The sequence below is a fragment of the Bradyrhizobium sp. AUGA SZCCT0177 genome, from assembly GCF_018130125.1.
Classification (GTDB): Bacteria; Pseudomonadota; Alphaproteobacteria; order Rhizobiales; family Xanthobacteraceae; genus Bradyrhizobium.
Genome location: NZ_JAFCMA010000003.1, coordinates 229,784 through 334,349 on the forward strand (window position 1 = coordinate 229,784; position 104,566 = coordinate 334,349).

The window sequence follows — 104,566 nt, forward strand, 5'->3', positions numbered from 1 at the left end:
CATGCCCTTCGCCTTGAGGGCATAAAGGACGAAGCTCACGTCCGAATATTCGTCGTTGACGAAGGGGCCGAGCACACCGGACGGCAGCTTGCGCGCTTCATCCCCAAGCTTCTTGCGGGCCTGGTAGAACTCCTCCTGCACGCTAGATGGCGGTGTGCTGTCCTTCAGCGTAACCGTCATGTACGCGTAGCCTGGCCGTGTGGTCGTCTCCACCCGGTCGTACCAGGTCAGTTCCTGAAGCCGTTTCTCCAACGGTTCGGCGACCTGGTCCTGCATCTCGCGCGCCGTCGCGCCTGGCCATACCGTCGTGACCGTCAGGGTCTTGATGGTAAAGGAGGGGTCCTCCGCCCGCCCGAGCATGAGGAAGGCGTAGGCGCCTGCGGCCGCCATCAGGAGGATGAAAAACAGGGTTACGGCCCGTTCGCGAACGGCGATCGCGGAAAGATTGAAATTCAGCATTTGGCGACTCCTATGCCGCGACGTCCTGGCGTTCGCCGTCTTGCGGCAGGTGGGGCGCCGAGTGAACCGCGCTAACCTAAAGAACGCGGGCCTCTGACTGCGCTTCTGCTAACTTACGATGGGTTCGGCGGCAGCTTCTTTGAGGCCAGCTGCCGCTTGGGCAGCAAGCCCACGGGCCGCTTCCTGTGAATCCTGAAATTCCTCGAGTGCATGGACCCTACCCCACCGCAGGGTGAACACGTGGAGACCACGGTTGACGTACGACGCGTCGCCGTGGGGCAGCGTTGCGGTGCCGTCCCACTGGACAAACACGGTGGTATTCCACGGCCAGCCCTTCACCCAGATATTGTTGACCGTGAGATGGAGAGTGGGCTGGACGCGGCCGAGGCGCTCAAACCAGCGGCGCAGGGCTTCTTTGTGGTGGCGCTCACCACCAAGCGCGTGGGCGCCGGAAACGCGGTGATGGATATGCGGCGCGACTGCTTTCACCGCTTCATCCCAGCGATGGTTGTTGACGTGATCGAAGGTCTTTCGGATTTCGTTCTTGACAATGTAACCGTATAGCATTGTTGGTCTCCAACGGTGATCGCGGAAAGATTGAAGCTCATCAGTTGCCCCTGCTTTCAGACGCAGTCCTGACGCGAGCGCCCTCCTGCAGGAGATGAGCGCCGAGAGAAACAATCGGATCACCAGAACTCAATCCAGAGATCACCGCGCTTTCGCCGCTCAGCCGAACAAGTTTGACGGTCCGAAAGCGGACGGTTGATGTGGCGCTGTCCAGGACCCACACACCCGTCTTCCGGCCGTCGTCGAGCACGGCTCCCAGCGGCACCTGAACTTCCGGCTGGCTCGCCTGGCTTGCCAGTCGAATGGTCACCGTCGCGCCAAGAGGGGCTGCGGCAGCCTCACCGTCGAGCACATACCGGGCCTCATAGGTGCGGGTCTGAGCATCGGCTGCATCCGACAACTGCCGCAGATGCGCCGCATCGCGCCGCCCGTCGGCCCCATACACGCTGGCCTCGGCCACGGAGCCGATCGCTGGCCGGATTGTTTCGGGAAGCGCAACCACCGCTTCGCGGGGGCCGGCCTTCGCGATCCGAACGACTGTCTGGCCCGCGGAGACGACCTGCCCGGGCTCGCCAAGCGTTTCGACCACCGTTCCGTCCGCGTCCGCTACCAGGATCGAGTAGGTCGCCTCATTCTCGGAGACGCGCGCATCAGCTTCAGCGGTGGCCAGTTGGGCCTCGGCGGTATCCAACGCGGCCTTCGCTTGCTCGTAGCGCTGTCGGGAAGCCCATCCGTGGCTCACCAACCTGGCGTATCGCTGTTCATCCGCTTCGGTCTGAACGAAAGATGCGCGCGCTGCGGCAACGGCGTTGCGCTTCGCTGTGACCGCAAGGCGAAGATCGGTTTCGTCGATCCGCATCAGCGGCTGACCGGCTTTGACCGGCTGACCAGCATTCACAAACCGTTCCACGATCTTGCCGGCGACGCGAAAACCGAGATTGCTCTGCACCCTCGCCCCGATGATGCCCGTGAAGCCGCGTTCGGATCCGGTCACCCGCGCTGCCGTCGCCAATCTGACGATCGGGGGTTCCTGTCTCGGGTCGCTCACGGCAGAGGCTGCCTGCGTGCGGATGGAAAGCGTAACGAATCCGGCCGCCCCGAACACCGCGATCAGGATGCTCCCCAGCACGATAATGGGTCTTTTTTTCATGGCACAGCCTCACCAAATAGATTGCACTCGAACTCTATATCTGATATAGATTTCGAATGCAATCTAAACCAATTGGAGATTTATAATGCGCGTGAGTCGCATTCAGGCCGCGGAAAACCGCGAAACTGTAATCAATGTTGCAAGTCGCCTTTTTCGGGAATGCGGCTTTGATGGCATCGGCCTCAAGGATCTGATGAAGGGTGCCGGGCTCACCCAAGGCGCCTTTTACAAGCAGTTCGCGTCAAAGGAGGACTTGGCCGCGCAGGCGTCCAGGCGGGCATTGGAGAGCGCCACCCTCCGATGGTCGGCCGCGACCGCGGCGAAACCCAAGGATCCACTCGGCGCAGTGGTCGCGTTCTACCTCAGCGCCGACCATCGCGATGAAAAGATGGACGGCTGCCCGATCGTGGCGCTCGGCTCAGATGCCGCCAGACAGGGCAGCGACGTGAAAGCGTCATTCGAAACCGGGATCAAAGACCATCTCGAAATCCTCAGCCGATTGATTGCCGAAACCAACGGCGAGAAGCCCAAAAGCAAAGCGATGAACATTCTCTCGACGATGGTCGGTGCGCTGATGCTATCGCGCGTCGTCAACGACCCCGATCTGGCTCAGGCCATTCTGAAGGCGGCGGCCAAACAGGTTCGCGAAACCGCCGCCGCTTGAGAGCTAGTTGATTTTAGAATTCATGGAGGACACGAAATGCGCAAATCCGGGATCCATAATTTTCCAGCAATCGATCGTGTCGTTTATGGCAAAGCTGCGGCTGACTCTTTGAAAGATGAGGCGGCGCGACTGGATGTTAAGCGCGTCTTCCTCATCGTCAGTCGAACCTTGAACACCAAGACCGATGAGATCGAGAAGATTCGCCGTGCTCTTGGCGACAAACACGCGGCGACCTTTGATGGAATTGCGCAGCATACGACGCGCAAGCAAGCTGCCGAGGTGGCCCGTCAAGCTAATGATGCAGAAGCTGATCTAATCGTGGCCGTTGGGGGAGGTTCCGCTATCGATCTCGCTAAGATAGTCATCATGGCGATGGAACATGATATCCGCGATGAAGCGGGTTTCGATCCATTTCCTATGGGCCCGGGCGTAAACTTCTCTCCGTTCCTTCCGCCCACAGTCCGACAGATCGCGGTACCATCGACTCTAAATGGTGGCGAATACAATGCAGCAGCGCTCGTTACGGATGAGCGCCATAAGTTAAAGCAAATCTTCTTCCATCCCCAAATGATGCCGCTGGCGATTATCCTCGACCCTGCCCTCACCCTTCAAACGCCGTCAAACCTTTGGATGGGATCGGGAACACGCTCGATGGATCACGGTATCGAAGCGTTATGCTCACCCGCCGGCACCCCGTTGGCTGACGAAGTCGTATTGGCGGGCATCCGCATTCTGCGCGAGGGAATGCTCCGGACCTTGCAGCAACCTGATGACCTGGAGGCGCGTCGACTATCTCAATACGGCTCATGGCTCGCGTCTTATGGCCTCCAGGCACGCGTCCCGATGGGAGCAAGCCACGGCATTGGCCACGTGCTTGGAGGCACCTTTGACGTTCCCCACTACTATTGCACACCTGTCATCATGCCGAGCCTTCTGCGCTACAACAAACCGTTTACCGAGGATGCGCAGAAGCGGTTGGCGACAGCACTTGGCGCCTCGGGAATCGAAGCCGCAGACGCCTTTGAAGCATTCACAAGAGCGCTTGGACTACCTGGCCGCCTCGCTGACGTCGGCATCGGTGAAGACAAATTCGATCAGATCAGCAAGATTGCAATCAATCATCGCTTCGTACAGGCCAATCCGCGGCCTTTCAGAAACGAAGCCGAGATCATCGATCTGCTGCGAATGGCCGCTTAGCTGCCATCAGCGACGATGGACCAAGATCGGAAGGTAATCTCATTATGCGTCGTGTCGTCGTTACAGGGTTGGGACTGGTATCACCGCTGGGTTGCGGCAGCGAGTTGGCATGGTCCCGCCTGCTCGCGGCCCGTTCAGGGCTGGCCGCCCTTCCCGAATGGGCGGCTGTCCTGCCCGCGCGGGTCGCTGGAATCGTGTCTACAAAGGCCGACGATCCGGATGGCGGCTTCGATCCGGATCTGGTCGTTCCTCCCAAGGATCAGCGGCGGATGGATCGCTTCATCCTGTTCGCACTGGTCGCCACAGCCGAGGCCGTCGCACAAGCGGCATGGACTCCTTCCGACGCACACTCGCTCGAGCGCACGGCGACCGTGATCGCATCCGGCATCGGAGGCTTTCCGGCAATCGTCGAGGCAGTTCGCACGACCGATCAGCGCGGGATCAGGCGCCTCTCACCCTTCACGGTGCCCTCCTTTCTCGCAAATCTCGCGGCCGGTCATATTTCCATCCGCTACGGCTTCAAGGGTCCCATCGGTACGCCCGTTACCGCTTGCGCCGCGAGCGTGCAGGCGATCGGCGATGCCGCACGCCTCATTCGAACCGACGAAGCGGATGTCGCGATTTGCGGTGGCTCGGAAGCCTGCATCGATCTCGTAAGCCTCGGTGGCTTCGCCGCCGCCCGCGCCCTTTCGACCGGCTTCAACGAAACCCCAGCGTGTGCGTCCCGGCCCTTCGACCGCGACCGCGACGGCTTCGTCATGGGTGAAGGTGCCGGTATCCTCGTCATCGAAGAGCTCGAACATGCACTCCGCCGCGGAGCCCAACCCATCGCCGAAATCGTCGGCTATGGCACGACTGCGGATGCCTACCACATCACGTCAGGGCCCGAGGACGGCGACGGCGCGCGACGTGCGATGGCAGGCGCATTGCGGCAGGCCGGCCTCGAGCCCGGTGATATCCAGCATCTCAACGCCCATTCCACTTCGACGCCGGTTGGCGACGCTTCCGAACTTGAAGCGATCAAAGCCGTGTTCGGCCGCGACGGTAAAATTGCCGTGAGCGCCACCAAATCGGCGACCGGTCATCTGCTCGGCGCAGCCGGGGGAGCGGAAGCGATCTTTACGATCCTCGCATTACGCGACCATATCGCACCGCCCACCCTCAATCTCGAAAATAGCGACGCGGCAGCCGAAGGCGTCGACCTCGTCTCTCGCGAGCCGAGACGCATGGCGATGGAGCATGCAATTTCGAATGGTTTCGGCTTCGGAGGTGTCAATGCCAGCGTCATCTTTCGCCGTTGGCAATGAAAATGAATCGATAGCTCGGACGCCGAATAACACGTCCAGGCTGGTTGTCGTACAAAATCGGCCCGTGGTGGCGGGGGAAGCACTCGAGTTCCAGCGGCGCGCTCCCAAATGGTGACCACTCTGATCGAGCGGATGTCCGATTTCCTCGCGCCAATCAGCGAGCGACGACGAACAACTTTGCCGTCAGGCGCGATAACGCGCGGCGGGCCTGGAGTTGCCGAAGCCTGCCGCCAAAACGCCGCGCGCCTTTTCAAAGGCGTCCCACGCCGCCACATCGGGCACCGGCGGAATTGTCACCAATTCCTTGCGATCGAAGCCGACCAGGGCCGCATCCACGAGATCTTCAACCTCCATGACATTGGGCACCTTGCTGGTGTCGCCACCAGCTCGTTCGTAGATCTCGGTGCGCGTGGCCGCAGGCAGCACGGCCTGCACATAGACGCCCTTCGACGCGACTTCGGCAGCAAGGCCTTGCGACAGCGTCATCAGGTAGGACTTGGTGGCGGAGTAGATGCCCCGGGAATATTCGGGGAGCAGAGCCAGCACCGACGCGATGTTGATGATCGCGCCGTTGCCGCGTTCAACCATGCGGCCGACGACGGCGGACGCGAGCAACGTCGGCGCGACCACGTTCAGCCGCACCAGCTCGTCCATCCTGACTGGATCGGCCGTCGCGAAATCACCGATCAGCGCCGCGCCTGCATTGTTGACGAGGATGTCGATGGGCGGGTCGGAGCGGAGGCGCTGGAGAACCGGTTCGAGTTGGGAGCCGTCGATCAGATCGGCCGTGATGACTTCGACTGCAATGCCATGCGCATTGCGCAGTTCGGTGGCGAGGGCGTTGAGCCTGTCAGTTGCGCGAGCGACGAGCACGAGATCGTGGCCGCGTGCGGCCAGGCGGCGTGCGTAAACTGCGCCGATGCCGCTCGAGGCGCCGGTAACGAGTGCGATGGTCATGGATGTTGTCCTGAATGAATTTCGAGCATCGGGATGCCCTGCCGGGTATCGGTGGTGACAAATCGTCGGAGCGGCACGGTCAGCTGCGCGCCTTCAGATGAAGCATCGGGTGATGCTCATAGTGACCGGCGCCGTTTTTCACGATGGGGTCTTCCGAGGTAATCGCCTTGATCTCTTGGTCATCGGCGATCTGATAGAGCGACACGCCATAACCGCCACTCGGGTCCATGACTGGGCCGTGCGCGACGATCTGCCCCTTTTCGAGCTGCTCATCCAGGAACGCGCCGTGCTGCTTCATCCATGCTTTCTCATCGGCGGTCATGGTCGCGAGAAAATCGGCGCGCGGCGGGATGTACTTGCACAAGTAGTACTTCATGGGTCGCTCCTCGGTGAAAGAGACATTTCAGCTCGCTTGGAGATCTCTCGATTTCAGGGATCAATCAGCCACGCCCATCTGCTTGCGAAAACTCTTCTCGAAGGTCTTTTCGGGAACAAAGCGCCGCATCAGGCGGAGACGGCCCGCCACCTTTCCGGGCGTGTACCGAATGCTCGGCTCCTTTTCGGTGGCAGCCTGCACCACCTTGTCCGCCACGGCTTCCACGGGATCGCCGGCCGCGATGCCGTTGCGCCAGGTCGCGTTCATGGCCGCGCGTCCCTTGTCGTAGACGCTCAGAATCCGATCGGGCTTATCGCCATTCTCTTCCAGCGCGGTGCGGGTGAAGACTGGCTCGACCAGCGAGACACGAATGCCGAATGTTCGCAGTTCGTGATCGAGCGATTCGGAATAGCCTTCGACGGCGTGCTTGGTGGCGTTGTCGAGCGCTGTATATGGTCCGGGCAGGAAGCCGGCCACCGAACTGATGTTGATGATCCGGCCCTGGCCCTGCTTGCGCATGATGGGCAGCACTTCAGCGGTGGTGCGAAGGATGCCGAAGACGTTGATGTCGAACAGGCTCTGGGCTTGATCGAGAGATGATTCCTCGGCGGCGCCGATCAAGCTGCGGCCGGCATTGTTCACAAGCACGTCGATCCGGCCTGCAAGCCCAACGACGTCCTTAATCAGTTGCTTGACGGACTCATCATCAGTGACATCGCAGCGGAGCATATGAATGCCCTGTCGCACCTCGTCGGGCGCGGCCTGACGGCTGGTACCGAACACCCGATATCCCGCACGGATCAGGGCAAGTCCGGCCGCAAGCCCGATGCCCCCGGAAGCGCCGTGATCAGGGCGACCTTTTCTTCGGCTGTGCGCGATTGTGCCTGTGCCATCTCGAATTCCCTTGTCAGTGCCACTAATGATTATGTTCGTAATCATCATCCAGTTATGATTATGTATATAATCATTGTCAAGGGCCTTTTGGACGACGATCCGGGCCGTTGAAAGAGGTAACGCCGGCGTTGTGTGTCGGCCGCCGCCATCGGAAGGAACGGGCTTGTGAAGGTCAGCAAGGAAACGGTCGAACAGAATCGCGAGCGGGTGATCGCGACCGCCGCAAGGCTGTTCCGGGAACGTGGGATCGACGGTATCGGGCTTGTCGACTTGATGAAGGCTGCCGGGCTCACTCCCGGAGGCTTCTACCGGCAGTTCAAGTCAAAGGACGACCTAATCGTTCAGGCGGTCAAGCGGGCATACGAGGATATGAGCGAGGATATCGCGGGCCGTATTGCAACGAGCCATGATCCGCTGGAGACCCTCGTGCGTCATTACGTGTCGGACTACCACCGCGATGATCCGGGGCAAGGGTGCGGCCTTGCAGCAATGGCTGCCGACGCGGCACGTCACGACGATCCGGCGCTGCGGGAGTGCTTCGGCAGCATCGTCAGCAACTATATCGGGCTTCTCACCAAGCTCGTGCCAGGAAGAAGTGCAAAAGCGAAGCGGAGCGCGGCGATAGCGGCGCTCGCCGAGATGATCGGTTCGGTTGTCCTCTCCCGCGTGGTGCCGGATCCCGCACTATCCGGTGAGATCATCGAAACGGTCTCGAATGATCTGGTGAAACGCCATGCGAAATCTGCTCGAACTGTTTGATGAGCCGATCGGCGCCGCCTCCGACCCGCCGACGCACCTTCTCGGGCCATCCGTTGAAATTGCGCTCGCTTGGATATCCACCGCCCCCTTTGAAATCACTTCCCCTCTACGCTTGGCCCTGGGAACCGTTGCGAAGCAACTAATTAGACTAGGAGATTAGGCCCGGCCTCGTTGCGAGCGGCCCGCTTTGCGCCAATAGCCGCCCTTCGAATTTTCGAGATCCAACTTCCGCTTTACACCCGAAAGCAGAACAACTCAGAAATTGGGGCATGTCCGAAAAGTGCCAGGAACGGAAGTCGCGACCTCATTCGATCACCTCATCGGCACGAGTCAGGCGCGCGCTTCAGAGATTTGAAATCTGCAACAGCTTGCGGTCGCCGATCCAGGTTCTGGCAAGGTCTGCCTCGGCCTTGCGGGCTGCGGAGCCATCACCGCGTGACTTGTGCAGTTCCGCCAGCCCGTAATACGACCAGCCATTGGCGGGCGCCCGGCTGAGCGCGCGCTGGAATTGCCGCTCCGCCGCGGCGTAACGGCCGGCCTGCAGCAGGGCGGCGGCAAGCGACTGCCGGATCGGATAATACCAATAGGGCGGCTCGGTGTAGGCCAACGCGTCCTGCAATGCCGCCGCCCGTTCGAACCGGATGATGGCGGTGCGATAGTCGCCCCTGGCCTGGGCTACGCGTGCGAGGATCACCGTGCGCGCGATGCGGAGCACCTCCTGCGCCGGGACGCCTGAATCCTTCAGCAGCTTGAAGTCCGCGGTGCGCTCGATCGTCTCGATGGCGCTCGCTGCGGCAGTAGCGCCCGCGAAGTCACGGTTCGCCACCAGCGCGACGCCGCGCACGTAGAGCCACATCGCCTTGACATAGGGAATCGCATCGCCGGGATCCGGCAGCGCCAAAATGGTCTCGGGCGTGCTGAACTGCGCGTGCGCGAAGTATGGCGCCGCCTTGACCGGCTGCACCATCGCAATGCCCTTGGCTGCCTCGCTCGGAATGAGCTGGCCGAGCTTCTCCGCAGCCGCGATCACGGTCGGGCCGTCGCCGGCCATCTGCGCCGACGCCATCACGAAGTGCACGTTGTGCGGATAATAGCCGAGCCTGTAGACGCCCATCGGCGCGTTGGTCTCGGTCAGGTAGTTTTCATCGACCTTGACCGCGGTCTTGTTGTCTTCCAGCGCGTCGAGATAGCGGCCGACCCGATAATAGATGTGGCTCGGCATGTGCACGAGATGGCCTGCGCCGGGAATCGCGCCGCGCAACTTGTCGGCATAGGGCTCGGCGCGCTTGGGGCGGTCCGACGCCTCGACGGCATGAATATAAAGGTGAATAGCGCCGGCATGATTGGGATTACGCGCCAGCACGCGCTCCAGCGTCGGCACGATCGGCACGCTTTGTGGCTTGGCGTCGCGGCCGCCCGGCTTCCAATAGTCCCAGGGGCTGAGATCCATCACCGCCTCGGCATAGAGCGTGGCAATCTCGTCGTCTTCGGCAAACTGTTTTGCGGCCTTCGCCATTTCCGCCGCGTAGGCCGCGTCGAGTGGTGCGCGAGCGGCCTTGGGATCGCTATCGTAGCGCACTGCGATGGCGCCGATCAGCGCCTGCTCACGCGGGCTCGCTTTCCCGGCCAGCGCCTTCGCCTTCTGCGCGGCGGCATAGGCTGGCGCGACCGCGTCTTCCGGCATCGGGAGATTGATGTTGGGACCGAGCACCAGCGCCTCCCCCCAGAAACACATGGCGCAGTCAGGGTCGAGTTTTTGCGCCATGCGAAACGCGCGTCGCGCCTCATCGTGATTGAAGGCGAAGGCGAGACGCAGGCCCTGATCGAAATAGGCCTGTGCGCGCTCGTTCGCGGTCGTGATCTTCCAGGTGATGGAGCCGATGCCGGTCCACAGCGGCGGCTCGGTGTCCGCGAATGCCGGCGCGGGACTGGCTGCGCTCATCTCGGCGCGCGGCACTTCCGTCTGCACCAGGCGAAACATCATGTTCGGCCGGGCGGTTGCCGTCGGCGTGCCGCAGATCGGAATATCGGCGTCGGCGACCGGCAACGATACATCCACGGCGGTTGCGCGTGCGTCTGCGAGAATAAAACCGCTCCCGGCCAGCAGCGCCGCCAGTGCCGTGCCGCCGAGTGCGGCAAGACTTGCGGAAACCAGCAGGCTTCGCGATCGCGTAAATGTGGCCATGATGGGCTCCAAAATCGGACGGAGAAATCTGCCGGATCCGGGACTTCAACGGGTCGCCGGAACCGGATCCAAAGAGACCCCTGAACGAATTTTCAGACGTTTCCGTCCTTTCCGCAAGTCAACTGCAATGTCTGTGGCTGCGACACGTTAGCGTCGGCGGAAGGCTCGCCGCGTTGGGTCAGAGGTGCTGCTCTTGTCCGTTCCGGGTCACTCGCGTCGATCTGGCCGGACCACGGCGACTTCCGGTCTACCCGGCACCCCAGGAGCAGACATTCCTCCGACCGGCCGCTTTGCGCCACAAGCGGCCGATCAGAAACGGCCGCTTGGGCGAGATCAAAGGTCAAGACGGTTTTGACGTTCGTCCCCGTTGGAAGTTCGCCTGAAGAGACGGCCACCTTTATGACGCAGGAAAGCGACAACTGACGCCAGGTCATCTCGGCGTCAGGGATGAAGTCGGAGTAATTTTGGTCCAGTCGGTCGAGCCGCAGAGATCGGGGGCAACGCGTGTGGCTCCGCGTTATTTGGCGCTGATCGAAAAACGAGGAAACCTGCCCGTTGCCTGGAGATACGTAAGGTGAAGCGCTTCAAAAGCTCGCAACTCGGGCGAGCTGTCTCCGAAACGTGAGAGCGAGGCAGTTTGGGGTCTCGACGGTCGAATTTTCTACATCGCGGTGCGGACATTCATACATGGGACACTAATGCCAGCGGACCGCGATCTTGTCGTTGCCGATTACGTCAGGCGCTTCATCCACGGCGAACTGAGCAACCTAGAGCCCACGTGATCTACAAAGCGCGCGTTGGTTTCATGGCCAAGTTGACGACGCCGCGGGGCAGGACGGAGATGTTCTCGGCGCTAGTCCCTCAGCTCAGAACGCTGGATACAGGGAGTTCCCCGATCAACGGGTTCATTTGAACCTCAGTCGCCGATTGGACTTGGCCCCGGGAATCACCGAAAGTGACTGTCCGCTCACGACAATGAGCCCCGTACGGAATGGCTCGGCCCAGCAAAAAGATGCCTGCAAAGCTTGCTCGTCACGCACGATGGCTGGCTGCCAATGTAAGGCAGCTTAGGCAAGATGCCGGTTTATCCCAGCAAGACCTCGCCGAGGCGGCCGAAATCAGACAAGCGTTGATCAGCGAGATAGAACGAGGCGAAGCAAATCCTACCCTCGAGTCGCTCGTGAAATTGGCTGAAGCGCTGAAAGTGGACCTAGCCAGGCTGTTCGATAGTGGCCGGTAATCCGGCCTAATCTTTAGCCGGCCGCCCCCCGCTACCGATCGCGCCGCCCTTGAGCGAGTGGTCACGCATTCGGTTGTCGGCCCAACTCCCACTATCGCTGGTTCTACCTCACGACGTGGGCACCTCTACTCAGAGGCCTCGTTGCCGATGCAGGGTCGCCCCTAGAAAGATCCTTGACATCTTACGGTCTATACGTTATAACGTATTGAACTGCTCGACGCACCCTAACGTCACACGATGAGAGAAACATGCAGATCGACCCGGCCTTTGGATTGCTGACGACGGACGAAGCCATCTCGCGCGCGACCAAGCAGGTCGTTGCCAGCGCCCTCGGCTCGACCTCTTCGATCGACCCGATTATCGGCCCCGAATTTTCTCGCGCATTCTCATTCGTTGGATTGGTCGTTCAGCAACATGGCCTCCTGATCCAAAGGGTCCTTGCTGATACTTTGGCGGCCAGTGAACGCTTCGAAGTCCTGACTGAAAGCCCCATTCCGATCACGGCCGCTGCACTTGACCTGTTAACGTCCGAAAACTCCGAAAAACATCTCGCCAGCATCAAACTGAAATCGGACTCCCGCGTGGTGCGGTCGGCGATGATGGACATCATTGTCATTGACCAGGAAAAGCGCTGGGCCGGCGTCTACGACGTGAAGCGCGGAAACGGGGAGACGACGTGGAAGTCGCGCAAGCCGATCGAGAACGACCTGCGCGCGGCACGTCTGGTGCTTCAATCCCATCTCAAGAAGCTCGGACATGACGTCGATCATGTCGATTCTGCCGTGATCGACTATTACGGGTACTCCGGCTTCCCCCGCAACATCAAGATCAATGGCGAAGAACTCGATCGGCACTTCGGAGTTCCGATGGCGACCAAGATCGATAGCATGACGGCCGCGCTCTGTGACGAAGTTCTTGCGGGCCTCCTCCAGATTCTGGAGCCGATGATTGCCAAGTTGACCACCTCTCGCACCAAGGTCGCGGTGGAACAACCGGAGCGTACCGCGCCGGACCAGCGCACGCGGGTCGCCGACATTTTGCAGGCCCGGCCGCGCGGCCCGGACCAGTGGCACGCCAGTCTCGCACGCTAGTCCGCTACGCAACCTCCGCTCTGCCGGCTTCTGCGGAAGGACCTGTTGGTGGAGCTTTCTTGGTTTGGGAGCACAACGATGAGCGATAAGCTGAAGGTGGTGAAGGGCGAGCCTCAGCATGAGAAGACGAACGACCACGGGATCGGCAATGCGCCGAGCGTCCGCCAGGGCGAGCGTACCGTGTTGGACAATCCGGCTCGGCGCCCTTGGCCGTTCGCTCCTTCCGACACCTCGCCCTTGGCGTGGTGGCGGACGCTGCCGTCGGACGCGTTCGGGGAAGCCGAGCGCCTGCACCTGCTGACGACGCTCAAACAGATCGACGTGCTCCACGGCGGCGACGACTTCGCAGCCGCGCTCGAGGGCGATCCGTCGGCCGCGATCGGCGTCGCCATTGCCCTGATGCCGATCGAGGAACTGACCCTGAGGGCCGACATCGCCATGACGGCGTTGCTGCTGTGTGCACTGGATCGCAACGCGGCGGCGGCGCTGGTGTTGGCGCAGATCGTGGGCTTGACCGACCTTGGCCACTCCCTCGCTACGGATCTCGCCGCGTCGTGGCTCGTCTACGGGCGGCGCTACGCGGCCGATCCGCGCAAGTTCCACGAGGCCGAGACCGTACTGCTGGAGGCATTTCGGGACCGTCGCCGTTACGGTGACGATGCATGAAGATTCAGATCTTCTCGGATCTTCATATCGACGTCTATCCGATCAAGCCGATCACGGTCGTGCCCGGCGTCGATCTCGTGATCGTCGCCGGCGATGTCTGCGAAGGGTTGCTCCGTGCCTTCGAGCATTTGCGCCGGATCGTCCCGATGGACATCCCGATCGTAATGGTGCCCGGAAATCACGAATATTACCGGAGGTTCATCCCCGACGAGTTGGCGTTGGCTCTCGCTCATGCCGGTGCGTTCAACCTCCACATTTTGAACGGCACCGCTCTCGAACTGAGCGGAGTCCGCTTCGCCGGCGCCACGCTCTGGACCGACTACCGCATCATGGGCGAGGCCAACCAGGCCAGGGTGATGAACGCCTGCGCCAAGGGCATGAACGACCACCGCCTTATCGGTTGGCAGAAGAAGCCGTGGCGGAGATTCCGGCCGCAGGAAGCGGCGTTGCTACATCACCGGTCGAAGGCCGCCATCACCGAGACGCTCGCGGCGCCGTTTGCCGGGCCGACCGTGGTGGTCAGCCATCACGCGGTGCATTGGGACTCGATCCATCCCCGGTTCCGCAGCGATCTCGTGACCGGCGCGTTCGTCTCGGACTTGTCCGAGCTGATCGAGACCTATCAGCCGACGCTGTGGGTACATGGTCACGTCCACAACTCGTCCGACTATCTCGTCGGCAAGACGAGGGTCCTGTGTAACCCGCACGGCTACGGGACCGAGAACGCCACCTTCGATGGCGCCCTAGTGGTGGAGGTCGGCGAGTGAAACCTTTCACTTCCGCCGCCGCGCGCCCGCCTTTCTCCGCTCACGCTTCGTCTTGTTGAGAGTTGCCCCATGCTTACCCGCCAATTCCCCTTCCTCGACCCCGCTCGCATCGAGCCCGACCTGGCCCGCCGGCTGCGCACCTTGGCTGACGACTGCGAACGACTCGCTCGCTCGGCCGCCCGGTGTCGCCCACCCTGCTGGCGGAGGCGCCGCTGCTCGAAGATTGGGTGCCGACGGTGACGGCGCTGGGCGTGCAACTGGTTGGACGCGTCTCCGACCATCCCCTGCGCGGCGATACCGTCATCGTCACCTCCCCCGTCTGGTTCGCCGATCCTGACGGCACCTGGGCGCGCACCCTGTCCCGCTCCTACCGGCTGGGGCCGCCGCTCCGCCGCGATGATGCCCTCCGCGCTACGAGGAACTGAGCATGACGCATGATCCCGGCGAGAAGCCGAAACCGACAGCACCAAACAGGGTATCGCCATTGCCACGACCGGCGCGATTGCCGGGGATAACGCCGCGACCCGCCCCGATTGGCGCCGGAAATCCCGATACAATCCCGAGCAATCACCACAGGACCGACACCGTGACCGACCCTCAGATCATCTGCACGAACTGCGGCACCGAGATCAAGCTGACCGAATCGTTGGCGGCCCCGATCGTCGCCGCGTCCCGCAAGCAGTTCGAGGCGCAGCTCGCGGCCAAGGAAGCCGATTTCGGCCGTCGTGAGGCCCGCCTCAAGCAGACGCAGGACGACCTCGCCAAGGCGCGCGAGACCCTCGACGAACAGGTGGCCGCCAAGCTGAGCGCCGAACGTGTGGCCATCGCCGACGCCGAGGCAAAGAAAGCCCGCCTGGCGCTGGCGGATGATCTCGGCAAGCGCGACCGGCAGCTTGCGGAACTGCAGCAGATGCTGACCACGAACAACGCGAAGCTCGCGGAAGCCCAGCAGGCGCAGACCGACACGCTGCGCAAGCAGCGTGAGCTCGAAGACGCCAAGCGCGAGGTCGAGCTGACCGTAGAGAAAAAGGTGCAGGAGAACCTTGCGACCGTTCGCGACAAGGCCAGGCTGGAAGCAGAGGACGCGCTGAAGTCCAAGGTCACCGAAAAGGAGACCCAGATTGCCGGCATGGCGCGCCAGATCGAAGAACTGCGTCGCAGGGCCGACCAGGGCTCGCAGCAGCTGCAGGGCGAAGCTCTCGAGATCGAACTCGAATCCCTGCTCCGCGCCCGCTTCCCGCGTGACCTGATCGAGCCGGTGGCGAAGGGCGAGTTCGGCGGCGATGTGATCCACCGCGTGCTTGGCCCCGGCGGTCAAACCTGCGGGACCATTCTCTGGGAGTCCAAGCGCACGCGGAACTGGAATGACGCTTGGCTCACCAAACTGCGCGATGACCAGCGCACCGCCAAAGCGGAGGTCGCGCTGATCGTTTCAACCGCGCTTCCCAAGGGGATCGAGACTTTTGATCTTGTTGATAACGTCTGGGTCACGGAGCCCAAATTCGCGATTCCGCTCGCCATCGCGCTCCGTCAGTCGCTGATCGACGTCGCCGCCAGCCGCCAGGCACAGGAAGGCCAGCAGACCAAGATGGAGATGGTCTACGCCTACCTGACCGGCCCCCGCTTCCGCCACCGCATTGACGCCATCGTCGAAAAGTTCACCGACATGCAGGCCGACCTCGATCGCGAACGCAAGACCATGACGCGGTTGTGGGCGAAGAGGGAGGAACAGCTCAGGGGCGTGCTTGACTCCACCGCCGGGCTCTACGGCGACTTGCAAGGCATTGCAGGCCGCGCGATGCAGGAGATCGAGAGCCTGGACGTGTTGATGATCGAGACGAAGAGCGAGGCGGCGGAATAGACAGCATCGTGTGCCCACCCTGCACAATTCCTTTCGTCACGGCATCGGTTGCACTGGCGCGAAACCTCGCCTTACATAGCGGGCAAAAGTTCCTCGATTCGACGCGGCAGCTAGGCCTTCATCCGGGTTTATCGGCCAATATTGGCAACCCGGGAAAGATAAACTCTTTCGAGGGCGATTTATACTCCCTGTTCGGTTTGATTTTCGTGACAATTGCTGCGTCGATATGGCTGTCTGCGCTTCATGCAAGATCGCGAAGTCTAACCAAGGTAAGCCGTTCAATCAGGTTGTCGTCTTCGCGATACTCCCCAGACCATCGCCGATCAACTGACAGCAAGGCGGCGGCCTGCCCACGGTAAAATATCCGCTCCGCCTGCTGGATGTCGCCCTCCCCTTGGGGAGCCCGGAAGGCTTCCAGCAGCGCCATCAGCTTCTGACGCGGAAAACTGCCCCCCGAACTCTTCCGCAGAAGATCGAGTGTCCAGTTCACCTCCGCGATCTCCTCCAGACTGAGGCCGTTCGCCGCCAACACGCCGCGTTCCGCATCTCCAACTCTTGCGGCGATACCCTGGGAAGCCTGGAGGCGTCGAGCCCAGCCCATGATACGATCAGATGAGCGCCCGTCACCCGCAGTGATGCCATCAGCCGTCTCCAACGCGGCCAGCCGATCGAGCTTGGCCAGGTGGGTGCGCGCGACCGACTCCAGCATCGACCGGACCTGAACAGCCGAAAGCACTTCTCTTCCCTCCTCCTGGCGCAAGATGCCATCACTCGCCACGGCCAAATGGGCGGCGATGGTGCGGGCCTTGGAAAGGTCCCGCGTTCTCAGGCTGATCGCAATCGGCGCGAGTTCTCTCTCCCCTGCTTTCTTGAGAAGCCGCCGGCGCCACCAGTAAACGGCACCTCGCCTGAAGACATGCTGGACCACGCGCACGTAAACACCCCTGTGATACAGGCGCGTGATACAGTCGCGACGCAACTCCCAGCCAAAGCCAGCGAATTGCATTATTTCAAAGGGTTAGGTGTTTGCTGGCTGGGGCGGGAGGGATCGAACCTCCGAATGGCGGAATCAAAATCCGCTGCCTTACCGCTTGGCTACGCCCCAACAGACCGGGAACACGGCAGGAAACCCGCTGCGGATTCCCTCCGGCAACGTGGGTCTATAGGGAGAGGTGAGCCATTTCAACCGGCTAGAGCATGATCCGAAAGGGCATGTCCCGCACGGGATGCGCTGTGGGCACCCGTTTTCCGGAAAGATCACGCTCAAACAAATGGATAGGCTTCGGATTCGGGCCTAAATCGGCTCCGGAAACACGACCCTCTATAATAGGCTTGACGGTTCGTCCGATGTGGACGCCCCGGGCTCGCGATGGCCTCAAACCGCCCGCCTCGCCATGCCGGCCCTCCAGTCCATCGGAGAGTTGAGAGAAGGCCGGTTTCGTGGGAAGACGGCCCCCCCGCTTTCCCGACTGAGGCGAGTAACCGACATGACCTACCGCGCGCCGATCAACGACATCCTGCTCGCCCTCAACCATGGCGCCGGCCTCAAGGCCGCCGTGCAGGCCGGTCATTACGGCGATTTCGACGGCGATATTACCGCAGCCGTGCTGGAGGAAGCCGGCAAATTCGCTTCCGACGTGCTGGCGCCCTTGAACGCGGTGGGCGACGAACACGGTATCAAGCTCGCCGACAACAAGGTGACGACCGCGCCCGGCTGGCCGGATGCGTACCAGCGCTGGATCGCGGGCGGATGGAACGCGGTGTCGGGCCCGGAAGATTTCGGCGGACAGGGCCTGCCGATGGCGATCAACGCCGCCTGCACCGAAATCTGGAGCGCGTCGAACATCGCGTTCGGCCTCTGCCCGCTCTTGACGCTGTCGGCGATCGAGGCGCTCGACGCCCATGGCAGCGAGGAGCTGAAAAAGATCTATCTGGAAAAACTGGTGTCGGGTGAATGGACCGGCACCATGCAGCTGACTGAACCCCAAGCGGGCTCCGACGTCGGCGCGCTGCGCACCCGCGCCGAACGCGCACCTGACGGCAGCTATCGCATCAAAGGCACAAAGATCTTCATCACCTATGGCGACCACGACATGACCGATAACATCGTGCATTTCGTGCTGGCACGTTTGCCCGATGCGCCCGCGGGCACCAAAGGTATCTCGCTCTTTCTTATTCCAAAATTCCTCGTCAATGCCGACGGCTCGCTCGGCGCGCAGAACGACATCTATCCGAGCGGCGTCGAGCACAAGCTCGGCATGCATGCTTCGCCAACCTGCACCATGACGATGGGCGATAAGGGCGGCGCGATCGGTTATTTGATCGGCGAAGAAAACCGCGGCATGCTCTGCATGTTCACGATGATGAACCAGGCCCGCCTCGGCGTCGGCCTCGAGGGCGTCGGCATCGCCGACCGCGCCTATCAGCAGGCGCTGGCCTATGCGCAGGAGCGCCGCCAGGGCCGCGCCGTCGGCGCCAAGGGCGACGGGATGGACGCGATTATCGTGCATCCGGACGTCAAGCGCATGTTGCTGCAGATGCGCGCCATGACGGCAGCCGCGCGTACGATTTGCTACGCCACCGCGGTGGCGCTCGATGTCTCGGTGCGCGCCAAGGATGCCAAGGTGCGCGCCGACGCCGCTGCCCGCGGCGCGCTGCTGACGCCGATTGCAAAAGCCTTCTCTACCGATATCGGCAATGAGGTGGCCTATCTCGGCGTGCAGGTTCACGGCGGCATGGGCTTCATCGAGGAAACCGGCGCCGCCCAGCATTATCGCGACGCCCGCATCACCTCGATTTATGAAGGCACCAACGGCATCCAGTCGATCGACCTCGTCACGCGAAAACTCGCGGCCAATGGCGGTGCGTCGGTCTGGGCCCTGATCGACGAGCTCTCCGGCATCGTCAAGCAGGTGGAAGCTTCCAACGATCCGGCCTTCGGCACCACGGGGGCAAAACTGCGCGACGCGCTCGGCTCGCTCGAGCGCTCCAGCAAATGGCTGCTGGAGAAGGTCGCTTCCGCGCCGAACGATGCGCTCGCGGGTGCGACGCCCTATTTGCGGCTGTTCGGCTCGACGCTCGGCGGCTGCATGCTGGCCGGCGAGGCGCTCGCCGCCAAGAGCAATGGCGAGAGCGGCGATCCGCAGCGCTACGTCACGCTGGCGAGGTTCTTTGCCGAAAACATTTCGGTGCAGGCCACCTCGCTGGAAAAGACCGTCATCGACAGCGCCGACGCCGTCAACGGCGCGGATGCGGTGTTGCTGGCATAGGCCATCCCACCATCCATCCAGGCGCATCCAGCGCCGCAAAGCTGCCAACGCAGGAGCCACTGTCCCGATGTTTGATTTCGATCGCGTTATTAATCGCCGCGGCACGCACGCGTCGAAATGGGACATGATGGCCAAGAATTCGGGGATCACGGCAGCGGACGGAATTCCGATGTGGGTCGCCGACATGGATTTTGCGGCACCTCCCGGCGTCACGGAAGCACTGTCCACGCTCGTTACCCGCGGCGTCCACGGCTATTATGCCGACACCGGCAGCTGGGCGGCAGCGCTCGCCGAATGGATGGCGCGCCGGCATGATCTCGCGATCGACCCGGCCTGGGTCAGCCCGACGCCCGGTGTCGTCTCGGGCCTCGGTCTGATCCTGCAAGCTGTCACTGAAGTGGGTGATGAGGTCGTGGTGTTTCCACCGGCCTATCATGCGTTCCGCAAGATCATTCTCGCCAATGAGCGGCGCATCCTCGACGCGCAGCTGGTCCAGCGTCAGGGCCGCTACGAGATGGACCTCGATGCGCTGGGAAAACAACTCACGCCGCGAACCAAAATCGTCTTCTTCTGCAGCCCGCACAATCCGGGCGGCACCGTGTGGTCGATCGAGGAGATCCGTGAGCTCGCCGCCTTCTGTGCCGAACGCAATCTGATTCTGGTTTCCGACGAGATCCATTGCGACCTATTGCTGGGCGACGTCAAACACACGCCGACGCTGTCAGCCGCACCCGAGATCGCCGATCGCCTGATCACCTGCCTTGCCGCGACCAAGACCTTCAATCTCGCCGGCGCCCATGTCGGCGCCTGCGTCACGTCGAACCCGGTGTTGAAGCAGCGGATCGACGCGCGGATCGCGGCAAGCGGGCTCGCCTCCTACAACGCCTTCGGCATGATCGCGACCGAGGCAGCCTGGCGAACCGGCGAGGCCTGGCTCGATGCGCTGCTGCCCTATCTGGCCGGCAACCGCGATACGCTCGCCACACGAATAGAAAAAGCCGCGCCCGGCGCACGCTCGATGCGGCTCGATGCGACCTATCTCGCCTGGGTCGACTTCTCCGGAACCGGATTGGCGGCCGCGGACGTGGCCGCACGGGTAAAGGATCGGGCACGCATCTTCGCCAGCCCCGGCGAGCAGTTTGGGCCCGGCGGCGAAACCTGGCTGCGTTTCAACTTCGCCACGCCGCGTCCGATTCTCACCGAGGCGCTTGATCGCCTGGATGACGCCTTTCGAGACCTCCGAGCTTAGGCTGCGGACGAGGGTCCTACCGCAGCGGCATCGGCGGCCTCGGCACCGACGCCAGTTCCGGATCGCTCAGTGTTTCAGCGGTGGTTGGTGATTGCGCCTCAAGCTGTCGCGGCACGTAGGGTGCCGAAGTCGCTGACAACGGCGCGGCCGACGGCATGGCTTGCTGCCGGACCGGCCGCGGCGGCACCGGCGTCCGCGCCGGCGCTATCGCGGCGACTGGCCGCGGCGGCGGCGCCGGTTTTTTGGCTTGCGCGTTTTGCGCGGCAGATTTCTCCGAAACCATCGCCACGAGCTGCTGCTGGCTGGCCTTGAGCTGCTCGATGCTGGCCTTGAGCTGTTCGATCTCCCGGCTTGCGCTGGCAAGATCGCGCGCCATCGTCTCGAGCGATTGCGACTGATCGGGCGCGGCGGCGGCCGGCGGGGCGGCAGCGGCCGGCGCGGCAGTCGCAGCCTCCGCTGCAGCAGCCTGCGCTGCGGCCGGCGCCTGGGGCGCCGGTTGAGCCGGTGAAGTATTCGACGCGTCGACATCCGCGGCAGCCAGAACCGGCTGCGCGGTGAGCCCGGTTTTTTCCGGGGCCAGCGATGATTTCCGGGCAAACAGCGGCGCCCATTCTGCGATTACCTGTTGAGCCGCCTCGGCATGGTAATGCCAGGCCATGGCGGCCCCGCCGATACAGCCCGCCAGCAGCAGCGCCGTGACGGCACGCATGGCGCGCCTCGCCATCGACGACCTCGGCCGGCGGCGGCTGTTGATCAGGGCATCTTCGACGGCGGCTGCGCGAAACGTGATTTCATCGACGGCGATTGCGCGAAACGTGGCGTCGACCGGCGGCACCGCTGCGCCGTCCCGGAAGACCGGCTCGATGTGAGGCTGCGGACCCACCGTAGGAGCGCGCACGGGATCCGGCGCCGGGCCGAAAAATTCTTCTTCCGCGGGCGCTACCTTGACGGGATCGGGCGCGACCCTGACGGGATCTGATGCGACCCTGACGGCATCGGGTACGACCCTGACGGCATCGGGTGCGACCACGAGGATATCGTGCGGATCATCGGTTGGCTTCGGTTTCTGCATCGATTGCATCGGCGCTCCGTACTCCATCCAATGTCGCCTGCGCCCCAAGAGCCTGTCCCAAGCTTTTGCCTAAGACCCTGCCCAAGATTTACCCCAAGAGCGACCGGCGGATTTGCGTGAGATCGACGACTTCCAGCCCCCAGAATTCCCCCACACGTCGTTCCCCTTACCCCATTCCGGTTTGACCAAAGCAAGGCAGTACCATGGAGAGGTTGCGGCCGAGGGAACTTGTCAGGTGACAAAGGCGCGCCTGCCTGTGCCACACCCGACTGCGCTCTCCGTCGTCATTGCGAGCCAACGGGTCGCGCGAATGCGCGCCCGATGACAGGCTCCGCGAAGCAATCCATCTCGCCGCGCGAAGGACAGATGGATTGCTGCGTCGCTGGCGCTCCTCGCATGACGTGGATACGGACGTCGCTGAAGCCCGATTCTCAGCGGCCTACCAGCTGCTGCAGACGTTCCGGGTACCGCGCGCCCTGCACCGCCACGGCAGAGATCGCACGCTCGATCTCGCCGAGATCGCCTGATGTGAGCGTCACCGCCGCCGCGCCGATGTTCTCATCCAGCCGATGCAGCTTGGTGGTGCCGGGGATCGGAACGATCCACGGCTTCTGCGCCAGCAGCCAGGCGAGCGCGATCTGCGCCGAGGTCGCCTTTTTGCCTGCGGCGATTTTGCCGAGCAGGTCGACCAAGGCCTGGTTCGCTTTTCGCGCTTCCGGCGAGAACCGCGGCACCACGTTACGGAAGTCTGATTTGTCGAACGTCGTCGTCTCGCTGATCGCGCCGGTGAGGAACCCCTTGCCGAGCGGGCTGAAGGGAACGAAGCCGATGCCGAGTTCTTCGAGCGTCGGCACGATCACCTCTTCAGGTTCGCGCCACCACAGCGAATACTCGCTCTGAAGTGCGGCGACCGGTTGCACGGCATGGGCACGCCGGATCGTCGGCGCGGCGGCCTCGGAGAGTCCAAAGTGCCTGACCTTGCCTTCGCGAATGAGATCCTTGACCGCACCCGCCACATCCTCGATCGGCACGTTGGGATCGACGCGGTGCTGATAGAACAGATCGATGACGTTGGTCCTGAGCCGCTTCAGCGAAGCCTCCGCCACTTGCTTGATGTGCTCCGGCCGGCTGCTCAGACCGCTCTGCGCGCCCGTCTTCGGATCGATGTCGAAACCGAATTTGGTGGCGATCACGACCTGGTCGCGGACCGGCGCCAGCGCCTCGCCGACCAGTTCCTCCGACGTGAACGGTCCATACACTTCGGCGGTGTCGAAAAACGTCACACCGCGCTCGACGGCGGCGCGGATCAGCGCGATTCCCGCCTGCTTTTCGACCGCCGGGCCATAGCCGAAGCTGAGTCCCATGCAGCCGAGCCCGATCGCCGAGACTTCGAGGCCGCTCTTGCCAAGTTTACGCTTCTGCACTCTCTTCTTCTCCAATTGTTCGACAAATCATCGCGCGTACTGTTCGTCGCTGACCTTTTCCATCCAGTCGACGGTCTTGCCGTCGAGCGCTTCCTGAATCGCCAGATGCGTCATCGCCGTCGTGGGTCCCGCGCCGTGCCAGTGCTTCTCGCCGGGCGGAAACCAGACCACGTCGCCGGGCCGGATCTCCTCGATCCGCCCGCCCCAATGCTGCACCCGGCCAAAGCCGGACGTGACAATCAATGTCTGTCCGAGCGGATGGGTGTGCCAGGCGGTGCGCGCGCCGGGCTCGAAGGTGACGCTGGCGCCCACCACGCGTGCCGGTTCGGTCGCCTTGAACAGCGGATCGACGCGGACGGTACCGGTGAAATAATCTGAAGGTCCCTTGCCGGACGGCTGCGAGCCGCTTCGTTTGATGTCCATGGTACTGATCCTTCGTGGTGGTGTTACCGGCGCGTTTGCGCCAGCAGCGCCCGCTGCCAGCACGGCAAGGCCGCCACCGGCTGTAAGCATGCGTCTGCGCGTGATCATCGCGGTCGGTGCGCGGGCTCGGCGCTCATGCCACTTCCGGCAGCCGGGCAAGCAGCTTGTCGAGCGTGATCGGATAATCGCGCACCCGCACACCGGTCGCGTTGTAGATCGCGTTGGCGATGGCGGCACCGACGCCGCAGATGCCGAGTTCGCCGACGCCCTTGGCCTTCATCGGCGACGACATCGGATCGGTCTCGTCGAGGAAGATCACGTCCTGATGCGGAATGTCGGCATGCACGGGCACTTCGTAGCCGGCGAGGTCATGGTTGACGAAGAAACCGGCGCGCTTGTCGACCGCCAGTTCTTCCATCAGCGCGGCACCGGCGCCCATCGTCATCGCGCCGATCACCTGGCTGCGCGCCGATTTGGGGTTGAGGATGCGGCCCGCGGCACACACCGCCAGCATTCGGCGCACCCGAATTTCGGCGGTCGCGGCATCGACGCCAACCTCGACGAAATGCGCGCCGAAGGTCGATTGCTGATACTTCTTGCCGAGATCGCCGAACTCCATCACATCCTCGGCCACGATGCCGCTCTCGCCCGCGGCCTGCGCCAGCGGCACGCTGCGATTGCCCGAACGGACCTGCCCGTCGGCGAAATCTGCCTCGGTGGAATTGAACCCGAGCTTCTGCGCCACGGCCTCGCGCAGCTTGACGCACGCGGCATAGACGCCGGACGTCGAGCTGTTGGCGCCCCATTGCCCGCCCGATCCGGCCGAAACCGGAAAGGCCGAGTCGCCGAGGCGTACGATGATCTTGTCGAGCGGCAGGCCCATCATCTCGGCTGCGGTCTGCGCGATGATGGTGTAGGTGCCGGTGCCGATATCGGTCATGTCGGTCTCGACAACAACGACGCCGCGGTTGTCGAGCCGCACGCGCGCCGCCGATTTCATCACCGGATTGTTGCGGAAGGCAGCCGCCATGCCGATGCCGACCAGCCATCGCCCGGCGCGAACCTGCCCCGGCTGGGGATTGCGCTTGCTCCAGTCGAAGCGGTTGGCGCCGAGCCCCATGCACGCGATCAGCGGCCGGTGCGAATACGCCCGCTCCGGCTTTTCGGGATCGACCTGGGTGTCATTGAGGATGCGGAACTCGATCGGATCGAGCCCGAGCTTTTCCGCCATCTCGTCGATCGCGATCTCCAGCGCCATCATGCCGGGCGCCTCGCCTGGCGCACGCATCGCATTGCCTTCCGGCAGGTCGAGCACCGCAAGCCGCGTCGCCGTCATGCGGTTGGCGCCGGCATAGAGCAGCCGTGTCGCCTGCACCGCAGCCTCCGGCTTGCCGCCGGGCAGGTTGCCGGACCAGCCCTCATGGCCGATGGCCGTGATCTTGCCGTCCCTGGTCGCGCCGATACGGATGCGCTGGATCGTGGCCGGCCGATGCACGGTGTTGTTGAACATCATCGGACGCGTCAGCGCCACCTTGACCGGCCGTCCGGCCGCGCGGGCGCCCAATGCCGCGAGCAACGCATCGGCGCGCACGAACAGTTTGCCGCCGAACCCGCCGCCGATGAAGGGCGATATCAGGCGGACCTTTTCCTTGGGCATGCCGAGCGTCTTGGCCAGTTCGCCAACGCTCCAGTCGATCATCTGGTTTGAGGTCCACACGATCAGCTTGTCGCCGTCCCAGGCGGCCATCGAGGCATGCGGTTCCATCATCGCATGGGCGTGATCGGGCGTGGTGTAGGTCGCGTCGAGCTGAACCGGTGCCGCGGCGAATGCGCCGGCGAAATCGCCGACCGCGGTATCGGCCGGACCGCCGGTGATGCGCGCGGGCTTGCCGGAATCCTTGACCGCTGCGAGATCGTAGACGCCATCAGTCCTGACATAATCGACGCGGACCAGTTGCGCGGCGGCGCGGGCCTGCTCGAAGGTCTCCGCCACCACGAGCGCGATCGCCTGGTGATAATGCTCGATCTCGGGACCGCCGAGCAGCGTGGCGAAGTTGAGGTTGCCCTTGGCGAGCTTGCCGGCATTGTCAGCCGTGACGATGGCAAGCACGCCGGATGCTGTTTTGGCGGCTGTCAGATCCATCGAGGCGATCCGGCCCTTGGCAATCGCTGAACCGACCACATAGCCGCAGGCCGGGTTCGCGATGTTGTCGTGCCGCTCATAGGCATAGGGCGCAGTGCCCGTGGTCTTGAACGGACCATCGATGCGGTCCGCGGGCTTGCCGATGATCTTCAACTGGTCGATCGGGTTGGTGGTCGCCGGGGTTTCGAATTTCATGGTCTATCCCCTCGCCTCTGCCAGCACCGCGCCGAGCGTCCGCTCGGCCAGCAGCAGCTTGAAGGCGTTCTCATGGGTAGGTTTGGCCTCGGCGAGCAGTTTTGCCGTCACTGCTTTCGCGCCGCGCGGCAGTTCGGCCTCGGCGGCTTCGACGCGCCAGGGCTTGTGGGCGACGCCGCCGAGCGCGACGCGTCCGGAGCCGTCGCGCTGCACGATGGCGGCGACCGCGACCAGAGCGAACGCATAAGACGCGCGGTCACGCACCTTGCGATAGATCTGCTTGCCGCCAACGGGTTTCGGCAACGTCACGGCGGTGATCAGTTCGCCCGGCGCCAGTGAGGTCTCAACCTCAGGCGTATTGCCGGGCAGCCGGTGGAATTCCGCGATCGGAATTTTTCGCGCGGCTCCATCGGGCTGAATTGTTTCCACCGTGGCGTCGAGCGCGCGCATGGCCACCGCCATGTCGCTCGGATGGGTCGCGATGCACGCTTCGCTGGCGCCGATCACGGCGTGCTGACGGCTGAAGCCGCCGATCGCCGAACAGCCGCTGCCGGGCTGACGTTTGTTGCAGGGCTGGTTGGTGTCGTAGAAATAGGGGCAGCGGGTCCGCTGCAGCAGATTGCCCGCGGTCGTCGCCTTGTTGCGCAACTGGCCCGAAGCGCCGGCGAGCAGCGCGCGCGACAGCACGCCGTAATCGCGCCGCACCCGTTCGTCCGCAGCAAGATCGGTGTTGCGCACCAGCGCGCCAACCCGCAGTCCGCCATCGGCGGTCGGCTCGATCTTGTCGAGCCCGAGACGGTTGACGTCGATCAGATGCGCCGGCGTCTCGATTTCGAGCTTCATCAGGTCGAGCAGGTTGGTACCACCAGCGATGAATTTGGCGCCCTGCTGGCGCGCAGCCGCGGCGGCGGCCTCGGCCGGCGAATTGGCGCGCTCATAGGTAAAGGATCTCATGCCTGCCTCCCGGCGACTTCGCTGATGGCTTCGGCGATGTTGGAATAGGCGCCGCAGCGGCAGATGTTGCCGCTCATGCGCTCGCGCAATTCGGCATTGGTGAGTTGCGGGACTGCGTTCAGATCGGCGCTGACATGGCTCGGTATGCCGGCCTTGATCTCGTCGAGCACGGCGACCGCCGAGCAGATCTGCCCGGGCGTGCAATAGCCGCATTGATAGCCGTCATGCTTGACGAACGCCGCCTGCATCGGGTGCATATTCTCCGGCGTGCCAAGGCCCTCGATGGTGGTGACGCTCTCACCCTCGTGCATGACAGCCAGCGTCAGGCATGAATTGATCCTGCGACCGCCGACGATCACCGTGCATGCGCCGCACTGGCCGTGATCGCAGCCCTTCTTGGTGCCGGTGAAATGCAAATTCTCGCGCAAGGCATCGAGCAGCGTGGTCCTTGTATCGACCTCGAGTTCGCGCGCCTTGCCGTTCACGTTGAAGGAAACTTTCGACATCACCGGGGCTCCGGAAACCGCAGGCTTCAGGGCGATCTCGGCCTTGGCCACGAAGGTCGACGTCGTCACCCCGAGGGCCGGCGCCGTGAGAGAAGCGGCGCCGACGACCAACAGGTCGCGCCGAGAGAATCTGAAATCACCGGGGCTTCGCATGCCATCAATCCCTTTTTGCCGCTTGTCGCTCGTTTTGCGCCCGCCTCGGCCACTAACGCCGATCATGACCCGGGGTTGCGCGCAGCCGACATCGCGCAGGTCACGACCGCGTGCCTTCAGGCATTTAACGGGTGCAACGCCGCCGGATTAGGCCTAATAATCGGCATGGACTTATGAAACTGGCTCATGAATGCTCGGCAAAAACACCAACGACCTCATGGCGTTCCTGGCCGTGGCGCGAGAACGCAGTTTTACGCGGGCGGCAGCGCAGCTCGGGGTTTCGCAATCGGCGCTCAGTCACACCATTCGAGGACTTGAGGAGCGGCTCGGCTTGCGGTTGTTGACCCGCACCACCCGCAGCGTGGCAACGACCGAGGCCGGAGAGCGGCTGGTTCGGACGGTGGGCCCCAAGTTCGAGCAAATCGATTCCGAACTATCAGCGCTGACCGAGCTTCGGGAAAAACCCGCCGGTACCATCCGGATCACGGCCGGCGAGCATGCGGCCCTGGCCGTGCTCTGGCCTGCCTTGACGACGCTGCTGCCGCGTTACCCCGACATCAAGGTCGAGCTGACCATCGATTACGGCCTGACCGACATCGTCGCGGAGCGATACGACGCCGGCGTTCGCCTCGGTGAACAAGTGGCCAAGGACATGATCGCCGTGCGCATCGGACCGGACTTCTGCATGACCGTGGTCGGCTCGCCCTCGTATTTCGAACGAAAGCCGAAGCCGAAGAAGCCGCAGGATCTTACGGCGCACGACTGCATCACTGTCCGCCTGCCGACATCAGGTGGAATCTACGCCTGGGAATTCGAGAAACGCGGTCGCGAAGTCAAGGTGCGCGTCGATGGGCAGCTGGTGTTCAACAGCATCCCGCTCCGGCTGAACGCGGTACTGGCGGGGCACGGCCTCGCCTATCTGCCCGAGGACCAAGTCAAGAAGCATCTCGCCGACGGCCGTCTGATCCGCGTGCTCGACGACTGGTGCGCGCCGTTTTCCGGGTATCACCTCTATTACCCGAGCCGCCGGCAACCCACGCCGGCGTTTGCAGTGCTGGTGGAGGCGCTGCGATACCGGGGGTGATGGGCAGCCCCCGATCGAGCGGCAGGGTTTCGGGCGGCCGGGCCGGAACCCATCCGTCATCCAGATGTCATCGAATGCGCCAACAGCTTGCTGGACACACATTCGAGGGCACCGATGGACTATTTCCGACGCTTCACCTTTCTGTTCGCCGCACCGGTCTTTGATACCGACGATCTCGAAGGCCTCCGTTTCAACCAGATCATCACCGAGATCGAGCGGTCCGGCTTTGAAGTGGTCCGGGCGCGCAAGCTCGAGGATGCGGAGATCCAGGTGCAGACCGACGCCGCGATCGGCTGCATGGTGGTCGACTGGGGCAAAAAGGGCCTCGAGGGCAAGACCATGGCCCTGATCAATCTGATGCGGCGGCGCGGCCTCGATTTTCCGATCATCCTTTTGATCCGCCGCAAGCGGTTCGAGGACCTGCCGGTCGAGGTGCTGGATTTCATCGACGGCTATGTGTTCCTGTCCGAGGAAACGCCGCCCTTCATTGCCAAGAACCTGATCAGCCGCCTGAAGCAATATGCCGAAACCCTGAAGACGCCGTTCTTCGGGGCGCTGGTCGACTATGCCGAAGAGGGCAACCAGCTATGGACCTGCCCGGGCCACAATGGCGGTGTGTTTTACAGCCGCAGCCCGATCGGCCGGGTGTTCGTCGAACATCTCGGCGAAGCTGTCTTTCGCGACGACCTCGACAATTCCGTGCTCGACCTCGGCGATCTCCTCACCCATGAGGGCCCGGCGCTGAAGGCGCAAAAGGAAGCGGCGCAAATCTTCGGCGCCGAAAAGACCTATTTCGTGCTCAACGGCACCTCGACCTCCAACAAGGTGGTGTTGGGCGCGCTGGTCACCGACGGCGACCTCGTGCTGTTCGACCGCAACAACCACAAGGCGGCCCATCACGGCGCGCTGATGATGGCCGGCGGCATTCCGGTTTATATCCCGACCGTCCGCAACGCCTGGGGCTTGATCGGCCCGATGCGCTGGGACGCGATCGACGAGACGAGTTTGCGCGAACGCATCCGCAGCCATCCGCTGGTCAAGGACCCCGTGGCCTGGCGCAAGCCGCGTCCTTTCCGGGTCGCCGTGGTCGAGCAGTGCACCTATGACGGCACGATCCACAGTGCCGAGATGATCCTGAAAGCGATCGGCCATCTCTGCGACTATATCCTGTTCGATGAGGCCTGGGCCGGATTCATGAAGTTTCATCCGCTCTATGCCGGACGTTTCGCGATGGGACTGTCCGGTCTCGGCCCCGACGCGCCCGGCATCATCGCGACCCAGTCGACCCACAAGCAGCTGGCGAGCTTCTCGCAGGCCTCGCAGATCCACATCAAGGACCGCCACATCACCGGCCAGAAGCGCCGCATCGAACACCGGCGCTTCAACGAGAGCTTCATGCAGCACGCATCGACCTCGCCGTTCTATCCGATCTTCGCCTCGCTCGATGTCGGCGCGCAGATGATGAAGGGCCGCTCCGGCGAGGTGCTGTGGGACGACACGATCCGGCTCGGCATCGAACTGCGCAAGAAGATGCGCGCGGTCCGCCGCGAATTCGAGGAGAAGGAAGCGCGGCCCGAACGCCGCTGGTTCTTCGAACCGTTCGTGCCCGACCGCGTCGCGATCCCGGACGTTTCCCGCGCGGGCGCCGTGCACAATGTGGCCTGGGAGACCATCTCCACCGACATGCTGGTCACCGATCCCGTTTATTGGCAGCTTTCGCCGGACGCGCGCTGGCACGGTTTTCCCGATCTGACCGCGGGCTTCGCCATGACCGACCCGAACAAGCTGACGGTGCTGACCCCCGGCTTCGACCATGCCACCGGCCGCTATGCCGACCACGGCATCCCCGCCCCCGTCGTCGCGCAGTATCTGCGCGAAAATCGCATCGTGGCGGAAAAGAACGATCTCAACTCGCTGCTGTTCCTGCTCACCCCCGGCGTCGAGGCCAGCAAGGCCGGCACGCTGATCTCGGGCCTCGTCGCGTTCAAGAAACTGCACGACGACAACGCGCTGCTGGAAGAGGTGATCCCGGAATTCCATCAGCGCCGGCCGAAGCGCTATGCCGGCGTGCGCTTACGTGATCTCTGCGCCGAGATGCACGGCTTCTTCCGCAACGCCGGCGTCAGCGCGCTGCAGGCCAAGCAATTCCTCGCCGAGCATCTGCCTGACATCGCGATGTCGCCGCGCGACGCCGCGCGCTATCTGGTTCGCAACGACGTCGACTATCTGCCGATCGACGCCATCCCCGGCCGCATTGCCACGACGCCGTTCGTGGTCTATCCGCCCGGCATCGCCACCATCGTACCGGGCGAACGGTTGACCGAGCGTGCGCAACCGATGATCGACTATCTCAAGATGTTCGAAACCTGCTTCAACACATTCCCCGGCTTCGACGTCGAAATCCAGGGCGTCTACAAGGAAGTCGATCCGTCCGGCCGCATCCGGCTCTATACCTACGTGGTCGCCGAATGAACCGGCCAAACGAAACCGCAGGTCCGGCCATGACGAGCGACCAACCGGTGCTGGTCCGGGCCTCGCGCGATGGCGATGTCGAGGCGATGCTGGCGATCTACCGGCATCATATCCGCCGCGGCATTGAAGAAGGCGTCGACGACAGCGGCACGCCGGAGCCGGAGGATTTGCGCGACCGGCGCAAGAACCTGCGCAGCCAGCGCCTGCCGCATCTGGTGGCGACCTGCGGCGGCGAGGTGGTGGGCTACGCTTATGTCGTGCTGTTTCGCAAGCGGCCGGCCTATCGCTACGCGGTCAAGCATTCGATCTATGTGCATCGCGAGCATCAGGGACGCGGCGTCGGACGGCTGTTGTTGCAGGAGCTGATCGATGTCTGCGCCGCGGCCGGGTTCCGGCAGATGATCGGCTATATCGATTCCGACAACACGGCCTCGCTCGCGCTGCATGAAAGGTTCGGCTTTGCCCGCGCCGGCCTGCTGCCGGGCGTCGCCTACCGCTACGGCCGCTGGGCCGACACCGTCATGGTGCAACGTTCGCTTGCCGCCGGTTCAACCGCACCGCCGCTGATTTCCAGCCCGGGGCGGTGAGCGGGCGTGCAACAAATTCCATGTCGTCCCGGCGAATGCCGGGACCCATAGCCGCCGAAGGTCATCGTGCACGAGGCTGGAGCGACATCGGCTCGGACAATAAGCATTTGTGGTTATGGGTCCCGGCGTTCGCCGGGACGACGGCGGTTGGGTTTGCTTGGTACCGCCCGCCCCCGCTTCGCCGCAACCCGGTGCGCCGCCGCGAGCGCGGCTCGCGCCCAGACGATCAGCTCATCGGGTTCGTCGAACAGCCGCTCCGGCACGCGCCAGAAGGAGAGGTCGATCATGGCGCCCTTCTTCGCATAGTTGAGCGGCGGAAACGCCTCGGCTTCCTTGAATATCTCACGGTTCTGGTCATCGACCCGGAAATAGAGCGTATTCTCCGTCACCACGGCAAGCATCACGCCGTCGCAGAACACGCCGGTCTTGCCGAACATGCGCCGCATGGTGACGCGGCCCAGCGGCGCCAGCTGCTCGCTCAGGAATTCGGCATAGGTGGCGCTGGCGACCATGCTCGCCGATCACCGCGGTTCGCCGGAGAACGCCTGCCGCAATGTCGACAGCCGTTCGAGCGCCGCTTGCGGCAATGGACCTTTTTCGACCGCGGCGAATGCGCCCTCGAACTCCTGCGGCGTCGCCATGCCGACCAGGATGGTGCCCATCGCCGGGTGCGACAGCGCAAACCGCGTCGCGGCCTCGGTCAGGCTGGAAGCAAACCCCTCCTCCACCAGCGGCATCAGGCGGCGGGCGCGCTCGATATCGGCATCGTAGCTCATGCTCGATCCGATCGGCTCGGGCGCCGGGCTTGCAATCGGATGCCGCGCGGCCGAGCCCGACAAGGCGCCGCCCGCCAGCACGCGGATGCCGACGACGCCGACGCCGGCCGCCCTCGTGCGATCGAACAACCCTGCATAATCCTGCGCCGGATAATTTTTCGGCAGTTCTTCGGCGGCGGATGGATTGAGCATGTTGTAGACGATTTGCGCGCTGTCGAAGACGCCGGCATCGATCACCTGATGCAGCGCCGCGGTGTCGCCGACCGCCGAAATCCCGAGGAAACGAATCTTGCCGTGCTGACGCAGCCGCTCGAACGCCGGCACCACCTCGCCCAGCACCTGCCGCGCGCTCAGCGCCGATCCGCCGCCGGAAACGGTAATCGGATTGTGCAGGTGAAAGATGTCGACGTGCTCAAGACCCAGCCGCGTCAGGCTGCCTTCGAGCGACGTCGTGACGGCATCGGCAATGCGGCCGAACGCGTCGGGCGGTATTCGGACCTTGGTGCCGACGATCGCGTTGGCCGGCTTCAGCTTTTGCAAGACACGGCCAAGGTTCTTTTCCGATTCACCGTCGCCGTACAGCACCGCGGTGTCGAAATAATTCACGCCGACTTCGAGCGCCCGCGCCACGGCGCGCTCCTGGTCCGCAGGATCGCCGCGCACCATCACGCCGCCGACAGCGCCGCAACCAAAGCCCAGCACCGAGAGCTGCATTCCCGTGCGCCCAAAAATTCGCAATTGCATCGCTGTTCCTCCGGCTGCTCGCACAATACTCGAAATCTTCGTCCCGGGGTAATTTGCGGCTGACACAATTGTAAGTTTGCGTTTCGGAGTTGCGGGATCGGCAAAACTGACGCACAGTTTGGGCCTGTGCCGGAAATCAACCGGCGAGTATCAAACGAGGAGCACGCCATGATCAAGGTAAGCGTTATGTATCCAAACACGCCGGGGGCGCGCTTCGACCACGATTATTACCGCGACAAACACATGCCGCTCCTGAAGGCGCGCATGGGCGATGCCTGCAAGTCCTACACGGTGGACAAGGGCCTTGCGGGTGGCGCGCCCGGTGCGCCCGCGACCTATGTCGGGATGTGTCACATCTTCGCCGACTCGGTCGAGGCCTTCCAGGCCGGCTTTGGGCCTCACGCCAAGGAGATCATGGGCGACATCAAGAACTACACCGACATCGCCCCGGTCATGCAGATCAGCGAAGTCGTCGTCGGCTGACGGCGGCTGCGCAGCTTGCGTAGGGTGGGTCAGGTGACTTGTCCGCCGCAGCTCGCAGAGAGAAGGCGTAAGCCGTAACCCACCGCCGACGCGAATACGAACAGCGGTGGGTTACGCGGAGTTTGTCTCCGGGCCGCGCTTTGCACGGACCCGCCGGCAACCCACCCTAAGCATTAACCTGAATTTCGCCTGGTCAAGTCTTGAAGCGCGCGATGGTAAAGCCAATTCGGACTACCCCCAAAGAAGCGGTATCGTTCCACGATGTTTGTTGCGGAACCCCCGAAATCTCGACATCATTTTCAAACGCTGCCGGACATCGCCCCCCTGTAAAAAACCTGGCCGCGAACCCCAAGAAGCCGCGTCGGGCCTCAGCTCTTTCCCCAAGGAGCTGAGGTCCTTCTATGTTGTGGTGCCCTGGAAAACTTTCATGCCGAAAATCACGATCATTGAAACCGGCGTCATTTCGCCTGCCAATCGCGCGCGGCACGGCTCCTTTCCGCAGATGTTCGAACGGCTGCTTGGCGAGGCGGATGCCTCGGCGAGCTTTGCGACGGTCCGGCTTGCTGACGGCGAAGCGCTGCCCGATCCCGCCAGCCTCGAAGCCATTCTGCTCACGGGATCGCCAGCCGGTGTCTACGACGATCTCGACTGGATCGCACCGCTCGAGCGCTTTGTACGCGCGGCATATGAGGCGAGAGTTCCAATGGCCGGAATCTGCTTCGGCCATCAATTGATCGCGCAGGCGCTCGGCGGAACGGTGCGCAAATCGGAAAAGGGCTGGGGCATCGGACGTCACGTCTATGACGTCGTGCCCGGCAACGGCGTGATCGACGGCGATAGGCTAGCGATTCCCGCCTCGCATCAGGACCAGGTCATCGCGCCGCCTACGGGGGCAACAACCATATTCCATTCGCCGTTCACGCCGCACGCGGGCCTTCTCTATGCGAACGGCGTAACGCTGTCCGTGCAGCCGCATCCCGAATTCACCACGGCCTTTGCGCATGTCTGTTGCGAAAAAGCCGGTCAGAACAACGCTCCCGAACCGCTGGTCACGGCGGCCAAGGCTTCGCTCGAGCAGCCCCTCGACAGCCCCGACCTCGGCCGCGCCATCGCGCGTTTTCTGGCGAGGCCGCGCACAGCGTGATCGATTGTGGTGCTATGTATCCCCACCAGGACCGCCCACCGAGTTGTCGGGATTGCCGTCTGCATTCGGCTTCACCTTCGTCCCCTGACGAACGGCGAAGGCGATAAATCCCACCAGCGCGCACAACGCCAGCAGGGGTCCCAACCAGTTCGGCATCATCGTCCTCCGCCTCGTTTTGCACCAGGCACTCACACGACGCATATTTCGTGCCCGTAGAGCGCCGCGAAACCCACCAGACCCAAGACCTATGGGCTTGGCTTCGTGAGGATTACCGCATCGTTGGACTCGCTATTGGGCATATGGGTTCAACCTAGGAAGCCCCTGTTTCCAATTGACCCATTCCTCAGCGTCCCGCAGCGACACAAAATCCGCGATCGGAATGTCCGCAATGTCGGCGCGACGCTCCGTCACACGCCAGCCGCCCTCCGCCAGACGCTCCAGGATGAGGGATTCAACTGGTAACCCAACCTTGCTCATACTTGACCTCGCTATCGCATCACCCATCCTGCGCCAGCCGCCGAATTCGTCCAACGACGTGGTAAGCCCAAAGACGCACTGCCCGCAGCTTCATCGCGAACCCGAAGACCCAGTCGGGCGCTCCCAGATAGCGCAACATTTCCATCTGCCCCTCGGCCTCGCGTTGCGCAAAGCTCGCATCGGAATAGTGGTCATGGTCGACTGCACACCATTCCAATCTGCGTGCAACTTCCTCCTGCAACGCCTCGCCTTGCGGCAGTTTGGCAATGAAGTTGCGTTCTCTGCGAATGCAAATCGCTTCAATCCGGACGCGCTTCTTCTCCTCGTACATGACGCCCCACTGCTCCAGCCTTGCATGGGTTGCCTCATGGACAATCGTCGATGCGATCCATTCGATCGTCGTTGCTTCCTGGAGGAGATAGCGCTCGTCAAACACGCACGCCTTCAGCGACCGCTCGTAGTGTGCAATATCACCTGGCAGTAACCGCACCCATATTCGCTCCAAATTATTGATGACGCGGGCGTGGTGTAGAGGAGCATGGTTCTTGATCAGCTGGAGCGCTTCCTCGATACGGCGCAAGCCGGAGTGAGGCCTGCCTTCCATCGTTCCCACCCAAAGCCCGTCAATGTTTCGGCTTGTCGAGGACCATAGTTCCAGCCTGTCGATGACAGCAGGCTTTCTGTCCTGCAAATCCCGCCGCTTCTTCCGTTGCTCCAAGCGTCGACCTTCTTCGGGGCTCCACCGCATTGGCCGATTCATAGGCGAAGCTCTCTTTCCGACTAATGAGAGGCTTGATTCAAATCGTATCGAATATCGGTTCCTGTCGGTAGACTTTCGACTACCCACTTTGCCCGACGGGCAAATCACTTCCGATTTACGGAAATTATGTCAAGCCCCGAAATAAAAAATATTTCGCTTTTCCAAAAGGACAAATCAGGTGCATATCCTTGCCCATCCCGTCCCACTCAGAGGGGCGTCGGCCGTCGTCATGACGAGGGGCGGGTCGCGGTGGACGCTGACGTTGCGATTGACGGTCGCAGCTGAAGCGTACGGCGAAAGCGTGTGGTCCTGGCGCCCGTAACGGCGTCAAGTCTTTCGGGAGCTGACGCTTCCGAGGGGCGACGGTGGCAATAGAGGCCGTCTCACCGGGGAGAGCGCGTTATAAGCCGTAAAGCCACTGCGCAGGGAATGTCGGATGCTCTCCGCTGCCCTGTATGCTCATGTGCAGCATTCTTATGCACAATCGCACATGAGACCGCGGGTGCAGCGCGCATCCGGCATTCCCTGCGCCCTCTGAATTGAGAGGGTGAAGAATTTTCAATAGCTCGGGCGCAATGCGTCGCGGGAACGCGAAACTATATCCGCGTCGTCCCGGCGAAGGCCGGGACCCATAGCCACAGGAAGAAGTTTTGCGAATGGTCTCTGTTACCGTAACTTCACCGAGAGATCACGCGGTATGGGTCCCGGCCTTCGCCGGGACGACGATGGTTGAAACACCGTCCCCGAAAACCACCCTACCCGATCGGCTTCAGCCCCGCCTCGATCACCGCGCGGCGCGGTTCGAGGAACGGCGGCAGCGCCAGCCTCTCGCCGAGCGTCTCCATCGGCTCGTCGGTCGCAAAGCCGGGGCCGTCGGTTGCGATCTCGAACAGGATGCCGTTGGGCTCGCGAAAATAAAGGCTGCGAAAATAAAACCGGTCGACCTCACCGCTGTTGGGCACCCGCAAATCCGTCAGCCGCTGCGTCCAGGCGTGATACTGCGTCTCGTCGGGCGTGCGGAACGCGACGTGGTGCACGCCGCCCGCGCCTTGGCGCGCCATCGGCGACGCCTTGTCCTCGAGTACATGCAGTTCGGCGGCGGGATTGCGCTCGTCCTTTGCCTCGCCCATCGCGAACACGTGAATTTGCGCGCCGTGCGCGGCGTAGTCGCGCACGCGGCGCATGTTCATGACCTCGGTCAGCACGAACGCGGTGCGGGGCAGATCGTGCACGGTGAGCACGATCGGGCCGAGGCCGCGGATCTGATGCTCCGCCGGAACCGTACTGCGCTCCCAGGGCGAGGAAGCGCCCGCCCCGCCGTCATCGATCAATACCAGGCGCTGCCCTTCGCCATCCTCGAACGGCAGCGTCAGCCGGCCGTCTACTTCGATCACATCCCCGGTCACGCCGCCCGCCGCCTTCAGGCGGTCGCGCCAGAACCCGAGCGTCTTTTCACCGGCGACCCGCAGGCCGGTGCGCGAGATCGAATTGGTGCCGCGCCGCTCCGGCGCCGCCGGAAAATCGAAGAAGGTAAGGTCCGTGCCGGGATTGGCTTTGCCGTCGGCATAGAACAGATGGTAGGCGCTGACGTCGTCCTGGTTGACCGTCTTCTTGACCAGCCGCATGCCGAGCAGGCCGGTGTAGAAGGCCAGATTGTCGCGCGGCTTCGCCGAGATCGCGGTCAAATGGTGAATTCCGGTAAGCTGCATGGCATCATCCTTATCGCGAGAAAAACAGGTGCGGCGATTTGGGTCTTCTGCGGGATCATGTAGGATATAGTGTGATTATTCGCCAGCGGCCCTGTCGCCGGCCTGTTCAGGGACAATTTCCATGACCGAACACCTCATAGTGTCTGACGAAGACGCGACGCGCGTGATCACGATGCGGCGGCCCGAAAAGAAGAACGCGATCACCCAGGACATGTATCGCGCGATGAGCGATGCGATCGACAAGGCGCAGGACAATCCGGCCATCCGCTGCATCATCATCACCGGCGGCTCCGGCGTGTTCACCGCCGGCAACGACCTGGAGGATTTCCTGAAAGACGGCACCTCCAATGCCGATGTGCCGCGCGCCTCCAACGCCGCAAAGTTTCTCTATTCGCTGGCGCACAACACCAAGCCGCTCATCGCCGCCGTCGACGGCATCGCGATCGGCATCGGCACCACCATGCTGTTCCATTGCGACCACGTGCTCGCCAGCAGTACCGCAACGTTCTCGACACCGTTCATCAATCTCGGGCTGGTGCCGGAAGGCGCCTCCAGCCTGTTGGTGCCGCGCGCCATGGGCCACCAGCGCGCATTCGCGATGCTGGTGATGGGACGCAAATTCAGCGCCGACGATGCGCACGCCGCCGGCTTCGTCAACGTCGTGGTGGCGCCGGGGCATACCGAGGCCGAAGCGCGCAAGGTGGCGCGCGAAATCTGCGCGCTGCCGGCCGAAGCGGTGGCGATCTCGCGCAAGCTGCTAAAACTGCCGCCGGAAGACCTGACCCGCCGGATCGACCAGGAAGGCCATCTGTTCGGCGAACGGATGCGCTCCAAGGAAGCGATATCAGCGTTCAAGGCCTTCATGGAACGCAAGAAGGGGTAGCCGGCAAGGCGTGATACTCACCCGCCGTCATTGCGAGCGCAGCGACTTGTCCGCCGTAGCTCAACGAGCGAAGGCGGAAGCAATCCATCGCGCCGCATGAAGAAAGAATGGATTGCTTCGTCGCTACGCTCCCTTGTACAAACGCATCGCGTTTGTTGCAGGCAATGACGGTGCCATGAGAATTCTCTTCAATCCTATTCTTGCCTTGGCGATCACGGCCGCGCTTGCCACATCATCGCACGCCCAGACCCCCGCCCCCATCGATCTGCGCATTCTCGCGATCAATGATTTCCACGGCTATCTCCGCCCGCCGCAGCTCGGGATCCGGATAGCCGATCCCGAGGACAAGACCAAAAAAACCTTCGTCGCCGCCGGCGGGGCCGAACACATGGCAACACTGGTCAAGGAACTTCGCGACGGCCACAAGAACTCGATCTTCGTCGCGGCCGGCGATCTGATCGGCGCCAGTCCGTTCCTGTCGGCGATGTTCCATGACGAGCCCACCATCGAGGCGCTGTCGATGATGGGGCTGGATATTTCCTCGGTCGGCAATCACGAGTTCGACGAGGGCAAGGCCGAACTGCTGCGCATGCAGAACGGTGGCTGCCATCCGGTCGACAAGTGCCAGGGACCGCATCCCTTCCTCGGCGCGAAATTCCGCTATCTCGCCGCCAGCACCTTCGAGAAGGCGACCGGAAAAACCGTGCTTCCCGCCTATGAAATCAAGACGTTCGAGGGCATTCCGGTGGCCTTCATCGGCCTGACCCTGAAGGGCACGCCCAACGTCATCTCGCCGGAGAGCGCCGCCGGCCTCGAATTCCGCGACGAGGCCGAGACGGTGAATGCGCTGATCCCCGAACTGAAGGCGCGCGGCGTCGAGGCCATCGTGGTGCTGATCCATGAAGGCGGCCTGCCGACCGGCGACTACAATGAGTGCCCGGGCATATCAGGCCCGATCGTCGATATCGTCAGGAAGTTCGACCGAGCGGTCGACATCGTCGTCTCCGGCCACACCCATCAGGCTTATGTCTGCGAGATCGACAGCAGGCTGGTCACGTCAGGCGACAAATACGGCACCATCGTTACCGCCATCGACGTCAAGCTCGATCCCGTCAGCCGCGACATCGTCAGCGCCAGGGCCAACAACACCATCGTCCGCACCGAGGCCTATGCGAAGAATCCCGAGCAGACCGCGCTTATCGAAGCCTATGACAGGGTTGCCGCGCCGATCGCCAACCGTCCGGCGGGCTCGATCACGGAAACGCTGTCGCGCGTGCCCAACAATGCCGGCGAGAGCCCGCTCGGCGATGTCATCGCCGACGCGCAGCTGGCGGCGACCAGTGCGCCTGCGAACGGCGGCGCGGTGATGGCGTTCACCAATCCCGGCGGCGTGCGCATCGACATCACGCGCAAGGAAGATGGCGCGGTGACCTATGCGGACCTGTTCGCGAGCCAGCCGTTCCGCAACCAACTGGTGACGCTGACGCTGACCGGAAAGCAGATCAAGGACATGCTGGAGCAGCAATGGTTCGATCCGAAACGGCCGCGGATCCTGCAGGTCTCGAAGGGCTTCAGCTACGCCTGGGACAACACCAGGCCGGACGGCGAGCGCATTCTCCCTGAGCGGATGGCGCTGAACGGCGCGCCGATCGAACCCGCCGGGAACTATCGCGTGACCGTCAACAATTTCCTCGCCGTCGGCGGCGACGGCTTTACGATCCTGACGCAAGGAACCGCCCCGCGAATCGGCGTCTACGACATCGACGCGTTGAACAGCTATTTCCTGGCCAACAGTCCGGTCGCCCCCGGTGCCGTCAATCGCATCGCCCGAATCAACTGAGCCAGCCCACCGCCGCGCGGGGTGGAACCATGGCCCCTTTCCGAGCGGCCGCCGAGCGCCTAGATTGTGCGTTCGCGGCCCGCCCGCACGCCAGGATTTCGCATGACGCTGTTACTGACGCATTCCGCCTGTCTCGACCATCTGACGCCGCCGGGACATCCCGAGCGTCCCGACCGGCTGCGCGCGGTCGCCGAGGTGCTCGGCGAGGATCGCTTCAAGGCGCTGGCGCGCGGCGAAGCGCCGGAAGGCAGTCTCGATTCCGTGACGCTGTGCCATGGCGAGCATTATGTCGGCGAGCTCCGCCACATCGCGCCCACCAGCGGCCTGATCTATATCGACGGCGACACCTCGATGTCGCCGGGCACCTGGGAAGCCGTCATGCGCGGCGTCGGCGGCGCGGTGGCCGCGACCGACGCGGTCATGTCCGGCGCCCATCACAACGCGTTCGTCGCAGTCCGCCCGCCCGGCCATCATGCTGAAGTGAGCAAGCCGATGGGCTTCTGCTTCTTCGACAATGCCGCAATCGCCGCACGCCATGCCCAGCGCAAATACGGCATCGCGCGCGCGGCGGTGGTCGATTTCGACGTCCATCACGGCAACGGCACGCAGGATATTTTCTGGTCCGATCCGACCGTGATGTATTGCTCGACGCACCAGATGCCGCTGTTTCCCGGCACCGGCGCCTCCGGCGAGCGCGGCGAGCACGACACCATCGTCAACGCGCCGCTGGCGTCGGAGGACGGCAGCGTCAAGTTCCGCATGGCGTTCGAAAACCTGATCCTGCCGCAGCTGCAGAAATTCAGCCCCGAACTCATCATCATCTCGGCCGGCTTCGACGCGCATTTCCGCGATCCCCTGGCCTCGCTCAACGTGAAGGCGGAGGATTTCGGCTGGGTCACGCGCAAGCTGATGGATGTCGCGGACAGCAGCGCCGGTGGCCGGGTGGTCTCGGTACTGGAGGGCGGCTACGACCTGCAGGGGCTGAAAGAGTCGGTCGCATCCCATGTCACCGCATTGATGGGCACGTAAATCCCCGCCACAATACGCCCGCAAAACTTCGCTTGATTCTGCGCATCACGATTTGATCTGCGCATCCGGGAACACAATATGGCTGAAAACACCCAAGTGGACGTCAAAAAGCTGAGCTTCGAGCGCGCGATCGAGGAACTTGAATCGATCGTCAAGCGGCTCGAGGACGGCAAGGTGCCGCTTGAGGAATCGGTTGCGATCTACGAGCGCGGCGAGGCCCTGAAGCGGCGCTGCGAGGAACTGCTGCGGCAGGCCGAGGCCCGCGTCGACAAGATCACCACCGACGCCAGCGGACAGGTGACGGGCACCGAGCCGCTCGATGTTCAATAATCGAGAACATTAGGCGAATTTGACACCCGCCATCCCGCAAGGGCCCGAAATAGCGACCGAATTAGCTACCTAATTAGCCGCCGAATTAGTTCTTGGCGCGCAAAACGGCCTGATATAGTCCGGCCAGCACCCGGGGACAGTTCGTGCGCGTTCAGCACCGCCATATCATCTACATACAGGGGTACGATCCGCGCGGATTGGCGCAATACTACCGCATGTTCCGTACCGAACTGCGGAAATTCGGCCGGCTGTACCAGCTTTCCGCCACCATCAGCCGGCCCAAGGTTGCAGCCGACGACGAGATGGCGTCCTGGACCATCGAGACCAAGGCGGACGACTGGCAGACCCGTACCAGCTACGACTTCCTGCGTTTCGAAGACTTCATCCAGCGCGACCTCGCCTCGCCGATCTGGCGCACGGTTTTCAACGCAGTCTGGATCTATTGGCGGCTGGTGTTCAACGGCACGCTCGCGCGGTTCACACGTGCGAACTGGCGTTTCGCGGCCTTCATCACCTATCCGCATTTCGTGCTGCTGCTGGAAGCCCTGGGCTCGGCCGGTATCGCCTTCGTATTCATGAAGGGCCTCGACGCGCTGGGTATCCCGGCGCCGTTCAGCATTGCCGCTTCTGTCGCGATATTCGTGGCGCTGCTCGGCACCGTGCTGAAATACACCGAAAACAGCACTTACGTGCTCTATCTGCTGTCCGACTGGATCTGGACCTGGGACTTTGCGCACCGCGCCCGCCCCGACTGGGACCAGCGCCTCGACCGCTTCGCGCAGCACCTCGTCAATGTGGCGTATTCAAGTGACGCCGAAGAGATCATCGTTGTCGGCCACAGTTCCGGATCATTCCTGGGCACCGAAATGCTGGCGCGTGCGCTTAAGCTCGATCCCGCACTGGGGCGTCACGGTCCGCGCATCGTGCTGCTGACGATCGGCGGCAATTTACCCATCATCGGCTTCCACGCGGCGGCGAAGGATTTCCGCGAGCATCTGCGCCAGCTCGCCGTCGAGCCGTCGATCGACTGGATCGACTGCCAGGCCCGCAAGGACGTGATGAACTTCTACCAGTTCGATCCGATCAAGAGCCACGGCATCGAGGTCGGGAACGCCCGGCGCAATCCCACCGTCGTGGCGGTGCGTTTTCGCGACATCGTCCGGGCCGATCATTACGAGACCTTCCGCTGGCAGTTCTTCAAGGTCCATTTCCAGTTCGTGATGGCCAACGAGCAGCCCGACGCCTACGATTTCTTCATGATCGTCTGCGGACCGATCCCCCTGAGCGCGCGCATGGCCGTTCCGGATGCCGCGCTGGCGGTTGCAACCGGCGACCCGGCCGCGCGCGAATGGGCCTGGAAACGGATCGAAACCGCCAAGACCGGCGCGCTGGATGCCGACGATTTAGGCGGCATGGAACCTTCCGCCCGCCGGAGCGGTTAAAAAATCGAGGTTTTTGAACCAAACGGCCGGGAACCCTGACCTAGCAGCGGGTTGGCTTTGGCCGCCGCTTTGGTGTAAAGCTTGCAATTCTATGGGCTGTGGAGAGCGGGTCTGCCGGTCATTGCCGACGGAAAGCAAGTTCTTCAAATGGCTGAAGAAAACTGACCGGTAAGGGTTAAACGGACCAGCGTGATGTAGATCACATGGCTCGATCCGGAGTGTATCTTGGCTTTCAAATCAGAAATCGGCCTGCCGAGATGGCACCCGGGGTCTGGATTTTCGCTGCGCGGTTAACGCGCAACCCATCTCGCGTCGGACCATTCGCTCCGACATGCAAAATTGGAATATCGCTGTGACCGAATTTAGTAAGACGCCCCTTCTCGATACCATCCGCACGCCCGATGACCTTCGCAAGCTCAAGATCGAGCAGGTCCAGCAGGTTGCCGACGAGCTTCGCCAGGAAACCATCGACGCGGTTTCGGTAACCGGCGGTCACTTTGGCGCCGGCCTCGGCGTCGTCGAACTGACCACCGCCATCCATTACGTCTTCGATACGCCCCGCGACCGTCTGATCTGGGACGTCGGCCACCAGGCCTATCCGCACAAGATCCTCACCGGCCGCCGTGATCGCATCCGCACGCTGCGCACCGCCGGCGGTCTGTCCGGCTTCACCAAGCGCAGCGAGAGCGACTACGATCCGTTCGGCGCCGCGCACTCCTCGACCTCGATTTCGGCCGGCCTCGGCATGGCCGTGGCGCGCGACCTCTCCGGCGGCAAGAACAACATCATCGCCGTGATCGGTGACGGCTCGATGTCTGCGGGCATGGCCTATGAGGCGATGAACAATGCGGGCGCCATGAACTCGCGCCTGATCGTCATCCTCAACGACAATGACATGTCGATTGCGCCCCCGGTTGGGGCGATGAGCGCGTATTTGTCGCGGCTCTACTCCGGCAAGACCTACCGCACGCTGCGCGAGGCGGCAAAGCAGATCAACAAGCGCCTGCCGAAGATCATCGCCAACCGCGCCAACCGCGTCGAGGAATATTCCCGCGGCTTCATGATGGACGGCGGCACGCTGTTCGAGGAACTCGGCTTCTACTACGTCGGCCCGATTGACGGTCACAACCTCGACCATCTGCTGCCGGTGCTGAAAAACGTGCGCGACATGGAGACCGGCCCGATCCTGGTTCATGTCGTGACGCAGAAAGGCAAGGGCTATGGCCCGGCCGAAGCCTCCGCCGACAAATACCACGCCGTCGTCAAGTTCGACGTTGCCACCGGCGCGCAGGCCAAGGCCAAGCCGAACGCGCCCGCCTACCAGAACGTATTCGGCCAGAGCCTCGTCAAGGAAGCCGAGAAGGACGACAAGATCGTCGCTATCACTGCGGCGATGCCGTCGGGCACCGGCGTCGACATCTTCAACAAGGCCTTCCCCAACCGCACTTTCGACGTCGGTATCGCCGAGCAGCACGCGGTGACGTTCGCGGCCGGCCTCGCCACCGAAGGTTACAAGCCGTTCTGCGCGATTTACTCGACCTTCCTGCAGCGCGGCTATGACCAGGTGGTCCACGACGTGGCGATCCAGAGCCTGCCGGTTCGTTTCGCGATCGATCGCGCCGGTCTCGTTGGCGCCGACGGCGCCACCCATGCCGGCTCGTTCGACAATGCCTATCTGGGCTGTCTGCCCAACTTCGTGATCATGGCAGCCTCCGATGAAGCCGAGCTGGTTCACATGGTCGCCACGCAGGTTGCGATCAACGACCGCCCGAGCGCGGTGCGCTATCCCCGCGGCGAAGGCCGCGGCGTCGAGATGCCCGAAGTCGGCATTCCCTTCGAAATCGGCAAGGGCCGCGTCGTCCGCCAGGGCAGCAAAATCGCGTTGTTGTCGTTCGGCACGCGCATGGCCGAATGCGAAAAGGCCGCCGACGAACTCGCAGCCCACGGCCTTTCCACCACGATTGCCGACGCCCGCTTCATGAAGCCGCTGGACGTCGATTTGGTGCTGAAGCTGGCGCGCGAACACGAAGTGCTGCTCACGATCGAGGAAGGCTCGATCGGCGGCTTCGGCTCGCACGTCATGCAGACGTTGTCCGACAACGGTATGCTCGACGGCGGACTGCGGATGCGCGCGATGATCCTCCCCGACGAGTTCATCGACCATGACTCGCCGAACGCGATGTATGCCTATGCCGGCCTCGACGCCAAGGGCATCGTGGCCAAGGTGTTCGAGGCGCTCGGCAAGGATTACAAGGCCGAGACGGTCAAGCTCGCCTGAGATTGCATGGCGTTTTCGGGCGAAAGCCTGCCCCGGATTTGATCCGGGGTGGGAACCGGGTCGCGTCAAGAAAACGCGTCTGAAATGACCGGTGATCCCATGAAGATCTATCTGGCAGGCCCCGATGTATTCCTGCCAGACGCGATCGAGATCGGACGGCGCAAGGCCGAAATCTGCGCACGCCATGGCCTGACCGGGCTTTACCCGCTCGACAATATCGTCGACCTGTCGGCCAGTTCGGCGTCGCTTACGATCTTCAAGGCCAATGAAGCGATGATGGATGCGGCGGATGCCATTATTGCCAATTTGACGCCATTTCGGGGCCCCAGTGCCGACGCTGGTACGGTCTATGAACTTGGTTATGCGGCGGGTCGCGGCAAGTTCTGTCTCGCCTACAGCAACGACCCGACGGTCTATCGCGATCGCGTCGCGCGAATTTGCGACGTGACGACATCTGCCGACGGGCGGCTCGTCGACCCGGAGGGGCTTACCGTGGAAGATTTCGGCTGGCCGGATAATCTCATGATGATTCACGCGCTCGATCTGCACGGTTGCCCGCTGGTGACACCGCGTCAGCTATCTGCGGATATCTGGCACGACCTCACCGCGTTCGAGGCCTGCGTCGGCTTGGCGGTGGATCACGTCAAAGGCAAACCGAGCTGAAATTGGCTGACACGCACGACAACAAGACTGCTTCCCGCAAGCGCGCGGACGTGCTGCTGGTCGAACGCGGCCTGTTCGAAAGCCGGGCTCGCGCCCGCGCCGCGATCGAGGCCGGCGGCGTAACGGCCGACGGCAAACCAGTCGCAAAGGCGTCCGACCTGATCGCCGCCGACGCGAATCTCGCCGCGCAACCCGCGCATCCCTATGTTTCGCGCGGCGGCGTCAAGCTGGCGGGCGCGCTGGAACAATATCCGATCGAAATCGAAGACCATGTCTGCCTCGACGTCGGCGCATCGACCGGCGGCTTCACCGAGGTGTTGCTCGCGAACGGCGCCAGCCTCGTGTTCGCGATCGATGTCGGCCACGGCCAGTTGCATCCCTCGCTGCAGGGCCATCCCAAGCTCGTGTCGATGGAAGCGACCGATATTCGCGCCTTCGAAGGCAAGCGCCTGCCCGCACGACCCGACATCGTCGTGATCGACGTCAGCTTCATCTCGCTGAAAGCCGTGCTGCCGGTGGCGCTGTCGCTGGCGGCCGCCCCCATGCATCTGCTGGCGTTGATCAAGCCGCAGTTCGAGGCGGCACGAAAGCACTCCAAGCGCGGCATCATCCGCAATGCGATGGTGCATCAGGAAATTTGCGACGACATCGCGGCATTCGCGACCTCGCAGGGCTGCACCAACATCCAGATATTTCCATCCTCGATCACCGGCGGCGACGGCAACATCGAATTCTTCCTCGGTGCGCGCCGTGGCTGAAGCCGAACACCTTGTAATCGACCATGTTGGCCATCGCGGTGACGGCGTCGTCACGGCGGGCGGCATCAACGTCTATGTGCCCTACGCGCTCGGCGCCGAAACGGTCGAGGTCGAGCACGTGCCGGGTCATCCCGATCGCCGGCGGCTGATCAAGGTCGAACGCGCCAGCGCGGAGCGCATAGCACCCTTCTGTCCGCATTTCGGCGTCTGCGGCGGCTGCGCCATCCAGCATTGGGACGCCGAGCACTATCGCGCCTGGAAACGGGAAATCGTGGTCACGACGCTGGCGCAGGCCGGGATTGCTTGCGACGTCGCGCCCCTGATCGACGCCCATGGCCTTGGCCGACGCCGCATCACCCTGCACGCGCGGATGGGTACGCATGAAGTGCTCAAGGTTGGTTTTGCAGCGGCCGGTTCGCACGACATCATCCCGATCGACCGTTGCCCGATCCTCGACCCGCATCTGAACGGCGCGCTTGAGGCTGCCTGGGCGATCGCTGAACCGCTGATCTCGGTTGGAAAGCCGCTCGACATTCAGATCACGGCCACCAGCAGCGGCCTCGATGTCGACGTGCGTGGCTCCGGCGCGCTCGCGACAGCGCTGATCGCAAGGTTGTCTGATGTCGCCGAGCGGCACAAACTGGCGCGGCTGACGCGCCATGGCGAACTGGTGCTGATGCGAACGCCGCCGGTCGTCAGCATCGGTGCCGCCCAGGTAGCCCTGCCACCTGGATCGTTCCTGCAGGCGACCGTGGCCGGCGAGGAAGCGCTCGCAGCATTGGTCGCCGGCCACTGCAAGCGCGCCAAGCATATCGCCGACCTGTTTTGCGGCGTCGGCCCGTTCGCGCTTCGCCTCGCCAGCAAATCGCGGATCGCCGCCTTCGACAGCGACGCGGGCGCGGTTACCGCCTTGCAGAAGGCCGCGACATCGACGTCGGGCCTGAAGCCGGTCAAGGCCGAGGCGCGCGATCTGTTCCGCCGGCCGCTGATGCCACAGGAGCTGCGCGATTACGATGCGATCGTGTTCGATCCGCCGCGGCAGGGCGCGCAGGCCCAGGTGACGCAACTCGCGGCGAGCAAAATCCCGACAGTGGTAGCGGTGTCCTGCAACGTCACGACCTTCGCCCGCGACGCCAAAATCCTGATCGACGGCGGCTATACGATCGAGGGCGTGACCCCGGTCGACCAGTTTCGTCACACGCCGCATATCGAACTGGTGGCGCGCTTCGTGCGCAAGCGCTGAACCAGCAGCCGGGAACCTACCGCCCCCAGCGGTCCTGCCAGATCTTCTCACCGATCAGGCAATTGACCCGCGGCTCCTTCTCCTTGGCTGCAACCGGCACCACCGGGCGTTCCGGCGTGCGGCCCGCGATTTCGAGCAATAGTTTGGTCCGGATCGCTTCCTTGAATTTCTCGCGCTCCTTGATCGTCACCACGAACGAGCCGGGACCACCGATCACGCAATCCTCGTAGTAGGCATCCAGATTGTCGATATCCATGGTCGAGTAAGACGGCTCCTTCACCATGATCGGCAGACCATTGATGACGACCCCCTTTTCCAGTGCAGCATCGCGGGCGACGACGACAGGACCACCGTTGTTGTTCGGACCATCGCCGGAAATATCGATCACGCGCCGCAACCCGCGATGCGGATTCTCGTCGAACAGCGGCATCGCGAAATTGATCGCACCCGATATCGAGGTGCGCGACGCCCGGCGGATCGGGGTTTTCATGATCTCGTTGGCAACGGCATCCGCCGTTTCCGGACCATCGATCAATCGCCACGGAATGATAATCTTCTGGTCTGTGGAAGCCGCCCACTCGAAATACGTCACCGAGATCTTGCCGTGCGGGCCGCTCTTCAGCGCCTGCAGGAACTCCTTGGAGACGATGGCCTGGGCGTAACCCTCGCGCTGGATCGCCAGCTCATCCATGTCCATCGAATAGGAGACGTCGACGGCAAGAACCAGTTCGACATCGACGGTCGGTGTGGCTCCCTTGTCCGCCAATTGACGGCTCGGTGCAAAGCCAGGTGGATGGCCAAGTTGGCTCCTTGTGCCCGGCGCGGCGACCCCCGCGACGTCGCCACCGGCGAGTACGCCTGCCACAAGCACAGCTCCGATCGAGACATACCAGCGCATCGCTGCCCTCCCGTCGACTGGTGACAATGGTGACACGCAAATTGCGCCGCGCAAAGGGCAGATATCATCTGTCCTTCACATTTGGGTTAGCTCTCCACTGCCTCGATTCGAGGCAAGCGTTGCCGCGCCTCGATTCGCGATGGCGTTTTGACGGATCAGCCACGGAGCGGAGCAATGCTGTGATGTCCGATTTGAACAAATTCGGCATTCACCGCGACAGAAGGGGCGTGCGGCGACCAGGCCGCGGATGGCATGGACATGGGCATACCCCCGAAACGTCCCGAAATTGCGCGCCGGCGAATGTCGCCGCGCGCGGTCGTGCCGTCGGTCCTGCTGTTTTCCACGCTCGCCGTCGCGGCGGCGCTGTTGCTGCCACCGAAATTGTCGGGCGCGGCGCAGCCCGAGGCTGCGCAAGCGGAACCAGCGCTGAATTCGGCCAATGCCGGCGAACTCTGTCTGCGCCTTTCCGAGAATCCCAAGGGCTACATGAGCGACGAGGCGCTGCGCCGCCGCTGGACCTTGCGGAGCGAAAGCTGCACCCTGGCATTCGTCAATCAGCCCGAAAATACCCATTTCAAGGTCGCGGTGGCGCGATCGATGCCCTACGCAAGGAAGGTCGAGGCGCTGGCCCTGCTGCGCGAGGCCGCCGCACAAGGCAACGCCGAGGCCTATTACGAACTCTATGAGCATCACAAATCCTGGGACCGCGGCGACCTCGACAAGGTGCCGATGGTGACGCGCGCCGAGGCCGATCAGGCGCTGCACAAGGCAGCCGAACTCGGACATCCCTTTTCCACGCAGATGCTGGCGATCCTGCTCAACCGGGGTTCGACGGTGAAACGCGATCCGGTTGCCGCGCGGTATTGGGCCGAGCGCGCGGTCGCCAACCCGGCGAAGGACGCCCGCAAGGAAGACCTTCTGGCGCTGCTCGGCCGATTGCTGGTGACGTCGGACCGGCCGGACGAACGCGCCCGCGGCATCGACATCCTCGAGCGAATGGCAACGGCGGGCGTGTTCGGCGCCAAGCGGGAGTTGGCGATCGCCATCCGCAAGGACGACCCGGTTCGCGCGCGAACGCTGCTCGAAGAGTCCCTGCGGCCCGATCCCGGCGGCGCGCCGCCACCGCTGGCCGAAATGCTGATCGCCGGTGAAGGCGGCCCCGCCGACCCCAAGCGCGCCCTCGCTTTGCTCACGGCACGCACCGACACGACAGGCGTCAAGGACGTGCTGGGACGGCTCTATCTCGCAGGCAAAGTGGTGCCCCGCGACGTCCAGCAGGCGGCGAACCTGCTCGACCAGGCCGGCGTGTGGGACCTTGACGCGCGCACCGAGGTGGTGCGGATCCTTGCCGCCAATCCCGAGGTCCGGATCAAGAATTCCAAACATCTGCTCTATTACGCCACCGAAGCCGCGGAACTCGACGAACCCGGCGCGATGACCGCGCTGATCGACCTGAAACTGTCGAAAAACGCCCAGTTTCAGGACCGGCCCGGAGCCTGTAAACTGATCGAGACGGCCGTCAGCCGCGGCGATCAGAGCATGACGCAGCGCCTGGCGGATTGCCGCGCCGGCTAACAGCGCGCCCGTCGGAGCGTTCTCATTTTTTGACGCGTTTTCTTTACGCGAACCGGTATCCACTTCGCTTGAAAACGCTTTCGCCGCTTCGGAGCCGCCACAGGAATGATCGATACCGTCGCCAAGCCAAAAACAAAGGTCAAAACCAAGACCGAACGGCCTCGCCTGCACAAGGTCATTCTCGTCAACGACGATTACACCCCGCGCGAATTCGTGGTTACGGTGCTGAAGGCCGAATTCCGCATGACCGAGGATCAGGCCCACAAGGTCATGATCACCGCGCACCGCCGCGGGGTGTGCGTGGTCGCCGTCTTCACCAAGGACGTCGCCGAGACCAAGGCGACGCGCGCCACCGACGCCGGCCGCGCCAAGGGCTATCCGCTGCTGTTCACCACCGAGCCCGAGGAATAGCGGGACAGGTTGACCGCGGCTAGGCCGCCGACGTTTCGTCGGCCAGGCCAAAGACGCGCTCCGCCTTCGAGAAGCCGGCAATCGGAAACTCGCCAAGGTCGCTCCACCCTCCCCGGCACATGCCGGCGAAACCTTCCGATGCCACCACCGTGCGCTGCAGGCGGCTGGCGATCTTTTCCAGCCGCGCGGCGAGGTTCACAGCAGGACCGATGCAGGTGAAGTCGAGCCGGTTGCCGCCGCCGATATTGCCGTAGAGAATTCGCCCGACATGCAGGGCGACACCGAAACGGAAACGTTCGATGGCGTCGCCGATCGGATACTGCAATTCCGTGACGTTGGCTCGGGACTCACGGGCTGCTTCAAGCACGCGCGAACAAACCTGCTGTTCGTCACCGACATATTCGTCGATCGGAAACACGGCCAGCAATCCGTCGCCCATATACTTCAGGACCTCGCCGCCATGGGATCGGATCGCAGCGACCTGGCAGTCAAAATACTGGTTGAGGATGTCGACGACGGTCTCGGACGGCAGCCGGTCGGACAGTGCGGTGAAGCCGCGCAGATCGGACAGCCAGATCGCGGCATTCATCGATTCGGTATGACCACGGCGAATCTGTCCGCCCAGAATCCGTTCACCGGCGCGATTGCCGACATAGGTATCGAGCAGGCTCGACGCCGTACGGCGCAAACTGATGATCTCGATCACCCGCGCCAGCGGCGTTGTTATTTGTCGCAAAGCGGACAACTGTTCTTCGGTGAAGCCCCCCGGTTGCTTTGTGGTCCAGCTCGACGCGTGCACCGCACCGTCCGTGAACAACAGCGGCAGCGCGATATAATCCGTGACGCCTTCGGCGCGCATGTCCTCGACGATCGGAAAGCGCCTGCTCTGTGGGTCATCGACACGGGCGCGAACCTCCAGCCCCTGCTGAAACACATGGATCAGGGGACTGTTGTGAAAAACCGGCGAGTCGAGAATCTTGAAATCGACCGTTCCGAACTCGACCTCCGCGCCGAGCCGCCAGATGAAGTTGCGGCCGAAGATATCGGGATGCAGGGTTCGAACGAAGAAGCCGACGCGCCAGAGCGGCAGTCCGGCCTCCACCAGCCGCTCGCAGACTTCAGCCATCAGCCGCGGCGAGTTGACCACGGACCTTGCGCCGTCGATTAGCCAGTTGGTGATTTGGTGCAATTCGGAAGCGTTCATGGCGCGGGCATTTGTCGCGCAAGTTCGGCGCGCGTCAAGGCTGATATCGCAACCCGCCGGGATCGATGAGGGCTTCGCGCGATTTCTGATTTAATCGTCAAGGGACCAAAATCCTTCAGACAAGACACTTCCAGACAAGACACTTCCAGACAAGACTTGGCATTCTCGCGGCCTGATCTGCCCGAGGCTTGCTATCGAATTTCTTACCCTCCAAAAACAGAGGGCGCAGGGAATGCCGGATGCGCGCTGCACCCGCGATCTCGTGTGCGATTGTGCTAAGAAAGCTGCACACGAGCATACAGGGCAGCGGAGAACATCCGACATTCCCTGCGCAGTGGCTTTACGGCTTATGACGCGCTCTCCCCGGTGAGACGGCCTCTATTGCCACCGTCGCCCCTCGGAAGCGTTAGCTCTCGAAAGACTTGACGCCGTTACGGGCGCCAGGACCACACGCTTTCGCCGTACGCCTTTGCCGCGACCGTCAATCGCAACATCAGCGTCCACCGCATCCCCGCCCCTCGTCATGACGATGGCCAACGCCCCTCTGAGTGGGACGGGATGGCTATTGATGTGCAGGTGATTTGGGGTGGAAGGGAAGAGAAATGTTTTTGATTTTCGGAAATTTAGGACTTGACATGATTTCTGTAAATCGGAATTGATTTGCCCGTCGGGTTGATTTGTCGCACGCGAGCCGCGAGATTGCGCTTGCGTGCAAGGCGACTCAGTCAAGCTTTTGCAATTCATCTGAAAGGAAACTACGGTGTGAAAAGTAATGCAATCAGCCGTGGTCGATTTGGATGAATGTTGTTGGTCGGGTCGAAAGTGTTTGGCGCTATCCTGTGAAGAGCATGCGCGGCGAAATGCTGCCGGAAGCGTATGTCAGTTTCTCCGGAGTTTTGGGCGACCGCCTTTACGCGGTCCATAACTCGGCCGCGCCCACCGCATTTCCGTATCTGACGGCACGGGCTCGTCCGGACATGCTGCGCTATCGTCCGTTTTTCCGGGAGCCGGCGCGTTCCGTGCTGCCGAGCAATCTTGCCGAGGCCGAGGCGCGCGGGCCTGGCATCACCCCGCTTTTTCCGGGCTTTGAGGATCTGGCTGTCGATGTCGAGACGCCGTCGGGAGAAATTCTCGGGGTTGATGATGACAGGTTGCTCGGCGCGCTGACCGACGAGTCCTCGCCGGGCGCGCTGACCATGCGACGGTCGGATCGCGCCATCACGGATTGCCGCCCGCTGTCGCTGCTTGCGACCCGGACAATCGACGGCATCGGCCGCGCGGTGGGTGTGAGGCTCGACAAGCGCCGCTTTCGTGAAAACCTCTATGTCGATCTCAACTCCGGTGAAAGCTTCGCCGAAGACGCATTCGTCGGCCGCAGGCTGCGGATCGGTCCGAAACTGACGGTCCACGTTCTGGAACGCGACATCCGTTGTCGCATGATCAACCTTGATCCGGAGTCGCTCGAAGAGAACCCCGATATCTTGCAGTATATAGCCAAGAATCATGACAACAGAGCCGGCGTCTACGCCGCTGTGCTGGTGGAGGGTCTGGTTCGCCCGGGTGACGAGATCGTTCTTGAGGATTAGTCACGGCGTAGGCGGTTCTCTTTAACCCGCCGCTCCATGCGAGATGGCGGGTTAAAGGGAATCCGCCCTGCGGCCCTATTCAAGCCCCGCTGTGAAAACAAAGCCAGAAACGGAGCTTCAACCCATGCTCGTCTCAACCGCGAGAGCGGCGACGAAGCGATCGAGTTCTTCCTCGGTCGTATAGAGCGCGGGGCTGACACGGATGCACTGCCCCCTGGCTACGCCATCGCGGCGCACGGTGAGAACCTTGTGTCTGTCGCGCAAGGCGACGACCAACGCATTGTTGTCCTCGCGCGATCCCTTGTTCTTGACCCGGAATGACGTGATCCCTGCAGCCAAACCCGGCTCGTCCGGCGTCAGCACCTCGATGTTCGGCAACGCGCGCGCCTTTGCGACCCAGCGGTCGCGCAGATAGCGCAGACGTGCGGCCTTGGCCGCCGTGCCGATGGTCTCGTGTAACTTCAACGCCAGCGGGAGCGTCAGGATGGTCGCGAAGTTCGCGGTACCGGTATGGACGCGCGTGCGGATGTCGTTCGGATCGAAACTGCCGTCGCCATAGTGCCGGTCGATCGCATCCAGGCGGCCTTTCCGGATATAGAGGAAGCCAATGCCGACCGGCGCCCCGATCCATTTGTGCAGGTTGAAGCCGATGAAATCGACGCCGAGATCGGCGATTTGAAAATCGACCTGACCCCATGAATGCGCGGCATCGAGAATGACGTCGATGTTCTTCTCCCGCGCCATCGCGGCGATCTCCTTGACCGGGATGGTCAATCCGGTGCGATGGCTCAGATGGGTGAGCAGGATCAGCTTCAGCTTCGGCGTTTCGCGGATGGCTTTGGCGTAGGCATCGAGAATGGCCTGCCTGGTGGCGGGTTCCGGCAGCGCGATCTTGAAAACGCCGACGCCGCGCCGGTCTTTCAGCCACTCCATTGCGAATTGCATCGAGTCATAGTCGAGATCGGCGTAGAGAACGGAATCGCCGGGCTGGAGACGGTTATAATTGACAATGAGATTCTGCAGCGCCTCGGTCGCCCCCCGGGTGATGGCGATCTCGTCCTTGTCGACACCGGCCGTACGCGCGAGCGCGCTGACGACCGCGTCGGAATCGGCGCCGAATTTGGTGCGGGCATAGGCGGTATTCTGTTGATTGATCCTCTCCGTCTGGCGAAAATATTCAGCAAGAACCGGCCTGGCCATGATGCCCCAATAGCCGTTCTCCAGATTGGCCATGCTACGATCGACGTCGTAGAGCGACGCGACCTGCTCCCAGAACGCCCGGTCCTGCGAGATGCTGTCGCCAGTCCGCGTGAACGACGGAATAAACGATGGGCCACTTTGCGCGCTGGCGCTGCTCGCCGTGATGACGGTCGCCGCCGTGCCACCCAGCACGCCGCGCCGGGAAAACTGCGGGGACCGGTTCATGATAGCCTCCCTCGGATCAGGGGCGCTTGATCTCAATTTGAGACGACAGCTTCATGACATCAGCGTGTAGGGCGGGTTCTCTTGGACCCGCCGATCGATACGAGATGGCGGATTAAAGGGACGTCGCTCTACGAGCTTCAATTCAGCACAGTCAGCCGGCACGTGGTCTTGATTTCGACTAAAGAGATGTCGAATTTCCGCAGGTGTCAACGTCAGGGATGAATCATATGGCCACCTTTATCCTGATCCCCGGCGGCTGGCAGGGCGGCTGGGTCTACCAACAGGTGGCAGAGATATTGACCGCCCACGGGCACACAGCCATGCCGATCACGCTTTCAGGGCTCGGCGATGAGCCCGCCCCAACGGCCAATCTTGAAACTCACATTGGTGAGGTCGTCAGTGCCGTGAAGTCGCAGCAGAGCGACGTGGTCCTTGTTGGACAATCCTACGGCGGGATGGTCGTGAGCGGCGCAGCTGATGCTGCGCCATCGCAAATCCGGGCGCTGGTCTATGTGGACGCCTATGTGCCTGACACCGATGACTCGGTCTGGTCGCTGACGACGCCGCGGTTTCGAGATATGTTCGTCGCGGGCGCGAAGGCCGACGGACTAAACTGCGCGCCGCCTCCCACGCTTGACCCGCGATGCCGGCCGCATCCGATCGGGACGTTTCTCCAATCGATCAATCTCAGCGGACGCTGGCGTGAGGTGCCGCGCAAGACCTACATCGGTGCGCATGGGTGGGAGGGAAGTCCGTTCCTTGACCTCTATCAACGCCTGAGCGGCGAGCCGGAGTGGTCGACCTTTGCCCTCGATTGCGGGCACAATGTAGCACGGCTGCAGCCCGAGGCCCTGACGGAGATATTGCTGGCGCAGGTCGCGTAGGGCGGGTTCTCTTTAACCCGCCGGCCCATACGAGATGGCGGATTGAAGGGAATCCGCCCTCCGGCCCTCGGCTCGCTCGCGAAGGCGATCTATCCATTCGCCTTCGAAGCCAATCAATGCACGTTCAACCGGCCAACCGGGCGCTGTCTCGATCAGATGCAACAGGGTCCGCGCAAGTCCGAAGCAACCGTCTGGACCGAAGAGTTTCACTAACGCGCAAGCCTCTTCATCCGTGACAGGCGTTTGAACCTTCGACATCTGCTCCTCAAATGCTTGCATCGTTGGAACGGTAGCAGCCGCAGAGCTCGGAAGCGGTCCAAGTACGAGAAGCGCGCTGATCGCTTGCTGCATTTTTCTCTCCGCTACCACCCATAGCTCGCGTAGGGCGGGCTCTCTTTAACACGCCATCTCGTAATCGTGCGGCGGATTAAAGAGAACCCGCCAACGGAGCTTCCGCCGTCATTGCGAGCGAAGCAATCCACACTTGTTTTTTTGGCTGCTATGGATTGCTTCGCTGCGCTCGCAATGACGGTTGTGGGAGCTTCGCGCCAACAACGCAAAAAAATCCGCCGGAGAAATCTCCGGCGGATCGTTGTTGTTGCGTAACCTGAGGCAGTCCTACGCCTTCATGCTCGCCTTTACCGCCTCCGCCGTGATCGGCAACGCGCGGACGCGGGCGCCGCAGGCGTTGAAGATGGCGTTGCCCAGCGCGGGCGCGATCACGGTCACCGCCGGCTCGCCGACGCCGGTCGGCTTTTCGCCGTTGGCGATGACGTTGACGGCGACTTCCGGCATCTGGCTCATGCGGAGCGGGGTGTAGGTATCGAAGTTGGTCTGCTCGATACCGCCGTCCTTCAGCGTCGCCTTTTCATACATCGCGAGCGAAAGGCCCCACAGCGCCGCACCCTCGACCTGGGCGCGGATGTTGTCGGGATGCACCTGCATGCCGACGTCGGTGGCCACGGTCAGCTTCTTGACCTTGACCTCGCCGCTCGGCGAAACCGCGACATGGGCCACGCAGGCGGTCCAGCTCGCGGTCGCCCGCTCCTGCGACGACACGCAGGCCACGCCCATGCCTTCTCCCTTGGGGAGTTTGACGGTGCCGTAGCCGGCCATGCCCATCGCCGCGAGCAGGGTGCTGCGCAGACGCTGCGCGCCACCATCGTTCTTGCCTTTGCCGTCGAGCAGGGAGATCCGGTACTCGGCGGGATCCTTGCCGGCGGCGTGGGCGAGTTCGTCGATCATGCTTTCGACCGCCCAGAAGGTCCAGCCCGGTGCGACCGACCGCAGCTGTCCCGACGGGGTGGCGTTGTGCGCCATCTCGTTCTTGATGGCGCGCACATTGTGATTGGGCACGGAATAGAAGAAATCCGCCCCGTTCACGGTGAACGCATCCAGCGGCCCCTTCTTGTCGACCGAAGGCGACAGGAAATCGGGGATGCCCCAGCGCTGGGTCGGCCACGCGCTGACCACGTCGTGATTGAGCGCGATCAGTTTGCCGTCGCCATCGAGGCCCGCCTTGACCTTCTGGAAGGTCAGCGGCCGCGAATAGTCCATGGTCATGTCGTTTTCGCGGGAATAGATCACCTTGACCGGCTTGCCGACGGCTTTCGCCGCCTGCACCGCGGGCACCATCATGTCGGCATCGAGACGCCGGCCGAAGCCGCCGCCCAGCCACATCTGATGCATCACGACGAACTTCGGATCTATACCGGCGGCGCCCGCCGCGATCGCGCCGGAGCGCGTCGCGAACTGGTTGCCGGAATAGATATTCAGGATGTCGCCCTTGAACTCCGCGGTGGCGTTCATCGGCTCGAGCGGCGCATGGATGTTGATGCTGGTGGTGTATTCCGCCTCCAGCACTTTCGCCGCGGTGCCGAAGGCCGCCGCGGTATCGCCGTCTTTGACGAAGAACTGCCCGGAATCATCCAGCTTCTGCAGCCGCTTCGCCTCTTCCAGCAGCGACTCGCTCGACAGCTTGGCGTTCGGACCATTGTCATAGGCGATCTTCAGCGCTCCCGCCGCTTTCTTCGCATTGGCATAGGTATTGGCTACCGCCACCACCCAGCCAGTCGTGCTGCCGGTCTTGTCGTCGAGCGTCACTGCCTTGATGAAGCCCGGCACTTTCTTGGCCGCGGAATCATCGACCGATTTCACCGTGGCGCCAAAGCGCACCGGCGGGGTCACCACAGCGCCGTAGACCATGCCCGGCAGATTGACGTCGATGCCGTATTTGGCCGTGCCGTTGCTCTTCGGGGGAATGTCGAGCTGCGGAACGGAAACGCCGACCATGGTGTATTGATCGGGAGTCTTGAGCTTGATCGCCTTGAGTTCGTCGGGCGTGAAAGTCTTGGTGATCTTGCCGCTCTTGACGATGTCGGCGAAGCTCATCGACTTCTTCGACTTCGGATGCGACACGGTGGAATCGCGCACCACCAGTTCGCCGGCGGGAACGCCCATGATCGTGGCCGCCGCCTGCGTCAGCGCGATCCGCCCGGCGGCGCCCGCGCGGCTCATCGCATCGAAGTTCATCATCGTCGACCAGCTGCCGCCGGTGATCTGCGCGCCCAGGACGGGATCGTTGAACTTCGGATCGTTGGAGGCAAGCTGAACCCGCATGTCCTTCCAGGACGAGCCGAGCTCTTCGGAAACGATCTGCGCCATGGTCGAGGCGATGTGCTGGCCCATATCGGCCTTGCCGCACGTCACGGTGACCAATCCATCCGGTCCGATCGAGTACCAGACGCTGGGATCGAACTTGGCCGGTGCCGCCAGCGCCTGATCGGCGCCGAGCAGGCCGGGAACGGCGGAGTAGCCGAGCGCGAGGCCTGCGGCGGCGGTGCCGACGAGGAATGAACGGCGGCTGAGGTCGGCGGGTTCGCCGGATATCTTTTTCACGTGAGTGTTCATGTGGGCCTCCGCTCGGTGCCGGCGTTGGACGCGGTGCGCATGTCGGCGGCGGCGCGCAGGATCGCCTTCTGGATGCGGGAATAGGTCATGCAGCGGCACAGATTGCCGTCCATATGCGCAACCACTTCTTCCTTGGTCGGATTGGAATTCTTGGAAAGCAGCGAAGCCGCCTGCATGATCTGGCCGGACTGGCAGTAGCCGCATTGCGGAACCTGCTCGAGGATCCAGGCCTTCTGCAGCGGGTGATCGCTCTTGGCGCTGAGGCCTTCGATGGTGGTGATCTTCTTGCCGACGGCCTCGCTGACCGGGGTCTGGCAGGACCTGACGGCTTCGCCGTTGACGTGAATCGTGCAGGCGCCACACAGGCCGGCGCCGCATCCGAATTTCGTGCCGGTCATCTGCAATTGCTCGCGGATGACCCATAGCAGCGGCGTATCGCCCGCCGCCTCGACGGACATATTCCGCCCGTTGATATTCAGATTTGGCATTTGCGCTTCCCCTTCCGGTGCATGAAGCCGCTTACGGCGGCAATCACTGTTGGGTATTCCTGGCACCCACCGGCTCGATGTCAGTTGGCGCGCAGAATGATACCGATCCGAATTAGAGGCAATGCAATTTGGAATCGTTCGAAGAGAATAAAATTTTGAAAAATCTGGTTGTGCGCTGCGGCAAGATGTTGCGCGTGCCCTTGATTTGGAATGCGCCGGCGTGGGCACGGTCCGCCATTTCCGCATTTCCCAACCGCCGAAAGATCGCGCTAGGATGCCACCGGATCGAAATCGCACATTATCCTGGCCGGAAAATCGCAATGCCGAAGATCAACCGTGACGGCGTCAACATCTATTACGAGGTGCATGGCAGCGGCCCACCGCTGCTCTTGACCCACGGTTATTCCTCGACCTCCGGGATGTGGCAGGGCCAGATCGAGGCGCTGTCGAAGCATCACAAACTCGTGTTGTGGGACATGCGCGGCCACGGCCAGTCGGATTATCCCGATGATCCCGCAGCCTATAGCGAAGCGCTGACGGTGGCCGACATGGCAGCATTGCTCGACGAGGTCGGCGCGGACAAGGCCATCGTCGGCGGGCTGTCGCTCGGCGGCTACATGTCGCTGGCGTTCTATCGCAGCCATCCCGAGCGCGTGCGCGCGCTGCTGATCATCGACACCGGACCCGGCTTCAAGAAGGACGAGGCGCGCGAGGTCTGGAACAAGCGCGCCCGTGACACCGGCGACCGCTTCGATCGCGAGGGCCTGGACGTCCTGAAATCCGCCAGCCGCGAACGCTCGGGCGTCAGCCATCGCGATGCCTCGGGACTGGCGCGGGCCGCGCGCGGCATGCTGATCCAGCGCGACGCGCGCGTGATCGAATCGCTGCCCGACATCAAGGTGCCGTCGCTGGTCGTGGTCGGCGCCGACGACACGCCGTTCCTGGCCGCATCCGATTACATGGCGGCAAAAATTCCCGGCGCGAAGAAGGTGGTGGTTCCGGCCGCCGGCCACGCCGTCAACATCGATCAGCCGCAGGCCTTTATCGAAGCGGTGCTGCCGTTCCTTGATGGCCTAGATGCAAAGGCCGCCACGAGGGCCGCGACATGAAGGCGATTGCCACCGCGGCCTTTCTGATGGTGTCAGGCACTTTGGCACCCGTGCTTGCACAACATCTGCCGCCGTTCGGCGGCCCCTACCCGCCCCCGTTCACTGAAACACTGTCGAACACCACGCCGCTGGTGTTCGGCATGGATGCGATGGAAGCCGAACGCGCGCTTGGAACTCCGCTCAATTACGTCAAGGGACGGCCGGGCGATGAGGTGTTCCTCACCTTCCGCGATCTCGGCGGCAGCGGGTTGTTTCCCAGCAAGCACCGGCTCTATCTGCAATTCCGCAAAGGCCGGCTGGCGGGCTGGAAGGGCGACTGGGGTCACAACTGGATGTGGCAATAGCAGCCGCCTTCGCTGCAACTGGCTTCGTGCAACCCTTCAACGAAAAGCAAATCTTCAACAAAAAGCAAACCTGCAACAAAAAGGATGACCCGTGGGACAGGATATTACACTGACGGCTTCGGACGGTTTCAAACTCGGCGGCTATCGCGCCGATCCCGCGGGCGCGCCCAAGGCGGCCATCGTGGTGATCCAGGAGATCTTTGGCGTCAATCACCATATTCGTTCGGTGTGCGATCGCCTTGCAGGCGCCGGCTATGTCGCGATCGCGCCGTCGATCTTCGACCGTATCAGCCCGAACTTCCAATGCGGCTATTCGCCGGATGAGGTCGCGAACGCGCGCAAATTCATCGCCAATCCGGATTGGCCGGCGATGTTGCTCGACACCCAGGCCGCGATCGATACGGTCAAGAGCGTGGGCCCGGTCGGCATCATCGGCTTCTGCCTCGGCGGCAGCATCGCTTTCGCCGCTGCGACCAAGCTGACGGGGCTATCGGCCGCGGTCGGCTATTACGGCGGCGCCGTCGTCCGCTTCGCCGACGACAAACCGAAAGTGCCGACGCAACTGCATTTCGGCGAAAAGGACGCCGGCATTCCGCTGACCGACGTCGAGACCATCAAGACCAAGCGGCCCGACGTCGAAGTCTTTGTCTATCCCGGCGCGCAGCACGGCTTTCACTGCGACGAGCGGGCCAGCTACGACAAAGCCAGCGCCGACATCGCCTGGCCGCGCAGCCTCGATTTCTTTGCAAAACATTTGAAGTGACGGCAACGGCGTCATTCACCCGTCGCCCCGGCGAAGGCCGGGACCCATACGCCGCAGCCCTCATTGTTGCAGAGGTCTCTAACGCCAGCGTGCTCATCGATAGGCCGCGGCGTATGGGCCCCGGCCTTCGCCGGGGCGACAATGATTACTCGCCCTTGACGCCGGTGGCTTTCACCACATCCGCCCAGCGTGCGTAGTCGCGGCGCAGGGTGGCTTCGAAGGTTTCCGCCGTACCGCCGACGGGCATCAGGCTGACCGTCTCGAGCCCCGCGGTGCCCTCAGGGGATGCGATGATGCGGGCCAGCTCCGCGGACAGTTTCGTGACGATGTCCTTGGGCGTTGCAGCGGGCACGAAGACACCAACCCAACCTTCGGCCTCAAAGCCGGGGAAGCCGAGTTCGGCCAGCGTCGGGACGTTCGGCAACTGGGTCCTGCGCTTTTCGCCGCCGACCGCCAGCGCCCGGACCTTGCCTGCCTGGATTTGCGGGCCGGCCGTGGTCAGATCGACGAAGCCCGCGGTCACCGTGTTGTTGAGCAGATCGTTCACCAGCGGCGCCGCGCCACGATAGGGAACATGGGTCATGTCGATGCCCGCGTTCTTCTTCAAGAGTTCGCCGTAGAGATGCGACGTCGTCGCGTTGCCGAACGAGCCGTACGGCACCTTGCCGGGGTTCGCCTTGGCGTGATCGATCAGTTCCTTGACCGTCTTGATCGGCTGCGCCTCGGGGACCGTCAGCACGATCGTCGACAGCCCGACCTGGGTCACCGGCGCGAGATCCTTGAAGACGTCGTAGGGCAGTTTCCCAACCAGGCTCGGCGCCTGGATGATCTGGGTGATGGCGACCAGCACGGTGTAGCCGTCGGGCTGCGCCTTGGCGACGTAATCATTGCCGACCACACCGCCGCCGCCCGACTTGTTTTCGACGACGACGGGCTGCTTCCACGCCTCCGACAGTTTGTTGGCCAGGAGGCGTGCCGAGACGTCGGTGGCTCCGCCCGCGGGATACGGCACCACGAAGGTTATTCGCCGCTCCGGATAGGACTGCGCCGCCGCCTGTTCCGCGGACACGCACACGGCCGTCATGGCAATGCCTGCGATCATTGCAGCTGAAATTGCAGTGCGCACGAGCTTGGTTGGCAAACGGATGCTCATCTTATCTCCAAGTGATTTTGATAGGTTGATATCGCTGGATTGCGTTGACGGCGGCTTATGCCGCTGGCCTGTGAGAGGCAAGTTCCGATCCGGCGCTCCGCGCCGAATGCGCTGATTCACCACAGCCAGCCAATGGCACTGATAACGGTAATGCCGCTGCACGGAATGATCGGAACAGCGCCGCTAGAACCAGCGCTCGCCGACCAGCACCGTATCGCCCGGGCTGATCGAGGTACCGGGCGGAACAACGTAGCGCGCGGTTCCGGAAGCATCGGTGTGTGTCACAGTCACGCGGTCACGGCGCGCGCGGGGCGAGAAACCGCCGGCAATCGCAACCGCGCTTTCGACGGTCATGTTGGGCACGTAAGGATATTGCCCGGGCGCCGCCACTTCGCCGAGGATGAAGAACGGCCGGTAGGCTTCGATCTCGACCGCGACGGAGGGATCACGGATGAAGCCGGCACGCAGTTTGGCTGCGATCTCGGCTGCGAGACCGGCGGGCGTGCGGCCGCGCGCCGGCACCGAGCCGATCAGCGGTATCGTGATCGAGCCGCCGGCATCGATCGCGTAAGTATTGGTGAGGCCTTCCTGGCCGTAGACCACGACGCGCAGCCTGTCGCCGGCATCGAGATGATACGACGTGTCATATCGGACCGGTTCGGCGTAGGCGACGGGCGCCGCGACAACCACGGGAGCGGGCGCGTAAACTGGACGCGGCGTTCTGGCAAAGGACGCGCGCATCGCGCTGATGGCGCCGCCGCCGCTATTGTCCACGACGACGACCGGCGCCGGCGCCGCGCCATAGGTCATGGCGTCGAGATCGGCTTGCGGCGCGACCGCGACGGGTCCAGCCGTGCGCATGCACCCCGACAGAGCGAGCGCGGCCATCATCGCAGTGATCGAAAATCGAAACGCGCGCGCAACTCGCACCGGAGCCATCCCTCAAAGCGAGACAGCTCTAGTCTTGCACCGGTTATGGTTAACAAAGCGTTTTTTTGGGGTGCGGTGCGGTGGGAGACTCCCTCTCCCCGTTCTTACGGGGAGAGGGTTGGGGTGAGGGGCTCTCACCGCGAGGGTGGTGTAGATCGTTAGACCTGTACCCCCTCACCCGGATTGCATCTGCGATGCAATCCGACCTCTCCCCGCAGGCGGGGAGAGGTGAAGAAAGAACTAGTCAATCAAGCGGTCACGCCGACGCCGATCGGGCACGACACGCCGGTGCCACCCAGCCCGCAATAGCCGGCCGGATTCTTGGCGAGATATTGCTGGTGATAGTCCTCGGCAAAATAGAATTCGCCTGACGGTGCGATCTCGGTAGTGATGGCGCCAAGACCCTTGGCCGCCAGCGCCTTCTGGTACATCGCCTTCGACGCATCGGCGGCTTTGCGTTGCGCATCGCTGAGCGTGTAGATCGCGGAACGATATTGGGTGCCGACATCATTGCCCTGGCGCATGCCCTGCGTCGGGTTGTGATTTTCCCAGAACGTCTTCAGCAGCGCTTCGTAGGAGAACTTCTTCGGATCGAACACGACCAGCACCACTTCGGTGTGACCGGTGCGGCCCGAGCAAACTTCTTCGTAGGTCGGATTGGGCGTGTGGCCGCCGGCGTAACCGACGGCGGTCGCAAAAATGCCCTCGCCGAGTTGCCAGAACTTGCGTTCGGCGCCCCAGAAACAGCCGAGCGCGAACACCGCCTGCTCGAGACCTGCGGGATAAGGCGGCTGCAGCTTGCGGCCGTTGACGAAATGGGTTGACGCGGTCGGGATCGGCGTGGCGCGGCCCGGCAGCGCTTCGGCGGCACTCGGCAACGCGGTGGTCTTGCGCATGAACAACATGGATTGCCTCCAGGCGGAACATCGGCTGGCGCGCAAACGGCGGCAGCCGGCTGACTTCTATATAAGGCTTTACGCGGGTTGCCGCAGCCCTGTTAAGCAAGCCTCCTTACGCAGCCTTGGCAACGCCTGGCCTTTGCTGAACCAAAGCCTGTCAGTCCCGCGAATAGCCGATCAACGGCTTGCGGGGCCGGAACAGGATCATCAAGAGAATGCCGAACACGCCCAGCACCGCGAAAACCGGCTGGTCCAGCAGGACCTTGATGACGCTGTTCCAGAGCCAGGGCGCGGCACCCTCGACCGACGTGCGAAACGCCAGCTGGCTGGACTGGTGGATGTCGTTCCAGAACTGCCCGAAGCGGGTGAAACGCAGGGTCTGGTCGGCGACATACCGTGCGCCGTCATAGACCATAAAGATGAATCCGCCGGCTAGGAGCAGCAGGCCAATTAGCCGGAAGAAACCGCGGATCATGCGTCACCTTATACCTGTCGGGCCCGGAAGGCCGTCAGCCCAATACCGGGCTCCCCTAATAAATTCAACCTCGTCAGCACCTTATGCGCCATTTCCGGCTGGATTTTCCGATTTTTGGTGGGTCCAGAAAGCGTTGACGGTGCAGAACCAGCCCTCTATAAGACCCCCAATGGCGGCGGGCGCAATCCCGCCGCCGCTGTTCTTTGAGCCGCGCCGCGGTGGGAGCATTTTGGCTTCCGAGCATGGCGACCTCAAGGACACCCTGAAACACACCAGCGCAATTTGAACGGCCGGCGCGCTCAAGCCCGACCACCCGAGCGATGACAGCCGAAGGATAGTTGAGAACATGGCCAATACCACTTCCGCCAAGAAGGCGACCCGCAAGATTGCCCGCCGCACCATCATCAACAAGTCGCGCCGCACCCAGATGCGTGGTGCGGTTCGCACCGTCGAAGAAGCCATCAAGAGCGGCGACCGCGATGCAGCGTTGAAGGCGATGGCGCACGCGGAACCGGAACTGATGCAAGCCGCGCAGCGCAACATCATTCACAAGAACAACGCGAGCCGGAAGGTGTCACGCCTGACGCACCAGATCGCCAAGCTCGCGAAATGAACTGACGAAAAAAATATTCGTCAAAGAAGCCCGGCCTTGGCCGGGCTTTTTCTTTTTCCAGTTCGATTGTCCCGTTGCTGCACAGCAGAGCGCGTGTCATATTTCTTCGGCCCCGTAGTTTTACGCGGTGCAGTTTGTTGCAACGGCAATGCTGTGCGCAGACGCGAGATGCACAGCGAGTTTTGCTGCGCGAGGTTCCAAAAGATTCCCGCTGTTTGCCCGCAACAGCCACGCGAGAGTTACCCTAAAAAAGAATCGCGAAAAACTTCGTCTCGCTAATCACTTATCCACATAGCGACTTCAAGCGGTTTGAAAAATGGTCTGCGCAAGCGCGATTGTAACGGTTTCTTAAAATTTTTCTCGAGTGCGTCGAAAATTGTCACGATGCGCAAGCGCGCGCGAATCTGTTCACGAATCCAAAACGTTGCTTTCGAGTGTCACAATTGCAACCCGGCCACACAGCCGAGGACTCGGTCACACACGTCGATTCACGGATTGTCAGAATTTCCGCTTGGTGTACATCTAGTGTCGTTCGCGACGCCCACGGCTCTCCAGACCAGCGCGGTTTGAGACCCAAGGGTGGACGTGCAAATCGGCGGCGGTGTGCGCGTTAGCGACGCTTTCCAAGCGATGCTAAGTTGGTAACTCATAGCAATATGAGAATGGTTGTTCTGTGTCTAAATTTCTCAGGCGTGGCGTGCAGGTTTCGCGTGTCGATGACTAGGGAGATAAGGCAAGTGTTGGCAACCGCAGCGTTGGGAACGCGGAGTGCGTGAACGTGTTGAAGACGACAGACTGAGGTTACGCGGCGGCGCAGCGCCGGGCAGATGTCCGGTAGCGGCAGACTGACTTTGAAAACACTTTCGACATGACAACTCGCCGCGTTCTCGCGGCGAGAGGGGGAGGCACTATGCTTTACGGAATCGCGGCATTAGACGGACGCATTTCACAACAGACCGTATTGGTTGCTCCAGCCTTCTTTTCCAACCATTCCTCGGTGCGAACTCCGGACGGGCCGTCGAGTACGCGCTGACCTCGCGGGAAACCTTCTTCTCCAACTGAAAATCTGACCAGCGGCGTTCGCGCCGAACGGTCGATCTATGTCCGGAGTTGAAGCCCCGCGTGAGGTCGCGCCTTGCAGCACCCCTGTTGGCAGGAACCCTGCAAGGCGAATTAGCAACGAACATTACTCTTTCAGAAAAGTTATCAGGCAATGACGAATATCGAACAGGATCGCTGGTCGCGGGTGAAGGGTCGGTTGCGGACGACGGTAGGCGAAGACGTCTATTCGAGCTGGTTCGCGCGCATGGATCTGGAAGGCGTGCAGGACGAGAACGTCCATCTTTCGGTTCCGACCCGGTTCCTCAAGAGCTGGATCCAGGCGCATTACGCCGATCGCGTTCTCGCCTGCTGGCAGGCCGAGATGCCCGAAGTGCACCGGATCGACCTCACCGTGCGCACGGCGATGCGATGCGCCGCACCCGCGAAGGAAGCTCCCGCGCCGGCCGATCAGCGCCGCGTCGAGCATGCCAACGGTCGCCCCGCGCCCGAGCTGCGCGCCACCGCGACCGCGCCGGTGTCCGCGAGCCATGATGCGCTCGGCGGCTCGCCGCTCGACCCGCGCCTCACCTTTGCAAGTTTCGTGATCGGCCGCTCCAACACGCTGGCGCATGCGGCGGCCCGCCAGGTCGCCGAAGGGCGGCGCGGCGATGCCGTGATGTTCAATCCTCTCTATATTCACGCCGGCGTCGGCCTCGGCAAAACCCATCTGCTGCAGGCCGTCACGTGGGCCGGCAATTCCGGCAACGAGCGCAAGGTGCTCTATCTCACCGCCGAGAAGTTCATGTACGGCTTCGTCGCGGCGCTGAAGACGCAGACGGCGCTGGCCTTCAAGGAAGCGCTGCGCGGCATCGACGTGCTCGTGATCGACGATCTGCAGTTTCTGCAGGGCAAATCGACCCAGGCCGAGTTCTGCCATACGCTGAACGCGCTGATCGATGCCGGCCGCCAGGTCGTGATCGCGGCCGACCGCCCGCCGTCCGATCTCGAAAGCCTCGATGATCGCGTGCGCTCGCGGCTGGCCGGCGGCCTCGTCGTGGAAATGGGTTCGCTCGGCGAAGAGCTTCGGCTCGGCATCCTCAAATCGCGCGTCGCCGCGGCCCGTGCCCATCATGCGAGCTTCGACGTGCCGGAACCGGTGCTGGACTATCTCGCGCGCACCATCACCCATAACGGCCGGGATCTCGAAGGCGCCATCAACCGGCTGCTCGCGCACTCCAAGCTCAACGCCCAGCCGGTGACGCTGGAAATGGCCGAGCGCGAAGTCCGCGACCTGATCCGTCCGCAGGAACCGAAGCGGATCAAGATCGAGGACATCCAGCGCGTGGTGGCCCGGCAATATAATGTCAGCCGTTCGGACCTGTTGTCCTCCCGGCGTACCGCCAATGTGGTTCGCCCGCGCCAGGTCGCGATGTACCTGGCCAAGACGCTGACGCTGCGCTCGCTGCCCGAGATCGGCCGCCGGTTCGGCGGACGCGACCACACCACGGTGCTGCACGCCGTGCGCAAGATCGAGGCACTGGTGTCCCGGGATACGGCGCTGTCGGAAGAAGTGGAATCGCTGAAGCGCCAATTGCAGGAATGAACGGCAGTCGTTCCGGCCTAGTGCGCAATTGCGCACGGGCGCCGGAACCCATACTCCGCGGCCGGGCTTTTGGGCACCTTGGCTGACGGCTTATGCAGCCACGAACGCCTGTGGTTATGGGTCCCGGCCCGTGGTGCGCAATTGCGCACCACGCCGGGACGACGGTGAATTTGCCCGCAAACCGTGGGAAACGGCGTCGTAATCCCTTGCGCTTAAACCCTATCCGCGCCACCTTGCGGTCCCCCCGAAGGTTTGATCAAGTCCCATCTTGATCCGGCTTTTCGGGTTTCAATGGCCGCGGCGTGCCTTCAGGGCCGCCCGGCTTTTCCATCTTAGGGATCAGGCGGGTATTGCAATGAAGGTCACCGTCGAACGCGCGCAACTCCTGAAATCGCTGGGCCACGTCCATCGCGTGGTCGAGCGCCGCAACACCATCCCGATCCTCGGCAACGTGCTGATCCGTGCCGAGAACGCCAAACTGTCGCTGAAGGCGACCGACCTCGATCTCGAGGTGACGGAAACCCTGGCAGCGGAAACCGGAACCGCCGGCTCGACCACCGTGCCGGCGCACATGTTCTACGACATCGTCCGCAAGCTGCCCGATGGCGCGCAGATCGTGCTGGAGGCCGACGGCGACCGTTCGGTGCTGGCGATCCGCGCCGGCCGTTCGCGCTTCACGCTGCAGACCCTTCCCGAAAGCGATTTCCCCGATCTGGCTGCCGGCGACATGACGCACTCGTTCTCGCTGGCCGCCGCTGACGTCAAGCGCCTGATCGACCGCACCCAATTTGCGATCTCAACCGAAGAGACCCGCTATTACCTCAACGGCATCTATTTGCACTCGGCCGGCAGCGCCAAGGCTGCGACCTTGCGCGGGGTAGCGACCGACGGACACCGGCTGGCGCAGATCGATCTGGCTCTCCCGAAGGGCGCCGTCGGCATGCCCGGTGTGATCGTGCCGCGCAAGACCGTCGGCGAAGTGCAGCGGCTGATCGAGGACAATGAAGCCGAAGTCTCGATCGAATTGTCGCAGGGCAAGATCCGCTTCACCCTCGGCAATGTGGTGCTGACCTCGAAACTGATCGATGGCACCTTCCCGGATTACGGCCGCGTCATTCCGCAGAACAACGACAAGGAACTGATCGTCGACAAGAAGGATTTCGAGGCCGCGGTCGACCGCGTCTCGACCATTTCGAGCGAACGCGGCCGCGCGGTGAAACTGGCGTTGTCGGCCGGCAAGCTGGTGCTCTCGGTGACCAACCCGGATTCCGGCAGCGCCACCGAAGAACTCGAAGTCGAATACGCCTCCGACGCGCTCGATATCGGATTCAACTCGCGCTATCTCCTTGATATCGCCGCCCAGATCGAAGGCGAGGTCGCGGTGCTGCGGCTGGCCGATCCCGGCTCCCCGACCCTGGTGCAGGACAAGGATAACAAAGGCGCGCTCTACGTGCTGATGCCGATGCGGGTGTGACGGTCCACTTGTCATTGCCGGGCTTGCTGCCCAAATTGCGTCATGGCCGGGCTTGTCCCGGCCATCCACGTCTTAGGCGCAGTAAAGACGTGGATGCCCGGCACAAGGCCGGGCATGACGAAAGAGTTTCGTTATGACCCCCTCCCGCATCCACAAGCTGACACTGACGCATTTTCGCAATTATCGGGCGGGGAGCGTGCAGACGCGCGGCGACGTCGTGGTGCTGGTGGGGCCGAACGGCGCCGGCAAGACCAATTGCCTCGAGGCGATCTCGTTTCTATCGCCGGGACGGGGCTTGCGGCGCGCGACGCTGGAAGATGTCGCCGACAATCAGGGCAACGGCTCCTGGGCCGTCTCCGCCGAAGTCGAGGGCGCGCTGGGGCTGGCGACGCTGGGCACCGGGATCGATGCGCCCGGAAATGAAAACAGTTCCACTGGCCGCCGCTGCCGGATCGACCGCGAGCCGGTCGGCTCGGCGACCGCGTTCGGCGATCATTTGCGCATGGTGTGGCTGACGCCGGCGATGGACGGACTGTTTCTTGGCGCAGCCTCGGAACGGCGGCGCTTCTTCGACCGGCTGGTGCTGGCGATCGACAGCGAACATTCCAGCCGCGTGTCGGCGCTGGAGCGTTCGCTGCGCTCGCGCAACCGGCTGCTCGAAGTTCGCAATTACGACGACCATTGGTGCGACGCGATCGAGCGCGAAACCGCCGAGCTTGCGGTCGCGGTCGCGGCCACCCGCGGCCAGACCGTCACAAAACTCGCAGCGATGCTGCGCGAACGGGGCGCGGCTTCCGCGTTTCCGTCGGCGCAGATCATGCTCGACGGCTGGATGGAGAATGCGCTGGTGGGCGAGCCCGCGACGGCCGTGGAAGATCGCTACCGCGAGATCCTGCGCGCGAGCCGCCCGCGCGACGCCGCGGCAGGCCGTACGCTGGACGGCCCGCATTTGACCGACCTGCAAGTGGTCTACGCGCCGAAGAACATGCCGGCGCGCGATGCCTCCACCGGCGAACAGAAGGCGCTGCTGATCGGGCTGGTGCTGGCCCATGCCACGCTGGTCGCCGAGATGACCGGCATCGTGCCGCTGTTGCTGCTCGACGAGGTCATCGCACATCTCGATCCGGGCAGGCGCAAGGCGCTGTTCAATGAGCTGGAAAAACTCGGCGCGCAGGTCTGGATGACCGGCGCCGATCCGGCGGCATTCGCCGATATCGGCGCATCCGGCGAGGTTTTCGACGTGGATTCCGGCCACGTCACCCGCCGCGCCTGAGCCCGGTTGAACCTCAACGCCCACCCGCGCGACTAGACTCCAGCAATCGCGCCACGACGCGCGGCCATCGCTGCTGCGCCTGTCAGGCATCGGCAATATCCGGAGATACCCATGTTTGGAACGACGCGCGGGATGCTGGTCCCGGCACGGAAACATCTGTTTGCTGTCACCCTCGCGGTGATTGCCTGCGCGCCGGTTGCCGCCAGTGCCAACTCCGACATGGTCGATGTCAGCACCCTGCCGCGTCTCGAGGGGGCCGTGGAACAAACGGCCCTTGCCAAGACCCATCAATCCAAAACCTATCAAGTGACCTACGACGTTCCGACCGGCTTCGCGGCGACCACCGCTGCGGTGAGGCAATTGCTGGCCGCCGACGGCTGGGTGCGATATGCGGGCCCGCTCGAAAACGACAAGTTCTCGTCAAAATTCAAGAAGGGACGGCAAGGACTGTTTGTGTCGGTCCCGCCAGGCAAGCCCAATCAATCCAGCGTGATTTATAGCGCCAACGCAGCGCATGTGAACGTGCCGTTCCCGCCGGATGCTGCCGACATCGTGTTCGAGGAGTGGCGGCCCTATCTCGGCTGTATTGCCCCGACTGCGCTCGACGCAACGCTCGACTTCTTCCGCAAGGAGATGGCCGCGAGCGGCTGGAAGCCGCTCAAAGCCGCGGAGGCGGCCGCGCGCTGGCCGAACGTGCAGCTCAGCGAGACGATCGAGAATGGCGTGCGGGCCTATTACACCCATGATTTCGACAATGGCTTTCATCGGCAGCAGCCGGTGATGCTGACGCTGCAGCGCCGTGACGACGGACGGACCGACGTGGAAATTCGGGTCGCGCCATTTGCGATGCCGGAAACGCTCGAAGCCGGTGACGACACGGCCGACCTGCCGACGCCAAAACTAACCTGGACGACGCGAAGCTCGGGCGATTCCGATTCGGCCCGGCGGCAGCTGGACGTGGCGGTCCTTGCCGAAATTCCTGCAACGCTCGCCTTCTATCGTCGCGAACTCGCGGCGCGAAACTGGACCGAAGAAACCAGCGGTGCTGTGGTCACGGCTGATAACGTCACGGCGAACTTTTCCTCGGCCGAGCAAACCGCCACGCTGGAGCTCAGCCGCCGATATGACATGACGATGGTCAATATCGTCACTCAAATGAAGGAAACCGTCCTCGCCGAACGCGCCCAGGCCAAGAAGGAAGCCGACGCGGCCCAGGCCGCCAAGGTGGCCCAGGCCGCCAAGCTGTTGGATGCGCCGCCGTCGGATGCGCCGCTGCGCGCCCTTGCCGACAATTCGAAGCCCGTGCCGCTGCCGGAGAACGCCGAAGAGGTGGAGTTCGAAGCCGCTGCCGGCCAAATCGATTTCTATTCCCCCTCGACCGTGAGAGCGGTCGCAGCGTTCTATCGTGACGCACTGCAGGCCCAAGGCTGGAAGGAACGGCCCTCGGTCATCAACGATTCCCGCATGGTCGTGATGGAGTTTTCCAAAGGCGGCAAGGCGATGCGGTTCGACATCATGAAGATGGGTCGGAGGGCGAGTGTCACCGCCTCTGGATCGGCTCTGGTGACGGCCGATGCCAAGATGGCCGCCAAGCCAGGAGCGGCAGCCGTCGCCCAGGCCTCTAACGGCGCCGGCGCCAAAACGGCGATGCAGGTTCTCGAAGTTGACCCCGACGCCGATCCCGACGCGCCCTTTCCGGTGCCAAAGCAGCATAGCGCGATGAACACGTCGGCGAGCGGAAAGCTGCCGGGCAGCAACGCTGTGTACCGCAGGCAACTTGACGCCAGCATTCCCGCCGAACTGAATGCCGTGCTCGCCTTCTATCGTCGCGAACTCGGCAAACGCGGCTGGAAGGAATCGGCGGAACGCGCCGTTGTGCAGGCGGACCGCGTGCAGCTGTCATTTACCTCGCCCGACGGGCCCGCACTGCTGAAGCTTGGCCGCAGCGACGACGAGACGTCGGTCATCCTCGCGCAGAAATATCCTGATGTCGCCGCAAAAGCGGACTTCGTACCGAAGCCGGGTCACGCCAAGCTGATGCTCGGCAATGTCGGTGAAAGCGAAGCGGCCGTCACCATCAACAAGCAGACGATCAAGCTCGCCGCCGGCGCAGGTGGACTGCAATCGCCCAGGCCCCCGATCCTCGAACTGCCGCCGGGCAAGTACCGATATTCGATGAAGGTCGCGGGCCGCCCCGCCCGAAACGATACGATCGAGGTGACCGCCGACGACGGCTGGGGTCTGATCATTCTCCCGAGCGGAGAGGCATTGTCGATGCAGATGTATTGAACGATGCGCGTCTGAGCCGGCGGGCGTCCGGTTGAACCTCGACGTCCACCCGCGCGACTAGACTTCAGCAACCGCGCCATCGATGCGCGGCCATCACTGCTGCGCGTCAGGCGTCGGCGAATACCGGAGATACCCATGTTTGGAATGACGCGCGGGATGCTGGTCCCGGCACGGAAACATCTGTTTGCTGTCGCCCTCGCGGCGATCGCCAGCGTGCCGGTTGCCGCCAAGGCCGACCCCACCATGGTCGATGTCCGCATCGTGCCGCGCCTGGAAGGCGCCGTGGAAGGCCGTCCCGAAACTTTCAAACTGAACTACTACGTTCCGGGCACCGTCGCAGCCACCACCGCGGCGGCGAAGAAATTGCTGGCCGCCGACGGCTGGGTGCAATACGTGCGCCCGTTCGAAAACGTCAGGAGCACGTTGACCTTCAAGAGGGGTCCGCACGGACTTAACGTGTCTTTCACGCAAACCCAGCCCAATCAATCCGAGGTGCATTACGGCGCGGACAGGATCTATGCGAACGTGCCGTTTCCGGACGATGCGACCGACATCATATTCAACGAGCGCCGGCCCTATCTTGGCTGCACGACCGCTGCGAGCGTCGAGACCAGCCTGGAGTTCTTCCGCAAGGAACTGATCGCGGCCGGCTGGTCGCCATTGTTGGCGCCAGACGCTGCGGCGCGTTACCCCGGCGCCACGATCGATGCATCGATCAGCAACGGCGCACGCGCCTTCTACAGCTTTCCAAAACGTGACGGCTACCAGCAGCAGCCGATCATGCTGACGCTGCAGCGTCGCGATGACGGCAAGACCAGTGTCGACGTCCGGATTGCGCCCTTCGCGCATCCGCAGAGCCTTGAGCTTGCGCGCGAAACCGCCGGCCTGCCGGTACCGAACCAGACAGCGGGCTTCGGAAGCGAGGGCGATTCGAGTTCGAACTCGCGCAAGGTACACGGCGCCGTTCAGGCTGAGTTGCCGGTGGTACTCGCATTCTTCCGCCGCGAACTAGGGGTGCGGAACTGGAAAGAGGAAACCCGCGGCGCCGTTGAGACGCCGGACCAGGCCGTCCTCAACTTCTCTTCTCCCGATCAAACCGCCACGCTCAGGCTCAAGCCCCAATACGATCTGACGATCATCAACCTCACCACGCAGGTGACCGAAGCCGGCCTGGCGGCACGCGCCAAGGCCAAGAAAGAAGCCGACGCGAAATTTTTCAGCGATGCGGCGGCAATGGCAAAGGAAATCATCGCGGCCGACGAAGTGCGGCGGGTGGAACAGGCCGCCAAGATGTCAGATGCGCCGCTGCGGCCGCTGGCCGACAATTCGAAGCCCGTGCCGCTGCCGGAGAATGCCGAAGAGGTGCAGTTCGAAGGCGCCAAAGGCCGGCTCGATTTCTATTCCCCCTCAAGCGTGAGAGCGGTCGCGGCGTTCTACCGTGGCGCGCTGCAGGCCCAGGGCTGGAAAGAACGGCCCTCGGTCATCAACAATCCCCGCATGGTCGTGATGGACTTTTCCAAAGGCGGCAAGGCGATGTCGTTCACCGTCATGCAGATGGGTCCGAGGTCGAAGATCAGCGCCGATGGATCGGCTCTGGTGACGGCCGATGCCAAGATGGCCGCCAAGCCCGGCACCGCAGGCGATCAGGCTTCCAGCGGCGCAGCCGCCAAAGCGGCGGTGCAGGTTCTCGAAGTTGACCCCGAAACCGATGCCGACGCGCCGTTTCCGATGCCCAAGCAGCGTGGTTCGACTATCTCCCGCGGAAGCGGAAAGCTGCCTGGCAGCAACGTTCCATTCCGCAGGGAACTCGAAATCAGCGTTCCTGCGGATCTCGCTTCCGTGCTCGCCTTCTATCGCACCGAGCTTGGCAAACGCGGCTGGAAGGAATCCGCGGAGCGCGCCGTCATGCAGGCAGACCGCGTGCAACTGGCATTTGCTTCGCCCGACGGGCCCGCACAGCTGAAACTCGGCCGAGCCAAGGACGAGACCACAGTCAGCCTCGCACAGAAATATACCGAAGTCGCCGCGAAGGCTGACGTGATCCCGAAACCGGGTCAGGCCCGGCTGGTGTTCGGCAACATGGGCGGCAGCGAGGCTGCCGTCACCATCAACAAGCAGACGATCAAGCTCGCTGCCGGCGCCGGCGGGCCGCAATCGCAGAAGCCTCCGATGCTCGACCTGCCGCCGGGCAAATACACCTATTCGGTGAAGCTCGCGGGCCGTCCGGCACGAAACGATACGGTCGAGGTCACCGCTGATGACGCCTGGGGCCTGATCATCGCGCCGAGCGGCGAGGCATTGTCGCTGCAGATGTATTGACACGATCGCTCTGGAGAAGCCCAGAGAAGACCAAGGGCGGCGTGCTCGCGGGCGCTTGCGTCCCGAGCACGCGGCCGATGACGGACAAGATCAGGTAGCCGAGCCCTTCCCGGTGAGGGGAATCGGTTCTCCGGCAACGAACCCGCCTGTTGCGCCGTTCTCCAGCAGATCCGTTGCAGTCTGCTATTTCCTGCCGCGACCACGTCTCAAAAACAGGCACTTCGAGGCGCGGAATCATCCCCCGAATCCGCCTTTTCAGCGGCCGCCGAATCGCCCTTTGAGCGCCTTGAAAGAGCGCCAAAAAGCACTATTTATTCAATAGCTTGTGGAAGGAGACTTTGCGCTAGGCGCATGGCCTCTTTCATGGCACAAATAGATCCATCAGCGCCTCATATTGCGCAGCTGATTCGGGACACCTCGAAGGCCTTACATGACAGAACCTGCCCGGCAGTCACCTGCCGACACTGAGCATCCCATTCCGATTGAATATGGCGCGGAATCGATCCGGGTGTTGAAGGGCCTCGACGCCGTGCGCAAGCGGCCGGGCATGTATATCGGCGACACCGATGACGGATCCGGCCTGCATCACATGGTGTACGAGGTCGTCGACAATGCGATCGACGAGGCGCTTGCTGGTCACGCCACGGCGGTCGAAGTCGTGCTCAATGCCGACGGCTCGGTGACGGTGCGCGACGACGGCCGCGGCATTCCGGTCGACATCCACAAGGGCGAAGGCATTTCCGCGGCCGAGGTCATCATGACCCAGCTGCACGCCGGCGGAAAATTCGACCAGAACTCCTACAAGGTCTCCGGCGGACTGCACGGCGTCGGCGTCTCCGTCGTCAACGCGCTGTCGAGCAAGCTGCAGCTTCGGGTCTGGCGCGACGGCAAGGAGCATTACATCGAGTTCGCCCACGGCGATTCCGTTGCCCCGCTCAAGGTGGTGGGTGAAGCCAGTGGCAAGCGCGGCACCGAGGTGACGTTCTTTGCGTCGACCGAAACCTTCACCAATGTCGAGTATGATTTCGCGACGCTGGAGCATCGCCTGCGCGAGCTCGCGTTCCTGAATTCCGGCGTCAATATCGTGCTGTCCGACATGCGCCACGCGGTCGAAAAGCGCGAGGTGATGCAATATGCCGGCGGCGTCGAGGAATTCGTCAAATATCTCGACCGCAACAAGAAGGCGATCGTGCCCGCGGCGATCATGGTGCGCGCGGAATTGAACGACATCGGCGTCGAGGCCGCGCTGTGGTGGAACGATAGCTACCACGAGAACGTGCTGTGCTTCACCAACAACATCCCGCAGCGTGACGGCGGCACCCATCTGGCCGGCTTCCGCGGCGCGCTGACGCGCCAGGTCAACGGCTATGCCGAGGCCAACGCGAAAAAGGAAAAGATCGCGCTGACCGGCGACGATTGCCGTGAAGGCCTCACCGCGGTGCTTTCGGTCAAGGTGCCGGACCCGAAATTCTCGTCGCAGACCAAGGACAAGCTGGTCTCCTCGGAAGTGCGCCCCGTAGTCGAGAACGTGCTCAACGAAGCGCTGGCGGCGTGGTTCGAGGAACACCCGTCCGAGGCCAAGGTCATCGTCGGCAAGGTGATCCAGGCCGCCGCCGCGCGCGAAGCCGCCCGCAAGGCGCGCGAACTGACCCGGAAGAGTCCGCTCGGCAGTTCTTCGCTGCCCGGCAAGCTCTCCGACTGCCAGGAACGGGACCCCGCCAAGTCCGAACTGTTCATCGTCGAGGGTGACTCCGCAGGCGGCAGCGCCAAGATGGGCCGCAACCGCGAATTCCAGGCGGTGTTGCCGCTGCGGGGAAAGATTCTCAACGTCGAGCGCGTTCGCATGGACAAGATGCTGTCCAGCGAACAGATCGGCACGCTGATCGCAGCGCTCGGCACCGGCATCAGCGACGATTTCAGCGCCGACAAGCTGCGCTACCACAAGATCATCCTGATGACGGACGCCGACGTCGACGGCTCGCATATCCGCACGCTGCTTCTGACGTTCTTCTATCGCCAGATGCGCGAATTGATCGACCGCGGCCATCTCTTCATCGCCCAGCCGCCGCTCTACAAGGTAACGCGCGGCAAGTCCGAGCAATACCTGAAGGACGAGCGCGCGCTGGAGGATTACCTGATCGCAACCGGCCTCGACGATTGCGTCTTCAAGCCGGCCACCGGCTCGGAGCGCGCCGGCCGTGATCTGCTGCAACTGGTGGAGGACGCCCGCATCATCCGCGGCATCCTGCACAATCTGCACAGCCGCTATAACCGCATGGTGGTCGAGCAGGCCGCGATCGCCGGCGTCTTGAGCCCGAAGATCACAAGCGACATCGACACCGCCAATGCCGCCGCCGATTACATCGCCAAGCGGCTCGATGCACTGACCGACGAAGTCGAGCGCGGCTGGAGCGGACGCTTCACGGAGGGTGAAGGGTTCCTGTTCGAACGCACCGTCCGCGGCGTCAAGGATGCCGCCATTATCGACGACGCGCTGCTCGGCTCCGCCGACGCCCGCAAGCTCGACGATTACGCGGCGAAGCTGCAGGAGGCCTATCCGAAGCCGGGCCTGTTGCGCCGCAAGGACGCCGAGATCGCGATTCACGGGCCGATCAGCCTGTTCGACGCGGTGACCGACGCCGGCCGCAAGGGCGTGGCGCTGCAGCGCTACAAAGGTCTCGGCGAGATGAATCCGGAGCAGCTCTGGGAAACCACGCTCGATAAAAACGAACGCTCGCTGCTGCAGGTGAAGATCAAGGAGGTCGACGAGGCCGACGACATCTTCACCAAGCTGATGGGCGACGTGGTCGAGCCGCGCCGCGAATTCATCCAGGATAACTCGCTCAGCGCCAACGTTGACGTCTAGGGCACGGAGTTCCAGTGGCGCCGATCCAATACATCGTTGAAGGCGGCCACCGGCTTGCGGGCACGATCGAGCCGTCCGGCAACAAGAATGCCGCGCTGCCGATCATCGCGGCGGCGCTGCTGACCGACCATCCGGTCACGCTGGAGAACGTTCCCCGCATTCGCGATACCGAGACGCTGGTCGAGTTGATCCGCTCGGTCGGCGCCTCGGCCGAATGGGTACAGCGCAACACGCTGAAAATCCACGCCAAGGAAATTCGCGCCGCCGATCTCGATCCCGAGCTTTGCGCGCGCATCCGCGCCTCGATCCTGCTGGCGGGCCCGCTGCTCGCCCGTTGCGGCGAGGTGGCGCTGCCGCCGCCCGGCGGCGACGTCATCGGCCGCCGCCGCCTCGATACGCATTTTCTGGCCTTCGAACAGCTTGGCGCCACCGTCACGGCGACGCACCGGCTGGAGTTCCGCGCCTCGCGGCTGAAGGGCGCCGACGTTTTCCTGGACGAGCCCAGCGTCACCGCCACCGAAAACGCACTGGTCGCCGCGGTCGCCGCCCACGGCACCACGCACCTGCGCAACGCCGCCTCCGAGCCGCATGTGCAGGACCTCGCCAACTTCCTGGTCGCGCTCGGCGCCAAGATCGAGGGCATCGGCACCAACACCATCATCATCCACGGGCCGGCGACGCTGGGCGGGACCAGCTACGCGATCCAGCCCGACCATATCGAGGTCGGCTCATTGATCGGGCTCGCCGCGGTGACGCGCTCGCCGCTGCGCATCGCGCGCGCCGGCGTCGAGCATCTGCGCTCGGTCCGGATGGGCTTTGAGCGGCTCGGCATCGTCTGCGGCGTCGAAGGCGACGATCTCGTGGTGCCGTCCGGCCAGACCATGAAGATCCAGGATGATTTCGGCGGTCATGTGCCGAAGCTCGAAGACCAGCCATGGCCGGCATTTCCCGCCGACCTGATGTCGATCGCCATCGTCACCGCAACGCAATGCGACGGCGTGATCCTGATGTTCGAAAAGATGTTCGAATCGCGGATGTTCTTCGTCGACAAGCTGATCTCGATGGGCGCCCGGATCGTGCTGTGCGACCCGCACCGGGCCATCGTGGCGGGCCCGAGCCGATTGCGCGGGGCGTTGATGACGTCGCCCGATATCCGCGCCGGCATGGCGATGCTGCTGGCGGCGGTGGCCGCGGAAGGCACCTCGACAATCAACAACGCCGACCAGATCGAACGCGGCTATGAGCGGATCGAGGAGCGGCTCAATGCACTCGGCGCCAGGATTACGCGGGTGCCGGCGCGAGACGGCGGCTAGAGCGTTTTCAAGCGAAGTGGACGCCGGTTCGCATAGCAATCAAGTTTACGCAGATTGCGTAGACTTATCTGCGTAGAAAACGCGTCAAACCAAAATCTACCGCAAGCCACCGTCACTTTTTCGGCCCGTCGCCGTGTTAGTCCTACTCCATGACCTCGCTCGACAAAATCGACGCACACGCAGTCGCGCCTGCCCCGGCGGCGCGGGCGCGCGACCATCTGGCTGAGGAGTTCGCCGAAACACTGAAGCTCGCGGTGCCTCTGGCGCTGACGCAGCTCGGGCAGATCGCAATGATGACGACCGATCTGGCGTTCATCGGCCGGCTCGGCGGTGAAGCGGTCGCCGCGGCTGCCCTCGCGCATACGGTCTTCTTCGTGATCTTCACGTTCGGCCTTGGCCTCGTGTCTGCCGTGGCGCCGCTGGCGGCGCAGGCTTTCGGCGCGCGCGACCCGCGCATGGTGCGGCGCGCGCTGCGCGTCGGCCTGTGGGCGGCGGTGTTGATCTCGGCGCCGCTGATGATCCTGCCGTTCCGCGGCGAGGCGATCCTGATCGCGCTCGGCCAGGCGCCGGCTGCCGCAAAGCTTGCGCAACAATATCTGTTCGGCCTCGCCTGGGGCATCCTGCCGGCGCTGTGGTTTATCGCGATACGCGGCTTCATGAGCGCCGTGAACCGGCCCGAGCCGGTGCTGTGGATCACGCTGGCCGCGATCCCGGCCAATGCGCTGCTGGTCTATCCGCTGCTCTACGGAAAATGGGGCCTGCCTGAGCTTGGGCTGTTCGGCGCGGGCCTTGCGACCAGCATCGTCAATCTCGGAACATTCCTCGCCGGGCTGTGGTTCACCGCGCGCCGCCGGCCGTTCCGCAAATATCACGTGCTCGGCCGCATCTGGCGGATCGACTGGCCGTTGATGGGCAAGCTCGTCGTCATCGGCGCGCCGATCTCGATGGCGTTTATGCTCGAATACGGATTGTTCGGCGCGGCCGGCCTGCTGATGGGCCTGATCTCAACCACCGCGCTCGCCGCGCACCAGATCGCCCTGCAGATCGCGGCCATCCTCTACATGGTGCCGTTCGGGATCAGCATGGCGGCGACCGTCCGGGTCGGGCATGCGGTCGGGCGCCGCGACCGCGACGCCGTCAGGCGCGCCGGCTATGTCGCGATCCTGCTCGGGACGGTGTTCATGGCGACGATGACGCTTGCCGTGATCCTGGGACGGTTCACGATCGCCGAACTGTTCCTCGGCGAAGCCGTCGACGCCACGGCGACGCTGACGGCAACGCTGCTGCTGGTCGGCACCACCTTTTTCATCACCGACGGGATTCAGACCGTCGCCAACGGCGCGCTGCGCGGGATGAACGACACGCGCATACCCCTGTTGTTCGCGACCTTCAGCTACTGGCTGGTCGGCTTTACCTGCGCCTGGGCACTCGGATTTCGGACATCGCTTGGCGCCGGTGGCGTCTGGGTCGGATTGTCCGTCGGCACCGTCGTGTTTGCTATTCTGCTGATCTTGCGCTTCCGCCTGCTCTCGAACAGGCTGGCGCTGCAATGACCGTTCACGAAGTCACACCCGCGATTGACCCGAACACGCTACTGCCCGGCGCGCAGTTTGCCGACGCTTTCCGTATCGAAATCGGCGATCGCGCCCTCAATGCGCGGCAGGCGGCCGAGCGCATGATGGCGCGGCAGCCGCGATGGGCCGAAGCGCTGCTGACCCTGCGCAACATTCTGGTGGCGCCGTTCGGCCTCAAGACGTCAGGCGCCAGTTCTAAACCCAGAGAGATGGTCGGAATTTTCCCGATCGTGAGCGAGCAGCCCGAACGGCTGGTCGCCGGCTTCAACGACAAACACCTGGATTTCCGCATCGTCGTCGACGTCGCGACGTCAGGCGCCGCCCGAGAGGTCACCGCGACCACGCTGGTGCTGACACACAACTGGCTGGGGCGGACCTATCTGGCCGTCATCATGCCGTTTCACCGGCTGATCGTCCGCAGCCTGCTGCGTCAGGTCGCGGCCTGAATCGGGCCGATCCGCGGGCCTCCGTAGGCCCGTTTTCCGTCGTGAACCTGTTGTTCCGAGCATGCGACTGAAACGTTAAGTCCGTGGCTGACGGCCGCGGTCGCACGACCCTTTTGCGTTAGCGGCAGGCTCCTACACGCAGCCTCGCGCCCGCGTGTTCGGAGACCCTCATGAAGCTGGCAAAATTCTTCCACCGTCCGCCGGGCGATGATGACCGCGGACTGCTGTTCATCCCGGGCGACGAGCCGACAGTTGTCGGCAAGTATATGAACGAGGCGCCGGGCGCGCGGAAAAAAGACGAGTTCCTGCGCAAGGAATATTCCAAACCCAAGACCGCCGTCGCCACGTTCCGCCGGCAAGTCGCCGAACTCACCGCAGCCGGGTATATCGAAACCACGCACACGGATTACATGCTGCGGAATCTGTTGCCGGATCCGCAGCCCAAGCCCGACTGGCAAAAGGGCCTCGACGATCTGATGCTGGCGGCGCTGGGCGAACCGCTTGACGTGCAGGCAAAATACCTTGCCGCGCTTCGGGATACGCCCGCGGCAAGCCAGCCGCTCTATCTCTGGCTCGCCGCCCATCACTTCTATGCCGACGATCAGGACAACAACCAGATCATTGCGCTTGCCGAACGCGGCCGCGACACCATCGCCGCCCACCGCGCCGCCAAGACGCCGCATTATTTCTGGTCGATGGAGGATCGCGACCTCGAGGCCCGAATATTGGAGGTTCTGAGCTGGGCGCATCTGCGCGCCGATAACCCAAAGGCCGCGCTGGAGGCAATCGAAGAGGCCTGTCGGATCGACGCAAGCCAGGACCGCGGCGCGCAGCTCGCGACGATTCTGGTCGAGCACTTTCCGGAGCGGCAGGAAGAGGCTTTCGATGACGCCTACAAATATCACGAGTTTGGCGGCTACGAAGACATCATCGCGCTGCCGGCCTATGCCGACTATGTCGCGCGGAGAAAACGCAAATCGAAATCCGACAAAGGCTGGCGTTGGCACACAAAAAAGCCGGCAAGCGAAGGTGACGTGCTGCAGGCCGAGCAAGAGCTCGGCGCCAACCTGCCGAAGGATTATCGGAGGTTTCTCACGACATACGGTTCGACCGAATTGCAGGTCCGGCTGCCGGAAGAGTCGGCCGAACTGTGCTTCTACCGGCCGACGGAACTGGCGACCCAGCGCAACAATCTGTTCAACTACATCACACGCTTCGAGAAGGATCCGGAAAAGGTCGACGCGTACTTCCGCGAGCACTACGGCGTGGCCGCGCGCGACCTGCTGCCGGTCGCCGCGCCCTCGCAGCACAGCCGCTGCCTGGTGATCAATCTTGGACAGGGCGAACGCTTTGGCTGGTGTTTTGAGTGGGACCATGACGGCAGCTGGGAACTCACACAGGCCGCGCCCAGCTTCGACGCCGCGCTGAAGGCGCTGACCTCCGGCATCGGGAAGCGCGATGCCACCGTTCTCAACTTTCTGGGCGTGTATCTCGATTAGGGTCGGTGGCCACATCCTTCGAGACGCCGCTCCGCGGCTCCTCAGGATGAGGGTCTAGCAATTCAGGATGGCGTCTTAGACCCTCATGGTGAGGAGCGCGGCAAGGCCGCGCGTCTCGAACCACGAGGCCCGTCAACGACGCGACATTGGCCTAGCTTTCGATTCCGGTTGCCTTCACGGGCGGCTTTGCCGACCACTCCGCGACACAGCGATCGAGATCGCCGATGTTTTGGCGCATCTGCTCCAGCGAGAATCCGAGCGCGAAGAAGCGCTCGGCGGCATCGCCCGGCAGGCCGCGGATCAGGCCGTCGCGGCGGACAGAGGCGACTTCCTCCGCGTAGCCCTGCAGCGCGAATTGCACGGGGTCGATCACCGGCGGGCTGGCGCCGCTGCGCAATGCGGCCGCCGACGCGCGCAGATGGGCTTCGATCGCCTCGCGCACGCCGGACAGAGGCGTATCCAGCCGCGCCTGCAAATTGGCAGGCAATGCCACCAAACACTCCCGTCCGATCATCACGACGTCATGACGCAGCCGCAGAATGGTCCGCAGCAGCGGACCGGTGTCCGGCCCTGATGACAGACGCGCCGCGCGCTCGCGCTCGGCTTCCTGCCCCATCGCATGCAAGGCCGTCACCGCAGCACCGATGCCGTCCTGGATCCGGTGCGCCGCTTCGTTGTCGAGGCCATGCGTCAGGCCAACCAGCAATTGCGAGAACGCGCCCGCGATCAGTTCGATCAGGCGCGCCGCATTGGCGCGGATCTGACGATGCGCCCGCGACGGCAATACCAAAAAGGAAGCGGCTAGCCCGGTGGACGCACCGACGGTGACCTCGATCAGACGATCGATCACGGAATCCAGCGGACTGGTGTGGTGCATCTCCGGGATCAGCAATACGATCACACCTGTCACCGTGGCCGCGGTCAGGCTGGGGTTGATCGATCCGAGATAGGCCAGCGGCGCCACTGTCAGCACCAGCAACGCCAGCAGGGCCGCTTCGCTCGAATGCGGAATCAGCACCGCAAGCGCTCCGCCATAGATCGCGCCGCCGATCGTCCCCAGCATATAGTCCGTGGTCGCCTTCAGCGACCGCCCGACGCTCATCTGGGTAACGATCAAGGAGGTCAGCACGGCCCATAGCGGCAGCGTCAGATGCAAGGCGTTCGCGATGGTGTAGGCCACTACCGCCGCCACCGTCACCCGGATAGCCAGCGCCAGTTGCGTCCGCCGCGACCGAACGCGGGCCGCCACGCGCTTCAGAAAGCCGGCCATGCGCCCCATTCCGCAACCTGCAGGCGATCCTGCCTGTAAATGAGCTTTAGCATAGCTGATGCCCGCGCCCCGGAGACGGCTTGAAAGGTGGATTCAGCCCGCCTACCCTGCGGGCCAAAACGAGGAAACACGATGGCCAACGAAACCGCAACGCTCGCATCCTATGTCGCCAACCTGAAATTCGAGGATATTCCGCCGGAGGTATTGGCGCGCGCCAAGGTGCTGACGCTCGATTTCCTCGGCAGCACGATCCGGGCGCGGCGCGATGCGGAATCCACCGCCTCGCTGCTGAAGATGCTGGAAGCCTTGGCGCTGGACGGCAAGGGCGAATCCACCGTGTTCGGCGACAGCAAAACCTGGACGCCCGCGGTCGCCGCTTTGCTCAACGGCGCGCTCGGCCATTCGCTGGATTTTGACGATACTCACGCGGATTCCTCGCTGCATCCGAGCGCGCCCGTGGTGCCGGCGGCATTCGCGGTCGGCGAGATGATCGGCGCATCGGGCCGCGACGTGCTCACCGCCATCGTCGCAGGCTATGAAGTGTGCTGCCGGCTCGGCAACGCGCTCGACCCCACTTCGCACTACGCTCGTGGCTTCCATCCGACCGCGACCGCAGGAACCTATGGCGCAGCCGCCGCCGCCGGCAAACTGTTCGGCCTGTCAAAGGACCAGATCATCTCGGCCTTTGGCGTCTCCGGCAGCCAGGCCGCAGGCTCGCTGCAATTCCTGGTCAATGGCGCCTGGAACAAACGCTATCAGGTCGGCGCCGCCGCGATGAACGGCGTGATCGCGGCGACCCTGGCACGCAACGATTTTGTCGGTTCGAGCGAGTCGGTCGAAGGCAAGCACGGGCTGCTCGTCGGCTACAGCGACAACGCGCATCCGGACAAGGCGACCGCCGGTCTCGGCAAGACCTATGAGACGCTCAGGATCGGCGTAAAACCCTATCCGAGCTGCCGCTACACCCACGCCGCGCTGGATGCGCTGATCGCGATGCGCCGGGAGCACAATCTGACGCCGGACCAGATCAAGCGCGTCGAGATCGGCCTGCACCGCAACGGCATCACGCTGACCGGCGACGCTGCCACCAAGCGTCATCCGACCTCGATCGTCGGCGGGCAATTCTCGATGTTCTTCACCGGCGCGCTGGCGCTCGACCAGGGCCGCTTCGGCTGGGACGATTACGAGCGGCTCGGCGACGCCGCGGTCAATGCGCTCGCCGACAAGTTCGACGTGGTGCAGGACGATCGCCTCGAGATCGGCCGCACCCATCCCTTTGGCGCGCGCGTCTCCATCACCACCGACGATGCCGTACATGAGCGGCTCTATGCCGACCCCTCCGGCGAGCCGGATTCATTCCCCGACGCGCAGGCGATGCAGCAAAAATTCCTCACCCTCGCCCGCCCGGTGCTGAACGGCCGCGCCGACCAGCTTGCGGACGCGATCCTCTCGCTCGAGCGATTCGATCGCGTCGCGAAGGCCACGCAGCTGGGAAGGCAGTAGGGCCGCTTCTTACCTCGCCCCGCTTGCGGGGAGAGGTCGGATTGCGAAGCAATCCGGGTGAGGGGGTACAGGTCTATCGATAGACCGTGATGGTGGAGAGAGCCCCTCACCCCACCCCTCTCCCCGCAAGAGCGGGGCGAGGGAGTCGGCTCGACTACCGCCCTTCATTTACTCCGCGCCAATTTTGCCTTGTCACCGGTTGCAGCAACGACGTCCGCCACCAGCCTGAACACCCCATCCGCCTCCGGCGGCCCGTTCGGCGAGCGGCCGAGCCGTACGATGACGAGCTTCTCACTGGGGATGATGATCACGTATTGCCCCATCGTGCCCTTGGCGAAGAACGCATCGCGCGGCCAGCCGTGCTGGCTGCGATAGTTGGCGCCAAAACTGTCACCGAGATTGGTCCAGAATCCGGCCCCCATTCCGACCCAGGCATTTGATGTCGGCGAGGCCGAATACTTCACCCAACCCTCGGGCAGGATGCGCTTGCCGCCGGCCACACCGTCATTGAGATAGAGCTGGCCGAAACGCGCCCAGTCGCGCGCGGTCGCCAGCATCTGGCTCGATCCCTCCGCATTGCCTGCGGCATCTAACTCGATGGTCACGTTGCGCATACCGAGTGGTGCGAACAATTCGGTCTGCGCGAACCGCAGCATGTCCGCCGCTTTCCCGCCCGCCGCGTCGCGGACCAGGTGTGAGAGGATGACGGTATTGCCGTCATTGTAATTCCAATGGCTGCCGGGCAGCGTTTCGAGTTGAACGCTCTCGGCAAATGCAGCCATGTCTGATTCCATGAACTTCATCCGGTTGACCGGCTCGAACACTGAGCCGAGCGAGGCTTGCAGCGAACTGCCGAGCGCCAGCCCTGCCGTATGACGCAGCAGATGATCGACCGTGATCGCACGCCTGGGATCATCAGCGCCTTGCCACGCCGCGACCGGCGCGGACTGATCGAGCGTCAGCGCGCCCTTGCGCACGAGAATGCCGGTCAGCGCCGATATCACCGACTTGGTCGCGGAGAAGCCGAGGATCGGCGTGTCGATACCGTAACCTTCGGCATAACGCTCGGCGACGACGCGGCCATCCCTGAGCACCACAATCGCCTTGGTCGCACGCTTCGGCGGCTGCTCGGGCTCGGCAAAGGCGCGATCGAGCGCGGCGGCCAGTTGGGGATTGGCTGACGTGACGACCGAAGGCCCTGCGATATCCGGCAACAGCGCCTGTGATGATCTGACATCGATTGATGGCACCGAGATATCGGCAACGGCACTGCCATGATCGAGATAGCAGCCGAGACCTTCGCGGTAGACCGCGTGGCTGCGGCCGAGGCCGAGCAACGTCACCGTGGTTTCCTTCCGTGCCCGATCGACATGGTAATCCATCGCCCAGGTGATCAGGCTGACGCCGGGCATCGCTGCGGTGGTTTCGCGAAAGATCCGGTCCGGCTGCTGCCCGGACACGAAGGTCTCCGAGCACAGGATGTTGGCGACAAAGCCGGTGGCAATTTTGGGAACATCGCGTGCCCGCGCCGCGGAGAGCGCCAAGGCGCCGAGCGCGGTGGTGGTCGCGAGGATGAGCAGCAGGTTTCGTCTGAACACATTGGCCTCCGGCATGACGCATGAGCGCGTGCCGGCGATGTTGGCGAAGTGGCCGCTGGCCGCTCGCCGGATTTGGAAATCGGACTGGCCGAAATTGGCAGGCGCCTCGCCGATTTCGGAATTATGTAGAACTTACAACAATTTATGGATCAAGCCGCCGAAGCGTTCTGCCGCCTATATTCGGTCGGGGTCACGCCGGTGATGGCCTTGAAGGCACGGTTGAACGGACCGAGCGACTGGAAGCCGGCATCCATCGCTATGGTAATGACGGGGACTTCGGCCTGCGTCGGGTCTGACAGCGCGGCCTTGGCCTCCTCGATCCGATGGTTGTTGAGGAAGACATTGAAATTGCGGTAGCCGAGCCGCTGGTTGATCAGCCGTCGCAATCTATATTCGGGTATTCCAAGTTTGGTCGCGAGCGTACCGATCGTGATGTTGTCGTGGCGGTAGATGCGCTCATCGGCCATCAGGCGCATCAGCGCATCGACCAGCTTTTGGTCGTGCGCATCCTCCGCCGCGACCGTCTGGGCCGGCGCAATCGTTACCGGCGCGACTTGAGATGCCACGGGAAACAGATCGGCGCCATCGACGCGCAGCATCGCGTAGCAGATCGCCGCCACCACGCCGGCCAGAACGGCTGAATTCACCGTGCTGACGACCTCGCTACCGGGCAGAAATATCTGCAGCATCGCGTTCATGCCGCCATACAGCGCGGCCGCGCCGATAATGAAGCCACGAACGTCACGGCGACGCTCGACCAGATCCGTGGGCCATGAGGTGATCGTCTGAACCACCGCCAGTGCGATGAATCCGAGCGCCACCAGATTGACCGCGACGATGGCAACCCGCGCGCTGAATGTCGGTCCGGTCCACATGCAATTGACAAAACTGAACGCGGTAACCCCAGCCCATATCAGCGCATGCCACCAGCGCAACCTGAACGCCTCGTCGAACAGCGCACGCGTGAACAGCCAGAACACCACGACATTGCCGGTCGACAATGCGATCAACGGCGCATATGGAAGCGAGACCGGCGACGACCAGCCAATCGAATAGCTAACGGCGTGCGCGGCCGATCCCAGGGCAAACGCCGCGGCCAGCCGCCCCGCAAGCACGGTGCCGAACCCGCGAAACAGCGTCGCGGCCAGCACCAGCAGCAGCGCCACGATGGCGCCGCGCAAGGCGATGTCGATTGTGGAAAGCAGCATCGATCGGCCCAATCGCGCGGTCAGCCGCGCCCAATGAATTTAGTGCAGATCAATGAACGATTCAATTTTGGTCCACCCAGGATTTACGCGATGTCACCCATATGTCGACAGGCTTCCCGAACAAATCACCTTCATGATCGATCTTGGCCCCCAGCTTTCGCGCGACGGCTTGTGACGGCGCGTTATCCGGGGCGATGCAATGGATGATCTCGTCGATCTCGAAGGTCGCGAACACCCAGTCGATCGAAGCCCGCGCCGCTTCTACCGCGTAACCCTTGCCACGGCACTCCCTGGCGATGCCCCAACCGACCTCAAGGCCCGGCCAACCCGGCGGCGACCATGGTCCCACGCGCCCGATATATCGGCCGCTCGACCTCTCCTCGACCGCGAACATGCCGAAGCCATACAACGCCCAGTGCCCGGAAATAACGGCGGCGTTGCGCCATCCGTTGATCTCTGACGTGACCGGCTGGCCGTCGGGGGCGATGTAGCGTGCGGTATTGGGATCGGCCAGCATTGCCGTATTCGCGGCGATATCGCTGCTGCGCCATGGCCGCAGGATCAGCCGCGCGGTCTCGATCACCGGACCGTCGGTCTGCAACAGTTTCGCACCCGGCTTGAGCGGAGGGATCATCGGTTCCTCAATACGTGTTTGGACGCAACCCTGCCATTGTTGCTAAGGTCGCCACAGATGCAAAGGAGCTTCTCATGAGCTGGCAACCCTCCAACGATCCCGTGCTCGGCGATCCCAAGACCTGCGACGCGCTTGAACTCATCATCGTGCCGCGCACCCGTGATCTCGGCGATGGATTCGTGGTTCGGCGCGCATTGCCGCACGGCAAGCGGCAGATGGTCGGCCCCTTCATCTTCTTCGATCATTTCGGCCCGATGCAGTTCATCGCCGGCAACGGCATGGACGTACGCCCGCATCCGCATATCGGGCTTGCCACCGTCACCTATCTGTTTGACGGCAGCATCATGCACCGCGACAGCGAGGGCAACATTCAGGAGATCCAGCCCGGCGCGATGAATCTGATGACCGCCGGCCGCGGCATCGCCCATTCCGAACGCACGCCCGACGTGCAGCGCCGCGACGGCCAGAAGATGCTGGGCCTGCAAAGCTGGATCGCACTGCCGGCAGGCTCGGAGGAAATCGCGCCATCGTTCCAGCACTACGCCGCCGAAAGCCTGCCGACCGTGAACGACGGTGGTTTTACCGCCCGCATCATCGCCGGCAGCGGCTTTGGCGTGAAATCGCCGGTCACGATGGTATCGCCCTGGTTCTATACCGAGGTGACGGCCACCGCCGGCACCAGCGTGCCGCTCGATCCTGACCACGAGGAGCGCGCGATCTATGTGGTGGACGGCGAAGTCGAGATCGCGAACGAGCGCTACGAGGCGCCGCGCCTGTTGATCTTCCGGCCCGGCGACCGCATCACCGTGAAGGCGATCAAGCCGACCCGGATGATGTTCCTCGGCGGGGACGCGCTGGAGGGCCCGCGCCATATCTGGTGGAATTTCGTTTCTTCCAGCAAGGAGCGGATCGAACAGGCCAAACAGGACTGGAAAACCGGCCGTTTTGCCCATGTTCCCGAGGAACACGAGTTCATTCCGCTGCCGGAGTGAGCTATCCCTCGGAAACCAAAGCTCCGCTACCCGCGCTTCACCCGCGGGCGCGCTTCTTGAAAGCATGACACCATGAACGCGATGCTCGCCAGCGATTTGCCCCTGCCACGGATCGGGCGCGGCAAGGTCCGCGATATCTATGCCGTCGGCGACGACCGCGTGCTGCTGCTGACCACCGACCGCATCAGCGCGTTCGACGTCGTGATGGCCGAAACCATCCCGATGAAGGGCGCGGTGCTGACCCAGATCAGCGCCTGGTGGTTCAGGCAGCTCGCAGACGTCGTGCCGCATCACATGATCAGCGCGGATGCCGACGAGATCATCGCGCAGGTGCCGGCGCTGAAGGCACACCGCGCCGACATCGCAGGACGCGCGATGCTCTGCCGGCGCACTACCGTCTTCCCGGTTGAATGCGTGATCCGCGGCTACATCTCGGGATCGGCCTGGAAGGAATATGCCGCATCGGGCACGCTGGCCGGCGAGAAGCTCGCGGCGGGTCTGGTCGAAAGCGAGAAGCTGGAGCCTTCGATTTTCAGCCCGGCGACCAAGGCCGAGACCGGCCATGACGAGAACATCACGGTCGCGCGCGTCCGCGAGATTTTGGGCGCCGACGTCGCGCAGACGCTGGAGGGCATGGCCCGCACCGTCTATGATTTCGGCGAGAAGGTCAGCCGCAAGCAGGGCATCATCATCGCCGACACCAAATTCGAGTTCGGCCGCGACGGTGACGGCCGCATCATCCTGATCGACGAAGTGATGACTCCAGACAGTTCGCGGTTCTGGGCGGTCGACGTCTACAAGCCGGGCCAGCCGCAGCCGAGCTTCGACAAGCAGCCGCTGCGCGATTACCTCGACGCCGAACGCCGCGCCGGCCGCTGGAACGGCGACGCGCCGCCTCCCCCGCTCCCGGCGAGCGTGGTCGACGCCACCAGCAAGCGCTATCTGGAAGCGTATCGCCGTGTGACGGGGGCTGAGCTGAAGATATGATGACTTCTCGTAGGATGGGCAAAGCGCAGCGTGCCCACCATTTCTGATAACCGATAGATGATGGGCACGGCGCAAGCGCGCCTTTGCCCACCCTACGCAGCTGAAGATCGGCTAGACACCACCCGATCCGACGCGACGAAATGATCCTCCGCATGATTGAGGATGAATATGACCGGAGCAGGCGATCAACCCGTCGTAGCAGGACAGACGATTGGCCAATTGGCTCTCGTGGTGCGCGATTACGACGAAGCAATTGCCTTCTATGTCGATGTACTCGGATTTGCCCTGATCGAAGACAGGGTGATTCCCGCGCAAGGTAAGCGCTGGGTTGTCGTGGCCCCGCGGGGTTCGACCGGATCACGCCTGCTGCTTGCGCGGGCCGTAGATGACGTGCAGGCGTCTCGTATTGGAAATCAAACCGGAGGCCGCGTATTTCTGTTCCTCCACACCGACGATTTCTGGCGCGACTTTCGCGCTTACACGTCCAAAGGTGTCATCTTTGTCCGGGAGCCAAAGGTAGAGAGCTACGGCACGGTTGCCGTCTTCGAAGATCTCTATGGCAACCTGTGGGATCTACTTCAATCTAACGCGGGAGCGCAGACATGACCGAGACCGATAGCGTGCTTGTCGAACGCGATGGGCCGGTGACCATCGTTTCCATCAACCGTCCGCATTGCCGCAACGCCGTCGACGGCGCGACCGCGCGCAAACTCTACGATGCGTTTCTGGCGTTCGACGCCGATGAAGCAGCATCTGTTGCGGTGTTCACCGGCACCGGCGGTTATTTCTGCGCCGGCGCCGACCTCAAGGCGGTGGCGGCGGGCGATCCCAACAAGAAGCGCGAGATCGGCGGCCATGACTCGATTGCGCCGATGGGGCCGAGCCGGTTGCGGCTGTCAAAACCCGTGATCGCCGCGGTCGAGGGATTTGCCGTCGCCGGCGGCATGGAACTGGCGCTCTGGGCGGACATGCGGGTCGTCGCCGAGGACGCCACCTTCGGCATCTTCTGCCGCAGGTTTGGCGTACCGCTGATCGATCTCGGCACCATCCGCCTGCCGCGGCTGATCGGCCATTCCCAGGCCATCGACCTGATCCTGACCGGGCGCCCGGTCGGCGGGCCGGAGGCGTTGCGCATGGGCCTGGCCAATCGTCTGGTGCGAAGAGGCGAAGCCGTTGCACAGGCGATCGCGCTGGCCAGGGAAATCGCGGCCTTCCCGCAGACCTGCATGCGCGCCGACCGGCTGTCGGCGCTGCGGCAATGGGACCTCGCGGAGGAAGACGCCATCGCCAACGAAATGCGCGGCGGACTGAAGGTGATCGCCTCGGGCGAGACACTCTCAGGCGCTGCACGATTTGCGTCCGGCGTCGGCCGCCATGGCGCGTTTGGTGGAGATATCGTGGGGAACGGCTGACGGCACCGTCACCCCTGTCATAAGAATAACGTTGTGATCTCTGTCTGCGGTCTCTACCACTGGCAGGGGTGCCGGGGGCAAGTGGGGCGTGGTCAGTCGATCTCTCAAAGGCGAGCCGGAGTTAATTCGGAAGGCCCTCAATGACATTCTCGGCGGCAGCGCCGCCAGTGTCCTGACGATTACATTTGGCCTGTCGTACTCGCTTCTGATTTTTACCGGGCCCTTGGCGCCATATCTGTCCTACGGCCTCGCCGCGACCTTCATCTCCTCGGCCATCCTCGCCGCTGTCATCGCGTGGGGAAGCTCATTCCCGTTCGCCATTGCGGCGCCCGAGAGTTCCACGGCGGCGATGACCGGAATATTGGCAGCGTCGCTGGTCGAGCACGTTGTCGCCAGCGATCCCTCCGCATCGTTGCTCGCCCCGGCGCTGATGACGCTTGGGCTTTCGGCCATCGTCACCGGCATCGTGCTGTGCGGCTTCGGGGTGACGCGGATGGGCCGCGCGATACGTTATGTGCCCTATCCCGTCGTGGGCGGGTTCCTCGGCGCCACCGCCTGTTTGATCCTTTTGGGCGCGGTCCGCGTCATCACCGGCCACCGCCTTCAACTGACGACGCTAGATCAGTTCGCCAACATCCTGACCCTGTCCGAATTGGCGGCGGCCTGCGCCATGGCGCTGGCCTTGTATCTGACCTGGCATCGCACGCGCACCTCGTTTGGCCTACCCGCCATGCTGGTCGGGGGCGTGGTCGTTGGACATATCGCTTTCTGGCTGGCGGGATTCACGTCGGCAGAAGCGCAGGCCTCGGGATGGACATTTCAGCCACCCCCTAGCGTCAGCATCATGCTGCCGTGGAACACGGCCGATATGGCCCGCTATCCCTGGCATGCCGTGCCGGATCTGCTCGGCAATCTGGTCGCCGTCATTTTCGTCACGGCGTCGAGTACGCTGTTCAACACCGCGGGTATCGAGGTTGTCGCGCACCGCGAAGCCAATCTCGAGCGGGAATTGAACGTCACGGGCCTGGCCAACATCCTGTCCGGCGCGTTCGGCGGCTATACCGGCTGCATCTCGGTCAGCCGCACCATCCTCAACTTCAGCAGCGGCGGGACCGGCCGGCTCGCCGGCCTGACGGTGGCCGCGATCTCGGTTCTGATGCTGGCGGTTGCTCCGATGCTGCTCGGCTATATGCCGAAATTCGTGCTCGGGGGTCTGCTGATCTATCTGGGCGCCGATCAGTTGCACAAATGGATCATCGAATCGCGGCGGCGCCTGACCAAGACCGAATATGTCTCCCTGCTGGCGATCATCGTCATCATCCTGCAATGGGGTTTTGTCGCGGGCGTGCTGATCGGCGTCGTGATCGGCTGCGCGACATTCGCGTTCACGGCCGCGCGGATCGATCCAATCAAATTCAGCTTTGACGGCTCCGAATATCGCAGTTCGCTGGATCGTTCGCGCGACGACCAGACGGTTCTGACGGCCCATGGCGGACAAATCCAGGGCCTTAATCTGCAAAGCTATCTGTTCTTCGGTTCCGCCAACCGGCTTTACCAGCACGTCAAGGCGCTGCTCGCGCAGCGTCCGGAATGCCGCTATCTGGTGTTCGACTTCAAGCTGGTCACCGGATTCGATTCATCGGCGGCCTACAGTTTTGCCCAGATCAAGCGCAGCGCCGACGAGCGTCACATCGAACTGGTGCTGGTTCATTTGCCTAAGCTCGCCGAGAAGGCGCTGCGGTCCAGCGGTTTCATCTCCGGCCGGGTTCGTATCGTGCCGGAGCTCGATCATGCGCTGGAGCAATGCGAGAACGAGATCATCGCGAAGCATCAGGGGCACGAGCAGGAGGAGGCCAATCTGCGTGACTGGTTCACGCAGATTCTCGGAACCCCGCGCGACGCCGTGGCGCTGATGCATCGCTGCGAGCGTGTCGAGATCGACGCCGGAGAGATCATTGTCAGCGCCGGCGACGCCGCCGATTCCATGCATTTCATCCTGGACGGACGCGTCGGCATCATGGTGCCGGCTGACGAAGGCCGCACCACGCGGGTACGAAGCCTCGGCCGCTACACGACGATCGGCGAAATGGGCCTAGTGTCGCAGGCGCAACGCAGCGCGACGATTCAAGCCGAGGTCGCAAGTATTCTGTACGTCCTCAGCGCGCATCAGTTTGAAGCGCTCAAGATCGACGATCCCTCGCTCAGCCAGAAGCTGCTGACCTATTTCGTATCGGTTATGGCCGAACGACTTACTTTTGCCAATCGCACCATTGCAGTGTTACGGCGATAGAACGCTGCTTTTTGAGCTTCCTGCTCCGGGGTTAGAGCACATGACCGCACAGGCTGACGCGAAGACTTTTTCGACCACCAACTATCGCCTGCAAAGCGGCATCGTGATCCCAGAGGTGACGATCGCCTATGCGACACTCGGCACGCTGGCACCCGATCGCAGCAATGCGGTGCTGGTGACACATGGCAACACCAGCGGCCCGCACATCATCGATCCCGGTGGTACGACGGGCGAAGGCAGCTGGAGTGAGATCGTCGGCCCCGGCAAGGCCGTCGATACCAACCGCTATTTTGCGATCTGCCCGAACATGCTGGGCTCCTCCTACGGATCGACCAATGCTGGGAGTATCGACCCCGCTACCGACAAACCCTACGGGCCGCGATTCCCCGACGTCAATGTCAGCGACATCGTCGGCACGCAGCGGCTGCTGCTCGATCATCTCGGCATCGACAAACTGGTTGCGATCGTCGGCCCGTCCTATGGCGGATTCCAGGCGTTGCAATGGGCCGTCAACTATCCCGACGCGATGAAGGGGATCGCGGCTGTCGTCACCTCGCCGCTGGTGCCGCGCGAACGATCCGAGGGCAATGTCGCGCGCCTGCTCGGAGCGCTCTCGAAGGACCCGAACTGGAACGGCGGCGACTATTACGATCGCAGCGGCGTCGTGGAGACGATGACCGAAATCCGCATAGCGACGCTGAAGACCTATGGCATCGAGACCCGCCTGAAAGCGACGATGTCCGATCCTGCGGAGATCGAGGCCGCGATCCGCGACGAGGCCGCGCGGTGGGCAGAGGGATTCGACGCCAATTCGCTGATCATACTTGCAAAAGCGCTGCGCGGCTTCGACGTGACGCAGCAATTCGGCAAGATCAAATCGAAGGTTCTGTTTGTGCTGTCGCGGACCGACAAATTGTTTCCGCCTGACATCGCGCCCGGCGTGATGCAGGGACTGAAGGCCGCCGGTGTCGATGCCGATTATTTCCTGCTCGACAGCGAACTCGGCCACTCCGCCTCCGGCCTCGACGCCCACAAATGGGCGCCGCGGCTGAAGCAGTTTATGGATGGGCTTTAGGCGTACCTCTATCCACTTGTCGTCCCCGCGAACGGATTCAAATCCCCGCCATCATCACGTATTTGATCTCGACATATTCTTCCATGCCGTGATGCGAGCCTTCGCGGCCGAGGCCAGACTCCTTGACGCCGCCGAAGGGCGCTACTTCGGTTGTGATCAGCCCGGTGTTGACGCCGACCATGCCGGACTCCAGCGCTTCGGCGACCCGCCAGACCCGGCCGAGATCGCGCGAATAGAAGTAGGAGGCCAGGCCGAACGGCGAGGCGTTGCACAACGCGATCACGTCGGCCTCGTCCTTGAAGCGGAACACCGGCGCCAGCGGCCCGAAGGTTTCCTCGTGCGCGACCAGCGCGTCGGGCTTGACGTTGGCGAGCACTGTCGGCTCGAAAAAGCTGCCGCCGAGCGCATGGCGCTTGCCGCCGGTGACGATTTTCGCGCCGCCCTTGACCGCGTCCGCGATGTGCTTCTCGACCTTGTCGACCGCTTCCATGTTGATCAGCGGGCCCTGCACCACGCCGGCTTCGGTGCCGTCGCCGATCTTCATCGCGGCGACCTTGGCCGAGAGTTTTTCGACGAACGTGTCGTAGATCTTGTCCTGGGCGTAGATGCGGTTGGCGCAGACGCAGGTCTGGCCCATGTTGCGATACTTCGAGACGATGGCGCCTTCGACGGCGGCATCGATATCGGCGTCGTCGAACACCACGAACGGCGCGTTGCCGCCGAGTTCGAGGCCGAGCTTCTTCACGCCGACGGCGGCCTGCTGGTACAGGATCTTGCCGACTTCGGTCGAGCCGGTGAAGCCGACGAAGCGCACCGCCGGGTGTTCGCACAGCACCTTGCCGATCGCCGAGGAATTGCCGGTCAGGATGTTGAACACGCCCTTCGGCACGCCGGCTTTTTCGGCAAGCGCCACCAGCGCCAGCGCGGTCAGCGGCGTTTCATTGGCGGGCTTCAGAACAACCGTGCAACCCGCGGCCAGCGCGGGCGAGACTTTGCGGGTGATCATCGAGCAGGGGAAATTCCACGGCGTGATCGCGCCGCAGACACCGATCGGCTGCTTGATCGCGAGCAACCGCGCATCGGCGCGCTGGGTCGGAATGGTTTCGCCATAGACGCGTCGGGCTTCCTCGGCGAAAAATTCGACATAGGCGCCGCCGATATCGACTTCACCGAGCGCTTCGGTCAGCGGCTTGCCCTGCTCCGAGGTCAGGATCAGTGCAATGTCTTCGCGGTTGGCGATGATCAGGTCGAACCATTTGCGCAGGATGTTGGAGCGCGCCTTGGCGGTCAGCTTGGCCCAGGCCGGGAACGCGCGCTCGGCGGCTTCGACGGCTAACGTCGTCTCCGCGGTGCTCATGACCGGTATTTTTGCCAGCTCAATGCCGTTGACCGGATTGGTCACCGGCTTTGACGCCTTCCCGGTCCATGCGCCGTCGATATAGCACTGCTCGCGCAGCAGCGAGGGGTCCTTCAGGCGGTCGCGCAGGGAGGGGGCGGATTGCGAAGCGCGTGCAGCGACGGGCGGGTTCATGGCGTAACTCCTCGGATTTTTTGGGGTATTGATCCGAGTATAGGCCTATTCAGCCGGCATTGCATCGGCCGCAAAGGCAGGGCTGCTGATCGTCATTACGGGGCGTAAAGCGAACCCGGAATGACAGCCTCAACTCACGCCGTGCCGTTCATATAGGTTTCGCGGCGGCCGATCATGCGTTCGGCGGCGGCCTTGGCGTCGGCCCGCGAGGACGTCGCACAGGTGCGGTATTCGAGATCAGGCAGCTTGGCGTTGCGGCGCGAGAACCAGGATTTGGAACCGACTTGCAATTGCGCCAGCGCCACCGCGACATTGTCGACCGCCTCGAACGAGTGCAGCGCGCCGGTACCGGCAACACGGACCTCATAGATGCCGGGGCTGATCGGGGCCTCGATGTTTTCAGCGCGGCCGGGGCGGGGGTATCGTTTCCACTCACTCCAGGTCGAGATCATCGCGGCATCCTCACAATGGGAAAAACTACAACCATTTTCATCAAATCATTCAGTTCGGGGGCAGCGTTTCCGCTGGAATCTGAATGTCTTACTGCAAAGAATCAGCACCGGAAATCATTATGGAATCAACTTATCGTTTGCGCCCGGAGCGGTCACCGCTGTTGCCGCTGATCCACCGCGAATTGTGGCGCAGTGTTGCAGTTTTGTGTCGCTCTCCTTCCCCCTCCCTGCGCAAGCCATCAGCCCATCACGAGATCGCGACATCAACGGCAAGGCGCCGCGAGCGCTTGCGGGATTGCAACGGCGGGGGGAAGATCGCGGCACTCCATAACAACAAACGGGAGGTGACCCATGCAAAGCAAAGCTCAGATCGACGAGGTTCTGCGTCAGAAATGCGAGGCCAAGGAGATTCCAGGCGTGGTCGCTGTCGCGGCGACCGGCAGCGAGGTGATCTATCAGGGCGCGTTCGGCAAACGCGACCTCTCCAAGGACGATCCGATGACCGCCGACAGCGTGTTCTGGATCGCCTCGATGACCAAGGCGATCACGTGCGCCGCCGGCATGCAGCTCGTCGAGCAAGGCAAGCTCTCGCTGGATGAGCCAATCGGCAAGCTGCTGCCGGATTTGGCCAACCCGCAGGTGCTGGAAGGTTTTGACGCCAAGGGCGAGCCGAAGCTGCGGCCGGCCAAGAAGCCGATCACGCTGCGCCATCTCATGACCCACACCGCCGGCTACTGCTACGACGTGTGGAACGGCGACATGGGCAAGTATCAGGAGAAGACCGGAACCCCGGCCATCTTCAGCTGCCTGAACGCCGCGCTGAAGGGGCCGATCATGTCCGATCCCGGCACGCGCTGGGAATATGGCATCAACATCGATTTCGTCGGCAAGGCGGTGGAAGCCGCGAGCGGCAAGCGCCTCGACGCTTACCTGCGCGACCACATGTTCACGCCGCTCGGCATGAGCGACACCAGTTTCAAGATTACGGATTCCCAGCGCCAGCGGCTGGTCGGCATGCATGCGCGCGGCGAAGACGGCGCGCTGGCGCCGATCCCGTTCGAGCTCGAACAGAATCCGGAATTTCATATGGGCGGCGGCGGCCTCTACAGCACGGCGGCTGATTACATCAGGTTCACCCAGATGATTCTCAATAAGGGCAAGGGCAACGGCAACCAGCTGCTGAAGCCGGAAACCGTCGCGTTGATGGGCCAGAACCACATCGGCGATCTCACCATAGGCAAGATGCCCACCATGGAGCCGATGTACACCAACGATGTCGATCTCTATCCGGACATGGTGAAAAAATGGGGGCTGAGCTTCCTGATCAACACCGCCAAGACGCCGGAGGGCCGCAGCGCGGGCAGCCTCGCCTGGGCCGGCCTTGCCAACACCTATTTCTGGATCGATCCGGCGCGTAATGTCTCGGGCGTGATCCTGATGCAGATGCTGCCGTTCGTGGATCACAAGTGCCTGGAAGCCTTTGCGGGCTTCGAGCGCGGCATCTATGCCGGGCTTGATGCAGGGAGTCGCCAGAGGGCGGCTTGAACGCGAACTGTCGGGACGCGGTCCGACCCATCCACAAATTGTCGTCCCCCGCGCATGCGGGGGACCCAGTACGCCGCGGCCTGTCGTGCTATAACGGACGCCTCTGGAATACTGGATCCCCGCTCCAGTGCGCAATTGCGCACAAGGCGGGGATGACACCGAGGGTGTGGCACGATGACCGAACCAACCGCCAGTTACGTCTCCGGCACCGCCGATGCGCCGTTGCTGGGCGATACCATCGGACAAAGCCTCGATCATGCGGTGCGACGCTGGGGCGACCGCGAGGCGCTGGTTTCGCCAAGCCATAATGTCCGCTGGACCTGGAAGCAATTCGCCGAACGCGTCGATGCGCTGGCGGCCGGCTTTCTCGCGCTCGGGCTGGAACGCGGCGCGCGGATCGGCGTCTGGTCGCTCAACCGCCCGGAATGGACGCTGACGCAGTTTGCCGCCGCGAAAGCAGGCATCATCCTCGTCACCATCAACCCGGCCTATCGCCTCAGCGAACTCGAATTCGCATTGGCAAAAGTCGGCTGCGCAGGGATCGTGACCGCGACCGCGTTCAAGACCTCGAACTACATGGAGATGCTGAACACGCTGCTGCCCGAACTTGCCAAATCGACGCCCGGCGAATTGCAGGCGGCGCGGCTGCCCAAGCTGCGCGCGGTGATCCAGATCGGCGGGCCGCCCTCGCCCGGCACCATCGCGTTCGAGGACGTGACGCGGATGGGCAGCGCGCGGCACCGCGAGACGCTGGCGGAACTGGCCAGGACGTTGCAGTTCGACGATCCCGTCAATATCCAGTTCACCAGCGGCACCACAGGCTCGCCCAAGGGCGTCACGCTGACGCATCACAATATTCTCAACAACGGCTATTTCGTCGGCCGCGCCATGCGCCTGACCGAACAGGACCGCATCTGCATCCCGGTGCCGCTGTATCATTGCTTCGGCATGGTGATGGGCAATCTCGCCGCGGTGACGCTCGGCGCCACCATGGTCTATCCCGGCGAGGGTTTTGATCCGCTGGCGACGTTGCAGACCATCGAGAAGGAACGATGCACCGCGCTCTATGGCGTGCCGACCATGTTCATCGCCGAACTCGATCATCCCGAATTCTCGCGCTTCGACCTGAAGTCGCTGCGCACCGGCATCATGGCCGGCGCGCCCTGCCCGGTCGAGGTGATGAAGCGCGTCAACAACGAGATGAACATGGGCGAGGTCACGATCGCCTATGGCATGACCGAAACCAGCCCTGTCAGTTTCCAGAGTTCGACGGATGAGCCGCTGGAACGCCGCGTTTCCACCGTCGGGCGCATTCATCCGCATGTCGAGGTCAAGGTGGTCGATCTCGAGGGCCGCATCGTGCCGCGCGGGATGCGCGGCGAACTCTGCACCCGCGGCTACAGCATCATGTTGGGTTACTGGGACGAGGCCGAGAAGACATCGGACGTGCTCGACGCCAATGGCTGGATGCACACCGGCGACATCGCGATCATCGACGCGGAGGGCTATTGCAACATCGTCGGCCGCATCAAGGACATGGTGATCCGCGGCGGCGAGAACCTCTATCCGCGCGAGATCGAGGAATTCCTCTATCGCCATCCCAAGATCCAGGACGTGCAGATTTTCGGCGTCGCCGACGAGCGTTATGGCGAGGAGCTGTGTGCCTGGGTTCGCGTCAGGCCCGGCGAGACCCTGACCGCTGAGGAGGTCCGCGCCTTTTGCCACGGGCAGATCGCGCATAACAAGATTCCGCGCTATGTCGAGTTCGTCGACGAATTTCCGATGACGGTGACGGGGAAGATCCAGAAATTCCTGATGCGCGACGCGGTCGAGGCGAGGCTTGGGTTGAAGGCGGCAAAGACGGCGTGAGTTTGAGGGCGCGTCGTCCCGGCCTTCGCCGGGACGACGAGGATATGGTTTCGCCACCAATCCAAATCACAGACACGTGCCGCTGCCCGCCATGTCGCCGCAGGGGACGCGCTTGGAAAGCTGCTGCGCTTTTTTCTTCGCATTGGCCTGCGCGTTGGTTTCGAACACGCTCCGTGGCACGAGCTCGGTCGCACGGCGATAATCGGCGGCGGCCTTTTCGGAATCGTTCTGCGCCTCGTAGACGCGCGCCCGCGCAACATAGCTCTCGATGGTTTCGCGGCGCTCGATCGCCTCGTTGAGATCGTTCAGGGCCTTGGGATAGTCGCGCAGCGCCGACCACACACTGCCGCGCAGCGTCAGCGCCGAAGCATCCGAAGGCCGTGCCTTGAGGACGAGATCGAGGTCCGCCAGCGCGTTGCGCGTCTCGCCCTTGCCAAGATAGGCGCGGGCGCGAAGCGTGCGCGCCATGCTGTCGTCCGCCGTCTTTCCCACCACGGTATCGAGCGCGACGATCGCGCGATCGAACTGGCCCGAGTTGACCAGGGCAAGTCCGCGGCCGAAGACGGCGGTCTGGTTGGTTGGATTTCGCTCGAGCACGGCGTTGATATCGGCCAGCCCCTCGGCCGAGTTGCCCTTCATGAGCAGCACCACGCCGCGGGCGGCCTTGGCCAGATCGTACACCCGCGTCAATGCCAGCGCCTGGTCGAAATCGGTCAAGGCCTTGTCGAGCTGATTGAGAGACATCTGGGTGATGCCGCGCTCATAGAAGGCGGGGCTCATCCTGGGGTCGATCGCGATCGCGCGATCGAAATCGGCAAGCGCGGCCGGGACTTTCCCCAACTGCCGATGCACGACGCCGCGGCTGTAATGGGCTTGCGCGCTGTTGGGGTTGATCTTCAGTGCCGCTTCGACGTCGACCAGGCCCTGGTCGGGCTGTCGCATGGCAGCCGACGTCACCCCGCGCAGCGAAAGCGCCGTCGCGTCATTCGGCCGGAGCTTGATCAATTCATCGAGGTCGGCGCGGGCCTCGGCGAGTTGTCCGAGCCTGGTGCGCGCGCTGGAACGGAGCTGCAGCGCGGCCTCGTCGCGCGGATCGGCTGTCAGTACCTGGTTCAGGAGCCCGACCGCATCGGCGTATTTGGCCTGGACGATGAGCTGCCGCGCCCGATCGATCAACGGCTTGCCGGCGGCATTGCCTGATGGCGCGGCTTGCGGCAGCGGCGGGGTGATCTGGTCGGCCAACTCGGATGTCGACGGCGATGCCGACGGCGCCGGCAGCGCCTTCGGCTTGTCCTTGTCGCTGCCTTTGTCGCTGCCTTGAACCTTCGCCAGTTCCGTCTGCATCGCCAGCGTGGACTGGCGCAGTTGCTTCGCCGCCGCACTGTCCGGCGCCACCGCCAGGAGCGCGTCGAGGTCGGCCAGCGCACGGGTGTAATCGCCTTTGGAGCTGTAGAGCTGGGCGCGCGCGAAATAGGGCGCCATGTCGTTCTTCGGCCCCTGCGCGATAGCCCGCGAAAAATCCTCGATGGCGCGATCGATGTCGCCCTTGCGGCGGTAGGTCTGCCCGCGCCAGTAGAATGCTGCCGGCACATTGACGTTGATCGCAATGGCCGCGTTCAGGTCGCTGAGCGCCTTGTCGAGCTGACCGCTTTCCGAATAGGCACGACCGCGGCTGACATAGGCTTGCGCAAAATCCTGACGCGCCGCGATGGCCTCGTCGAAATCGCTGATCGCTTCCGGCCAGTTCCGCTGCTGGGAACGAAGATTGCCGCGCGAGAGAAATGCGAGCGCGTTCTTCGGTTCGATCTCCAGCGCGCGATCGAAATCAGCCCTCGCCAGATCCAGTTTGCCGGTTCGTTGATAGGCGACGCCGCGCTGCAGCAGCGCCTGAACGGAATTGGAATCCAGCTTCAGCGCCGCTTCGGCATCCGCCAGGGCCAGATCGATCTTCGACGTATTGAGATAGAGCCGCGACCGGCCGAGATGCGCCTTGACGCGGTCTTCCGGCGGACGCGCGGTATCGTTGATGATGGCTGCACACGCAGCTTCCACCCTGGCGGGCGGCCCGCTGTTGCAATCCGCCAGATCATCCGCAACTGCCGACGCCTGCGGCTGGCACAACGCAGCCGCCGCAATGGCCGCGAGAAACCAATTGCGGAGAGCGACTTGCTTTTGTTTGGGAGGAACCAGAGCCGACCTCCGTGCCGCAATACCAATGGGTGAACAAAATATCGAGATGGGGATGGAAACGCAATTTAGCAGTATCTTCGTCGTCCCGGCCTTGCGCCGGGACCCATACGCCGCGGCCAACTTTGTCGAAAACGGAAGATCACGACCAAACATACCAGACAATTGCTGCCTGTGGTTATGGGTCCCTGCGTTCGCAGGGACGACGTGGATATAGCGTCACGTTCCCGCGACGCAATGCGCCCGAGTTGTACATGTCGTTTCGCGCCTTCCGTGAAAAGAGGGCGCGGGGAATGCCGGATGCGCGCTGCACCCGCGGTCTCGTGTGCGATTGTGCTAAAGAAGCTGCACACGAGCATACAGGGCAGCGGAGAGCATCCGACATTCCCTGCGCAGTGGCTTTACGACTTATGACGCGC

The 104,566-nt window shown here is 63.1% G+C and carries 88 protein-coding genes, 1 tRNA gene and 1 pseudogene (1 of these 90 only partly in view); 53 read left to right on the forward strand and 37 right to left on the reverse strand.

What is annotated here, in order from left to right:
* The 3 genes and pseudogenes from JQ597_RS05160 to JQ597_RS05170 form a co-directional block, all read right to left on the reverse strand.
* Positions 1 to 456: pseudogene (locus JQ597_RS05160) on the reverse strand (efflux RND transporter permease subunit); it reaches 2,654 nt to the left of the window's first position.
* A 111-nt stretch (positions 457 to 567) separates the two neighbouring features.
* Positions 568 to 1,026, reverse strand: a complete 459-nt coding sequence (locus JQ597_RS05165) for a nuclear transport factor 2 family protein (RefSeq protein WP_212263157.1) — start codon at positions 1,024 to 1,026, stop codon at positions 568 to 570.
* A 40-nt stretch (positions 1,027 to 1,066) separates the two neighbouring features.
* Positions 1,067 to 2,176, reverse strand: a complete 1,110-nt coding sequence (locus JQ597_RS05170) for an efflux RND transporter periplasmic adaptor subunit (RefSeq protein WP_212263158.1) — start codon at positions 2,174 to 2,176, stop codon at positions 1,067 to 1,069.
* An 85-nt stretch (positions 2,177 to 2,261) separates the two neighbouring features.
* Here JQ597_RS05170 and JQ597_RS05175 point away from each other — a divergent pair, with 85 nt between their 5' ends.
* Genes JQ597_RS05175 through fabF form a run of 3 tightly spaced genes read left to right on the forward strand, consistent with a single transcriptional unit; the run spans position 2,262 to position 5,344 of the window.
* Positions 2,262 to 2,840: a TetR/AcrR family transcriptional regulator gene (locus JQ597_RS05175; protein WP_212263159.1), complete on the forward strand. Its 579-nt coding sequence runs from the start codon at positions 2,262 to 2,264 to the stop codon at positions 2,838 to 2,840.
* A gap of 36 nt (positions 2,841 to 2,876) precedes the next feature.
* Entirely contained in the window at positions 2,877 to 4,037 is a 1,161-nt protein-coding gene (locus JQ597_RS05180; protein ID WP_212263160.1) for an iron-containing alcohol dehydrogenase, read from the forward strand.
* A 44-nt stretch (positions 4,038 to 4,081) separates the two neighbouring features.
* The gene (gene fabF, locus JQ597_RS05185) at positions 4,082 to 5,344 is read left to right on the forward strand and encodes a beta-ketoacyl-ACP synthase II (RefSeq protein WP_212263161.1); all 1,263 of its coding nucleotides are present in this window, start codon (positions 4,082 to 4,084) and stop codon (positions 5,342 to 5,344) included.
* A gap of 183 nt (positions 5,345 to 5,527) precedes the next feature.
* Here the strand turns inward: fabF and JQ597_RS05190 are convergent, their stop codons facing one another.
* From JQ597_RS05190 to JQ597_RS05200, 3 genes are all read right to left on the reverse strand, one after another.
* Positions 5,528 to 6,301: an SDR family NAD(P)-dependent oxidoreductase gene (locus tag JQ597_RS05190; protein WP_212263162.1), complete on the reverse strand. Its 774-nt coding sequence runs from the start codon at positions 6,299 to 6,301 to the stop codon at positions 5,528 to 5,530.
* 79 nt (positions 6,302 to 6,380) lie between these two features.
* Complete coding sequence (locus JQ597_RS05195; RefSeq protein WP_212263163.1) at positions 6,381 to 6,677, reverse strand: YciI family protein; 297 nt, start codon at positions 6,675 to 6,677, stop codon at positions 6,381 to 6,383.
* A 60-nt stretch (positions 6,678 to 6,737) separates the two neighbouring features.
* Positions 6,738 to 7,556: an oxidoreductase gene (locus tag JQ597_RS05200; protein WP_349628788.1), complete on the reverse strand. Its 819-nt coding sequence runs from the start codon at positions 7,554 to 7,556 to the stop codon at positions 6,738 to 6,740.
* Positions 7,557 to 7,736: 180 nt separating this feature from the next.
* Here JQ597_RS05200 and JQ597_RS05205 point away from each other — a divergent pair, with 180 nt between their 5' ends.
* Positions 7,737 to 8,330, forward strand: a complete 594-nt coding sequence (locus JQ597_RS05205; RefSeq protein ID WP_212263165.1) for a TetR/AcrR family transcriptional regulator — start codon at positions 7,737 to 7,739, stop codon at positions 8,328 to 8,330.
* A gap of 343 nt (positions 8,331 to 8,673) precedes the next feature.
* Here the strand turns inward: JQ597_RS05205 and JQ597_RS05210 are convergent, their stop codons facing one another.
* The gene (locus JQ597_RS05210; RefSeq protein ID WP_249147397.1) at positions 8,674 to 10,515 is read right to left on the reverse strand and encodes a tetratricopeptide repeat protein; all 1,842 of its coding nucleotides are present in this window, start codon (positions 10,513 to 10,515) and stop codon (positions 8,674 to 8,676) included.
* A 1,012-nt stretch (positions 10,516 to 11,527) separates the two neighbouring features.
* On the opposite strand from JQ597_RS05210, the gene JQ597_RS05215 reads away from it, so the two are divergent.
* From JQ597_RS05215 to JQ597_RS05240, 6 genes are all read left to right on the forward strand, one after another.
* Positions 11,528 to 11,755 (forward strand): helix-turn-helix domain-containing protein, encoded by a 228-nt coding sequence (locus tag JQ597_RS05215; protein WP_211997803.1) that lies wholly within the window; start codon positions 11,528 to 11,530, stop codon positions 11,753 to 11,755.
* A gap of 248 nt (positions 11,756 to 12,003) precedes the next feature.
* On the forward strand, positions 12,004 to 12,846 hold the full coding sequence (locus JQ597_RS05220; RefSeq protein ID WP_212263166.1) for a hypothetical protein: 843 nt from the start codon (positions 12,004 to 12,006) through the stop codon (positions 12,844 to 12,846).
* A gap of 78 nt (positions 12,847 to 12,924) precedes the next feature.
* Positions 12,925 to 13,512 carry a hypothetical protein gene (locus JQ597_RS05225; RefSeq protein ID WP_212263167.1) on the forward strand — a complete coding sequence of 196 codons (588 nt, stop codon included), beginning with the start codon at positions 12,925 to 12,927 and terminating at the stop codon, positions 13,510 to 13,512.
* Complete coding sequence (locus JQ597_RS05230; RefSeq protein WP_212263168.1) at positions 13,509 to 14,279, forward strand: metallophosphoesterase; 771 nt, start codon at positions 13,509 to 13,511, stop codon at positions 14,277 to 14,279. The genes JQ597_RS05225 and JQ597_RS05230 overlap by 4 nt, the downstream gene beginning before the upstream one ends.
* A 182-nt stretch (positions 14,280 to 14,461) precedes the next feature.
* Positions 14,462 to 14,704, forward strand: coding sequence for a DUF6634 family protein (locus JQ597_RS05235; protein ID WP_212263169.1), 243 nt, complete (start codon positions 14,462 to 14,464; stop codon positions 14,702 to 14,704).
* 161 nt (positions 14,705 to 14,865) lie between these two features.
* Positions 14,866 to 16,140, forward strand: coding sequence for a DUF2130 domain-containing protein (locus tag JQ597_RS05240; protein WP_212263170.1), 1,275 nt, complete (start codon positions 14,866 to 14,868; stop codon positions 16,138 to 16,140).
* Between the two features lie 241 nt (positions 16,141 to 16,381).
* Here the strand turns inward: JQ597_RS05240 and JQ597_RS05245 are convergent, their stop codons facing one another.
* Together JQ597_RS05245 and JQ597_RS05250 are read right to left on the reverse strand one after the other, a co-directional pair.
* Positions 16,382 to 17,146, reverse strand: coding sequence for a DUF6538 domain-containing protein (locus JQ597_RS05245; protein WP_212263171.1), 765 nt, complete (start codon positions 17,144 to 17,146; stop codon positions 16,382 to 16,384).
* 24 nt (positions 17,147 to 17,170) lie between these two features.
* Positions 17,171 to 17,245, reverse strand: a tRNA-Gln gene (locus tag JQ597_RS05250).
* Between the two features lie 382 nt (positions 17,246 to 17,627).
* Here JQ597_RS05250 and JQ597_RS05255 point away from each other — a divergent pair.
* Positions 17,628 to 19,409 carry an acyl-CoA dehydrogenase family protein gene (locus tag JQ597_RS05255; protein ID WP_212263172.1) on the forward strand — a complete coding sequence of 594 codons (1,782 nt, stop codon included), beginning with the start codon at positions 17,628 to 17,630 and terminating at the stop codon, positions 19,407 to 19,409.
* A gap of 67 nt (positions 19,410 to 19,476) precedes the next feature.
* Positions 19,477 to 20,658, forward strand: a complete 1,182-nt coding sequence (locus tag JQ597_RS05260; protein WP_212263173.1) for a MalY/PatB family protein — start codon at positions 19,477 to 19,479, stop codon at positions 20,656 to 20,658.
* 16 nt (positions 20,659 to 20,674) lie between these two features.
* Here the strand turns inward: JQ597_RS05260 and JQ597_RS05265 are convergent, their stop codons facing one another.
* The 6 genes from JQ597_RS05265 to paoA form a co-directional block, all read right to left on the reverse strand.
* On the reverse strand, positions 20,675 to 21,739 hold the full coding sequence (locus JQ597_RS05265; RefSeq protein ID WP_212263174.1) for a hypothetical protein: 1,065 nt from the start codon (positions 21,737 to 21,739) through the stop codon (positions 20,675 to 20,677).
* A gap of 422 nt (positions 21,740 to 22,161) precedes the next feature.
* Positions 22,162 to 23,154 (reverse strand): aldo/keto reductase, encoded by a 993-nt coding sequence (locus JQ597_RS05270; protein ID WP_212263175.1) that lies wholly within the window; start codon positions 23,152 to 23,154, stop codon positions 22,162 to 22,164.
* 27 nt (positions 23,155 to 23,181) lie between these two features.
* A complete protein-coding gene (locus JQ597_RS05275) occupies positions 23,182 to 23,577 on the reverse strand; it encodes a (R)-mandelonitrile lyase (protein ID WP_212263176.1) in 396 nt (131 codons plus the stop codon).
* A 133-nt stretch (positions 23,578 to 23,710) separates the two neighbouring features.
* Entirely contained in the window at positions 23,711 to 25,915 is a 2,205-nt protein-coding gene (gene paoC / locus JQ597_RS05280; RefSeq protein ID WP_212263177.1) for an aldehyde oxidoreductase molybdenum-binding subunit PaoC, read from the reverse strand.
* Between the two features lie 3 nt (positions 25,916 to 25,918).
* Positions 25,919 to 26,869 carry an FAD binding domain-containing protein gene (locus tag JQ597_RS05285; protein WP_212263178.1) on the reverse strand — a complete coding sequence of 317 codons (951 nt, stop codon included), beginning with the start codon at positions 26,867 to 26,869 and terminating at the stop codon, positions 25,919 to 25,921.
* Positions 26,866 to 27,528, reverse strand: a complete 663-nt coding sequence (gene paoA, locus JQ597_RS05290; protein WP_212263179.1) for an aldehyde dehydrogenase iron-sulfur subunit PaoA — start codon at positions 27,526 to 27,528, stop codon at positions 26,866 to 26,868. Before paoA ends, JQ597_RS05285 begins: the two co-directional genes overlap by 4 nt.
* Positions 27,529 to 27,718: 190 nt before the next feature.
* Between paoA and JQ597_RS05295 the strand changes: the two genes are divergently transcribed.
* From JQ597_RS05295 to JQ597_RS05305, 3 genes are all read left to right on the forward strand, one after another.
* Positions 27,719 to 28,612 (forward strand): LysR family transcriptional regulator, encoded by an 894-nt coding sequence (locus tag JQ597_RS05295; protein WP_212263180.1) that lies wholly within the window; start codon positions 27,719 to 27,721, stop codon positions 28,610 to 28,612.
* Between the two features lie 114 nt (positions 28,613 to 28,726).
* Complete coding sequence (locus tag JQ597_RS05300) at positions 28,727 to 31,084, forward strand: Orn/Lys/Arg family decarboxylase (RefSeq protein ID WP_212263181.1); 2,358 nt, start codon at positions 28,727 to 28,729, stop codon at positions 31,082 to 31,084.
* A gap of 29 nt (positions 31,085 to 31,113) precedes the next feature.
* On the forward strand, positions 31,114 to 31,671 hold the full coding sequence (locus tag JQ597_RS05305; protein WP_212263182.1) for a GNAT family N-acetyltransferase: 558 nt from the start codon (positions 31,114 to 31,116) through the stop codon (positions 31,669 to 31,671).
* Positions 31,672 to 31,784: 113 nt separating this feature from the next.
* Here JQ597_RS05305 and JQ597_RS05310 read toward each other — a convergent pair whose 3' ends face one another.
* Both JQ597_RS05310 and JQ597_RS05315 read right to left on the reverse strand, forming a co-directional pair.
* Entirely contained in the window at positions 31,785 to 32,183 is a 399-nt protein-coding gene (locus JQ597_RS05310) for a TfoX/Sxy family protein (RefSeq protein ID WP_212263183.1), read from the reverse strand.
* Between the two features lie 9 nt (positions 32,184 to 32,192).
* Positions 32,193 to 33,191 (reverse strand): aldo/keto reductase, encoded by a 999-nt coding sequence (locus JQ597_RS05315; RefSeq protein ID WP_212263184.1) that lies wholly within the window; start codon positions 33,189 to 33,191, stop codon positions 32,193 to 32,195.
* A 168-nt stretch (positions 33,192 to 33,359) separates the two neighbouring features.
* On the opposite strand from JQ597_RS05315, the gene JQ597_RS05320 reads away from it, so the two are divergent.
* Together JQ597_RS05320 and JQ597_RS05325 are read left to right on the forward strand one after the other, a co-directional pair.
* Positions 33,360 to 33,674 carry an EthD family reductase gene (locus tag JQ597_RS05320; RefSeq protein WP_212263185.1) on the forward strand — a complete coding sequence of 105 codons (315 nt, stop codon included), beginning with the start codon at positions 33,360 to 33,362 and terminating at the stop codon, positions 33,672 to 33,674.
* 427 nt (positions 33,675 to 34,101) lie between these two features.
* Positions 34,102 to 34,818, forward strand: coding sequence for a type 1 glutamine amidotransferase (locus tag JQ597_RS05325; RefSeq protein ID WP_212263255.1), 717 nt, complete (start codon positions 34,102 to 34,104; stop codon positions 34,816 to 34,818).
* A 288-nt stretch (positions 34,819 to 35,106) separates the two neighbouring features.
* On the opposite strand, the gene JQ597_RS05330 is transcribed toward JQ597_RS05325, so the two are convergent.
* The 3 genes from JQ597_RS05330 to JQ597_RS05340 all read right to left on the reverse strand — a co-directional run bounded on the left by JQ597_RS05330 (position 35,107) and on the right by JQ597_RS05340 (position 37,764).
* Complete coding sequence (locus tag JQ597_RS05330) at positions 35,107 to 35,295, reverse strand: hypothetical protein (RefSeq protein WP_212263186.1); 189 nt, start codon at positions 35,293 to 35,295, stop codon at positions 35,107 to 35,109.
* A gap of 19 nt (positions 35,296 to 35,314) precedes the next feature.
* Positions 35,315 to 36,013 carry a hypothetical protein gene (locus tag JQ597_RS05335; protein WP_212263187.1) on the reverse strand — a complete coding sequence of 233 codons (699 nt, stop codon included), beginning with the start codon at positions 36,011 to 36,013 and terminating at the stop codon, positions 35,315 to 35,317.
* A gap of 797 nt (positions 36,014 to 36,810) precedes the next feature.
* Positions 36,811 to 37,764 (reverse strand): ring-cleaving dioxygenase, encoded by a 954-nt coding sequence (locus JQ597_RS05340; protein WP_212263188.1) that lies wholly within the window; start codon positions 37,762 to 37,764, stop codon positions 36,811 to 36,813.
* Positions 37,765 to 37,885: 121 nt separating this feature from the next.
* Here JQ597_RS05340 and JQ597_RS05345 point away from each other — a divergent pair, with 121 nt between their 5' ends.
* From JQ597_RS05345 to JQ597_RS05385, 9 genes are all read left to right on the forward strand, one after another.
* Positions 37,886 to 38,647 (forward strand): crotonase/enoyl-CoA hydratase family protein, encoded by a 762-nt coding sequence (locus JQ597_RS05345; protein ID WP_212263189.1) that lies wholly within the window; start codon positions 37,886 to 37,888, stop codon positions 38,645 to 38,647.
* Positions 38,648 to 38,822: 175 nt separating this feature from the next.
* The gene (locus JQ597_RS05350) at positions 38,823 to 40,487 is read left to right on the forward strand and encodes a bifunctional metallophosphatase/5'-nucleotidase (RefSeq protein WP_212263190.1); all 1,665 of its coding nucleotides are present in this window, start codon (positions 38,823 to 38,825) and stop codon (positions 40,485 to 40,487) included.
* Positions 40,488 to 40,589: 102 nt separating this feature from the next.
* A complete protein-coding gene (locus JQ597_RS05355; RefSeq protein WP_212263191.1) occupies positions 40,590 to 41,516 on the forward strand; it encodes a histone deacetylase family protein in 927 nt (308 codons plus the stop codon).
* A 78-nt stretch (positions 41,517 to 41,594) separates the two neighbouring features.
* Positions 41,595 to 41,846, forward strand: a complete 252-nt coding sequence (locus tag JQ597_RS05360) for an exodeoxyribonuclease VII small subunit (protein WP_065730974.1) — start codon at positions 41,595 to 41,597, stop codon at positions 41,844 to 41,846.
* 143 nt (positions 41,847 to 41,989) lie between these two features.
* Positions 41,990 to 43,288 (forward strand): hypothetical protein, encoded by a 1,299-nt coding sequence (locus JQ597_RS05365; RefSeq protein WP_212263192.1) that lies wholly within the window; start codon positions 41,990 to 41,992, stop codon positions 43,286 to 43,288.
* A 331-nt stretch (positions 43,289 to 43,619) separates the two neighbouring features.
* Positions 43,620 to 45,566 carry a 1-deoxy-D-xylulose-5-phosphate synthase gene (gene dxs / locus JQ597_RS05370; protein WP_212263193.1) on the forward strand — a complete coding sequence of 649 codons (1,947 nt, stop codon included), beginning with the start codon at positions 43,620 to 43,622 and terminating at the stop codon, positions 45,564 to 45,566.
* A gap of 99 nt (positions 45,567 to 45,665) precedes the next feature.
* A complete protein-coding gene (locus JQ597_RS05375) occupies positions 45,666 to 46,229 on the forward strand; it encodes a nucleoside 2-deoxyribosyltransferase (protein WP_212263256.1) in 564 nt (187 codons plus the stop codon).
* 2 nt (positions 46,230 to 46,231) lie between these two features.
* Positions 46,232 to 46,987, forward strand: a complete 756-nt coding sequence (locus JQ597_RS05380; RefSeq protein WP_212263194.1) for a TlyA family RNA methyltransferase — start codon at positions 46,232 to 46,234, stop codon at positions 46,985 to 46,987.
* Entirely contained in the window at positions 46,980 to 48,230 is a 1,251-nt protein-coding gene (locus JQ597_RS05385) for a class I SAM-dependent RNA methyltransferase (protein ID WP_212263195.1), read from the forward strand. The genes JQ597_RS05380 and JQ597_RS05385 overlap by 8 nt, the downstream gene beginning before the upstream one ends.
* A 16-nt stretch (positions 48,231 to 48,246) precedes the next feature.
* Here the strand turns inward: JQ597_RS05385 and JQ597_RS05390 are convergent, their stop codons facing one another.
* Positions 48,247 to 49,128: a DUF1194 domain-containing protein gene (locus JQ597_RS05390; RefSeq protein ID WP_212263196.1), complete on the reverse strand. Its 882-nt coding sequence runs from the start codon at positions 49,126 to 49,128 to the stop codon at positions 48,247 to 48,249.
* Positions 49,129 to 49,386: 258 nt separating this feature from the next.
* Between JQ597_RS05390 and JQ597_RS05395 the strand changes: the two genes are divergently transcribed.
* Positions 49,387 to 50,703, forward strand: a complete 1,317-nt coding sequence (locus JQ597_RS05395; protein ID WP_212263197.1) for a tetratricopeptide repeat protein — start codon at positions 49,387 to 49,389, stop codon at positions 50,701 to 50,703.
* Positions 50,704 to 50,808: 105 nt separating this feature from the next.
* Positions 50,809 to 51,114 carry an ATP-dependent Clp protease adapter ClpS gene (gene clpS, locus JQ597_RS05400; protein ID WP_211999152.1) on the forward strand — a complete coding sequence of 102 codons (306 nt, stop codon included), beginning with the start codon at positions 50,809 to 50,811 and terminating at the stop codon, positions 51,112 to 51,114.
* Between the two features lie 19 nt (positions 51,115 to 51,133).
* Here the strand turns inward: clpS and JQ597_RS05405 are convergent, their stop codons facing one another.
* Positions 51,134 to 52,318 (reverse strand): adenylate/guanylate cyclase domain-containing protein, encoded by a 1,185-nt coding sequence (locus tag JQ597_RS05405; protein ID WP_212263198.1) that lies wholly within the window; start codon positions 52,316 to 52,318, stop codon positions 51,134 to 51,136.
* A gap of 797 nt (positions 52,319 to 53,115) precedes the next feature.
* On the opposite strand from JQ597_RS05405, the gene JQ597_RS05410 reads away from it, so the two are divergent.
* Positions 53,116 to 53,904, forward strand: a complete 789-nt coding sequence (locus tag JQ597_RS05410) for an MOSC domain-containing protein (protein ID WP_283813394.1) — start codon at positions 53,116 to 53,118, stop codon at positions 53,902 to 53,904.
* Positions 53,905 to 54,021: 117 nt separating this feature from the next.
* Here the strand turns inward: JQ597_RS05410 and JQ597_RS05415 are convergent, their stop codons facing one another.
* On the reverse strand, positions 54,022 to 55,329 hold the full coding sequence (locus JQ597_RS05415; protein ID WP_212263200.1) for an aminotransferase class V-fold PLP-dependent enzyme: 1,308 nt from the start codon (positions 55,327 to 55,329) through the stop codon (positions 54,022 to 54,024).
* Positions 55,330 to 55,556: 227 nt separating this feature from the next.
* Here JQ597_RS05415 and JQ597_RS05420 point away from each other — a divergent pair, with 227 nt between their 5' ends.
* A complete protein-coding gene (locus JQ597_RS05420) occupies positions 55,557 to 56,213 on the forward strand; it encodes an alpha/beta fold hydrolase (protein WP_249147403.1) in 657 nt (218 codons plus the stop codon).
* A gap of 12 nt (positions 56,214 to 56,225) precedes the next feature.
* Here JQ597_RS05420 and JQ597_RS05425 read toward each other — a convergent pair whose 3' ends face one another.
* From JQ597_RS05425 to JQ597_RS05435, 3 genes are all read right to left on the reverse strand, one after another.
* Positions 56,226 to 56,564: a hypothetical protein gene (locus JQ597_RS05425; protein ID WP_212263202.1), complete on the reverse strand. Its 339-nt coding sequence runs from the start codon at positions 56,562 to 56,564 to the stop codon at positions 56,226 to 56,228.
* 267 nt (positions 56,565 to 56,831) lie between these two features.
* Positions 56,832 to 59,123: a xanthine dehydrogenase family protein molybdopterin-binding subunit gene (locus tag JQ597_RS05430; protein WP_212263203.1), complete on the reverse strand. Its 2,292-nt coding sequence runs from the start codon at positions 59,121 to 59,123 to the stop codon at positions 56,832 to 56,834.
* A complete protein-coding gene (locus JQ597_RS05435) occupies positions 59,120 to 59,611 on the reverse strand; it encodes a (2Fe-2S)-binding protein (RefSeq protein WP_212263204.1) in 492 nt (163 codons plus the stop codon). Before JQ597_RS05435 ends, JQ597_RS05430 begins: the two co-directional genes overlap by 4 nt.
* A 320-nt stretch (positions 59,612 to 59,931) precedes the next feature.
* On the opposite strand from JQ597_RS05435, the gene JQ597_RS05440 reads away from it, so the two are divergent.
* The 3 genes from JQ597_RS05440 to JQ597_RS05450 all read left to right on the forward strand — a co-directional run bounded on the left by JQ597_RS05440 (position 59,932) and on the right by JQ597_RS05450 (position 61,827).
* Positions 59,932 to 60,720: an alpha/beta fold hydrolase gene (locus tag JQ597_RS05440; RefSeq protein WP_212263205.1), complete on the forward strand. Its 789-nt coding sequence runs from the start codon at positions 59,932 to 59,934 to the stop codon at positions 60,718 to 60,720.
* Positions 60,717 to 61,064: a hypothetical protein gene (locus tag JQ597_RS05445; protein WP_212263206.1), complete on the forward strand. Its 348-nt coding sequence runs from the start codon at positions 60,717 to 60,719 to the stop codon at positions 61,062 to 61,064. Before JQ597_RS05440 ends, JQ597_RS05445 begins: the two co-directional genes overlap by 4 nt.
* A gap of 91 nt (positions 61,065 to 61,155) precedes the next feature.
* The gene (locus JQ597_RS05450; protein WP_212263207.1) at positions 61,156 to 61,827 is read left to right on the forward strand and encodes a dienelactone hydrolase family protein; all 672 of its coding nucleotides are present in this window, start codon (positions 61,156 to 61,158) and stop codon (positions 61,825 to 61,827) included.
* 145 nt (positions 61,828 to 61,972) lie between these two features.
* Here JQ597_RS05450 and JQ597_RS05455 read toward each other — a convergent pair whose 3' ends face one another.
* From JQ597_RS05455 to JQ597_RS05470, 4 genes are all read right to left on the reverse strand, one after another.
* Positions 61,973 to 62,980: a Bug family tripartite tricarboxylate transporter substrate binding protein gene (locus tag JQ597_RS05455; RefSeq protein WP_212263208.1), complete on the reverse strand. Its 1,008-nt coding sequence runs from the start codon at positions 62,978 to 62,980 to the stop codon at positions 61,973 to 61,975.
* A 183-nt stretch (positions 62,981 to 63,163) separates the two neighbouring features.
* Complete coding sequence (locus JQ597_RS05460) at positions 63,164 to 63,919, reverse strand: polysaccharide biosynthesis/export family protein (RefSeq protein ID WP_212263209.1); 756 nt, start codon at positions 63,917 to 63,919, stop codon at positions 63,164 to 63,166.
* 239 nt (positions 63,920 to 64,158) lie between these two features.
* Complete coding sequence (msrA, locus tag JQ597_RS05465; protein ID WP_212263210.1) at positions 64,159 to 64,815, reverse strand: peptide-methionine (S)-S-oxide reductase MsrA; 657 nt, start codon at positions 64,813 to 64,815, stop codon at positions 64,159 to 64,161.
* A gap of 151 nt (positions 64,816 to 64,966) precedes the next feature.
* Complete coding sequence (locus JQ597_RS05470) at positions 64,967 to 65,284, reverse strand: hypothetical protein (protein ID WP_192736318.1); 318 nt, start codon at positions 65,282 to 65,284, stop codon at positions 64,967 to 64,969.
* A gap of 346 nt (positions 65,285 to 65,630) precedes the next feature.
* Between JQ597_RS05470 and rpsT the strand changes: the two genes are divergently transcribed.
* From rpsT to JQ597_RS05525, 11 genes are all read left to right on the forward strand, one after another.
* Entirely contained in the window at positions 65,631 to 65,897 is a 267-nt protein-coding gene (gene rpsT, locus JQ597_RS05475; RefSeq protein ID WP_212263211.1) for a 30S ribosomal protein S20, read from the forward strand.
* A 1,213-nt stretch (positions 65,898 to 67,110) separates the two neighbouring features.
* Positions 67,111 to 68,541, forward strand: coding sequence for a chromosomal replication initiator protein DnaA (gene dnaA, locus JQ597_RS05480; RefSeq protein ID WP_212263212.1), 1,431 nt, complete (start codon positions 67,111 to 67,113; stop codon positions 68,539 to 68,541).
* A 355-nt stretch (positions 68,542 to 68,896) separates the two neighbouring features.
* Positions 68,897 to 70,015, forward strand: a complete 1,119-nt coding sequence (dnaN, locus tag JQ597_RS05485) for a DNA polymerase III subunit beta (RefSeq protein ID WP_212032095.1) — start codon at positions 68,897 to 68,899, stop codon at positions 70,013 to 70,015.
* 133 nt (positions 70,016 to 70,148) lie between these two features.
* The gene (recF, locus tag JQ597_RS05490) at positions 70,149 to 71,288 is read left to right on the forward strand and encodes a DNA replication/repair protein RecF (protein ID WP_212263213.1); all 1,140 of its coding nucleotides are present in this window, start codon (positions 70,149 to 70,151) and stop codon (positions 71,286 to 71,288) included.
* A gap of 111 nt (positions 71,289 to 71,399) precedes the next feature.
* Entirely contained in the window at positions 71,400 to 73,577 is a 2,178-nt protein-coding gene (locus JQ597_RS05495; protein WP_212263214.1) for a hypothetical protein, read from the forward strand.
* Positions 73,578 to 73,712: 135 nt separating this feature from the next.
* Complete coding sequence (locus JQ597_RS05500) at positions 73,713 to 75,896, forward strand: hypothetical protein (protein WP_212263215.1); 2,184 nt, start codon at positions 73,713 to 73,715, stop codon at positions 75,894 to 75,896.
* Between the two features lie 430 nt (positions 75,897 to 76,326).
* Positions 76,327 to 78,762, forward strand: a complete 2,436-nt coding sequence (gyrB, locus tag JQ597_RS05505) for a DNA topoisomerase (ATP-hydrolyzing) subunit B (RefSeq protein ID WP_212263216.1) — start codon at positions 76,327 to 76,329, stop codon at positions 78,760 to 78,762.
* Positions 78,763 to 78,776: 14 nt separating this feature from the next.
* A complete protein-coding gene (gene murA, locus JQ597_RS05510; protein ID WP_192736310.1) occupies positions 78,777 to 80,075 on the forward strand; it encodes a UDP-N-acetylglucosamine 1-carboxyvinyltransferase in 1,299 nt (432 codons plus the stop codon).
* A 149-nt stretch (positions 80,076 to 80,224) separates the two neighbouring features.
* Positions 80,225 to 81,628, forward strand: coding sequence for an MATE family efflux transporter (locus JQ597_RS05515; RefSeq protein WP_212263217.1), 1,404 nt, complete (start codon positions 80,225 to 80,227; stop codon positions 81,626 to 81,628).
* Complete coding sequence (locus tag JQ597_RS05520; protein WP_212263218.1) at positions 81,625 to 82,095, forward strand: DUF2867 domain-containing protein; 471 nt, start codon at positions 81,625 to 81,627, stop codon at positions 82,093 to 82,095. Before JQ597_RS05515 ends, JQ597_RS05520 begins: the two co-directional genes overlap by 4 nt.
* 170 nt (positions 82,096 to 82,265) lie before the next feature.
* Entirely contained in the window at positions 82,266 to 83,594 is a 1,329-nt protein-coding gene (locus tag JQ597_RS05525) for an SMI1/KNR4 family protein (RefSeq protein ID WP_212263219.1), read from the forward strand.
* A gap of 151 nt (positions 83,595 to 83,745) precedes the next feature.
* Here JQ597_RS05525 and JQ597_RS05530 read toward each other — a convergent pair whose 3' ends face one another.
* Entirely contained in the window at positions 83,746 to 84,864 is a 1,119-nt protein-coding gene (locus tag JQ597_RS05530; RefSeq protein ID WP_212263220.1) for an FUSC family protein, read from the reverse strand.
* 132 nt (positions 84,865 to 84,996) lie between these two features.
* Between JQ597_RS05530 and JQ597_RS05535 the strand changes: the two genes are divergently transcribed.
* Positions 84,997 to 86,367 carry an MmgE/PrpD family protein gene (locus JQ597_RS05535; RefSeq protein WP_212263221.1) on the forward strand — a complete coding sequence of 457 codons (1,371 nt, stop codon included), beginning with the start codon at positions 84,997 to 84,999 and terminating at the stop codon, positions 86,365 to 86,367.
* A gap of 164 nt (positions 86,368 to 86,531) precedes the next feature.
* On the opposite strand, the gene JQ597_RS05540 is transcribed toward JQ597_RS05535, so the two are convergent.
* The 3 genes from JQ597_RS05540 to JQ597_RS05550 form a co-directional block, all read right to left on the reverse strand.
* A complete protein-coding gene (locus tag JQ597_RS05540) occupies positions 86,532 to 87,965 on the reverse strand; it encodes a serine hydrolase domain-containing protein (RefSeq protein WP_212263222.1) in 1,434 nt (477 codons plus the stop codon).
* A gap of 149 nt (positions 87,966 to 88,114) precedes the next feature.
* Complete coding sequence (locus JQ597_RS05545) at positions 88,115 to 89,173, reverse strand: AraC family transcriptional regulator (RefSeq protein WP_212263223.1); 1,059 nt, start codon at positions 89,171 to 89,173, stop codon at positions 88,115 to 88,117.
* A 61-nt stretch (positions 89,174 to 89,234) separates the two neighbouring features.
* Entirely contained in the window at positions 89,235 to 89,807 is a 573-nt protein-coding gene (locus JQ597_RS05550) for a GNAT family N-acetyltransferase (protein WP_212263224.1), read from the reverse strand.
* Between the two features lie 74 nt (positions 89,808 to 89,881).
* Here JQ597_RS05550 and JQ597_RS05555 point away from each other — a divergent pair, with 74 nt between their 5' ends.
* From JQ597_RS05555 to JQ597_RS05580, 6 genes are all read left to right on the forward strand, one after another.
* Positions 89,882 to 90,799 (forward strand): pirin family protein, encoded by a 918-nt coding sequence (locus JQ597_RS05555; protein WP_212263225.1) that lies wholly within the window; start codon positions 89,882 to 89,884, stop codon positions 90,797 to 90,799.
* 72 nt (positions 90,800 to 90,871) lie between these two features.
* Positions 90,872 to 91,786 (forward strand): phosphoribosylaminoimidazolesuccinocarboxamide synthase, encoded by a 915-nt coding sequence (locus tag JQ597_RS05560; protein WP_192736300.1) that lies wholly within the window; start codon positions 90,872 to 90,874, stop codon positions 91,784 to 91,786.
* A 168-nt stretch (positions 91,787 to 91,954) separates the two neighbouring features.
* Positions 91,955 to 92,392, forward strand: coding sequence for a VOC family protein (locus tag JQ597_RS05565; protein WP_212263226.1), 438 nt, complete (start codon positions 91,955 to 91,957; stop codon positions 92,390 to 92,392).
* Positions 92,389 to 93,198, forward strand: a complete 810-nt coding sequence (locus JQ597_RS05570) for a crotonase/enoyl-CoA hydratase family protein (protein ID WP_212263227.1) — start codon at positions 92,389 to 92,391, stop codon at positions 93,196 to 93,198. Before JQ597_RS05565 ends, JQ597_RS05570 begins: the two co-directional genes overlap by 4 nt.
* Before the next feature lie 88 nt (positions 93,199 to 93,286).
* Positions 93,287 to 95,488, forward strand: a complete 2,202-nt coding sequence (locus tag JQ597_RS05575; RefSeq protein WP_212263228.1) for an SLC26A/SulP transporter family protein — start codon at positions 93,287 to 93,289, stop codon at positions 95,486 to 95,488.
* A 40-nt stretch (positions 95,489 to 95,528) separates the two neighbouring features.
* On the forward strand, positions 95,529 to 96,563 hold the full coding sequence (locus JQ597_RS05580; protein WP_212263229.1) for an alpha/beta fold hydrolase: 1,035 nt from the start codon (positions 95,529 to 95,531) through the stop codon (positions 96,561 to 96,563).
* Between the two features lie 37 nt (positions 96,564 to 96,600).
* On the opposite strand, the gene JQ597_RS05585 is transcribed toward JQ597_RS05580, so the two are convergent.
* Positions 96,601 to 98,094, reverse strand: coding sequence for an NAD-dependent succinate-semialdehyde dehydrogenase (locus tag JQ597_RS05585; RefSeq protein ID WP_212263230.1), 1,494 nt, complete (start codon positions 98,092 to 98,094; stop codon positions 96,601 to 96,603).
* 134 nt (positions 98,095 to 98,228) lie between these two features.
* Complete coding sequence (locus JQ597_RS05590) at positions 98,229 to 98,546, reverse strand: hypothetical protein (RefSeq protein ID WP_212263231.1); 318 nt, start codon at positions 98,544 to 98,546, stop codon at positions 98,229 to 98,231.
* A gap of 351 nt (positions 98,547 to 98,897) precedes the next feature.
* Between JQ597_RS05590 and JQ597_RS05595 the strand changes: the two genes are divergently transcribed.
* Together JQ597_RS05595 and JQ597_RS05600 are read left to right on the forward strand one after the other, a co-directional pair.
* Entirely contained in the window at positions 98,898 to 100,091 is a 1,194-nt protein-coding gene (locus JQ597_RS05595; RefSeq protein ID WP_212263232.1) for a serine hydrolase domain-containing protein, read from the forward strand.
* A gap of 174 nt (positions 100,092 to 100,265) precedes the next feature.
* A complete protein-coding gene (locus JQ597_RS05600) occupies positions 100,266 to 101,960 on the forward strand; it encodes an AMP-binding protein (RefSeq protein WP_212263233.1) in 1,695 nt (564 codons plus the stop codon).
* 66 nt (positions 101,961 to 102,026) lie between these two features.
* On the opposite strand, the gene JQ597_RS05605 is transcribed toward JQ597_RS05600, so the two are convergent.
* Complete coding sequence (locus JQ597_RS05605) at positions 102,027 to 104,081, reverse strand: tetratricopeptide repeat protein (RefSeq protein ID WP_212263234.1); 2,055 nt, start codon at positions 104,079 to 104,081, stop codon at positions 102,027 to 102,029.
* Positions 104,082 to 104,566: the final 485 nt, after the last annotated feature.

Coding starts and splice junctions, on each gene's coding strand:
- JQ597_RS05165 (WP_212263157.1), bottom strand. CDS start 1,026: ATGCTATACGGTTACATTGTCAAGAACGAAATCCGAAAGACCTTCGAT.
- JQ597_RS05170 (WP_212263158.1), bottom strand. CDS start 2,176: ATGAAAAAAAGACCCATTATCGTGCTGGGGAGCATCCTGATCGCGGTG.
- JQ597_RS05175 (WP_212263159.1), top strand. CDS start 2,262: ATGCGCGTGAGTCGCATTCAGGCCGCGGAAAACCGCGAAACTGTAATC.
- JQ597_RS05180 (WP_212263160.1), top strand. CDS start 2,877: ATGCGCAAATCCGGGATCCATAATTTTCCAGCAATCGATCGTGTCGTT.
- fabF (WP_212263161.1), top strand. CDS start 4,082: ATGCGTCGTGTCGTCGTTACAGGGTTGGGACTGGTATCACCGCTGGGT.
- JQ597_RS05190 (WP_212263162.1), bottom strand. CDS start 6,301: ATGACCATCGCACTCGTTACCGGCGCCTCGAGCGGCATCGGCGCAGTT.
- JQ597_RS05195 (WP_212263163.1), bottom strand. CDS start 6,677: ATGAAGTACTACTTGTGCAAGTACATCCCGCCGCGCGCCGATTTTCTC.
- JQ597_RS05210 (WP_249147397.1), bottom strand. CDS start 10,515: ATGGCCACATTTACGCGATCGCGAAGCCTGCTGGTTTCCGCAAGTCTT.
- JQ597_RS05215 (WP_211997803.1), top strand. CDS start 11,528: ATGCCTGCAAAGCTTGCTCGTCACGCACGATGGCTGGCTGCCAATGTA.
- JQ597_RS05220 (WP_212263166.1), top strand. CDS start 12,004: ATGCAGATCGACCCGGCCTTTGGATTGCTGACGACGGACGAAGCCATC.
- JQ597_RS05225 (WP_212263167.1), top strand. CDS start 12,925: ATGAGCGATAAGCTGAAGGTGGTGAAGGGCGAGCCTCAGCATGAGAAG.
- JQ597_RS05230 (WP_212263168.1), top strand. CDS start 13,509: ATGAAGATTCAGATCTTCTCGGATCTTCATATCGACGTCTATCCGATC.
- JQ597_RS05245 (WP_212263171.1), bottom strand. CDS start 17,146: ATGCAATTCGCTGGCTTTGGCTGGGAGTTGCGTCGCGACTGTATCACG.
- JQ597_RS05255 (WP_212263172.1), top strand. CDS start 17,628: ATGACCTACCGCGCGCCGATCAACGACATCCTGCTCGCCCTCAACCAT.
- JQ597_RS05260 (WP_212263173.1), top strand. CDS start 19,477: ATGTTTGATTTCGATCGCGTTATTAATCGCCGCGGCACGCACGCGTCG.
- JQ597_RS05265 (WP_212263174.1), bottom strand. CDS start 21,739: ATGCAATCGATGCAGAAACCGAAGCCAACCGATGATCCGCACGATATC.
- JQ597_RS05275 (WP_212263176.1), bottom strand. CDS start 23,577: ATGGACATCAAACGAAGCGGCTCGCAGCCGTCCGGCAAGGGACCTTCA.
- paoC (WP_212263177.1), bottom strand. CDS start 25,915: ATGAAATTCGAAACCCCGGCGACCACCAACCCGATCGACCAGTTGAAG.
- JQ597_RS05285 (WP_212263178.1), bottom strand. CDS start 26,869: ATGAGATCCTTTACCTATGAGCGCGCCAATTCGCCGGCCGAGGCCGCC.
- paoA (WP_212263179.1), bottom strand. CDS start 27,528: ATGCGAAGCCCCGGTGATTTCAGATTCTCTCGGCGCGACCTGTTGGTC.
- JQ597_RS05295 (WP_212263180.1), top strand. CDS start 27,719: ATGCTCGGCAAAAACACCAACGACCTCATGGCGTTCCTGGCCGTGGCG.
- JQ597_RS05300 (WP_212263181.1), top strand. CDS start 28,727: ATGGACTATTTCCGACGCTTCACCTTTCTGTTCGCCGCACCGGTCTTT.
- JQ597_RS05305 (WP_212263182.1), top strand. CDS start 31,114: ATGACGAGCGACCAACCGGTGCTGGTCCGGGCCTCGCGCGATGGCGAT.
- JQ597_RS05310 (WP_212263183.1), bottom strand. CDS start 32,183: ATGGTCGCCAGCGCCACCTATGCCGAATTCCTGAGCGAGCAGCTGGCG.
- JQ597_RS05315 (WP_212263184.1), bottom strand. CDS start 33,191: ATGCAATTGCGAATTTTTGGGCGCACGGGAATGCAGCTCTCGGTGCTG.
- JQ597_RS05320 (WP_212263185.1), top strand. CDS start 33,360: ATGATCAAGGTAAGCGTTATGTATCCAAACACGCCGGGGGCGCGCTTC.
- JQ597_RS05325 (WP_212263255.1), top strand. CDS start 34,102: ATGCCGAAAATCACGATCATTGAAACCGGCGTCATTTCGCCTGCCAAT.
- JQ597_RS05330 (WP_212263186.1), bottom strand. CDS start 35,295: ATGAGCAAGGTTGGGTTACCAGTTGAATCCCTCATCCTGGAGCGTCTG.
- JQ597_RS05340 (WP_212263188.1), bottom strand. CDS start 37,764: ATGCAGCTTACCGGAATTCACCATTTGACCGCGATCTCGGCGAAGCCG.
- JQ597_RS05345 (WP_212263189.1), top strand. CDS start 37,886: ATGACCGAACACCTCATAGTGTCTGACGAAGACGCGACGCGCGTGATC.
- JQ597_RS05350 (WP_212263190.1), top strand. CDS start 38,823: ATGAGAATTCTCTTCAATCCTATTCTTGCCTTGGCGATCACGGCCGCG.
- JQ597_RS05355 (WP_212263191.1), top strand. CDS start 40,590: ATGACGCTGTTACTGACGCATTCCGCCTGTCTCGACCATCTGACGCCG.
- JQ597_RS05360 (WP_065730974.1), top strand. CDS start 41,595: ATGGCTGAAAACACCCAAGTGGACGTCAAAAAGCTGAGCTTCGAGCGC.
- dxs (WP_212263193.1), top strand. CDS start 43,620: ATGCAAAATTGGAATATCGCTGTGACCGAATTTAGTAAGACGCCCCTT.
- JQ597_RS05375 (WP_212263256.1), top strand. CDS start 45,666: ATGAAGATCTATCTGGCAGGCCCCGATGTATTCCTGCCAGACGCGATC.
- JQ597_RS05390 (WP_212263196.1), bottom strand. CDS start 49,128: ATGCGCTGGTATGTCTCGATCGGAGCTGTGCTTGTGGCAGGCGTACTC.
- JQ597_RS05395 (WP_212263197.1), top strand. CDS start 49,387: ATGGGCATACCCCCGAAACGTCCCGAAATTGCGCGCCGGCGAATGTCG.
- clpS (WP_211999152.1), top strand. CDS start 50,809: ATGATCGATACCGTCGCCAAGCCAAAAACAAAGGTCAAAACCAAGACC.
- JQ597_RS05405 (WP_212263198.1), bottom strand. CDS start 52,318: ATGAACGCTTCCGAATTGCACCAAATCACCAACTGGCTAATCGACGGC.
- JQ597_RS05410 (WP_283813394.1), top strand. CDS start 53,116: ATGAATGTTGTTGGTCGGGTCGAAAGTGTTTGGCGCTATCCTGTGAAG.
- JQ597_RS05415 (WP_212263200.1), bottom strand. CDS start 55,329: ATGAACCGGTCCCCGCAGTTTTCCCGGCGCGGCGTGCTGGGTGGCACG.
- JQ597_RS05420 (WP_249147403.1), top strand. CDS start 55,557: ATGGCCACCTTTATCCTGATCCCCGGCGGCTGGCAGGGCGGCTGGGTC.
- JQ597_RS05425 (WP_212263202.1), bottom strand. CDS start 56,564: ATGCAGCAAGCGATCAGCGCGCTTCTCGTACTTGGACCGCTTCCGAGC.
- JQ597_RS05430 (WP_212263203.1), bottom strand. CDS start 59,123: ATGAACACTCACGTGAAAAAGATATCCGGCGAACCCGCCGACCTCAGC.
- JQ597_RS05435 (WP_212263204.1), bottom strand. CDS start 59,611: ATGCCAAATCTGAATATCAACGGGCGGAATATGTCCGTCGAGGCGGCG.
- JQ597_RS05440 (WP_212263205.1), top strand. CDS start 59,932: ATGCCGAAGATCAACCGTGACGGCGTCAACATCTATTACGAGGTGCAT.
- JQ597_RS05445 (WP_212263206.1), top strand. CDS start 60,717: ATGAAGGCGATTGCCACCGCGGCCTTTCTGATGGTGTCAGGCACTTTG.
- JQ597_RS05455 (WP_212263208.1), bottom strand. CDS start 62,980: ATGAGCATCCGTTTGCCAACCAAGCTCGTGCGCACTGCAATTTCAGCT.
- JQ597_RS05460 (WP_212263209.1), bottom strand. CDS start 63,919: ATGGCTCCGGTGCGAGTTGCGCGCGCGTTTCGATTTTCGATCACTGCG.
- msrA (WP_212263210.1), bottom strand. CDS start 64,815: ATGTTGTTCATGCGCAAGACCACCGCGTTGCCGAGTGCCGCCGAAGCG.
- JQ597_RS05470 (WP_192736318.1), bottom strand. CDS start 65,284: ATGATCCGCGGTTTCTTCCGGCTAATTGGCCTGCTGCTCCTAGCCGGC.
- rpsT (WP_212263211.1), top strand. CDS start 65,631: ATGGCCAATACCACTTCCGCCAAGAAGGCGACCCGCAAGATTGCCCGC.
- dnaA (WP_212263212.1), top strand. CDS start 67,111: ATGACGAATATCGAACAGGATCGCTGGTCGCGGGTGAAGGGTCGGTTG.
- dnaN (WP_212032095.1), top strand. CDS start 68,897: ATGAAGGTCACCGTCGAACGCGCGCAACTCCTGAAATCGCTGGGCCAC.
- recF (WP_212263213.1), top strand. CDS start 70,149: ATGACCCCCTCCCGCATCCACAAGCTGACACTGACGCATTTTCGCAAT.
- JQ597_RS05495 (WP_212263214.1), top strand. CDS start 71,400: ATGTTTGGAACGACGCGCGGGATGCTGGTCCCGGCACGGAAACATCTG.
- JQ597_RS05500 (WP_212263215.1), top strand. CDS start 73,713: ATGTTTGGAATGACGCGCGGGATGCTGGTCCCGGCACGGAAACATCTG.
- gyrB (WP_212263216.1), top strand. CDS start 76,327: ATGACAGAACCTGCCCGGCAGTCACCTGCCGACACTGAGCATCCCATT.
- JQ597_RS05515 (WP_212263217.1), top strand. CDS start 80,225: ATGACCTCGCTCGACAAAATCGACGCACACGCAGTCGCGCCTGCCCCG.
- JQ597_RS05520 (WP_212263218.1), top strand. CDS start 81,625: ATGACCGTTCACGAAGTCACACCCGCGATTGACCCGAACACGCTACTG.
- JQ597_RS05525 (WP_212263219.1), top strand. CDS start 82,266: ATGAAGCTGGCAAAATTCTTCCACCGTCCGCCGGGCGATGATGACCGC.
- JQ597_RS05530 (WP_212263220.1), bottom strand. CDS start 84,864: ATGGCCGGCTTTCTGAAGCGCGTGGCGGCCCGCGTTCGGTCGCGGCGG.
- JQ597_RS05535 (WP_212263221.1), top strand. CDS start 84,997: ATGGCCAACGAAACCGCAACGCTCGCATCCTATGTCGCCAACCTGAAA.
- JQ597_RS05545 (WP_212263223.1), bottom strand. CDS start 89,173: ATGCTGCTTTCCACAATCGACATCGCCTTGCGCGGCGCCATCGTGGCG.
- JQ597_RS05550 (WP_212263224.1), bottom strand. CDS start 89,807: ATGATCCCTCCGCTCAAGCCGGGTGCGAAACTGTTGCAGACCGACGGT.
- JQ597_RS05555 (WP_212263225.1), top strand. CDS start 89,882: ATGAGCTGGCAACCCTCCAACGATCCCGTGCTCGGCGATCCCAAGACC.
- JQ597_RS05560 (WP_192736300.1), top strand. CDS start 90,872: ATGAACGCGATGCTCGCCAGCGATTTGCCCCTGCCACGGATCGGGCGC.
- JQ597_RS05565 (WP_212263226.1), top strand. CDS start 91,955: ATGACCGGAGCAGGCGATCAACCCGTCGTAGCAGGACAGACGATTGGC.
- JQ597_RS05570 (WP_212263227.1), top strand. CDS start 92,389: ATGACCGAGACCGATAGCGTGCTTGTCGAACGCGATGGGCCGGTGACC.
- JQ597_RS05580 (WP_212263229.1), top strand. CDS start 95,529: ATGACCGCACAGGCTGACGCGAAGACTTTTTCGACCACCAACTATCGC.
- JQ597_RS05585 (WP_212263230.1), bottom strand. CDS start 98,094: ATGAACCCGCCCGTCGCTGCACGCGCTTCGCAATCCGCCCCCTCCCTG.
- JQ597_RS05590 (WP_212263231.1), bottom strand. CDS start 98,546: ATGATCTCGACCTGGAGTGAGTGGAAACGATACCCCCGCCCCGGCCGC.
- JQ597_RS05595 (WP_212263232.1), top strand. CDS start 98,898: ATGCAAAGCAAAGCTCAGATCGACGAGGTTCTGCGTCAGAAATGCGAG.
- JQ597_RS05600 (WP_212263233.1), top strand. CDS start 100,266: ATGACCGAACCAACCGCCAGTTACGTCTCCGGCACCGCCGATGCGCCG.